Here is an 84,110-nt window from a genome sequence, read left to right on the forward strand (position 1 = left end):
GCAACATTTTCAAAACAACAGTTTGAACAATTTTTACGCTCAGATGAACGCATTAAAAATCACGCTTGGCTAGATCAATTTACAGGGGTTCTCCCTAATGAACCAAATCAACCGTTAAATATTAAAGTCGATACTCTTGAAGGTAGTTTTGATGCTGCTGGATACGAGACAATTTCTGGCCGTAATCCCGTAAATAAAAATGAAATAGCCATTGGCCTTAATGTCGCGAAGGCTTTACACAAAAATCTAGGGGACATCGTGGAAGTCTATATCGAAGGCAAGCAGCATCATTTGATTGTTACCGGTATCTATCAATCGATAGCAAATATGTCTAATTCAGCGAGAATTACCGCTGATGTTATCAAAGTTTATAATGCTACCTATTCTGCTTCAAAACAAAGTATGATCAATTTGGTAGATGAGACATTATCAGATCAAATCGTTGATGATTTAAACAATAATTTTAAAAGCTCTGTCTCAGCTGAAACACAACAAACATCATTAGATAATGTCTTTAAAGTAGTGGTCGCTATTTTAATAATCCCATTATCTGTTATCGGAATTTTATTTATCACTGTAACATTCATCATTATTTTTAGTGTTTCTAGAATAAATGTAAGAAAAGAAAGCGGAACTTACGGAATTTTTAAATCTATTGGTATGACCTCAAATACTATTAGATGGTCGATTACATCAGGAATTCTGTTTCTTTCATCACTAGGGACTATATTTGGGATTTTTATCGGTATTAAAGTAATACCCGTAGCTTTACAAAGTATTCTTTTAGAATACGGCTTACTTGAACTCCCCCTTGCGATAAACTGGCCAGTTAGTATTGGATTATCTCTTTTAAGTATTTTGGCCGCTTGTTTTGGTAGTTGGTTATCAACGAAAATAATCGCCAAAACCTCACCTCGAATTTTGCTCGTTGACTAAAAAATGCCCCCGATCTACTTAGGTAGTGGGGGCGATTATTTTCGTATAAGGATTGTCATTTTTAATTTATTCAATCCAACCTCCAACCGTTTCTTATAGATCATCCCAAAAAAGCCAAAGTTTAAAGAAGCGACAAACAATACTGGTTGGGCAATTTTCCGTGCGTTAAATGATGATAACATTATATAATAGAAGAAATTCAAACTAGATTAGATTGGATGTGATGACATGGAAACAATTCATATTCCTATCGATGCTGAACATATTATTAGTACCTCTAGTAAAGGGGATCAATCGAAATGGCGTATTGGCAACACGTGGGTCAAACAAAATGCACGAGGTTATGAGGGACAAGCAGAAGTATTAGCTTCCCTCATGCTTGAATGCTCAACTCTTGATCGCTCTAAATATGTCGTCTATCAGCCATGTATCATTCAGTTGGCTGACGGTGAACAATTTGATGGCTGCTATTCACTCGACTTTCGTGGTACAAAACAGGAAGTGACACTTGAGCGCTTGTTTGAAGCAAATTTCAGCTCTACTGACCCTATTACAAATAACAAAACACTTTCTACTAAAGAAAAATTCGAGCAGTTAATGGCACAGATTGAGCAGTATACAGGGCTCGTTGTACATCATCAGATTGCACAGCTATTCGCATTTGATGCCCTTATTCTAAATGAAGATCGGCATACAAATAACATTTTATTTTTATACGATCCAAAAGGAAAAACATGGGAGTTGGCACCTATTTTCGATAACGGGCTTAGCCTATTATCTGATGAAAAAGACTATCCACCTGGCAAACCTTTAACGATTTTAAAGCGAAAAGTAAAAGCAAAACCACTGAATTCATCTTTCACAAAACAACTTGCTCTTTATGAAGGACCACCCTTTATTGATAAGGAGAAATTAATAGCGACAATCGAACAATCACCGTACGATTTTGGACGTGCTAAGGACGTATTACTTTCACAGTTGCGTAATCCAGCTTTGAAACATTTATTCATAGAAGGAAGTGAAGCTATTGATTGATTACATGACTTTTGACGTGATGTGGATGGATGACATTATTGCAAATGTTGAGTTAAAACCGACTGATGGTGGCACACCATATGTCATTAACTATATTGAAGATTTTAACAAGCAATTTTCGCCGACGATGGAGGGGCATATTACCTTAGAAGAACTGGAACGTTGGCTAAAATGGCGAACCTTCCCCCCTACTCGGGTCAACGCAAAAGAATTACTGACTTCACTAGATATGCAAGCCTATAATCGTTGGGGCATCGTGCGTAAAACACATGGTGTAATGGCAGATGATGAGATTTGGATTCGATTTAAAGGCGAAACCCTCACACATCGGGATGTCTGCTTACGCAAGGATCTATACTATCCTGAGGAACCAAACTTTCTAGAATTTCAATAAGTTAACTGGGGTGATAAACCTCTTTAGTAAAATAAACCATTAAAAATTAAACGAGCTCTCAGACGTATTTTAAATCGAGTTGACGGGTGATTGCCCATCTTGATTCGTCTGGGAGCTCTTTAAGAAAACCTAGCATAAAACAGAGCCCTCATAGAATAGAGCAGTAAAAAGTATATGCCTATTGTTTTAAAAACGTGTATTTCAGAAAATTAATTTCAAAATACACGTTTTTTAATGCAACTTTTAATTTTCTTCAAAAATAAATAATTCGTTGACAGTAACCTGTAAAACAGATGCTAACTTAAAAGCTAAATGTAAAGTAGGATCATACTTTGCATTTTCAATAGCATTGACAGTTTGTCTTGAAACACCACAATATTTTGCAAGCTCATCTTGGGAAAGCTTTAATTGTTTGCGAACTTCTCTAATATTATTCTTCATTAGGCATACTTTCTTGAAAAGAATAATAAAGATACAAGATACACAATACATATGGTAAATAAGAAAATATACGGGCTCATTCCCAGATTAATTGCTTGCCCTGTAATACTGCGGTAAATATCTAAAATAATTTCAATGACTAAAAACCCAATAACAACACTGAAAGTATAAGTCATCGCTTTAGATTTAATATAATCTTGACGTTCATCTTGTCGTTTTGCGATAGAATACAGTGTAAAAATAATAATACCCATTGAGACTACAATCAAGCATAGAAATATAATAACAAAAATATTCATATCACTCACTCCTATTCTTAAAATGTAAAAAGTATTTGACACTCACAGTGTAATTCTTTTCCATTTCAATGTCAAACACTTTTTACATTTTCTCAGTGATGAATATAAAGATTTTCTTCCCTAAATAATCTTCCAAGGTAAACGGCCTTATTTTCTAACACAAGCAGTTGAACTTTTCATCTAAACTATCTGTTCCGTTATAACGTACCTTTAATCCTGCTAAGCAAGAACTTATCAAAATCATATGTGCACCTCTTTTTTAGCCATATCGTATAAGTAAAACTTTAGCCCATTAAAAGAGTCTGTCAATAGTTTTTACATGGCTTATGTTACTTCCTTGACCTACTCTATTATCTAATATTGATTTTTTAAAACCATTTTTTATAGGACAACCATTTCACTGGGTTGTGCTACTATTTTATTATCTATATTTTATTATGAATTCATTTCATCATTTAAAAAGGAGGAAAAAGACTTGGTTGAATTTACAATTTGTTTTCTTAAGAAAGGTGACCAAATATTATTGCTAAATAGGGATTTTCCAGAGTGGATGGGGGCTTGGAATGGTGTAGGTGGAAAGATTGAGAAAGATGAAACTCCACTGGCTGGTGCATTACGAGAAATTAAGGAAGAAACGGGCATTGTACTGAAGGATATTACATACAGAGGAAAAATAACATGGACCGATGGAATGACAGACTTTGGCTGTATGTACGCTTTTATTGCTGAATTACCGGAATCCTATCATTATGTGACACCGATTAAAGTTGCAGAAGGCATTTTAGATTGGAAAGATCTATCATGGATTTTCCATCCTAAAAATGTAGGAATAGCAGATTTAAAATATTACTTACCGCAAATGCTAGAAGAAACAGTTAACTATGAATACATATTTACATATAAAGATAGTGAATTGATTGATATAACGAGTACCCCATTAGTACTTACTGTCTAAATATATAACAAGCCTCGTAAACGCGACAGTAGCGTTTACGAGGCTTAGCTAATTATTTTCTTAGGGTTGCGCAAATCGCATTCTGCACATCGACCAATTCAATGTTGTTTTTTGAATTTCTTCATAGATGTTCCACAGCCTATCGACTACCCGTAATTCAACATTACGTTTAAACATCTCTTCAAATAAATTTGCTACTTCAAATTTAGCAATAGGATATTGTGTTGTTTCACTTGTATAATAACCAGCATTTTGATCCTGTAGTGTAAATTCGCGGATGTCAAACTCATATAAATAAAGTTTCGTATTTTTCATAGTCTCAAACCACTTGCTTTCAATTACGACAACATGTCCGCATGATGCTGATGCTATATAGGTCCGTTTATCCTGTTCGGTTGTATCGGTACCAATATGGTAGCAAACTCGCGGACAATTTCTAGGTGTTAAAAAATTAGGCAAGTATGTATCGTTGATTGCCCATACTAGACCTTTTTCTGGATCTAAATCTAGTCGATCAGGTAATCGTGGGTGAAATACTGTTATATCACTTTCCTCACTAACATGATAAATGCGCAAATGTTTCCCCTCCTTATTTTCTGAAATTCTGTATATTGATTCCAGCGTTTGACGTAACTGTTCTTGCCATACTACTTACTCATTTCAGTATAGCATTGTAACGTTACCTTTCTTGTGCATATTTATATTTTTCATTAACGGAAAAAAGAAATAAAGCCAGAAATCCCTAACCGGATTTCTGGCTTTTCTAATTTAAGGACTGGATTGAGTTTTGATAGGCAATGCATTGTCTAATGTGGTCTGTCGTTTAACAGTGATCTATCAGGACCCTGTTTGGCTTGCTAACGGACTTAGTAAAACAAAAATTGCTGCACCGACCATCGCTCCAAACAAGCTCATTTTCTTTTCCATCGTTATCCCCTCTTATTCCCTATGTGTCATAGAACGCTTGCATATAACACCCACAGAACAACAGAAATCGCTTTGGCTAGCATCTATCATTTTGAACTATAGTAAAAAACGTACAGGTTCCTCTAAATAGCCTGCCACACTACGCATAAATGCACCTACTGGCTCGCCATCAATAACACGATGATCAAATGTGCAAGACAGTGTCATGGAATGGCCAATTTGTATCGTATCTTCTACTACGATTGGCTCTTTCACAATTTTATGAAAGCCTAAGATTGCTACTTCAGGATAGTTAGTAATCGGCGTCGCAAATATCGCCCCGTCCTTTCCTGTACTAGAAATTGTAAAAGTACTACCTGTTAAATCTTCAACCGTTGCTTTTTTAGCAAGGACCCTTCCCAATAAGCTTTCTAGTTCTTCTGTAATTTCAAAAATACTTTTTTTATTTGCATGCTTTATCACTGGCACAAGTAGACCGTCTGAAGTAGCAACTGCAACACCAATATGAATATAAGGGAAAATCACAAGTGCTTTTTGATCTTCATCTACCTTGGCATTAAACTGCTCATGTTCCTGTAAAGCTGTCGCAACTGCCTTAATTAAAAAAGGTAAGTAAGTTAGTTTTTTGTCCTTCATTTCCGGCAGCTGTTGAACACTTTTCCTAAAAGCCACTAAATTCGTCACATTAATTTTTTCCATTCCGGTGCATAATACTGCTTTGGAAACGGCTTTTTGCATATTTTCAAAGATTGCTTTGCGTAAGCCACGAATAGGGATGATTTTATTTTCATTAGCTTCATCTTCACTATGTTTTGGCTTGTTTTGCACTAATGCTATCGCGGACGATGATTGTTTAGCATGTTCATCTAAATCACATCGCAACACCCGTCCGTTTGATCCACTTCCTTGTATTTCTTCAATATTAATGCCCATAGTGCGCGCTGCTTTTCTAACTGAAGGGGCCGCCTTCACCCTTCCTAATACCAAAAATTCAGTCTTTTCTTTCAGGATACTCTCCTCTTTTTTCTCTTCAAGCGGCTGTGTTTTCTGAGTTGGTGACGAATCTGAGATTTTACTAAATTGACAAAGCAGGCTACCTACCTTAATGGTATTTCCCTCCTCGCCTCCAAGCTCCTCAATCACCCCTGTAATTGGAGCTGTAATTTCTACTACGGCTTTATCTGTTTGAACCTCTACTAACGGCTCATTAATCGCTACTTTTTGCCCTTGCTTTACAAACCAGCCAACAATCTCAGCTTCATGTAAGCCTTCCCCTATATCAGGGAGTAAAAAATCATACATTACTATCCCTCCCTAATCTTTCATGACATTTTGTACTGCACTTACAATGCGCGCTACGGTTGGCATCCATTCTGCCTCAATGCTCGATACTGGGAACGGTGTATCATAACCTGTGACACGTAAAATCGGTGCGTGCATAGCATACATACAGTTTTCGGCAATAACTGCTGTGATTTCCGCCCCTACACCGCCTGTTTTTGCCGCTTCATGAACAACGACTAGTCTGCCAGTTTTATCTACCGACTGAATGATGGTTTCATAGTCAATAGGTGCGATTGTTCGTAAATCAATGATTTCCACAGACACACCCTGCCCTTGTAATTGCGCTACTGCCTGTTTAACCGTTACGACACTTGGACCATATGTAACGATGGTCACATGCTCCCCCTCTTGAACAATGGACGCCTTACCAATAGGCACTTCATAATATTCTTCTTGTACTTCCTCTTTTATCGTTCGGTATAGCTTCAACGGCTCTAAGAACAACACTGGGTCTGGATCTTTAATTGCCGCTGCGAGTAACCCTTTAGCATCGGAAGGCGTACTTGGCATGACTACCTTTAAACCTGGTGAGTGTAGAAACAATGCTTCTAAACTATCTGAATGTAATTCAGGTGCATGAATCCCTCCTCCGTACGGTGCTCTAACAACCAGTGGCACGGTAACTGTGCCTTCCGTTCGAGAACGAAGGCGTGCGGCCTGTCCTACCATTTGATCCATCGCCTCATAAATAAACCCTAAAAACTGTATCTCTGCTATTGGTTTAAGTCCTCTAGTGGCTAAACCTACTGCAGCTCCGATAATTGCAGACTCAGCAATCGGTGTATCAACTACACGCCTTTCTCCAAAACGTTCCATGAGCCCATCCGTCACACGGAAAACTCCTCCATTTTTTCCGATATCCTCACCGAGACAGAGGATTGTTTCATCATTTTCCATTGCTTGGGTTAAGCATGTATTGATTGCCTGTACTATTGTCATCTCCATCATTACACCTCTCCTCTTTCTTGCAATTGTCTTACTAAGTTTTGAGGCATTGTTTCATACGTTGCTCTTAGTACTTTTGGAATCGTGGTCTTATCGATTGTAAGTGCCTTTTCATAAGCTTTTAAAACGATTTCTTCGCAGTCATTTAACAGCTCCTCCTCTTGCCTCTCATCCCATAGCCCAGTAGTAATAATAAATTTTTTCATTCTTTCTATAGGATCATTTGTCAGCCATTGCTCAACTTCAGCTTGGTCTCTATATTTCGTAGGATCGTCTGCAGTTGTATGCGGTCCTTGGCGGAATGTAACAGCTTCAATCAGCACAGGCTCTCCATTTTTAGCTTTTTCTATAGCAAGCTTCGTTGCCTCATAAACTGCTAATACGTCATTGCCGTCTACTCTAATTCCTGTAATCCCATAAGCCAACGCCTTTTGTGCGATTGATTGGCTAGCGGTTTGTTTATGAATTGGATTACTAATTGCCCATTGATTGTTTTGAATAAAGAAAACCACTGGTAATTTATATACACCCGCAAAATTTAATGCTTCATGGAAATCGCCCTCAGAGGTACCTCCATCACCCATATAAGCAACCGAAACACTATCTTCCCCTTTATATTTACTAGCCCATGCTCCACCTACCGCATGTAAAAATTGCGCTCCAATAACGATTTGAATAGGAAAAATAGATAAATCAGTTAAATGCTGCCCAGCCATCTTACCCATTGTGTAACAAAAGAACTTATCGATAGGCATCCCGTGAACAAATGAAGCCGCAATATCACGGTAACTAGGATAAATCCAATCATTCGAATTCAATGCGTAAGCGCTTCCAACCTGTGCCGCTTCTTGCCCTCTAATTGGCGGATATGTTTTTATTTTACCTTGGCGTTGAAATTTCAATGCAATCCCATCAAAGATTCTTCCTTGTACCATATGTTTATACATTTCGATACATTGCTCATCTGTGGCAGTTCTTTTAAAGAAAGTTTCCGAAAGCGAACAATCTTCGTTCAAAACTGACGCGGTGTCAATTTTTAAACATGATTGATTTAACCACATTTCAACTCCGCCCTCTAAACATGACTGATTTAACCACATTTCAATTCCTCCCATATATCGTTTTTATAATTAATATCGTTATTTTAATTATAGGCAAGGAATCACCGTCACGTCATTAGCTAATTTTGTTTTTATTTAGCTTTTTTACACCTTAAACAGAATTATTTAAACAAACCAAATGTATACATCGTTGTCACATCACGTGCAATTTCCTCAATTGGAATGTCCGTTTTGCCCAAAATAATTTTCCATAAATACCGCTCTCCAATGTAATACAACGAACCCGCAATAACCTCCGCATGATAATTTTCATTGCGAATCAGCCCCAACTGTCGAACAATTTCTACGTTGGCAGACACCCTTTTAATAAATTGATCCGTGATTGATTCCCATTTCTCCTCAATTAACGGGGACACACCTTTTGCTTCATGAATCAATCTGAATATTTCCTTGTTTTCAACTGCCAAGGATAAGTAATTATATGTATTTTTAAACGTAAAATTAAAAGCCTCTTGCTTATTTTTCGGCGTATAATTTAGTTCTGCAATTTTATAGAATGGGCTCATGATATCCTCAACTAGAGTTGCCAAAACTTCCTCTTTCCCTAGGTTAAAATGAGAATAAATCGTCCCGTAACCTAGCTCTGCTTCCTTGGCAATTAACTTGATCGTCGTTTCCTTATATCCATTTGCTAAAAAAACATTTTTTGCCGCTACTAATATTTGTGCTTTTGTTCGCTCACGCTTATCCACCTAATATCCCCCCAAAATTTTCGTTTAACTAAACATAATGAAAAATTCCTTTTAAAGTCAACTTTTAGCTAATATTTATTCCAAAACCATCTATTTTACTAACCTTTCAATAAAAAAGTAAAATCCGCTGATTCTATTTCCTCATTCCCTCATAGAATAGTAATTACTTCTTTTGTGCACATTCTATTTTTTTATATCATGTAGATAGAGGTCGCCATCTTTAAGTAAAAACACAAGCCAGAAATCCCTAATCGGATTTCTGGCTTTTCTAATTTAAGAACTGGATTGAGTTTTGATAGGCAATACATTGTCTAAAGTGGACTGTCGTTTAACAGTGATCCATCTCCCACATAACATGACAATCAAGGCAAAAAAGACGATGACTCCTGCAAATACAAGAGCTGCTTTATAGCTACTATAAACTGCCACAAGCTGACCCGCGATAATTGGCCCTATAATTTGTCCAAAGGCATAAAATGTTGTTAACAATGATACTACTGGACCGCTTTGTGTTGGGAATAGCTGACGTGCATAAGACGTCGTTAACGTCACAATGCCTACAAATGTTAAGCCGAATAAAAATGACGATAATAATACGCTCCAAACTGTTTGTGAAAAGACTGGTAACAAGATGCCTAATACTTGCAATATATATGCGACAAACAATATTTTGATGGCAGAGAATTTTTCTAATAAAACAGTCCAAACAGGTGCCGACGGGATCGCCGCCACCCCAACAATGACCCAGCTATACGAAGAGTATGCTTGTAGTGAAGGAATATTATGAATGATATCCACTAAAAAAGTACCAGTGATAATATAGCCTAACCCTTCAAAGCCATATGCGACGATCAACCATGGCATAAAGCCCTTTGTCATTTTGGTATCAGAGGATTTTCCGGATTTCACACTATCCTGTACATGCAAATCTCGCCAAAGTATAAATGTTATCACTAAAAAAACAGCAGATAAAATCCCTAAGCCTATCCATGTACCTTGCCAAGCAAAACGTACTTCAATAGCAGGGACTAATAAACCTGAAATAGCAATTCCTAATCCGATACCACCAAATAAATAGCCTGACCATTTTGTAAGTGAATGCTTTGCTAAATAATCCATAACAACACTACATGTTAATACAAAAATAAGTCCCCCTGTAATGCCTGCAATCAGACGAAGCACAAGCCAAATACTATATATTTCAATGATTCCCATAAGAACAACAGAAAGGACATTCAAAACAACACTTAACAATAAAAAGTTTTTCTTTTGGCGATTGATAAATCCTGCCCACAAAGCGCCAATGAAATAGCCAATATAATTACTCGATGCCAAAAATCCTGCAACTTCAAACGAAAACCCAACATCATGACGCATAAATGGCAATATTGGCGTGAATGCAAAGCGGCTAATTCCCATTGCCACTACAAGTAATAGTACTCCTCCAAATAAAATTCCGATGTGCTGTCGATTCATCATGTCCCCCACCCCCTAAAAACTTTTTGTAATTAAAAGGATACAGAGTGAAAATTAATAAATCTAATATATAATTTATATAAAAGGATAAAAAATTCTTATAAGAGGTGGCATACATAATGAATTTACATGCTCTTAGATTATTCACAAAAGTTGCTGAGCTCAATAGTGTTTCTAAGGCAGCGCAAGCTCTAATGATTAGTCAACCTGCCGTTACCATTCAAATGAGAAATTTGGAAAAAGAACTAGGCTTAACGCTTTTAGAATCAAAAGGTCGAGGAATTACCTTAACACAAAACGGAGAATTTTTATTTAAACAGGCCCAGCGATTATTTGATTTAGAATTGGACATTGAAAATAAACTAGAGCAATTAAAAAACACAGGTAATGAAGAATTACAAATTGCTTCTACCCATGTTCCATCCCATTTCTTATTACCGAAATGGCTCGCAAAGTATAAACAAGCCTATCCGACAACTAATATCCACATAAAAACAGCTAATTCCCATCAGGTTATTGAAGAATTACTTCATTATAAAGCTGATATGGCTTTTATCGTAAAAGAGGATGGACATCATCCTGATATTAATTATCAATTTCTCATGAATCTCGATTATTGGTTTATCGTCCCATATGGTCATCCGCTGGCAGATCAGAAAGTGACATTAGCGGAATTAATGCAGCAGCCATTTGTTTCACGAGAAGATGGTAGCTCTACGAAAGAATATTTAAACGCTTTATGCAAGGTTCATAAAATCCCACCTCCAAGAGTAGGGCTACAATTGGACGGCATCAATGAATCTATTTATGCCATTGCTGCTGGATATGGTACGATGCTAGCTCCATCCATAGCAGCTTCTAGCTTTATTCAGCGACAGCAAGTAGCGCGAGTTTTTATAAAAGACATCGAAATTCAGCGCCCTATTTATCTTTGCACACGAAAAAATGAACAAAATACCTCTTCGACCTTTAATACTTTTAGTAACATCATCAATGACTCAATTTCATAACAGTCTGTTTTCAAAAGTTTGAACTGCACAAAATTACTGTGTTGCTAATCCCCAAGGAGTCGCCCAGCCTCCACTCCAATCAACCGCATCACATACATTTCAATAATGTCATCCACACCGTTTAATACATCTTCGGCTCATAGCAACAACTACTATAGTAGCCATTTGTTAAACAAAGTATTGGCTAGTACTAAATAGCATTTGTCAATGCACAACCTCCTATTGAGATTGTGCATTTTTTATTTAGGCTGTTTTCTCAAAGATTGTTGCTTTCAAAGGTTCGCCCTTTAGTCCGGTACCGTAAATTATTACCACCACGTATCTCCCTGCTCCAACTCCCTGCTATCAAAAACATAAGAAGAAAATTCGGGATTAATATCTTTTTTCAAATCAAAATAGGGTTTCTAAATCTATACTGAACTTCAATAATTAGGTATAATCGTAATAAAGAATTGTATTTTGGAGGTATAAATGGCATTGAAATTAAGTTTTGAAAATAAAGTGAAAAATAATGATGTAAAAACAATGATAGGGTTTCTACTCATTTTTTACTTTGTATGGTCAATCAAAGAATTATGGTTAATCGAATACATTTATTCGTTCGGTGAAATAATCTCGCCATTATTAGAGGCATTGGTTAAAGGTTTCGTTTGGATTGTTCCAACTTCGTTATACATAAAATATTATTTACATACTAATCCATTTGACTACTTAAAAATGAACGTTAATGTTAAGAAAGGTTTATTTTGGGGAGTAATTCTTTCACTGTTAGTTGGCTTATATTTTACTTCGGAAACTTATATAATTAATCAGCAATCATTTCAATTTTCATTATCCTTTGACGATTACCTTAATGGTTTTCTTATGGCAGGGCTTGCCGAAGAAATTGTTTTTAGGGGATTGATTTTACAAGAGATTAATAAAAAAATGACTTTTTGGAAAGCAAATATTATAACAGCTTTATTATTTTTAGTGGTTCACTATCCAATTTGGATTTACGATGAAAAAATCTTTCATTTTGGGACGCATTTATATGTTCTTTTTCTCGGCTTACTCTTTGGGTTTGTGTACAAAAAGACCGGTTCAATATGGTCGGTTATTATATTGCACGCCTTTCACAACTTTTTCGTAACCATTATTTAATGAATAAAACAAGTAATAAATTTTATTCACGTAACTGGGCCCTTCTAAAAGTAAGTTGAGACGCTTTTTTAATTAAGGGTTCTTTAGTTAAGGCTGTTTTCTCAAAGGTTGTTGCTTCTCGATTGGCTACCTTCTTCAACTAAAGCACTACACTACATTGAAGAAGCCTCTCACACCACTTATATTTTTCCCTATTTTACCATTCATGTTACAATCATCCTTAAAAGGAGGGGTGTTTTTGAAAAAGATAATTGGATTAAGTTCTATTCTATTCGCTGGTATCACATTATCCGGATGTTCAGATATAATAGAAGATCCCAATATTGAAATTGCTATTAAACGAGAAACTGGAAACGGAAGTATTGAATTATTAACACCAAAGATTACAACAAAAGATAATCAATTAGAATTTATGACTGAGGGAATTGATGAAAATAAAGTAACCTTTATTAATGTTGCCAATAAAACAGTATTTGAACAAAAAATAAAAAATGATGAATCCTACAAACTTAATATTATGGATATCAAAGATGCTCATAGGACGGACTACAAGCCCAAAGTTCAACTTTGGCAAACTATAGATGATACTGAAGATGGAGATATAGTAACCTTTAAACAAGTTAGATATACAGTTGAAAAAGATTAATTTTATAGTTTGATGAACAAAAATAAACCCAAATACTATCTTCTTCAACTAAAATAGAAGCAGTTAGTTGAATAGCAACAATCTTTACGAAAACAGCCTTTATTTAAAATATTTTCAGAAATTTCTGTCCCACCCTCTTTTATTTTGTTATACTAGAGCAAAAAAGTAGGGATTAAAATGATATACGACGTAATTGTAATTGGTGCAGGATCGATGGGGATGGCTGCAGGCTATAATTTAGCGAAAGCAGGCAAAAATGTCTTGATGCTTGATGCCTTTAACCCACCTCACGAAGAAGGTAGTCATCATGGAGAAACTAGAATTATTCGCTTTGCGTATGGTGAAGGAGCTAGCTATGTACCTTTTGTCAAAAGAGCGGGTGAGTTATGGAAAGAGCTTGAAACGTTAACGGATGAAGCCTTATTCTTACAAACAGGCGTAATAAATGTCGGTGAAGAAACCCATTCTTTTATTCAAAATGTAAAAACTAGTGCAGAGCTCTATGATTTAACATTAGAACAGTATTCTGCGACCGAGGCAATGGCGAAATGGCCTGGATTAGCCTTACCTGAAAACTTTGTTGCTTGCTTTGAGCCTACTGCTGGTGTCCTTCGTGTTGAAGCCTGCATTAACGCTTATAAAAAATTAGCCCTTGAGGCAGGAGCAACCTTACATACAAATGAAAAAGTGCAGAACATCAAAGCTGGAGACATTGTACGTGTTCAAACAGCAAATAATATATACGAGGCTAAACATTTAATTGTGACAGCTGGTGCTTGGGCAACTGAGTTACTACAAACAATGGACATCGCCATTCCTGTTACACCGACGCGAAAAACATTTGCATGGTTTGAGGCAGAGGAACAGCTTTATTGTGAAGATATTTTCCCGGCCTATTGTTTTGAATTTGCTGATTCCGCATACTATGGTTTTCCCAGTATTGATGGAGCTGGCCTAAAACTTGGCAGACATGATGGCGGTGAGGCTATCAATCCAAATGATCCGCTACGCCCATTCGACGAACAGGATACAATAGACTTACAAAACTTTATCGATCGTTTTATGCCTCAGCACGGTGCATTGAAATTCGGAAAAACATGCAAATATTCGATGACTCCAGATGAAGATTTCATTATTGATTTTTTACCTGAGCATCGAAATATTGTCATTGCAGCGGGCTTCTCAGGACATGGTTTTAAATTTAGTAGCGCGGTTGGTGAAGTTTTAGCTGATCTTACCCTACAAGGAAAGAGTAAACAGGACTTGTCTCTATTTAAACTAAATCGTTTTACGAAATAAAAAAATATCCAAAGGAATTTGTCTCAATAGTTAGTGAAGACAAATTCCTTTTTCTTAAGAACTAAATAAAACGGAGCTATATATAGAAGCAAAAAATCTGCTGTTGTAAAATCTAAGTCGCTTTACCCTTTCTGCATTACATAATAACCCTCTCAATTATCTACAATTTATACCCCCTTCTCTTTTAAGTACCTTGAAATATTCCGTTTTCAGTATATAAAACACTTCCCTCTTTAAATCTATGTATGGATTGTATCCCTTTCGAGACTGAAATTGGGTATAATGCATTATAAATAACATTTCATAAAAAATAGTCCATTTTGATTAAGGGAGGGTAATAAGTTGATAAATATTTTAGTAGTGGACAATCATGAAGCTGTTGGAGAAGGTATAAAATTATTATTAGAACAAGAGGTAGATTTCCATGTCACAGTTGTAAGAACTGGTGAGGAAACTTTGAATGCCCTCTCCCAACAAACATTTGATATATTTTTATTTGATGTAAACATGCCCTTTTTAAATGATCAAGGATTAGTAAAAAAAGTGGAACAATTAAATGCTGAAGCAATTAAAATTATCTACACAGGCTACGACATTGAACCTTTTTTCAATATTTTAATAGAATCAGATGTTTCTAGCTTTGTTAGCAAAACAGCCTCTAAGGAAAATCTTATTATGGCAATACGCTCCGCTCTAGATGGGAATGCCATGATACCAGTGAAATTATTACGACAATTAAAACTAGTAGAAAGCCAAAAGAACAAAATGGAAATAATGAATCAGTTCATTCAATATGACCTCAAAAAAAATGAACTAGCAGTGCTTAAATTAGTGGCTGCTGGTAAGACAAATAAACAAATAGCAGAAAATTTATTTGTTAGTTTGCGTACAGTCGAATATCGTTTAACAAAGATTTTCAAAAAACTACAAGTATATTCAAGAATAGAAGCTGTTGAAAAAATCAGAAAAATAGGCTTGTTATAAAAATAAGTAATCGAATGATCAACTGACTTTTCTATTCATAAAACCGCAAAAAAATACAGTGCTAACCATCAAAAATCTTGTGGTCATATTGTGGTTTATTTGTGGTTATGAAGTACAATCATGATAGAATGAATAAAAGTCATTGGTAAAAATTCGGGTTTATATTTGACTAAATAATAAAAAATATACCACCACTTTATGTTGCTTTGGGGTACACAAAAGTTTGTCTTACCTATAGAAAAAATTCATAACTCGAAAGGTTGCTCCGTAAGCTTATAGTGATTGGATTAGCTATGTTTCTTACATTGATAATTCAAAAAGTTTCAAGTAATACTGGAATAATAAACAACAACTCCTTAACTTTAGATTTTAAAGTTATGTAATAATAAGTATATGCATTACTGGATATTAAAAATTTGTATACCTTTATTTCGCAGAGAGAGTAGTGTGAACTACTCTCTTATTTATTTTACTCAATCAAATTGCGCTAGAACGGTTTAATTATCCCCAATATGCTAAAGAGCGTTTCTTCATCGCTTCTCGGTATTGCTCTGTGGAGATTGGCAATGCTGTATTTGTTTGATAATCCATAATGACACCATATTTTCGAACAACATCCATTTGATTAATTTCTCCTTTGTTATACATCTGCTCAACTTCTATTGGATCTGTTTCCAGCCATTTATGACGATTTTTTCGAATATAATCGCGTTCTTTTAATGTTGCAGCCATATCAATTTCGAAGGCATCTATATCACGGTCAATTTCATGGATGACTACGCCATAATCAAGTTTTGCTCGCTCAAGCGAAACATATTCATCTATCACGTCCTCTAAAACAGCGTTTACATCTCGTGCTAATGGGTCACCTAAGCCACCACCTCCTGCTGAGGGACGTGTAAAGGAATCTCCATTCTTCAACTCGACATTGGAGAAAATCGTGCCTAAAAATTTTTCATCCTCTTTATTTGGATTTAAAATTGCTCCCTGCGCGATAGAAGGTAGGCCGCCCATAATCCCCCATGTAATGGAGCGAGAACGATCACAGCAATAGGACATCACTGTTTGGTTTACATTCGTTAAAACGCCTCCCTTTTCTACACCACAGCCGCCACGGTATTTACCTGGACCAGCTGAATCTATCATTATTTCATGCTTCGTTGTAACAACTGGGGACAAACGCTCTTGCCCTTCACACGGCTGAACACTCAAACCTACCCCGAACACTGGTGAGGTTGTATTCGCGCCATCACGGTCAATACGTCCACCATGACCACCAGCCATCCAGTCATACCACATAAAATATTCACTACTATCTCTCCGCTGATCATATCCACCTATTAATAAATACTCTAAATTAAATGAACATGCGATCGCGCGTTCAGGCATAATATTCGACCATAATTCGAAGCAGGCATTCATAATTTTTTCAAACGCGCCTGAACAATAGCCAGAGACAGCTACTGGGCTAGGTGCATTGACGACAGAGTTTTCAGGAAGAAATATTTTCACAACACGATAAAATCCTGAGTTCAGCGGAATATCCGGGAAAAATGTTTTGGTTCCTGCATAAGTGCCAGAAAGTGCTGAGCCAAAGCCTGCATTTAAAAAACAGCTAATATAAGGATGTGAATCGCTTAAATCATAAGCTATTTCATCCTCCGTAATGGTCATTTTCACACGAATCGGGATGAGGCCATCTCCTACTTGCGGATCCATATCGATATAGTCCACTGTTTCCCATTGTCCTTTTGGTAAAGCTTTAATTTTCGCTCGCATTAATCTCTCTACATAGTTTTGAACTTCTTCAAAGGCTACTAGCACTGTATGAATGCCGTACTTTTCAATCATTTCTTGGAGCTGTTTCTCTCCAACTTTTGCCGCTTCCACTTGAGACCTTAAATCTCCTATACGTTCTTCTGGAATGCGCATATTCATGACAATAATCTTCACAACATCTGTTAAATATTGACCTTTACTATAAATGCGGACAGGTGGGATACGAAGCCCTTCCCCGTAGTGTTCCTTAGCTGTAATATCAAAGGAACCTGGATTAGAGCCACCGACATCTGCCCAGTGACCATTTGTTTGCATAAGTGCAATCAGTTTATCATCATGGAACACTGGTGAAATTACACGTACATCACTGAAATGTGTTCCTCCACGATAAGGATCATTTACTAAAAATACATCACCTGGATGAATGTCATCAGCGAAATCCTCTAAAACAGCTTTTGCAGTTAAATGTAATGTCCCTACATGTACGGAAATATCTTGCGTACCTTGCATAACGGTATTCCCCTGTGCATCACATAATGCACAGCTAAAGTCTCGATTATAAATGACAAACGAATAACATGTACGTAGCATTTGTTCAGCCATTTGATCGACTAAATTCACAAAACCGTTTTTTAACACTTCAAATGTTACTGGGTCTAGATTTTGGACCTTATGATGTGTCTCCAATTTCGTTGTACTCATAGCCAATTCCTCCTTATCGCGTATTAGTTCACCGTGATAATAATATTTTTATAGGCATCTACTTCCGCAGTAAACCCTGGTGGAATAACAGTCGTCGTATCTAGCTGATCGATAATGGCAGGACCAGCAAATTGTGTATAAACGGGTATTTTATCGCGATTATATACGTTTGTTTCAATATATTTACCCTCAAAATAAACAGGACGTGTTTCTTTAAAAGCATCTTCAAGTGAACCTTCAGAAACATATTGAGGGAAATTAGGTTTTGGTACTGTGCCTATAGCTGTTACACGTAAGCCAAATATTTCTATAGCTTGATCCTTATCAGAAAATGCAAATTCTCGTTCATGTTCTTGATGGAACGCTTCCAAAATAGCATCTAAGGAAGTGAATTGATCGGATACGAGAACAGCAAGAGATCTCCATTGTCCCTTATAACGAAGATCTATATAATTCGTTAATGACGATGTGTTCTCTGCTATTCCTTCCTCTTCTAATAATTCTCTTGCTTCTTCCCGCAATTCACTAAATTGATTTGTCAGTTCCTCTACACTTACTTCATCTAGTTTTTTTACATACGTTTTAGAAATATCATGGCGCACATCTACAAGTAGGCACCCCATTGCTGCTGCAACACCTGGATGCGTAGGAATAATGACTTTTGGGATATTTAAATCTTTTGCCAAATAGGCTCCGTGTAATGGTCCCGCACCACCAAAAGCTACAAGCGCGAAATCACGGGGATCATAGCCTCTCCGTACTGATATTAATCGAACTGCATCACTCATATTGGCATTTGCAACTTCTATAATGGCACTTGCCGCTTCCTCAACCGTTTGATCGAATGCATTGGCGATTTTGTTCACAGCCTCACTAGCTGCCTCTTTGTTTAACTGCATCGTTCCATCTAACAAATCCACACCTAGACGTCCTAACACTAAATTTGCATCTGAGTTAGTGGGCTCAGTGCCTCCTCGGCCATAGCAAGCTGGACCTGGTACTGCCCCTGCACTTTGTGGTCCATTTCGTAAAGAACCGCCTTCATCTTTCCAGGCGAGGCTACCTCCACCGGCTCCTATTGTTAATATTTCAATGCTAGGGAAACCAATTGGATAGCCATATTCTATCGACCAATCCTTTGTGATTCGAATATCTCCCTTATACATCAGTGAAATATCAGTACTTGTACCACCCATATCTAAGCCGATTGCATTGTCAAATCCGCATAACTTTGCGATATGCTTACTTGCAATTGCTCCAGCAGCTATCCCGGAACTTGCCAATCTAGCAGCATAGCGGGGTACTGTACTTGAAGTCATAACACCTCCACCAGAATGTAAAACTAATATTTCATCGTCATAACCTTTTTTCTGCATTTCAGTGCTTAACTTACTAATGTAATTACTCATAATTGGTCCAAGAACTGCATTGATAATAGTTGTACTCATACGCTCATGCTCAAAAATTTCCGGAAGCACCTCGCTGGAAATACAAACATAGACATCCGGTAATTCCTCTTTTAAAATTCCTTTGACTTTCGCCTCATTTTCCCCGTTCACATAGGCATTAATGAAACTCACGGCAATGGATTCTGTTCCTCGACGTTTTAATTTTTTTGCTAATAAACGAATTTCCTCTTCATCAATAGCTTGAAGAATATTTCCTTCATAATCTATTCGTTCTGTCACTTCAAATCGATCACGTCGTTGAATATAGGGCCTCGCAGTATCTTTATACGTATCCCAAATATCTTCTTTCGTCCCTCGTCGGATTTCGATGACATCTCTAAAGCCCTTTGTCGTAATAAGAGCTGTTTTTGGCAGCTTGCGCTCAATTAACGCATTCGTTCCAACTGTTGTACCATGAGAAAAAATTTTAATATCCTTGCCATTTAATTCTGCTTTTGCTACTCCATTTAAAATTCCTTGCTCTGGATTTGAAGGTGTAGACGACGTTTTTGTAACAAATACTTCTCCCGTCTCTTCATTAAAAACAAATACATCCGTAAACGTTCCACCGACATCAATTGCTAAACGACTTTGTGCCATAGCTCTACCTTCTTTCGTTTAATAAATTTTAAAAAGGCAAAAACGCCTTTGCGGTTGTTCACATCGTGTTACTTTGCTTTCATCAAAACGTATTTTTGAGTATAAAGTTAATGCCTCGAGCGGATGCCCCAGATTTTTTTATGTTATCGCGTACAATTCAAGAAAAATCTGGGTCATTACACCGAGGCATATGTGACATTTATTTTTTTGTCTTCTATTTTAAATTTCTTGCATGATAAACTTTTTACTCACTTTTTGTGCTAATCGTAATTGTTTTAAACGTTGTAAAGAACTCTTTCGCTGCCTGCCCCTGTTCACGGGCACCGGTACTTGAGTTTTTCATTCCTCCAAACGGTGCTTGAGGCTCTGCTCCACCCGTTTCATCATTAACCTGCACAAGTCCTACTTCACTACGGTTAATAAAATCAAATGCTTTCGGAATGTTATTAGTATAAATAGAAGCACTCAATCCAAAATTAGAATCATTCGATAATCGAATCGCTTCTTCATAATCTTTTACTTTGATGACCGCTAAAACTGGTCCAAAAATCTCTTCATGGGCAATCGACATCTCATGAGTTACATTCGTAAAAATTGTTGGGTCAATATAGTATCCTTCTAATATACCTTTTGTAGGACCACCGCCAAATACTAGCTCTGCTCCCTCAACTTTTGCTTTCTCAATGGCGGATAATATGGAATCATATTGTCCTTTAGATGACACAGGTCCCATCGTGACACCAACTTCAATTTTTTTGGCTTCCTCAATTAACTGCTCTACTACCTTTTCATAAACCGCTTCCTCAATGTAAACTCGACTAGTTGCTGTACAACGCTGTCCAGTCTGCTTCATTGCACCATCAATCGTTAGTTTTGCAGCTTGATTGATATTGGCATCAGCTAAAATGATCGCTGCATTTTTCCCTCCAAGTTCAAGCTGAATTTTTTTATTAGTCGATCCAGCAGTATCTAAAATACTTTGCCCTACACTATTTGAGCCTGTAAATGTAATCGCCTTTACTTCTGATGCCTCCAATAATACCTGCCCCACCTTTGAACCGCGACCTTGTACGACATTTAATACGTTTTTTGGTAAACCTGCTTGTTGAAATAGTTCTCCAATCAATTCACCAGTTAAAGCGCTTTCAATAGAAGGCTTCCAAACAACCGTATTGCCGTACACTAATGCAGGTGCAATTTTCCATAGAGGAATAGCTACAGGGAAATTCCAAGGAGTTATGGCAGCAACGACACCAAGTGGTACCCGTATTGTGTACAATAATTTCGCTTCATTGGCAGAAGGTAACACTTCACCTGTTGCCCGCATTCCTTCTTGTGCAAAATAACGTAAAATGGAAGCGCCACGTTTAACTTCACCAAGCATTTCATTTTTCGTTTTACCCATTTCACTCGAAGCTATTTCAGCTACTCTATCAATATTTTTCTCAAGCAAGTCTGCTGTCACGCGTAAAATTTCTCCACGCGCAACAGAAGACGTATTTTTCCAACCTTCAAATGCTTCCTGAGCTGCAACGATAACGTCTTTCGTTTCATCTATAGTCAAAAGCTCAACTTTGCCAATACATTGAGATGGTTTCGCTGGATTAAATTGTTCTCGTATTTCTCTAACGATAGTTGTCATAAAACTCCTCCTTCAAATTATGAATTTTTACGTTGACATTACTCTTTTTCAACAATTGTTTTACGTATATGCTCAAATGTCTCGTCTAAAATACGTAACATTTCATCTAGCTCTACTTTTGATAGAATGAGAGGTGGAGAAAAAACAACTGTATCTTGATCATACGTAACTGTTCGTAGAATCAATCCTCGTTTCATCGTTTCTTGTACAAAAATTGGACTAAGAGGAGACTCAAACAATTCACCCGTCTCACGGCTCTTTACTAATTCAATGGCTCCAAGTAATCCAAGAGTACGCACGCGTCCGATAAAACTATATTTTTCTTGCAGTGCTCGGAATCCTTCTAACATGGCATCGCCCATCTTTGCAGCATTTTCAACGAGATTTTCACGCTCAAGGATTTCTATATTTTTCAACCCAACTTGACAAGCGAGTGCATGACCGCTGTAAGTATATCCGTGCATTAATGTCCCTTTAGAAAGTTCACAAAGATCTTGATGCAGCTTTTCGGATATCGCCACACCACCAAGTTGAACATAACCACTCGATACTCCTTTAGCGAATGACATCATATCTGGCACTACCCCGTAATGTTCCATACCGAAAAATTTACCTGTACGACCAAACCCGGTAATGACTTCATCTGCAATGAATAAAATACCGTACTCATCACAAATTTTTCGCACTTCTTTAAAGTAATCTTTTTGTGGAATATTAACCCCACCTGCACCTTGTACAGGCTCAGAAATAAATGCTGCCACAGTCTCAGGGCCTAACGCTTCAATCGTTTCACGTAAATTACGTACGGATTCGCTGTATACATAGTGGAAATCAGGTGCGTGCGAATTCGTAAAGTCACGAAATGCCTGTAAACCTGTCGCATTTGTAGCACCCATTGCTACACCGTGGTATGAATGGGTACGTGAAATAATTTTTTGGCGCTCTGGCTGTCCTTTTAGTAACCAGTAATGACGTGCTAATTTAATTGCTGTATCGTTCGATTCTGAACCTCCAGAAGTGAAAAATACAGTGTTTAAGTCTCCAGGAGTTAAAGAAGCAATTTTCGTCGCTAAACGAATAGCCGGTTCATTGCTAAACGATGCGAAGCAGGAACTAAATGCTAATGTAGAAATTTGCTCCTTCGCCACTTCGGCAATTTCTTTACGACCATGCCCAATATTTACATTCCATAAAGAAGACATCCCATCAATGTAGATATTTCCTTCTATATCTTTTAAATAAATGCCATTGCCCTCTGTAAAAATGGCTGCTGGCCCTTGTGTTTGTTGTTGCTCAATCGACGTTGTTGGGTGTAGAAAATGTTTTTGATCTAACGTCTTTAACTCTTCTTTTAGTTGAACTGTCATAAATACCAACCTCTTTTCGTTTAAAATTTCATTCATTTTTTTAGTAGCAATTCTCATGCCAACTGATGAAAAAAATTTTTTTAACGAAAAAATATTGCTACATTTTCATAATGTGTGATTGATTTCCGTTCCGGCTGGGCGCTTTCCTGGGGGCGTCCGATGAGCCGCTTCGCTGCGCTGCAGGGTCTCATCTGTGACGCTAATCCCCAAGGAGTCGCCCAGCCTCCACTCCAATCAACTTATATACATGGCGTACGTTTTAACAAATAATATCCTAAAATTTTAGTGGTGAATCGTTATTGCTGCTTCACAAAAACTACTCAAAAAGGAAAAGGGACGCTTTCTTGTTTGAAAATGTCCCTTTTCTTCTACATCAATTAAATTAAAATATTAATGGCATTCCATCATTTTCTTTGTATTTATTAGCGAGTATTGCAATGTTGCAACTTATTGTGCATGAATGAAATTTTGATGCAAAAATACATCACTAATCCTCATATGAAATTTGTTTCGTTAATTGGAATTTTTGTATTTTACGTACTAATGTTGACTGATCACAGCCAAGTGATTTAGCAGCTTGCCTAATACTTGGATATTTAGATAGAGCTTCTTTAATAATCTGCTTTTCAAACGCAGCTACTTGCTCCTTTAAAGTACCACTGAACCTCGGAGTTACAACCTGTTCCTGGATGCTTTGTAGTTCTATTGGATTTTCTAGATCACGTATAATAGTTGGGTTACTATCTAACTCTTGTTGCACAATTAATGCTGTTATTTCTGGCTGCGTTGCTAGTAAGCAAATACGCTCCACCATATTTTTAAGTTGACGTACATTGCCTGGCCAATCATAAGATTCTAAAATTTTCATTGCAGATGACTCAATTGTCCGATGGATCCCATATTTTTCTTCAACAATAGCCAAAAAATGGTTGACTAGTGGGATGATATCTTGGCGACGATGTCTTAAAGGAGGAATTTCAATCGGGATAATATTTAAACGATAATATAAATCCTCTCGAAAATTACCTTGCCACACCATTTCTGCCAAATTTCGGTTTGTCGCAGCGATTATACGTACATCTATAGGAATAGGCTTTCCACTACCTAGACGCTGAACCTCTGATTCTTGGAGTACACGTAATAATTTCGCCTGTAGTAATACGGACATCTCTCCAATCTCATCTAAAAACACTGTACCACCTGACGCAATCTCAAATAACCCTGCCTTACCACCTCTTGACGCTCCCGTAAAGGCTCCTGCTTCATAGCCGAAAAGTTCAGATTCTAACAAATTCTCAGGGATTGCACTACAGTTAATCGTTAAAATTTGCTGATCATGACGGCGGCTATTTGCGTGAATAAGCTTTGTTATCTCTTCTTTACCTACGCCCGATTCACCACCAATTAATACAGTAGAATCTACCTCTGCAACTCTCATAACACGCTCTACAACCTGCATCATTGCTGAAGATACAGCAATTAAACTACTTTTTGTATTTTCTTTATTATGTAAGGCATGTAGCTTATTTTTAAAATTCTCGTTTTGAACTTCTAATTTTTTTACTTCTTTCTCTAACAGTTTTAATTGTGTCATATCACGAGTAATAGCAACTACATATTGTAATTCGCCGTATTCATCAAATATCGGTTTACCTGAAACTAAAAAGCATTTGCCATTAATGAACGTCTGCAAAATAGTTACTTTTTCTTTTGATTCAATTACTTTCATCGAAATGGAATCACTCATTAATCCTTCGGCGATGACATCTTTTGCATATCTCCCCATTAAATCAATGCCAACAATTTCGATATCAATATCATTTTGAAATAAAATTTTGCCATCGCTATCACATACTGTAACGCCATCGGATATGGAGTTTAACACTTTAATTGACAACGGGTTCATAAAGTCTATATAGCTATACTGCATGAATGGTTTGACATGAAACAAGCTACCTTGCGAAGTCTCTATTACGTGAATAAAATAGCCTTCTACATCAAAGGTTTCTATTCCTTTACTATATTTCTTCATTATTTTTTCAAGAAGCTCTATTTGGATATCACTTTTAATCATTACATCATCATTTTTTACAATAAAAAAATGTTCCTCTTTATGTAGTTGAGTTATCGACAACTAGATCCCTCCCTCTTGAACTTTAAAGGCTTTTTCATACAAAAAAATTCGCTCTTTCTACGGGGCATCTGGAAGCCTAAAAGGGTTAAAGTATCCTTTAAGTTCTTTCATGGCTTGATATCTCGCAGAAATATCGCGAATTTTTTGTATTTTTATAATATTCTACTCTGATGCTAGCTTTTCCTCTATTTGCTCCGCTGGTCTTGTCGACAGCTTTCGCATAATCATGAACAACACAACTGAGCCAATTAATACAAATGTACTCAAATAGAATTGTGAACGTAAGGATTCGATGAGAGCTTGACATAAATAAACGACTGTTAAAATACCAATTGTCACATACGATAAATATGGAAATAGCCACATTCTAATCGATAATGGCTCATCTGAAACTTTGTCGTAATAACGGCGGAAACGAATTTGTGAAATAGCAATAAAAATATAAACAGCAATCATTAATCCCCCAACGCAATTACCTAAAAAGTAGAAAATGACTTCAGGTGAAATGAAGTAAAGCATCGCACAAATATACGCTACTACTGTACTACCAATAACAGCTGGTACAGGCACACCTCGACGATTTTTTATTTGCGAGAATATTTTTGGTGCATCGCCTTGACGCGACATTTCAAGTAACATTCGTGAACTTGTATAAAGAGCAGAATTTAAAACTGAGATTAGTGAAATAAAAATGACGATTTGAATAAGTTGAGCAGCAATTGGAAGCCCTGCCATCGTTAAAATATTTGCATAAGGCGCGGACAATATTTTTGAATCATTCCAAGGGATGATTAAAACCATAATAGCTACTGATCCTACAAAAAATAACCCTAATCGAAAGACAACGTTGCGAATGGCGCGGACAATATTTTTCGCTGGATTTTCAGACTCTGCTGCCGCAATGGCTGCAACCTCAGCACCACAAATCGAAAATATAACAAAGACAATTGCCGTAAAAATTGGGACAATACCATTCGGAGCAAATCCACCGAATTCCGTTAAAATCCCTAACCCCTTAGGTTCATAATTTGGCCAAATTCCTAAAATCATAGCTATACCAACAACTAAAAATACAATAATTGCCGTAACTTTAACGAAGGACAACCAATATTCAAATTCACCAAATGATTTTACTGAATAAATATTAACAATTGTCATCAATAATGTTATACCTACGCTTCCGAGCCATGTTGGTATCATCGGGAACCAATTATGCAGCATTCCCCCTATGAGTGCCGCTTCTAACCCCACAATAAATACCCAGCTTGCCCAATAAAGCCACCCTACTGTAAACCCTGCCCATGGGCCAATATATTTCCCAGCATAGGAAGCAAATGAGCCTAGCTCTGCCGAACCTCCTGATTTCTTTCCTAATACTATTTCTCCTGATGCCATTTCCCCAACCATTTGCATGATCAGAACTATGAGCATGCATGCAATCGCATATGAAATCACCGCCGCAGGACCGGTACTTAAAATATTTTTCCCTGTCCCTACGAAGAGTCCTGTACCAATAACCCCTCCAATGGAGATCATTGTAATATGCCGTGTTTTCAATGATTTTTGCAAAGCCCCCATTAAACCACCCCTTTGTGTTATGTAGACATTTACTAGCCCCTTTCTTCTATTTCAATGTCTATCGTTTAATGAGCAATTATGATGCCAAACCTATTCAATTATTAAAAATTTCAAAAAATTATCAATCTGTACATCTTTTGTTGTTATTTAAAAATTGTCTTATCACCCAAAATTGTTGATAACATTTTATAAAACATAGTAATTTTTGTTGATTGGAGTGGAGGCTGGGCGACTCCTTGGGGATTAGCGATAGAGGAACGAAAGCTAAAAGCATCACATCCTGTGATAACGCCTTCGTGACCAACATCGGTGCTGCTGACGCTTCGTTAGCACTACGCTTTCGCGCAAAAGACATCTGTTGTTGGCCCGAGACCCTGCAGCGAAGCGAAGCGGCTCATCGGACGCCTCCAGGAAGCTCTGCTCTGCGCGAAAGCGAAGCGACAGCAACAAAGCGCCCAGCCGGAACGGAAATCAACTTCACGTTAGGTGAGGAGCCTTTACAAAAATCTATGAATCTTTTCATATGCGTTTTTCAAATTTTGATGCAAAAATACATCATTAAAGTTTATTTACATCATCTATCCATATACACGATTAAATGAACTCATAATATTCATCTCTTCCCTGTACTTCGCTACTGTCCGTCTGGATATTTGGATACCTTCAGCACATAAAGTATTTGTAAGCTGCTGATCAGTTAATGGTTTTTGTTTATCTTCTGTCTCAATCAATTGTTTGAGCCGCTTTTTAATATACATAATAGAATCCATTTTTCCAGAAATATTCATTACTCCTTTTGTAAATAACGATTGTAAAGCATATACGCCATGGGAAGTTTTTATATATTTTCCACGCACTGCCCGACTAATCGTTGATACATGTAGACTTAAAATGTCCGCTATATCTTTTAATCGCATAGGCTTCAATGCCTCAATGCCTTTATGGAAAAAATCTTCTTGCAATTCCACTAGCAATCTAGCTAATTCGTACAGTGTTTTATCACGTTGTTCGATTCCTTGTAATAATAAAAGAGCATCTTTCATTGTGTCTTTAAAATAGGTTTTACAGTTCGGATCATTCTTTAGCATTTCAACATAATGTTTATCGATAGTGACGCTTGGTAAATATCCACGATTTAATTTAATCAGCCATTCCTCTCCTAATTTTTCTACTTCGACTTCTGGAATGACATATGGAATCGCTTCCAATTTATCTCCTGTCATCACTGGTTTTAAATTTTTTATATAGTTGACAGTTTTCTTCACGTCATGTAGAGACGTCTTATACTTTTTACTTAATTGTTTAATAGCTTGTGCTGCCACTAGCTCTAAATCCGCTTCGATAAACCGAGAAGCTAATTTCGGTGCAAGCGCATCACTGTCTACCTGAATGAGTAAAAATTCCTTGTAATTACGCGCCCCTACTCCTACTGGCTCAAAAGTTTGAAGTAAGTCCAATAGTGCCTCTACATGCAAAACATTTGTATTACATCTATCAGCGACAATTTCTACATCAACATCTAAAAATAGACGTTCATCTAACGATTGAATTAAAAACGTTAAGATTTTTAAATCTACAGAAGAAAGATTTTTATGCATAGGTACTTGTTCCAATAAAAACTGCTCATAGCTTTCTTTTACTGCAAACTTCATCTCAATGGGATTAAATGAATGATGTTGTGGTGCATAATATTGCGCAGAATAACTCTTATCGGAATAACTTGCTAATTGCATAATTTCCTCATATTGCATTTTCACCGTCGAATCCGTGACAACTAACAGTGGATTTTCGTTAGCCTTATCATAAATATACTTTTCTAGTTCATTTGTTGAATATTGCAGAATTTCTAAATGCTGTACTAATTGTGGTGATAACACTTGCATTATTTTTTGGGAAGTTTTGATAGCCATTTGCATATCCCACACCTCCATTACGTAATTTTCTACATAGTAACATGTTTATTCTCTGTTTTTCCATTTTTTCATCGAATATTATTTTTAAATTATAGTGTAGCCAACATCTTTTTGGGCGAGCAGCTCATCGGACGCCCCTCAGGCGGAACGGAAATCAACCTCAAGTTTTGGTGATAAGCAACGAACCTTCCTCACTATTCTCGTAAAATTTTCAAATAATTCCAAAAAGTAATTGACTACAGTTATAAGTCATCATAAAATACACATATACAATAACAGTTACCACATTACGGTAAAATTTAAGGAGTGATCAAATGTTTCATGTACCAACTGTGCAATTTACACAAGAGCAAGAGCAATTCCGCTTAGATGTTCGAACGTTTCTACAGGATGAATTAGCAAAAGGAACTTTCACGCCTAAATGTGACTCTTGGCTAAGTGGAGATGATCCTGAATTCTCTAAATTAATTGGTCAAAAAGGTTGGATTGGCTTAACTTGGCCTAAAAAATATGGCGGTCAAGAGAGGAGTACTATTGATCGATACATTTTAACGGAAGAATTTTTAGCTGTTGGTGCTCCGGTTGCTGCACATTGGTTTGCTGATCGCCAAACAGGACCACTTCTTTTACGGTATGGAACAGAAGAGCAGCGAGAATATTTCTTACCGAAAATCGTGAAAGGCGAATGCTACTTCGGCATAGGTTTAAGTGAACCAAATAGTGGCTCTGACCTCGCTTCGGTTAGCACACGTGCTGAAAAAGTAGAGGGCGGATGGATTGTCAACGGTCAAAAAATATGGACGAGTAATGCACACCTTTGCCACTATATGGTGACTTTAGTACGGACTAGTCCTTTTGATGGAAAAAGTAAACATGCAGGGCTCAGTCAGTTGATTGTTGATTTACATGCGGAAGGGGTAACGGTTGTTCCGATCAAGTTTCTAACTGGTGAGCATCATTACAACGAAGTATTCTTTGACAATGTTTTTGTACCTGACAATATGGTTGTTGGAGAGATCGGTAATGGCTGGGCTCAAGGATTAGCAGAGCTTGCCTTTGAGCGCAGTGGTCCAGAGCGAATATTGAGTACTTTCCCATTAATCGATGAACTAATTCAAGAGTTAAAGCGCCAAAACAATTTAGAAGGGTTACAGCAAGCGTCTAAAATAATAGCTCGTCTTTGGGGTCTACGTAATTTGTCAATTGGAGTAGCCCAGCTTTTAGAATCCGGTAATGGTGAAGACGTATCTATTCCTGCAGCACTTGTGAAAGCACTCGGTACGAAATTTGAGCAAAGTATTCCTGAAATTACACGCTTAATCGTACAGACTTATCCTACTCTTGACGCGCATCGTAAAATTGATCGCTTTATGGCTGAATCCATTTTACATGCACCAGGTTTCACTATCCGAGGAGGAACTTCAGAAGTACTGTATGGCGTTGTAGCGAAAGGGGTTGTAGCACAATGAGCGAAATGAAAGATATGATTCTTGATGTTGTAGAGCGCATGTTAAAAGAAAAAGTCGATAAAGAGTTAGTCGATACAGTGGAACAAGGTCATTGGGCACCAGAACTATGGGATCTGTTTAAAGAAAACGGGATGACAGCTGTAGCCATTTCAGAAGAAAATGGCGGTGCAGGTGGCGACATAGAGGATTTATTGAATATTGTTCGTTTAACTGGAAAATACGCGGCACCGATTCCATTTGCCGAAACCACATTCGCAAATTATTTATTAGAGTTTACTAGTTTACAAGTAATTGAAGACCTGGCGACGTATATGCTCTGCCCTAACCAAGCCTTTACGTTAGAGAATGGCAAATTAACCGGAGAGGCGATCCAAATCCCTTGGGCACGTCATACAAAACATCTAGTGACACTTGCCTATAGCACGGAGGGTACTCATCTTGTAGAAATCGATTTAAGCCAAGCTGAAATTAAGCTAGGGTCGAATTTAGCAGGCGAACCGCGTGATACCGTGAAATGCCATCATACTAAGGTTTCACAAGTATCTGCTGTGTTATCTCCTGACAAGATACACGCTATAACAACACTCAATACTGCTTTTCAATTAGCACTGATGACTGGTGCCGTCGATAAAATAAATGATTTAACTGTTCAATATACGAAAGAACGTGAGCAATTCGGTCGACCGATTCATCGCTTCCAGCTCGTACAACAGCATATTGTACAGTTAGCAGGTGAAACAGCGATCGCCTTAGCAGCATTTAATAATGTTACAGAAGCCCTTCAGATGAACAGTCAAAATAGTGAGGTTGCTTACGCCAGCATTCGTTTCGAAGAAATTATTCAAGCAGTGACAACAATTGCACATCAAGTACACGCTGCAATTGGTACGACACACGAGCATAGTTTGCACCAATTTACACGCAGACTTTGGTCATGGCGCGATGAAGGAGCCAGCACCTCTTATTGGACTAATTTGGTCGCAACACAACTGCTAGAAAATAGTGGAGATAGTCTATGGGAATATTTAACTTCAAGTAGCGCAAGCTCTCCACTTCTCAAAGTGGAAGGATAAGTAATTAATTTGTGACAAACTACTAATGACATGATAAGGAGTGTTATCAATGACTGATTTACTTTTTGAAGTGCAAGACCATGTAGCCACAATTACATTAAATAGACCTGAGGCGTACAATGCTTTTAGTGAAGAGATGATCGCTAAATGGATTGAAGCCCTTGAAACTGTTCGTGATTCAGAGGACATTCGTGTTGTGATCGTAAAAGGTAATGGAAAATCATTTTGCGCTGGCGGGGATATTAAGGCGATGCAAGCTGGTGAAGGATTTTTCCAAAGTGAGGACGATATCTCTTCTACAGGATTAGCACGAAAAAATTCTCTGTGGAAAAAGATTCAACGTATCCCCCTTCTCCTTGAAGAAATTGATAAGCCCGTTATTGCTCAGGTACATGGGTTTGCAATGGGCGCAGGGCTTGATATGGCCTTAATGTGCGATATACGGATTGCTGCAAAATCCACAAAAATTTCAGAAAGCTACATTAACGTGGCGATCGTTCCGGGCGACGGTGGTTCTTATTATTTACCGAAATTAATCGGCGTCGATCAAGCATTGGACATGTTCTGGACGGCTCGTGTATTAACTGCTGATGAAGCAAAAGACAAAGGTGTTGTGACATTTGTTGTAGAAGACCATGAGCTTGAAGAATACACATTGAATTATGCAAAAGAATTAGCAAGTCGTCCAACTACCACATTGCAATTCATAAAGCGTGCTGTTTATCAAAGTCAACGAATGGATTTACGTAGTGCCCTTGATTACATTTCATCACAAATGGCTATTGTAACAGAGCTAGATGATTTCAAAGAGGGTGTAAACGCAGTTGTAGAAAAACGTAAGCCCGTTTATAAATGACGTATTTAGGAGGAAGAACAATGCAACCTCTTGAAAATATTCGAGTATTAGATTTATCTCGTGTTTATGCTGCTCCTGCTGGCTCCATGATGTTGGCAGATTTAGGAGCAGAAGTAATTCGCATAGAACATCCAGATGGCTCTGATAGTATGCGTGATTGGGGGCCATTTGTGAATGGTCAAAGTACGTATTATTTATGTGCCAATCGCAATAAAAAATCAATCACATTAGATTTAAAGAAAATTGAGGACAGAGAAAAATTTAAAGAACTTGTCAAAGATGCTGATGTCGTCCTCGAAAATTTTAAAACGGGTGACATGGAGCGAATGGGGCTCAGCTATGAGGAATTAAGCAAAGTGAATCCTAGAATCATTTATTGTGCAGTTACAGGATTCGGTCAAACTGGTCCTCTTTCACACGAACCAGGCTTCGATCCAGTAATTCAAGCGATGAGTGGTTTAATGCATGTCACTGGCTCACCTGAAGGGGAAGCGACAAAAGTTGGTGTTCCTATTGCAGATATTTTAACCTCTAACTATGTCGTCATTAGTATTTTAGCCGCTTTACGAATGCGTGATCAAACAAATACAGGGCAATTTATTGACTTAGCTTTATTAGACGTTCAAATGAGTAGCTTAGCGAATGTAGCGAGTGCTTATTTAAATAAAGGCTTTATCTCAGAACGTCTCGGTAATCGTCATAATAATGTTGCGCCGTATCAAGTATTTAACTGTGCGGATGGCCCCCTAATGATTTGCGTTGGGACAGATGGACAATTTAAAAAGTTTTGCACGATGTTGCAACGTGAGGAATGGGCCAATGATCCGCGCTTTTTAACGAATACATTGCGCAAGCAACATGAAGCGGAGCTAGTTCGGATGATTACTGACCTTACCATGACAAAAACACGGGATGAATGGATTACCTTATTACAACAATACAAAATTCCCGGCGGACGTGTGAACACAATTGCAGAAGCACTAGAACAACCGCAATTTATGGCACGCGACATGATTGGTGAAATAGAGCACGAACAATATGGTACAATCAGATTCATCAAAAGCCCGTTAAAGTTCTCTGATTTAGATATTCAATATAAATTAGCACCACCTGTACTTGGAGAACATACAAACCAATTCCAAAAGTCCTCTCTACAAAAATAAAATTGCGCTATAATAGAGGTACTTTAATGGTTCATCACTGATAGTTTGGCATGACATTTTATTAAAAAGTCTGTCATGTGGATAAGTTGATTGGAGTTAAGACTGGGCGACTCCTTGGGGATTAGCGATATAGAGGAACAAAGGCTAAAAGCATCACGTCCTGTGATAACGCCTTCGTGACCAACATCCTGTTGCCCCGAGACCCTGGAGCGAGCAACGCGAGTGAAGCGGCTCATCGGACGCGCCCAGGAAGCTCTGCTCTGCGCGAAAGCGAAGCGGCAGCGGCAAATGTTTTATCTGTGCGAAAGCGAAGCGACAGCAACAAATGTTTTATCTGTGCGAAAGCGAAGCGACAGCAACAAATGTTTTCTGTAGCGAAAGCGAAGCGGCAGCTACAATGCGCCCAGTCGGAACGGAAATCAACCCCACGTTATGGTGATTAGCCAGTTTATCTTCATTTTATAAATGCTTTTATTGGCAAAAGCATAACGGCATATATATCTGAAGATAAATCCTCCGGCAGATGTCGAAGAAAATTTTATTACTGTAGGTGACGGGATGAATCAGGAGATTTTCGAAAAAAACTATACAATGTCATCGCTGCACAAAGCTATTAAAGTGTTAAAAGCTTTTTCAAAAGATGAACCTAGCCTTTCCCTAACTGAGTTAAGTAAAAAAACAGGGATCAGCATTTCCAGTTTACAGCGCTTCGTTTCTACCTTTGTATACGAAGGCTTTCTTCACAAAGACGAGCAAACTAAGCGCTATCAATTAGGTCATTCACTTCTGTATTTAGGCAATTTAGTAAAAGAAGAATCAAGTCTTATTATTGTCGCAGAGCCTATTTTAAAAAAACTAAACGAAGAAATCGGCGAAAGTGTTTCCATGAATATTATTGATGGATTGGAAAGACGATGTATTTTAAACTACGATTCAACATATCCGCTTTCAACGAAAATGTTTGTAGGTGACACCTCTCCCCTTTATGCAGGTGCATCATCTAAAATATTGCTCGCATTTATGCCGAATGTTGAAGAATATGTGGAGAATATAAGTCTTGAAGTTATCACTGATAGAACGATACTTTCAAAAGAGCAGCTGTTAAAGGAATTAAAGCATACCCGTTTACAACGGTTTGCAAAAAGTAATAGCGAACGTGTGCGTGGCGCATGCTCTATATCTGCACCGATTTTAAATGCTTCTCAACAAATCATCGCTTCAGTGACACTGGTCATACCAGAAGTACGCTACAGTGACTACGATGAAAATTTATTAATTGAAACTATTCAAAACGTTGCATTAGAAATCGAAAAGCAATTGTATTGATTTAAACAAAGAATAAACCCGAATAGAATCACTTTTTAAGTGCTTGCTATTCGGGTTTATTGCTTTAATTATTTACTAATCTCAAGAAATCATCCCAATGACTTAAGCGTGGCAGTTCAACATGCTTGTTATAGGATTGATTTTTTAAAATTACTTTTGTATCCACATCTTGCAGTGTTTCTAATACAGCTGGTTTATCATCTACATAAACATCTAAAGCTAGCTCTTTGATGATCGCCACTTTCTCTGTATCCTGCATTCCGCAGAAAAAGTGACCTTCTGTGATTGGAAATCCTTGTGCTTTCATCCATGCTTGTGTTTGCTCACAATACTGTTTAGGACGTGAAGTAATATAATAAATGTCATGTCCCTGCTGTGCCAAGGCTTGAAGCGTCTCTAGTGCTCCCTCAAAAGAAGGACAATCCGTAAAATAAATGTCCTCTAATGAACGATTCCACATCGCCGCTCCTTCAGCATCTGTTAATCCAAAAGGTTCGTGAATTTCAACTCTTTGCAAAGCTTGAAATACTTCTAGCGCAACATTTTTACCAAGTTTTTTATTATAGAGCGCAAAGGCGTGTGCTCGTAAATCGATGAGTGTGTCATCTATATCAAAGCCAAATTTCATGTTGTTTTTCTTCCCTTCAAGAAGCCTTGTTGATGAAGTTAGTCGCGAATGTTTGCTCTTTTTCAATTTGCATCGCTAATACTTCTTCTATGGCTTGCTCGCGCATTTGTTGAAAATCGTGTACGTTAAAATGAACAAGCGTATCTTTATTTAATAATGACGCAAGACACTCTGCGTCCTTGAGTGCACTATTGAGCCCAAATGCTCCAGTTGGTGTCATCGTGTGAACAGCATCCCCTAATAGCGCAAGCCCCTTTGTTCCCCAGCAGTCACAATGACTACTGAATACATCAAGTAAGACAAAATCTTGCCAGGATCTGATATGTTCGTTTACAGTATCAGATAGTTCCGGGAATTGTTTTAAAAGCTGTTGGATAAATGGTGTAAATGCTTTTTTTCTGAGCTGAGGAAAACTTCCTTGTTCAATATTCCAGCCGATTTGAATGAACCCACCTACTTGCGTAAATAAGGATAGCTGTTTATCACCTATTAATGCCATTTTAATCGATGGCTCCCATCCCTGAGGGGCAGGAATTTTTGCCCACAATAAATCAAAGCCATGCTTATGCTTTTGAATCTCAATGTGCGCTTGCTTACGAATAGTAGAGTAACGGCCGTCAGCTCCGATTATTAACTGACTACTAATTTCAATGGTTTCCCCATCCCTTGATGCAATGACACCCGTATATCTGCCCAAAGAATCAACTATGAGCTTCGTTACCTTCGTATTCAGGAAACAAGAAAAGTGAGGAAAATGCTGTGTTTCTTGTAAAATTCCCTTTAATAGATTGGCTTGCGGTACATGAATCCCTAAATGTCCAACAGCTTCATCAGGGAAAATAGTTTTTATTACTCTACCGTCTGCGTAATATTCAAGCTTTCCCATACGTAATAAGCCGAGCGCCTCGACTGCTTCAAAAAGCTGATGACTTTTTAAAACAGCCTCACCCTCCTCATTTAAATGTTCACCGCGAAATGCCTGCCCAAGTGCTGCGTTTTGTTCCAGTAGAATTACGGAAAGACCTTTTTTCGCTAGTAAGTGCGAAAGAAGTGCTCCACCTGGTCCAGCCCCTACGATACAAACATCTGCTTGATAATTCACTTTCCTTCACCTATCTTTGGATAAGCAATAATACGTAAATCTTGCCCAACCTGCTCAAACGAAGCAAATTCTACATCCCATGCTTCATCCATAGTAGATGGATTTTGACCAGCAAAAGGTGTTAATGATAAACGACCACCGAGAATCTTTGGCGCTATGTAAATCACATATTTGTTAATAGCACCTTGCTGTAAAAATGAAGAGTTGATCGTACTTCCACCCTCTACTAAAATATCCGTAATGCCATTTTGATAGAGTTTTTCAAGCATATCATCAATAACAAGCCCCTCAGAGTCATGTCGAACTGGCAATACAGTCACGCCTTTTTTCTCAAATGCTGTTATTTTTTCTTGACTGGCATTCTCACTACATACAATAATTGTTTTCGCTTCTTCTACATTCAGAACATTGGCATGAGCTGGTGTACGAAGGGAGCTATCCATAATAATGCGCACTGGATTTTTTCCGTAATCTTCTTTTAATCTTGTCGTTAAGGATGGATTGTCAGCTAAAACAGTACCAACACCAACTAAAATACCATCAACCTCATGACGAATACGGTGAACATCCTCACGCGCTGCCTCACCCGTTACCCACTTGGAATGTCCTGTATGGGCAGCTATTTTCCCATCTAAAGTCATCGCATATTTTGAAATAATAAATGGTCGTTTTGTTAGCATATTGTGAATAAAACGTTCATTTAAACGGCGAGCTTGAGCTTCTAAAACACCCACCTCTACCTCAATGCCTGCATCTCGTAACAGTTGAATACCACGTCCAGCAACAGCAGGATTTGGATCTTGCATAGCTACAACCACACGACTAACTGCTGATTCCTTCACTAAATTTGCACAAGGAGGTGTTTTTCCAAAATGCGAACACGGCTCAAGAGTTACATAAAGTGTCGCACCTTTAGCATGTTCTCCAGCCATACGGAATGCATGCACCTCTGCATGTGGTTCCCCTGCTTTTCTGTGTAAACCTGTTCCAACAATGACACCGTCTTTGACGATTACAGCCCCTACTAGTGGATTTGGATTCGTATTTCCTTTTGCACTAGCGGCTAAATCAAGTGCCAATTGCATATATTTTCCATCTGTTGTCATCTTCGTTCCTCCACTCACTTCTCTTCGCGCAAATGTCCAGATTTCTCTACTTTTGTGTCTAAATAAAATCGATTTGTCTCCGTTAATCCTCCCCATAATGGGACATGTCCTTCTGCTGCTAAACCATGTGCCTGTAATGCGGCAAGCTTCTTAGGATTATTGGTAATCAGTGTAACTGGTTTTGAACGAAGTGCAGCTAACACATTAATGGCATCTTCGTAAGAACGAGTATCATCTGGGAAGCCAAGAGCATGATTTGCTTCAACCGTATCTAATCCCTCTTCTTGTAATAAATAAGCAAGAGATTTCGAGAATAACCCGATCCCACGACCTTCATGATCAGCTAAGTAGAAAATGGCACCACAGCCATGCTCCACAATCATTTTCATCGATTCATGTAATTGATAACCACAGTCACAGCGCTGGCTTCCAAAAATATCACCTGTATGACAAATGCTATGCATGCGAATTAAAGCATCCTCTGCATGTGTAAAATCTCCATAAACAAGCACTGATGACTGTTGTAAAAAAGCTAAGTTTGCAGATGCTAACCCATCAATAATTTCCTCTTTTGACTGATTAGCGCCTACTTTTAACCAGTTATACCATTGAAATGTCGCTGAAAATTCACCCTGTTTTACCGGTAATTTCACTGGACCAACTAGGCAAATACTTTCAGTTTCTGAATGCTTCACGATCGTCATTTTGTCTTTCACTATATCCAAAACTTTAGTAGTAATTGTCATATTTTTCTCCAACCTTCTATTGTTAAACAGCTAGCTAAACATACTAGCTGAGCACTTGTATTTTCACACCACTTACATAACGTAACTTAGTTTATAATAATAACTAACACCTGTCAAACTATAGCTCCTATTCTATTTTAAAAATGTATTAGAAACAAAAACTGCTATATTACGTTTTTATCATATACTAATAGCTTATGGAGATGCTATTTTTTCTGTGCAGGCTAGTCTATAATAAGCTGAGGGAACTGTAATGACGAAAGGAAGTTTAGAATGCAATTAGAAAAAAATGTGCAGGTGAAACAGCCAAAATATCAGCAAATTGCTGTCGATCTAGCCTCAAAAATCGTGGAAAGAAAATATCGAATTGGCGATAAAATTTACGCAAGATCATCTCTAGCTAGTCAATACAATGTCTCTTCGGAAACTGCAAGAAGAGCGATTGCTGTTTTGCAAGACTTGGAAATTGTAGAGGCCACTAAAGGTAGTGGGGTTATAATCATCTCATATGAAAAGGCTGCACATTTTGTCCGCCAATTCCATGATGTTCAATCAGTCCATGAACTACAACATGAGCTTATGTCTAGCATTCAGAAGCAGCACCAAGAATTAATAAATCTACAGGAAAAAACCAAACAACTTATTAGTCGAACTGAACATTTCAGATCCGTCAATCCGTTCATTCCTTATCAATTAGAGATGACAGTTGAAAGCCCTTGTATCCACCAAACCGTACAGGAATTGAATTTTTGGCAAAATACATCTAGCACGATTGTCGGAATTCGTCGTAAAAATGAATTATTACTATCACCTGGTCCATATGTGTCCTTGGAAGAAGGAGATATCATTTACTTTATCGGCAATGATGAAAGTTTCGCTCGAGTTCAGAGTTTTTTATATCCAAATTAAAATCCGCATAAACGCTGATATAACAGCGTTTATGCGGATTTTTTCTATTTTGTCGATTTGACAGAAGTAACAACTTTTTGTTAGGGTTAAGTTGTTACTTGTTTATATTTGGGTATCATTATCCTCAAATAGTATATATCTTCATTCAGTGAGTGTTCAAACACCTACTGAAATAGAGGGACTCAGCCTAAAAACGCCTCGTCTAGTGGCGATTTATATGTGCGTAAGTGAAGCAACACCCATTACGCCAAGGCGAAATTGATCTACGAAAGGAGTGGTTCTATTGGAAAAAATTAAAGTGGAACATGTTTCTAAAGTTTTCGGTAAACATATTCCCCAAGCCTTAGAACTCGTCAAGCAACAAAAAAGCAAGACTGATATCTTAAAAGAAACAGGTGCAACAGTTGGTGTATACGATGCAAGTTTTACCGTAAATGAAGGTGAAATCTTCGTTATCATGGGATTATCAGGAAGTGGAAAGTCGACACTGATTCGGCTTTTAAACCGTCTCATAGAACCTACAAGTGGAAATATTTACATCGATGGAGAAAATATTTCTAAAATGGGCAAAGAGAGTTTACGTAATGTAAGAAGAAACAAAATGAGTATGGTCTTTCAAAACTTCGGTTTATTCCCCCATCGTACACTTCTTCAAAACACAGAATACGGCCTTGAAATCAGAGGCATCTCAAAAGAAGAACGGCAAGCAAAAGCAGAGCAGGCTCTCGACAATGCAGGCTTACTTGCTTATAAGGACCAATATCCTAGTCAATTATCAGGTGGTATGCAACAGCGTGTTGGATTAGCACGAGCACTTGCAAATGACCCTGAAATATTACTAATGGATGAGGCTTTTTCTGCACTCGATCCATTAATTCGAAAAGAAATGCAAGATGAGTTACTCGATTTACAAAGCACATTGAAAAAAACAATTTTATTTATCACTCACGATTTGAATGAAGCATTACGTATTGGTGATCGTATCGCCATTATGAAAGATGGCTCAATCATCCAAATTGGTACTGGAGAAGAAATTTTAACAAACCCTGCAAATGATTATGTTAAAACCTTCGTAGAAGACGTCGATCGCTCTAAAGTACTAACTGCTGAAAATGCCATGGTTCGACCTGTATCTGTCAATGTAGATGTAGATGGGCCGACCGTAGCACTTAAAAGAATGCGCGAAGAAACGGTTAGTTTACTAATGGCCGTTGACAAAAATCGACATTTAAAAGGCTATATTACTGCTGACGACGCACGGGCTGCAGCAAAAAGACAAGAACAAACGGTACATTCAATTGTTCAATCAGATATGTTGACCGTTCCACCAGATATGCTTTTACAGGATATATTAGGTTTGATTCATAATTGTCCTACTCCTATTGCAGTTGTAAAAGATGAGCGTTTGCTTGGTGTTCTTATCCGGGGCGTTGTCATCGAAGCACTTTCAACTAGCGATGAGGAGGCAGTTGCAAATGAATAATTTTTTAGACAATATTCCAGTTATACCACTGGGACCATGGGTAGAATCAGTTATGGACTGGTTGACGAGTAATTTTTCAGTGTTTTTTAACTTGATTCAAAAAAATGGAAAACTACTCATGAATCAGGTCACTGATTTATTAGTGAGCATTCCCCCGATTATTTTAATTTTACTTGTTGTCATTTTTGCCTTTTTCGTTACCGGCAAAAAATTCGGGCTCGCTACGTTTTCATTACTTGGTTTGTTATTTATTTATAATCAAGGCTTATGGACGCATCTTATGGAAACAACCACGCTCGTGCTATTTTCAAGTATCATCTCAATCATTTTAGGTATTCCTCTTGGCATTCTAATGTCTAAGTCAACTGTAGCAGAAAATATGATTAAGCCGATACTCGATTTCATGCAAACAATGCCTGGCTTCGTGTACTTGATTCCTGCCGTTGCCTTCTTTGGTATTGGAATAGTCCCTGGTGTATTTGCATCCGTTATTTTTGCCTTACCACCAACTGTACGTATGACGAACCTTGGAATTCGCCAAGTACCAAAAGAATTAGTAGAAGCTGCTGATTCATATGGTAGTACTTCAAATCAAAAACTATTTAAAGTAGAAATCCCTCTTGCCAAATCAACTATAATGGCAGGGATTAACCAAACTGTTATGCTATCACTGTCAATGGTTGTAACTGCCTCAATGATTGGTGCACCTGGTCTAGGTCGCGAAGTATTAACTGCACTACAACGTACACAGGTTGGAAATGGCTTTGTTGCAGGTTTAGGTCTAGTAATTTTTGCCATTGTAATAGACCGCTTAACGCAAAGTTTTAATAAGAAGAAAGCCGTTTAGATAAAGAGACAATTTTTTAGTGAAAGTCCTAGTTCTAGCTTTAGATTTACGTGTTGTAGTTGAATAAAGAAAGGAAGATTCGATGAAACTGAAAACATTAACTAAATTAGGGATGGCTTTAGGGCTTGGCTTTTTGCTAGCTGCATGTAGTGGTGACGATTCAAGTAAGAGCGATGGTAACTCAAAGGACGTCAATCTAGCCTACGTTGAATGGGATACAGAAATTGCTTCCACTAATGTAGTTGGGCAGGTGCTTGAGGATTTAGGGTACAATGTAACATTAACACCACTCGATAATGCAATTATGTGGGAGGCTGTTTCAAAAGGTGAAGCAGATGGTATGGTTGCCGCATGGTTGCCAAATACACATGCCCCACAGTACGAAAAATATAAGGCTGATCTTGATGAGCTAGGTGAAAACCTTGCTGGTGCCAAAATAGGTTTAGTAGTACCAAGCTATATGGACGTTAATTCGATTGAGGATTTAAAAAAGCAAGCAGATCGCACAATTACAGGTATTGAGCCTGGTGCTGGGATTACAGCTGCTACTGAAAAAGCTTTAGATGAATATGATAACTTAGCAGATTGGAATCTATTAACATCTTCATCTGGTGCTATGACAACTTCTCTTGCTAAAGCGATTAAAAACAAAGAAGACATCGTCGTGACTGGCTGGTCCCCTCACTGGAAATTCGCTAAATACGATCTTAAATATTTAGATGATCCAAAAGGCGTTTATGGTGGCGAAGAAACGATTAACACATTCGCTCGTAAAGGTTTAAAAGAAGATCAACCAGATGTTTATTCTGTACTAGATAACTTCCACTGGACATCAGAAGACTTAGAGAACGTTATGCTAGAAATTATGGATGGCAAAGACCCAAAACAAGCCGCTAAAGATTGGGTAGAAGCCAATGCAGACAAAGTTGCTGAATGGACAAAGGATGTTAAATAATTATTAAAAATGCGTGTCTAAAAAGCAGTTTTCAACTGCTGCTTTTAGGCACCTTTTTATATTTACCATGATATGGACACCTCATATATATATTGATTACGATAAAATACATATTGTGTTAAAATAAATTTATGGTTTATAAAAAGAAAATTATTAGTATTTCAAGTATTATAAAGCTAAATGTAGGTCCAATAAGAGAAACTATTGGTCTTATTGTTTAGAAAATCTATTGTTTGAGTTAAATGCAAACAGAAACTTAATTTAGAATTTTGTCTCACATTATATAAATTGTAAAGGATTTGAACGTAAGATGATCGAATTATTTGCTATGAATATCAATAATTCCATTTGTTTTTCAACGTACAAACAACTAATGCAATTCTTACCACAAAAAAAGCAAGACAAATTAAAAAAATTTACTAGAATAGAAGATTCGATAAGAGGTCTTTTTGCAGAAATATTAATACGAAATATTATTATACAACAAAAACTTAAAAATAATTTTCAATTTGAGTTTGCAACTAATCCTTATGGAAAACCATATTTATCTGATGTAGAAAACTTTTATTTTAATTTAAGCCATTCAGAAGATTGGGTAATATGTGCAATAAATAGTAATCACATTGGCATTGATATAGAAAAAGAAAAGTTTATTGATATTACGCTAGCAAAACAGTTCTTTACAGAAAAAGAATGTGATTACATTTTTTCATTAGAAAACTATCAATTGAATAGATTTTTTGAAATATGGACTTTAAAAGAAAGCTATATCAAAGCAATCGGAATTGGTCTATCTCTTCCTCTAAACTCTTTCTCAATTATAAAAGATAGCATTGATCAAAATTTTATAATTGAGTCACAATTCCAGGACAGAAAGTTTTATTTAAAAAATTATTTAATAGATTCAACCTATCAAATCGCAGTTTGCGCACGTAATTATGATTTTCCTTCTGATATAAAATATGTTGATCCTGAAGATTTGGTGATAGAAGCTTTAAATAATAGCTCACTTAAATATAAATAATGTAACTTTAACTACTAAAATACTTTAAATTAAACATAGTTTTTTATAAAATTCTATATACTGTCCTCACAAATCATTCTTTTAAGCCATTATTCGGATTGTAAACACTTAAACCTATTAGTAGAACACTAGTTAATTAATTATATACGGTGCCGAGTATGATGTTGCTTTTGAAAAACAAACTACTTCCCTGAATTATAAAATTTCTTTACATTCATTTTTATGTAATAAAATAAGGCGCCATTTCAGATTCTTTGAAGTTGGCGCCAATGAGTGAAATTTCGATTTTAAGATGTTGGAGTTATGTAGGCTATAACTCAAATTAATATTTCTTTATATTTTAATAAAGATTGGCCAAATGTCATTGATGCTCCATGGTCGCGATATGATGGAACTAACCAATCATTTTCATTTAATGCTAATGCACTGCCGACTTGTGATGCCTCTTGCCCCTCAAATGGTGCATACGTTCCAATCCTGCCCTGCCTCTGTAAACTTACTGCTTTTCTATCGAACTCTCTAATCCTTAATAAATGATAATAAAATGTTTCTACCAATTCTTTTGTGATGAGAGATTCATAATCCTTATTTAAAAGTTTTCCTTCTTCACACACCACTCTTCTTATTGGAAAATGTTGTTCCAAATAATCCACCCCCTATTTTTTATTCACTCAATATCAAAAAGTTTAATTTTTACAATTAGAGAGTTTAAATCTTTTATAAAATAATAAACGAGTTCAATTTTATATAGTTTGGTAAAGGCTGAATGTCCATTAAATTATTTTCTAGCAATACTAAATTTTCATTCTCTTCAATCTCTCCAAATCCTGAAAATCTATAAGTCATATACATCATTCGATTTTTATTAGTTGGAACGAATTCTGCACGTAGACGTACATTTGCATTCTTAGCTAGATGCATAACATAATTGAGCATAATCGTACCAATTCCCCTGGACATAACTCTGCACGACATAAGTAACAGCTTTATAGTCCATACATATTTATCGCATTCAATTAGTACTACTCCTATTTTCCCATATGCTCCATATTTATCTTTTAAATCAGCTATTAATAATTTATGTCTATCCGATTTACTGAAATTATCCAGTTCTTCATAAGAATAAGTATATCCAGTTGCATTTAACTGATGAGTTCTTACCGTTAACTCCTCTGCTCGCTGTAAATCACCACCACTGACTGGAGATATGGTAAGTTCCATATTAAGGGTTTCTAAAAATTCCGCTTTTGTACCCTCATAGCTTTTTTCTTCTTTATTGCGTTCTATATCACTTAAATACATTTTTCTTCTCATTTTCGAATCTTCTGTTATAAAATTGGGATTCATTTCAGGCAGACTAAGTAAGCCATTTAGATCAGTCGCATCTAGACACATTACTTCTGGGACTGAAAAACTGACTTCCTCTCTTTCGAAAGGCTGATCATCTATAAATGCCAAAGTATCAAGTCCAATATTAATAGACTGGGCTATCTTTTTAATAGCTTCCCCCTTTGAATTCCAGTTAATTTGAGGATAAATAAAATACTCCTCAATACCGAATTCTTTAAGCTTCTCAATTGCTAAATGATGTTCATTTTTACTTGCAATAGATTGTAATATGCCACGCTTATCTAATTCCTCTAAAATTTTTTTTACACCTTCACGTAATATAACATTCTTATCTTCAAGTAAAACGCCTTGCCATATTGTATGATCAAGATCCCAAACAACACACTTCACTTTTCGTTCTTGTGAACTAATCTCTAACATGTTACACCTCCGATAAGAACCATTCTTCTAGTTGTTTCCAATAATATTTTTAGCAATTAAAATTTCATGCATCTGTGTAGTTCCTTCAATGATTTCATTAATCTTTGCATCTCTATAATATCTTTCTACTGAATATTCTTGGCTTAATCCATTAGCGCCATGAATCTGCACGGAATCCCCTGCAACCTTATTTATCATTGTAGAAGCAAAGTACTTTGCATTCCATGTCTCCATAATGGTTTCGGGGTCTCCAGTTTCCTTCAGATAGCCAGCATTTAAACACATTAATCTTGCAGCCTTTACATTAACAACCATTTCCGTTATCATTTTCTGAATTAATTGATTTTGACTTAATGTATATCCAAATTGTTCTCTTTTCTTTGCATAATGTACACTTTCTTCAATACACGCCTGTCCAATGCCAACACACCCCCAAGCAATTGTATATCTACCGTAGTCTAAACAAGAGAATGCGACATGGGATAATCCTATACCAGGTCTACCAATCATATTTGTCTCAGGAATATGGCAATCATCCATGAATATTTCTGCTACCATTGATGCCTTCAAACCCATCATTCCATGAATTCCTTTCGTTGAAAAACCTTGGCTATTTTTTTCAACTAAAAATGCAGTTGGTTTACCATCTAATTTTGCAAAAATAATGAAAATATCAGCTATTTGGCCCATAGTAATCCATTTTTTGCTACCGTTTATAATAAAGTTGCCATTTAAAAGTGCAGCAGATGTTTCTATACTTTTAGCATCACTACCTATTTTAGGTTCAGTTAAACCAAAAGCTCCTATGCTTTCACCTTTCGCCATTTTTGGAAGCCAATATTCCTTTTGCTCATCTGTCCCCCACTTTTCAATCGCAATGGCTACCATACCATGTACTGTCAACAATGCTCTAGTTGAAGAACATCCTCTTCCCACTTCTTCATTTAGTAATCCCAAAGTAATCATGTCGTAGCCTAATCCACCATACTTCTTAGAAATAGTTGCTCCTAAGAACCCACTTTTAGAAACCTTTTCTATAAGTTCGGTAGGCAAATATTCAGCTCGATCATTTTCCCCTGCGTAAGGAATTATTTCAGATTGAACAAAAGCTCTAAAACTTTCTTGATATTTTAATTGTTCTTTTGTAAATTCTATATTCATATTTTCACCATCATTCAATTATTATTTACTTGATTTTCGGTAGTTGTTTCATTGTGCTTTTTACTAATAAAAGAGACAATTGAATCAATCGTTCTGAAATTAGCAAAGTCTAAATCTTTATTTTCAACCTTTATGTTAAATTCCTTTTCAATAAACATAACTAACTGCATTGCGAAGAGTGAATTGACAAACCCTGTTGAAAATATATCTTCATTATCCATTAATTCATGGCTTTTAAAAAACTTAGAAAGATACGTTTTTATTTTCATTTTAGTTTCAGACATTTATTCATACTCCTTTGGACATTTTTTTAATAAGTATAAAATCCTTGACCAACTTTCTTACCGTACAATCCTGCATCAACCATTTTACGTAGTAAAGGACAGCAACGATATTTCGAATCTTGGAAGCTTTCATATAAAACATCTAGTGAATTTACAACAGTATCGAGTCCAATTAAGTCAGCTGTTTCAAGTGGCCCCATCTTATGTCCGTAACACTTTTTAAAAATGTTATCTACATCTTTAGGTGCTGCTACTTGATCCTGTACAACATAGGCTGCCTCATTCATAAAAAGATGAGAGATTCTGTTCGATACAAAACCAGGTAAATCATTAACAATAATGCACTCTTTCCCAATATGTTTAAGAAGTTCTTTTGTTAGAAAAATAGTTTCCTCCGATGTATGATATCCTTTAATAACCTCAATAGTAGTCATAAGCGGTACAGGATTCATAAAATGTGTTCCAATACACTTCTCCGGCCTATTGGTTAATGCTGCTATTTTTGTAATAGGAATACAAGAAGTATTAACTAAAAAAATACAGTTTTCTGTACAAATTTTATCTATTTTTTCATAAACTGATTTTTTAACCTCCCATTTTTCAGGGACATTTTCAACAACAAAATCTACTTGTTCTAATAGCTGGTAATCCGTTGAGAAGTTGACTCTTGATAAAATTTCTTCCGAGTCATCATCTATCTTGTTTTTGTTAAATAAAGCGTGAAAACGAATATTTTGACGTATTTCTTCTTTTGCATGCTCTAATTTCCCCTCAGAAATGTCTAATAATATGACATTTAACCCCTCCTGAGCAAAATTTTGAGCTACTCCTCTTCCCATTACTCCTGCTCCAATGACGGCTATTTTTCTCATACTAAATTACCCCTTTTTATTTACATAATTTTAATAATTATATAAAAATTCACTTCATATCATTATCGAGCATTCATTCAACAACCTCCTGTATTATCATTTTTTTATAAATATAACCATTTTAATGCTTATTTTTTAACCTTACTATTTTTTTGTATGATAAAAACTTATAATCTGTATTTATCACTCTTGATATTTTAGTAAGGGAGTCATCTAGGCTAACTTCAATAAAAGTAGTTATACCAAAATCAATCATTTTTTCTATTGAGATTTTCCAATTCATTGAGCTTGGCATATTTTTCACTAGTTCTTTCTTTAAGTCAGAAGCACTTTGAAGAACATTTTGGTTAAATACTGAAACTATCGGTATTCTACTATCATCAACCTTTATTTTTTCAACAAGATTTATTAATTTATCAATCCCTTTTTCAGCAAATGGAGTATGGAATGCATAGGGGACATTTATTTTTACAACCTTTATAGCGCCCTCCTCTTCCGCTTTATCCAAAATTTGATTTATATCATTTTTCTTTCCAGCTATTACAATGCAGTACTTACTATTTTCACTAGCAATCTTAACAGTTTCGAAAAAATTGTTTTTTTCAATTAAGTTTACAACTTGTTGGTAATTCAAGCCTATTATAGTTGCCATAGACTCCTCTTGCCTTGAAATACCTTTAGGATATTCATATATAGTTAGTAGCATGTGCAATCCTGTTTCAAAAGAAATAGATTTTCCACATGACATTGCAGTAATCAAGCCCATACTGTAACCTAGAAATATTTTAGGGTTTACACCAATGGAAATATATGTATTAAATACTATATTATCACAGGTGTAGATAGCAATCCAATCATTGAAAAAGTCATCATATTTCGTTTTTTTGGAATAAAATAGATAGTTCCACAAATCTAAATCTAATTCCTTTTCCACAATGGCGCAATATTTACGTAATAATTCTAATTGCTCTTCATCCAGTAAATATAATAAACTTTGATATTCTGATCCAACTCCTTGAAAAAGAAACGCATTTCCACCATCAAAATAATCCACCTTTTCCCTCCTATAATATAATTTTAGACACCATTGTTCTAATATTGGAGTATTCATAGTATTGATAATAAATGTAATCAATACTATGAATACTTATTCTCCAAAAGCTTAAGAGTTTAATAAGTTTTCTTCCATTATTCGGGCTATCTTTTCAACATTAATATTATTGTTAATAAAAAAATGGTTGCCGTTTAAATCGTATAATTTACAATCTCTATCACACAAATATTTCCAGCTATTTTTTTGATAGAAATCTATATTATCTTCTGTCCCATTTAAAACAGATATATTACACTGAATCTTTACATCCCTTTCTTTGTAAACATAATTTTCTACTATCCTTATATCATTTTTTAGAATAGGTAAAATAAACTCTAGTAATTCTTTCGATTCTAGTACCTCATCAGCAATTCCGCCTAACGCTACGATCCTATCCATAAATTCTTTATCAGGCATTTTATGACTAATAATAATATTACCTTTTACATTGGGAGAAAATCTGCCAGAAAAAAATAAATGCTTTGGCTTTCTATTACTGGTATTAATGATTTTATAATATAGCTCATATGTCAAAAGTGCTCCCATACTATGCCCATAAATTGCATATTCTTCTTGTTGGATTTTATCATGTATTTGACAATAAATATCCTCCACTGCTTCATTTAGATTTTGATAAAAACCTTCACAAAACCTTTTTCCTCTTCCTTTTAGTGTAATAGCATGTATTTCTATACGTTGATTTATAAATTTATTCCAATTATGATATATCAGCTCTGAACCACCGGCATATGGCAAACAAAATAAAAGCATCATGAGCTCCCCTTTTATGTTTAACATATTTAGTATTTTTAAAGATCTGTTGATTGAATCACCTTAAAAGTGTTATAAGTTCATTAAATATTTTAAAAGGTTCACTTATAACATTACTTTTATCAGCTGCCTCTTGATTTAAATGAATGACAAAACTATATCCATTATATTTATAAAGAATATTCTGAAACCCTAGTCCATGCCCCTCATGTCCTAACATATCGTTCACATTAAAGATACCTAATCCCATATTCACTTTGTAGTCAGTTGGATAATTCATTGAAATATCAATATAGTCATTGATTATATCTTTGTTTTTTAGTAACACTCCATCTACAAATGCATCAAGCCATATAAGTAAATCACTAGCATTAGATATCATACCTCCTGATGCCCAACTTGCACTTAAAGCATTATTTGTCACATCTTTTTTTTCAGGATTAGTATAACAACGACTAAAATTATATAAATTAGGTAACTCATCTACTAACCTCGTTTGTTCAAGACCCAACTTATTGCATATTCTATTTTGTATATTTTCTTCTAAACTTACATGTGTAATTTTTTCGATAATTAATCCTAATAATATATATCCGGTACTAGAGTAAATCCAAATGTTATTATTAAATGTCTGATCATATGGTAAAGACAATCCATAGTATAATAATTCTTCCTTAGTCCATTCTCTATTACTTTCTAAACCTTTAATAAAACTAGGATGTTTTACAAAGTCATGTATTCCACTAGTGTGATTTAATAAACTTTTTATTGTTATATTATTAAAATAATCCGCTTTAAATTGTTCTAATAATTCTGGAAGAAAATGTATAACAGAATCATCTAAATTTAATAACCCTTCCTCCATCAATTGTAATATTATAGTTGCCACAAATGTCTTAGTAATGCTTCCTATTTTAAAATTAGTAGTAGACTTCATATTTATATTATTCTTTATATCCGCAAGCCCTTTTGAAATAACAGTATTTTGTCCATCAGGAGCTTTTATTCCCAATATCAATCCTGGAGCCTTGTATTTATTTAAAAAAAATGATAAATTGTTTTCTAAACTAGCTATATTTAATTGCTTTTTATTTAAAGAAATAAATTCTAATAAAATTTCTTTATATTTTTTTGCTAAATTAGCTATAGTATCAGATTTATATGCTTTTGTATTGAACGTTAATAATATTTTTAATTTTCCATTGCTTATGTTCCCATTAAACTCCAATTCAAAATGTCTTTCACTATTGATACTAATATTACTTCCATGTTCCTCTTCAATTATCTCGAATATTCTACCTTTATTCTCTAAATCCGTTTCTCCGTGGTAATTAAAACAAATTTGAGGAGTCATGAACCTATCAATATCTTTTTTATTTTCTTCTTCAGTTAAATATTTTAAGATATGATAACCTATACCATTTCTAGGGATAGCATTTCTTATCAAGATTGTTCTATCTAAATAATCTATCAAATTATTAGTTTCTGGAGCTTCTAAAATAATAGGATAGATAGATGTAAACCATCCTACTGTTCTTTGAATACTTACATCATTAAATAAATCTTCTCGTCCATGCCCTTCAAACATAATTGCATTTTCCTTACTTCCAGTCCAATTCTGTAAAACAAACGATAACGCAGATAGTAAAATATTAACAACACTTGTTTTGTATAATTCAGAACATTTTTCCAACAAAGCCTCAGTTTCTTCTAGATTAAGAGATATTTCGTAAGTATCGCTATCTCTCATAGTATTAGTATCATGACTAAAATCAAAAGGAACGCTATTTATTTTTCTTTGGATATTTCTCCAATAGGACTTTTCTTTTAAAAACGCTTCACTATTACTAAAATAATAAAGTTTTTTAGACCATTCTTTGATTGAATTAGATTTGTTAGTTAGTTTAATATCTTTCTTACGTAAAAACTGTTTATATAAACTTTGGATATCATTTATTAAAATACCCCACGATACAGTATCGACTGCCAAATGATGAATTAAGATGTATATATAATCAAAATTGTTTGTTTTAAATACAACTGTACTCATCATTGGACCTAATTTTAGATCTACATTTTTTTGTAATTCCTTTACTTTTTTCAAAAAAATTGATTTGTCCTGTTCTAGATTATCAAGGTAAACAACTTCATAATTAAAAGGATAATTAGACCCTAAGATCTCCCCAACTACTTCATCATTTACTGTTGTAAAGCCCATTCTTAATGAATCATGATGCATTTGTACTTCTTTTAATATATCCCTTAATACATCCACATTTATTTTTTCATTACATTTTAAAAAAGTTGCTTGATGAAAATACTCTGGTTCAATTTTATGTGATTCAAAAAACCATTTTTGAATAGGGGTTAATTTAAACTTACCTACTGTAGGTTCTATTAATAATGAATTTCTTTCAAGTGAATTAATAACTTCTACGATTTTTTTTATGGTTCTATATTTAAAAATATCACTTAGCTTTAATGTTAAATTCTTTTCATTTAACTTATAAATACATTTAATCGCTTTAATGGAATCTCCACCCAAATGAAAAAAATCATCGTTTATCCCAACTTTTTTATGAACAAAAATTTCCTCCCAAATTTCCACAAGTAAACATTCGTATTCGTTTGAGGGCTTTTCATAACTATCTTCTTTTAAATATTTATCTCCCTTTAATTCCTTTAAAATTCTTCTATCTGGTTTACCACTTTGATTTTTGGGTATGGAATCTAATTGCATATAATAAGATGGAACCATGTATTCGGGTAACTCATTCAATAAAAAAGTTCTTATTTCTGATAGTATCATTTTTTTATCAGCTACCACATAACATGCTAGATTGTATTCATGATGCTGGTCCTTTATTGTAACAACCACCGCTTCATTTATATGTCTATTTAGAAGTAATCTTCTCTCGATTTCTTCTAATTCTATTCTATATCCTCTTATTTTTACCTGATAATCCTCTCTACCAACATACTCAATATTTCCATCTGGTAACCATCGAGCTATGTCACCTGTTCTATAAATTTTTTCGCATTCAATATAAGGATTTGGAATGAATTTTTGTTTCGTTAATTCTAGATTATTTAGGTATCCTCGCGCTATGCCAATTCCACCAATACAAAGTTCACCATGAACTCCTATAGGCTGTATTTTTTGATTTTTATCTAAAATATAAATTTTTGTGTTATATATCGGTTTTCCAATAGGTACTGTTTTATTATCTTTGTTTATTCTATAATCTGTCCAAGCTGCTGCACATACAGTAGTTTCAGTTGGTCCATAGGCATTTACATATTGTACTTTACCATTCCATTTTTTTACTAACTCACTATTTGATTCGGAACCTGCTGTTATTAATAATCTTAAATAGTTTATTTTATGAGGACTTAAATTTGAAGCATAGACAGGAGGCAATGTAGCTACCGTTATTCTATTGATATTTAAAAACGCTTCAAAGGCGTTTACATCATTAATTACATATCTAGGAACAATAAAAAGTGTTGCCCCGGTTAACAGTGCCATGCTCATTTCCCAAACTGCTGCATCAAATGTACAATTTGCAAATTGAATTATGTTATCTTTTTCGCAAATGTTATACTCATTTTCGAAATAGGATTTTAAATTAGCTAAACCTTTATGTTCAACCATTACTCCCTTAGGTCTACCAGTGGATCCTGATGTGTAAATAATATAAGCTAAATCATTTATCTCATTTACATTTTCCAAATTTTCAATACTATTTTTATATACTTTATCATTTGCAACATTGACTGTTTCGTTTTTTTTCAACAAACCTGTATTTATATTCCCCTGCGTTAAGATAATTGCTACTCTACTATCTTCTAGAATATATTGAATTCTCTCTTCAGGGTATTCTGGATCAATAGGTAAATATGCACCACCAGCTTTTAATATTGCTAATATACCTACTACCATCTCTATAGATTGATTGACGAAGATACCAACTACAGTATCGCGTTTTACTCCCTTATCCCTCAATATTCTTGCAAGTTGATTAGATTTCTCATTAAGTTGACTATATGTCACCTTATTATTTTCGTATATAACTGCAATTTGATCAGGTGTGTTTTTAACTTGTTCTTCAAACAATTGATGCATTGGTTTATTCTTGTCATATATCATAGATGTATTATTAAATTGATTTATTTTATCTTTTTCCTTTTGAGAAAGTACATTAATATCTTTCAATTTTCGATCTATATTTTCAATAATTGAATATAAAAGATTGCTAAAGCAGTCACTCATCAATTCTATTGTTTCTCTTTTATAAATTTTTGTACAATATTCAAAACTACAATTCATTTCATTTTTTTCTTCAGTTATATTTAAAGTCAAATCAAATTTCGATGTTTTACCTATATAATTGTATTTTTTTATTTTCAATTCTTCAATTTCAAAATTAGCTTCATCTAAATTTTGATAGACAAACATTGTATCGAATAAAGCATTCCTACTTGTATCTCGATTAATTTCTAGCTTTCCTATTAACTCATCAAATTGATAATCTTGATTATCAAATGCCTTCAAAACCGTTTCTTTAGTTTCTTTTAAAAATTCTTTAAATGTCTTATTTGCCTCAGGATAATTCCTTATTGCAACAGTATTTACAAACATACCCATAAGATTTTGTAAATCAATGTGATTCCTACCGGACATCGGTGTCCCTATAATTAAATCTTCTTGATTTGTATATTTTGATAAAAGAGTTGAATATGCAGCAAGTAAAACCATATATAATGTGCTATCATTTTCCTTTGCAATCTTTTTTAGTTTATTCGTTATAAAAGAATCTATTTCAAATGTGAGAGAATCCCCTTCAAAGTTAAATTTACTAGGTCTTTTATAATCAGAAGGTAAATTTAATATTGGTAATTCACTTTTAAATACATCAAGCCAATATTTTTCTTGTTTTTTTATCTTCTTTGTATTGAAAAATCCCTTTTGCCAAGCAGAATAATCTTTATATTGTATATCATTCACAATTAAATCTTTTTCATTAACGTAACTGGCTAATTGCTCTAATAAAATATTTATTGACGTACCATCTGCAATAATGTGATGAATATCAAAAATTAGTATATGTCGTTTATTATCTATACTAATGACGCCTACTCTTAATAAAGGAGCCTTCTGCAATAAAAACGGTTTTGAAAATTCTCTAATCTTTTTATCAATATCCATTTCATTTACCACTTGCATTCTTTCTATTTTAAAATCAATTTCTTCAAAATAATGAATTTTCTGTACTATTATTCCATCAACTACATCAAAGCTAGTCCTTAGTATCTCATTATTTTTAATTATTTTTTTTAAACCATCTGTTATTTTCGATACATTCAACTTGCCTATTACTTCCATTGCTTCAGTAATATTATAAACATTACTAGCTGTTTCGAATTCTTGAGTAAGGTATATTCTTTTTTGAGCTGATGATGCCTCATAGTATCTTTTTTCTTGAATCTTTTTAATTTTTCTATACTCTTTTTTACGCACTGAAGATATATAGGAAGCAATATTTTTTATATTTTCTAGGCTAAAAAAATCTTTTATAGGAATATCTATATTTAGTTCTTTATGAATTCTTCCAACTACCTTTATAGCATTTAAAGAATGCCCACCTACGTCAAAAAAACTATCGTTAATACTTATCGTATAATTTATCTTTAAGATGTCCTTCCATATTTGAATTAGTTTTTCCTCTATATCATTTTTGGGATGTTCGTATATGCCTAATTTGCTTTCATCTTCTAATTTATTAAGCTTTAATCTATCAACCTTACCATTAATCGTAAGTGGTATTTTCTCTAATTTAATGAAGTTTGCAGGCATCATATAACTTGGCAATGTTTCTTTTAATTTCTCTCGTATTAAATCTTTACTATAATTACAGTTAGCTACATAATATGCGTATATATATTTATTATCTTCAATCTCTTTTACCAATACGACTGCTTCATTTATTTCATTTATTTTTAATAATGCATTTTCTATCTCACCAAGTTCTATTCTATATCCTCTTATTTTAACTTGATAATCTATTCTCTCGATAAATTCAATATTCCCATCTGGAAGCCACCTTGCCAAATCCCCAGTTTTATACATTTTATCATCTGTTTCATATGGATTTTCCACAAATTTCTTCTCAGTTAAATCGTTTCTATTTATATAACCTGATGCTAATCCCTCTCCCGATATACAAAGTTCGCCCGGTACCCCTATTGGCTGTAATTTGTTATTATTACCGATAACATATAATTTTGTATTTGAAATTGGTCCACCAATCGGAACAAATATATCTTCCTCATCTATATCATTTATTGGATAATAAGTTGCGAAAATAGTACTTTCCGTTGGGCCATATAGATTTATTATTCTATTAGGGCCCAAAAAATCGAATGCTTTCTTTGCATGCTTTAAAGATAATTTTTCCCCACCTATTAGTATTTTTTTAACATTTTGTAGGGATTTTAAATTTAATTCTACTAATGAATGGAATAAAGCAGTTGTAATAAACAATATACTTATTTTTTCTTTTTCTATTAATGATCCTAATTCTTTCAAATCGAGGGTATGATATTTTTCTGGAATTACAAGTCTTGCCCCATTTAATAAAGAACCGAATATTTCGAAAATAGATCCATCAAATACATAACTTGATAACTGTAAGAAGATATCATTTTTATTGATATTAATATAATTTGTATTGCCGACTAGGCGACTGATAACACAAGATTGGTTTATTAATGTTCCTTTTGGCCTACCTGTTGATCCGGATGTATAAATGATATACGCTAGTTCATTCCCTTCAAATGGAATATTAAGGTTATCAGCATTTAATATTTCATTCTCTTTAAGATCAATTTTTATTATTTTACACCCCAGGTTAACTATATCCTTTGAATTTCCCTGTTTTAATAATATTTTACAATTTGAATCTTCTAACATATACTTAACTCTTTCTTCTGGGTATTTATAATCAATAGGTAAATATGCTGCACCGGCTTTTAATATTGCTAAAATTCCTATTATCATTTCTGGGGATTTCTCAGCAATTAATCCAACTACGTCTCCTTTTTCCACGTTATTATCTTTTAGTTTATTTGCGATGATATTTGATTTTTCATTAAGCTCTTTATATGAAAACTTTTCATTTTTAAAAACAATCGCAATATGATCTGGGTTATTTTCTACTTGTTTTTCAAAAATTTCACTTAATGACAGATTTTTAGGAAAAGATATACTTGTACTATTAATGTCTTTCAACTTACTTTTTTCCTTTTCACTTATAATATCAATATCATCTATTCTAATTGTTAAGTTATTTATTACCTTTTGTAATATATTTACAAATATATCTTTTAGAATAAATATCTGATTCTCTTCGACATAATCAAAGCTATTAAATATTAAGGAAATTGAATCTTCTTTTACTCTAATATTTAAAGTAAGATCATTATTTGGTAGATTTAAAATATTTTTTATTTGAAGATCACTATGTAATTCTTCCATTACACAAAATACATTTATTTTTTCGTAAATAAAGTTTCTTTTATACAATTGTTCTAAAGGATAAAATTCATATAAAAAAGAATTAAAAAGAACATTTTTTTCATTAGAAAGAACTTTTTTAAAATCCAATTCTTTAGTTAATAGTTGTTTGGATAAAAGAAACTCATTATTTGCTTGTCTTTTATTATCTTTAATATATGGTGGAATTCCGATCGCAAATTGTGAGTATGAACACATTCTAGATAATGCAATTTTGAATACTGTTAATATTAATGTATATTTCATTATATTTTTGTCTTTTGTTAATTGTTTTATTTTATTAGTTATTTCTTTATCAATATCAACTTTTAAGAAATAAGATTCATTGCCCTTTTGATTTTTCTGAAATACTAAACGATCAAATTCAGTTGCTAACATTTCAATCCAAAAACTTTTAGATTTATTTATCACATCAGACTTTACTTCTTTCATTCTAGCTCACTCCTCTTTATAATTGTTCTGAGTTTGTGAAACCTATCAATAGAAATAGATCTTTATAGGGAGAAAATCTTCGCCTATACAGGGATAAATTTGAATTATTTTATTAAGTGAATTTAGTTACTTTATCAAGTATGCCTCGCGATAATTGCGTCGGGAATCGCCCGGAGGCTTTAACTTCTTACAGCGGATGTTTGGACATCCGCTGTAAACAGTCTTAGAACCACTACCTATAGAGGCGGGAGACTGCTGCTGAAAGAAGTTAAAAAGTAAATTCTAAATCTTCTTCGTTTAAATCATTAGATATTACACCATTGTAAATATTCGATAATTCCCCCTCGGTAATCAAGTCAATAGTTTCGATCTTTATATCCAGATTTTTTGATGTTAAATGTATAATGCTCTTAAAGTATTCTATAATTTTCTCAATTGTTGATTCTTTAAATAATGACGTTGCATAACTTAAATTAAACAATAATTCTCCTTCTTTTTCCTGACAAGCAATTGTAATGTTGAATTTTTCTGTATTTTCTTTGAAGGGATATGATGTAACTCTTAAATTATCTAGTTCTATTCTATCTTCCTGCATATTTTGAAGAACGAACATAACATCAAATAATGGATTTCTGTTTAAATCTCCCACCACACCTACCTTTTGAACCAACACATCAAATTGATATTCTTGATTATCAAAGGCCATTAGTGTCTTCTCTTTTACAATGTTTAAATAATCTATGAAATTTAATTCATTATCTACTTTTGTTCTAATTGCTAAAGTGTTTACAAACAAACCAATAACATTTTCCAAATCCTCTGATGTTCTTCCAGAAACAGGCGTTCCAACAACTATATCTTCTTGTTGGCAATATTTTGATAATAAAATATTTAAATTTGCTAATATAACCATGTACAGCGTGCTACTAGTCTTACGTCCTATTCCTTTTAAATTATCTGTGATAGTTTTATCTATTTTAAATTCGATGTTACTTCCTTTAAAGTCTCGTTTACTTGGCACAGGATAGTCCGTAGGGAATTTTGTTTCAGGTAACCTCCCTTGATATTCTCCTAACCAATATTTTTCTTGTTTTTTTAGTTCTTCACTTTTTAATATCTTTAATTGCCAAGCAGAGAATTCCTTATATTGAATTTTTAATGATTTCAACTTTTTGTCTGAGTACAAATCACTAAATTCTTTTGTTAATATCGCAACCGAAATGCCGTCAGATACAATATGATGAATATCAAAAATAATGATATTTCTCTCTTCCTCTACATTTATTACTCCAACTCTAATAAGAGGAGGTATTTTTAAGTTAAATGGCCTTATAAAATTTGCTACCTTTTCTGAAATTTCATCTTCGTTTTTGACTGTTAGCATTTCAATTTTAAACACTAAATCATCTATTGGTTGAATTTTTTGTACTATGTCTTCATCAACAATTTCAAAACTGGTTCTTAATGATTCATGCCTTTCTATTAACTGTCTTATTACTCTATTTATTATATTAAGATCGAGTTTGCCTATTACTTCTATAACCTTTGGCATATTATAAACCGTTCCATTATTTCTCTCTTGTAGCAGATACATTCTTTTCTGTGCAGAGGAAGTTCTATAATATTGTTGTTTAGCTGTAAATTTTTCTATCTCTTCGTATTTATTCTTCTCCACTTTGCTAATATATTTAGTGAGTTCTTTTATATTTTTAGCCTTAAATAATTCTTTTATTGGTATTTTTACATCTAATAACTTGTGAATTCTGCCTACCAATATTGTTGCATTTAATGAATGTCCTCCCAAATCAAAAAAGTTGTCATTTATACCTATTCTTTTTACCCCTAAAATTTCTGACCAAATTTCCACTAAATTTTCTTCCATCTTATTTCGTGGAGCAACATAGTTATTTGAAATTTGATCTTCTTTATTTGGATCAGGTAAGGCTTTTCTATTTATTTTTCCATTTGAATTTAGTGGCATTTCTGCAACTTCGATAATGAATGAGGGTATCATGTAGTCAGGCAAGGTTGCTGATAAATAATCTTTAATTTCAGATGTATTTAATTTTCTATAACAGGTTACATATGCACAAAGATACTTTTGAGTATTTTGATCAATTTTCCCTACAACTACTGCTTGTTTTATATTTTCAAGACTCAATAATCTATTTTCTATTTCTTCAAGTTCTATTCTATATCCTCTAACTTTTACCTGATTATCTATCCTCCCTAAAAATTCTATTTCTCCATTTGATAGCCATCTTGTTAAATCTCCAGTTTTATATATTTTCAAACCTTTTTCAAACGGACTTTCAACAAACTTTTCCGCTGTTAAATTTTCTTTATTTAAGTAGCCTCTTGCTACTCCATCTCCACCTATACATAATTCTCCCGGAACTCCTATAGGCACTATTTGCATATTTTCATCAAGAATATATACTTGAGTGTTATTTATTGGTTTTCCAATAGTAAGGTTGTTGTCTTCATTTACATAAAGTTTGCTTGTTGACCAAATAGTTGTTTCAGTAGGTCCATATACATTAAAAACTTTTAAATTATCGTTTCTATCTAATTCTTCAACTAAATTTTTAGGAACTTCTTCTCCACCAATTAGCACTGTTTTTAATTCTTTTATTGATTTTTTAAACTTATTACTTTCTAATAAGGATTTTAATCTGGAAGGCGTACATTGCATTACCTCCACTTTATTTGCAACAATTACTTTTGATAATTTATCTCCATCAATTACTTCTTCCTCATTTACAATTACTATTTTCATTCCTTGAGCAAGTGGTACTAAAGTTTCTAAACCAAAAATATCAAATGAAATTGTTGTAATACATAATATATTTTTATACTCATTTAGGCCTGTTGCAGCTACAATGCCATGTATAAAATTATTTACTTGTTTATGTTCAACCATTACTCCTTTTGGATTGCCTGTTGAACCTGAAGTATATATCACATTTGCTAAATCATGTGAGTTATTTACTATACTCAAATTATTATCATCTAAGGAATAACAATCTTTACTAATATTAATAACACTACCAGTAAACTGTAAATCATCTTCTAATTCCTTGGCTGTTATTAAAATTTCTACACCTGAATCCTCGAGCATATACTCTATTCGACTTCTAGGAAGATTTATATCAATTGGCAGATACGCTCCACCTGACTTTAAAACCCCCATAATACCAATGATCATATGAATGGATCTTTCTACAAATATCCCTACTATCGAATCAGCTTTTACCCCTTTTTCCCTAAGAATCCTTGCTACTTGATTTGATTTTCTATTCAATTCATCATAAGTTAATTTATCATCCTTACATACAACTGCAACTTCATTAGGAACTTTTCTTACTTGCTCTTCAAATAATTGTTGAATTGTTTTGTTTTTAGGATAAATTACCTCTGTATTGTTAAAATCTTTAATAATTTTTTCCTTTTCATTATCTGTCAAAAGTTGAATGTCAGATATGGATAAAGCACTATCTTTAATTATATTTTTTAATATTGTTATAAAATATTTTCCCCACAATGTGACACTATCTTCTTTTAACAAACTAGTTTTATAATTCAAATTAACGTTAAATGCCCCATTGTCCTCGAGAATTTCCAATGTGAAATCAAACTCGGCTATTTTTGATTTATAATCATATGTTTTGATTTCAACATTATCAATGCTAAACATTCTCTCGTCTATATTCTCGTATATAAACATGACATTTATTAATGGGTCTCGCTCACCATTATTTTCTGTATTTAGTTTATTAACAAGAAAATTAAATGGATAATTCATATGAGCATAAGCCTCTAGAGAACTTTGTTTTAACCTACTTAAAAATTCAGTAAATTTCATTTCGTTAGAAATTTGATTTCTCAAAATAATTGTATTAGTAAACATACCAATATTATTATCAAATTTACTATTCCCTCTGTTAGTAACAGGTGTGCCGATTATTATATCCTTCGTTTTTGAAAGCTTGTAAAGTAATACCTTAAATGCCGCAGCTAGTACCATAAACAGTGAAGATTCAGTTTTTTTTGCAAACTGTTTAAGGTCAAAAACCAAATCTGATTCTATCGGCATTTTTACAGTATTACCTGCAAATTGATTAATCGAATAATGGTTGTAATCAAAAGGAAGATTTAGCTTTTCTCTTTCACCTGATAATTTTTTTAACCAATATGTTTCATTTTCCTTTATTTCCTCAGAATTTAAAAATTCTTCTTCCCATAAGACATAATCTGAATATTGGTTATAAATTGGCTCCAGATTTTCACCTGAATATAATTTTATTAGTTCTTGACCTAATATATCTAATGAACGTCCATCAGCTATTGTATGATGTAGATCTATTAACAATATTTCCTTTTCCTGTGAAGCTTTAATTAGAGTTACTTTAAACAATGGTCCTTTTGATAAATCAAATTTACTAATATTCTCCTTGATTAAATCATCTAAACTCTGAGATTCTTGCTTTTCAACTTCATTAATTTTAAAATCTATTTCCTCTACAACCTCTTGAACAAATAGATCTTCTTCAATGTATAATTTTGTTCGTAAGCTTTCATGTCTAGCTATTATCATTTGGAACACAGTCTCTAATTTTTTTATATTTATTCGACCTTTTATTTCTAATGTCCCTATTATATTATATGGATCATTCTCATTTATTAGAATAGTTGAGAAAAGCCTTTTTTGATTTAAAGTCATTGGAATTACTTTATGATTCGGAAAAATATTTTTTACTTTTTTTAATTTTGTTTCTTCTGAAAACTCAAAACCACTTTCTCTTAATTCATATATACTTTCTTTTATTTTACTTATTATTATTTCAATATCCTTATAGGAAATTTCTGTATTGAAACAACATGTTCTTCTTTCCCACGTATAAATACCTTTATAATTTAATAAATAAAAGAATAAATCCATTTCTATTGGAAACAATGATGAGTCATATTTTCCATATGATTCAAATTTGAATTGTGAACCAAAGTAACTTATTCTCATAGGAACTCTTTCTCTTCCAAAAAACTCGTTTACTTCTTCTACAAATACCCTCGTTTTTTCATTTACTTCCATTTGTAAATCATTGCCTTTTTCTTTCAAAAGAGAAAGTACCGCATACGCAGCCGCCATACTAAGAGGGTTTTTACAAAATGTCCCAGCAAAAGTTACTGTTTCTTTATCTGGTATAGAGTTATCTCCAAATGACCAGCTTCCTCCGTCTATGCTATCTAAATATACCTGCTTGCCGGCTACAACACCTATCGGAAGTCCACCACCAACTATTTTTCCATAAGTAACTATATCAGCTTCAATTCCGAAATAAGCTTGTGCTCCACCCGTTTGAATTCTAAATCCATTTAGCATTTCATCAAAGATTAAAATAATACCTAATTCTTCTGTTAATACTCTTAATTCTTTAAGGAATTCTTTCGGCTGAAAACCAGGTCTTCTACTTTGTACAGGCTCTACTAATACAGCTGCAATATCATTTTTATTCTCTTTAATATATTCTAATGACTCTTTAGACCCGTAGAGTAAACTTACCGTATCTTTAATATTTCCATATGTTGAACCTAATGAAGTAGGATACGGACCTTCTTCATCTGTATCTGTTAGAATACCATCAAACGTTCCATGATAGGATCCAGAAAATTTTACAATCTTTTCTTTTCTTTTGCATGCTCTAGCAATTCTTAAAGCAACCATTACAGCTTCTGAACCTGTATTACAGAAGGCAACTCTTTCTACTCCGGTTAAATCTTTTATCAATTTAGCTACTTTCCCTGCTAAATCACTTTGCGGTCCTAATTCAAAGCCCTTCTCTAATTGAGCTTTGATAGCATCCGTAATAAATGGAGGATTGTGCCCAAAATAATGGACTCCATATCCTATTGCTAAATCTATATATTCATTTCCATCAATATCCCAAAACCTTGTTCCTTGGGATCGTTTGGATATAATCGGATAAAGTAATTTTTTTAATGTCATCCTAAAATTAAGTGAATTTATCCAATCCGAGAATACAGTATTATACTTTTCTGCATGATTTTTTGAGCTTTTTGTTTTAGTATTATATTTTAAGATAAAATCATCTACAAATTTTTTTTGCATATTATTTAATGAGTCTTCTTCAAAAATCATGGAGTTATTATTTATTTTAGGGAAAACACTCCTTGAATTGCTTGCTGGTTTAGCAGAAAATTCCTTTCTACTTATATCCATCAAATTTTCTAACTGGGCATGGATATCCTTAATTCGGTTTTCCATATTATTTAAATAATTAACATTTTCCGCATTCTCGTAATCAGTATTTTCACATGAAATATTTGACTGTTGTTTCACAGTGCTCTGTTTAAACATTTCTGATTTAGGTAAATGTTTTTCTATATATTCAGCAATTAAACCTACTGTGTTCAAATTTAATAAGAATTCATTTATAGAAATATTTAATTTATATTTATTATCAATATGTTTTTTAAAGTTTAGTAATAATAAAGAGTCAAAACCTAATGAAAATAAATTATCTTCACGGTTTATCTCCTCTATATTCAATCCAGCTATAATATTAATTATATTTTTTATCTCTAACTCTATATCGTATAAACTTAAAGAAGAGTTCTCTATTGTAAGAGTATTATTCCCAATGGAGCTATTCGATTCACCCGATTTTTCTGAATTTTTATTCAACACGAATTCTTTGTAGTTCTTCTTATTCTTATTTAAATCAATCCAATACTTTTTCCTTTGAAAAGAATAATTAGGGAGTATTACCTTCTCCTTTTTATATTCTTTGTAAAAGGATTTCCAATCAACCTGTACACCATTTAAATATAATAGAGATATAGAATCAAATAGTTGCTTATATTCATTTAAGCCTTTTCTTAATGACGGTAAAAATAGCGCTTCACCATTAATACATTGATTAGCTAATCCACAAAGTGTTGCGTCGCCACCTATTTCAATAAAAATATCGCTTTCTAATTCCTTGGCCGTTTCCATTGCTTTATAAAAATTAACTGTATTGGATAAATGATTGGACCAATAGATTGCATTCCCAAACGTGTCTTTATTTTCTTGCTTTCCAGTTATAGAAGATATAAAAGTTACGTTATTTTCCGAATATTTCACATCACTTATTTTTTCTTTATAACTATCGATAAATTCCTTCATTAAAACCGAATGAAATGGATGTGTAATATTTAACTCTTCTATAAACACTCTTTGTTTTTTTTGGATGATTTCAATAACTTTATCTACTTCTTCACTAAGCCCTGATATTGTTACATTTTCAGAAGCATTTATAGCTGCAATTGAAACATTTTTACATCCACTCTCTTTTATTGACTCGCTTGCAACTTCCACACTTGTTAGTACACCTACCATTTTCCCATCAATATCTAGGGTATCCATTAACATACCACGATGAGCAATCATTTTAATTGCATCATCTAAACTTAAAATTCCAGCATAGCAGGCTGCAGTGAATTCACCTATACTATGTCCAATTACTGAGTTTGCCTTAATGCCCAAAGACTCCCAAATTTTGGTTAGTGCATATTCAATAGAAAATATAATCGGCTGCGAATAAATAGCTTTATTCAATAAATCATTATCATTTTCTCCATAAATAATATCTAAAATATTGAAATTTAAAATTTTATAAAATTTTTCATTACATAAATCTAGTGTTTTTTTAAAACCCGATGATTTTTCATATAATGTTTTTCCTATATTCTTATAAATTGATCCTTGACCAGTAAATAAAAACGTAATATTATTCATTTTAAACTTGGAAGAATCATTTTTAAAATGATCAAATTTATCAAACATATTTAATATATCGGCTTTGCTTGATCCATTAGCAGCAAAACGATAATCCATATGACTCTTACAAATATTAGAACTGTAACATATATTACCAATTGACTCATTAGATTTAGACAAATATTCTTTCATATTTATGATAGAATATTTCAATGCCTCTTCATTTTTAGCAGATAAAGTTAACAAGTGATAAGGCAATTCCTTCTCTTCGATATTTACTTTAACTAATGGTGGTTCTTCAATAATTGCATGGGCTAAAGTACCTGTGAATCCAAATGCACTAATCCCCGCTCTCCTAATCTTTTCTCCAGGTTTCCACTCAACAAGTTTATTGACTACTTGTAAATTTCCCCAATCGATTTTAGAACTTTTTTTATTGAAATGGATATTAGGCGGTAGCTGATTATGTTTAAATGATTGGATTATTTTTATTAAACCAGCCATTCCTGATGCGGCTTCTAGATGAGCAATATTGGTTTTCACTGCTCCTATTAACAAGTCATTTTTCTTATCTTTAAATATTTCATTTAGAGCTTGAACCTCAATGGTATCACCTAAAGGGGTGCCCGTCCCATGCGTTTCAATATAATCAATATCATTTATAGTCATTTTAGCTTGAGTTAAAGCTTGTTTTATTACTCTTTTCTGTGCACTTCCATTTGGAGCGGTCATCCCATTTGTTCTTCCATCTTGTCCAACCGAAACGCCCTTTACGATTGCATAAATTGTATCGTTATCTGCTTTAGCTTCGGATAACTTTTTTAATACTATGACGCCACATCCCTCACCTCTACCAAAACCATCTGCATTCTCAGTAAATGTTTTACATCTGCCGTCTGCAGCTAATCCGTGCTGTTTTGAAAGACCAATGAATGACTCAGGAGTTAATAACATATTAGCTCCCCCAACAATTGCTAATGAGCATTCGCCCTTTTTTAGACTTTCTACGGCAGCATTTAAAGCCACTAACGAGGACGAACAGGCTGTGTCAAATGTTACCGCAGGTCCTTTAAAATCATAGAAATAGGATAATCTACCACTGGCAGCACCATAGGTTATACCGCCAACAGAATAAGGCGTTATTTTTTTTTCATCACCTGAGAACATATGAGCCCTAAAATAATCACTAGAACTAATTCCTACAAATACTCCGGTATTACTCCCACGTAACTTTTTTATATTTACCCCAGAATCTTCAAGCGCCTCCCAACTTACTTCTAACAATAATCTTTGTTGTGGATCTATAGAGCTTGCTTCTACAGGAGAAATTTCAAAATGTCGATTATCAAATTCATCAACAGGGACATTTAAAAATGCCCCGTATTTCGTATACATCTTTCCAATTTCGTCTACATTATCACTATAATATTCTTTATAATCAAAGCGATCCTTTTTAATTTTTGTTACAGTATCAATCCCATTAGAAAGAATATGCCAAAACTGCTCTGGATTATTTGCACCTCCAGGAAATCTGCAACCGTGTCCTACTATAGCTATATCATCATCTTGGTTTTTTTTAGATAATTCTTCGATTTTCCTAGCTGCTTTTCTCAAAGCTTCCTTGTATTTATTCGTTTCTTGTTCCACAACCATTCCTCCCTTTTTTAGTCTACTAAAGACTCTATTTCTGCTAAAAGGTCATCTATAGTTTCAGAAGTATTTAAGCCGTCATTATTTATGTCATTTTCACTAGTCTCTTCTTCGAAAGATAAAACTTCCATAAGCAGATAATCATTTAACTCTTTTAAAGATGGATAATTGAAAAATACAGAAATATCGAGTTCTTTGCTTGTTAATTTATTTATTTCATTTCTCATAGAGAAAATCATTAATGAGTCCGCTCCCTGTTCTGTTAGTGACTGATCTAATACTAAAAGGGATGCATCATCAAACCCCATTAAAGTCGCTGCAATATTTTTCAATTTTTCTTGTAAATAATCATATCTTTCTGAAAACTTCAACGACCTTAAAACTGATAAGATATTAGCCTCACTATTTGTCTTGTCTTTTTTTCTATTAGTAACATCATCTAAATTTATTAGTTTTGATAAAAATGTAGTCATTTCTTCTAATTTAGTGTTTTCATTATATAAATCCCAGTTCATGTCAGCGACCAGAATAGATGAATGATTTTCATTAAGTAATTTATCAATCATTTTCATCCCTAATTCTGTACTAATGCTATAAATTCCTTGTTTCTCTATTCTTTTCATATTCTCTTCATTTCTAGATGCCATACCTATCTCAGACCATGGTCCCCAACAAATCGATATTGCAGGTAAGTTTAATTTTCTTCTATATTGAGCAAAGATGTTCATAAAATAATTCGCGGTTGCATAATTTGCTTGACCTATATTTCCTATTACAGAAGCAATGGATGACATCATAACGAAAAAGTCCAACTCACAATTCCTTAATGAATGATGTAAATTGTATGTTCCAAAAACCTTACTCATAAACATTTGCTCAAAACTTTCCCATGTTTGATCTCTTATAAGCCTATCATCTAAAATACCAGCTGCATGAACTACGCCTTTTATCTCCGGGAAATTCATGGTAATATCAGATATTAAAGCAGAAATATCTGATTCTTTACTCACATCAACCTGACATATAAGTACTTTTATACCTCTTTCTTCCCAACTCTTTACCTTGTCAAGAATATCCCCCTTGGGCTTATTTCTGCTTAACAAAACTAAATTACGTGCCCCTTTTTCTATTAAATACTCTGAATAGAGCATTCCGATACTACCCGTTCCCCCAGTTATGAGATACGTTGCTTCAGACTTTATTGCTATATCAAGATTTTTATGTTTTTTCTTAGAATAGGTATTTTTGACCAATCTCGAAACATATCTCTTATTATTGTTTCTTAAACAAACTTGTTTCTCATCGTTTGTTATTATTTCTTTTATAATTACATCATCAATTTCCTTATTGATCATGCTACTATCAACGTCAATGATTCCTCCCCATAATGGATTAAATTCTAGTCTAATAACTTGTGAAAAGCCCCATAAAGTTGATTGATAAATAGAAATTGGACTATTGTCTAAATCATGCACGTTATTAGTTATTACTTTTAAGTTCATTTTTTCAACTAAATTCAAGTCAGTTATGGCTTGTACAAGATGCAATAATTGACTGCAAGCTGTTTTTTCTTTCAATGTCTCTAAAGTTATTTGATTGATGCTTTCTTCATTAGATTCAGAAATAAATAAAATGTTAAACTTTTCATTATCAAATTTATATACTATGTCTTTAAATAGTGTGTAAAAATCTTCTTTTTCGTTATCGGAAATGCAATAGGTATTATCATCCAGTTCCATTAAATTTTTACCAGACAGGACTTTAATAGAATCCATTCCAAGTAAACTCAACTTGTCATATATTTTATTGCAGATTTCGTTATTATTTGAAAAAATAATGAATTTTTCATTATTTTTAAATTCAATATTTCCAAATGATTTTTCCACCCATTCAACGTTATAAAGCATTTGATCGCCACTATAGTTTAGTTCCTTTAGTAGGCTTTTTCGATCTGTGAGTTTTGCCATAATGTTTTCTATCTCAAATACGATCTCACCTTTTTCATTATAAACAGCAATATCTCCAATAACCCCTTCTTTTTGATCATTATTAACCTTTACATGGCACCAATAACTTTCTGCATCTTTATAGTAATACTTAATTTTCCCTAATGAGATGGGAATTGTTGTTTTAAGCACATCTGTTGTCTTTTCAGAATTCATTTTCCTACTTAGTTCAGATACAGCGAACACAGATTGGAATATAGAATCTATTAAGCCTGGATATAATGTATATGATTCTTTATTTGGAATTTCTATCTTCGGATCAATTAAGCAGACCCCTTCACTTTCTCCCCTCCATACTCTCTTTATTCTTTTAAAACCTTCGCCTAAATTAAAGCCAAATTTGCTCATTACATCATAGATATTGAAACCTGATAAGTCTTCCGGAAACATATTTTTTAGATCATCTATATTTATCTTTTTCTCAGAGGTCTCGTCCTTTATTACAGTTAAACTTCCTTGACAATGTGTAGACCAATCTCCATGTTCCGCTTTACTGTCTTTACTTATTATTTGAAACTTCTTTCTTTCTTCATGGATATCTTCTATTAATATTTGCACTGTTCTTTCATCACCCTTACTTGCTATTAAAGGTGAATGGAATTCAACATTTTCAATAATACATACAGATGATTTATAATAATCTTCAATAATTGATACAAGCATTGACATATGCGCAGCAGCAGGAGATATTGCCGTGTCAAAAATAATATGCTCTTTCATAAAGTATGGAGAATTCATTGTAAAGGAGTTCTGATAAACTAAACTATTTTTTAATTGTGGTGTACTAAATCTCTGCCCAATAATTGGATGATAATCATTCCTTATTTGATCTGGTAATTTTTTTTCATGAGAACACACCGGTTCCATCCAATATGGTTTTCGTTCAAATGAATACGTAGGTAATTGAACTCGGTTATATGTTTTATTAATATTTGTTTCGAACTTATCCCAAAGTACCTTTACACCACTACAATACAGTTCCCCTAAACTATAACTGATTTGTTCCCAGTCACTTTTCTTCATATCTAAAGAGTTTAATAATTTTATTTCTCCCCTTAAAGATAATTTTGACAAGGCACATAAAGTTTTATTTGCTCCAACCTCTAAAAATACTTTATCCTCTGCATCCTTTATTGAAGTAATAGAATGATAAAAATCAACCTTTTCTTTAATATGGTTTGTCCAATAATTAGCATCTAAAATCTCTTCTTCCCCTATTGCTCTTGCAAAGGTAGAAGAAATATAGTTCACACTTGATTGATTAAATTTCACCTGTGAAGCAATCTCTTTGAAATCCTCTAAGATAGGTATCATCAAGTTTGAATGGAATGCATGGGAAACATATAATCTAGCTACCTTTATTTTTTGTCTTTCAGCTTCTTTTGCAAGCTCTTCAATAGCATTTTTCTCACCTGATACAACAATATTATTTTCAGCATTATAAATTGCTAGAGATAATGCATCATCATATTTTTCTATTAATTTATTCACTGTATTTTCATTTGCATAGATAGATAACATAGCTCCTTCTCCAGGTGCTGAATCCATTAGTCTTCCTCTTATTGCAACTAACTTTACTGCATCATTTAAATTCATTATTCCTGCTACAACAGCTGCAGCATACTCTCCTATACTATGCCCTATAACAACACTAGGTTTAACACCCATTTTCTCCCACATTTTACAAACAGAATACTCAATTGTGAATATTAGTGGTTGTGCATACAAAGTCTTTTCCACTTCTTCATTTGTACATTTTCCACTATAAATAAGATCTACTAAAGATTTTAAAAGAAATGGTTTAAATAATTTATCACATTCGTCAAATACTTCTCTAAATGTTGGGTTATTATCATATAATTCTTTTCCCATCCCTACATATTGGGAACCTTGACCTGTAAATAAAAATACAACCTCTGTTTCTTTTTTGAATTTTATTGGTTCATTTATATTGGTAGAAATACCTATTTTATTTCCGTTAATTAAATAAGCTTCCATCCTATTCATTATTTCTTCCTTTGTTCTTCCAGAAACCGTGAATCTATAATCAAAATCAAATCTAGATATATTATTTGTATAAACAACATCTTTTATATTTACACTATCACTCTTCATATAATTCAAATAATTACGAATATTATCCTGTAATGATCTCTCACTCTTTGCTGATAGCTTTAAAATATAGATTGGGTCACTACTGTTTTTTATTACTGTTTTTTTCTTTGGAGGCTCTTCAATAATAATATGAGCATTCGATCCCCCAAAACCGAAACCGTTTATTCCCACTCTTCTTATTTTCCCCTCACTTTTCCAATCAGAGTTACTTTCCACCACTTTTACCGGGGATTTATCCCATTGAATAAATGGATTTGGGTTTTCAAAATACAAGTTTCCAGGAATTACATCGTTTTTAAATGATAAAAGTACTTTTATGATACTAGCCATACCCGCAGCTGCTTCTAAATGCCCAATATTTGATTTAACTGAACCGATTTTCAATGGGTTTTCTTTCGTTCTATTTTTACCGTATGTTTCAACAACTGCTTTTACCTCTATTGGATCTCCCAGTTTTGTACCAGTTCCATGCATTTCAATGTAATCAATATCCGATTCATTTAATCTGGCATCATTTAATGCCTTTTTAATAACTTTTTCCTGAGCTAAACCATTTGGTGCCGTTAATCCATTACTTTTACCATCTTGGTTTACTGCGGTACCGCGAACTACACCTAATATATTATCATCATTTTTTTCAGCATCTTTTAATCGTTTTAAAATAATAACGCCAGCACCTTCTCCTCTGCCATATCCATTAGCAGATGCATCAAAGCTTTTACTACGTCCATCTACAGAAATAGCTTCTAATTTAGAAAAACATACATGAACAGCTGGAGAAATCATCAAATTAGCTGCTGCTACTACTGCAGTGTCTACTTCACCAGCTTCCAACGCTTTACATGCAACATGTAAAGCTGTTAAAGAAGAGGAACATGCTGTATCAAGGACCATTGAAGGCCCCTCAAAGCCAAAAGTATAGGATATTCTTCCACAAGCTGTACTAAAAGTTGTTCCAGTTAGAGAATATGCATCTATTTTACGTAAATCTCCTGATTTATAATGTGCAAATGAGTATTCTTCTCCCGCAATACCTACATATACACCAGTATTACTACCAAAATAATTACCTATATTTATCCCTGAATTTTCAAAAGCTTCCCAAGTTAGCTCTAATAGCATTCTTTGTTGAGGATCTAAAGCATAAGCTTCTTTTGGAGATATATTAAAAAATTTCGCGTCAAATTGTTCTATTGGAATATTTAGGAAACCACCTTTTTTTGTATATAATTTTCCAGGTTCGCCTTTATCCGGACTATAGAATTTTTCTATATCCCATCTCTCTTCTGGCATATTGGATATACCATCTTTTCCATTCATTAATATATCCCAAAATTCCTCCGGACTATTTCCTCCTGCTGGGAAACGGCAACTAACTCCAACAATAGCTATAGAATCTTTGTCAGTAGCATTTAAATCACTGTCTAAAAAATTATTAACCGTTGTTTCTTCTTTATTTAACTCATTAAATAAATAATCCGTATATTCATTTATATTCGGATATTCAAATAACGAGGAAACTTGAATGTTAATACCAAATCTTTTCGAAACTTTTTCAATAAATAATGGGATATCTATAGAGGCAAGACCTAAATCAGTAAAAGGCTCATCAGAGTGAGAAATATTTAAATCTAATATATCCTCAATCAAATCTACTAAATACGTTAAAATATTTTGTTTTGAATATTTTAAATTTTTTTCCATTAAATACATTCCCTTCAGTTAAGATATTTTATCTAAGACTAATTCACTTACTGTTTAAATAAATTTGATATACCTTATTTTTGTTTTTAACAGAAATTTCAAATATTTCCTCTACATTCAAATAATTCTGATTATTATTAAGAATAAAAAAGGCTAAGAATATATTTTCCTCCTTAAAGATCGATATAGAAAATAGGTCATCTAAACTTACCTTTGCCTTTTAGATGAAAATTTTATTTTACGACTTTGTAAGAAGAAAAAATTCTAAGCACTTAGCATAACTTTTAAAAACATTAAATTTTAAATATCACTCACCACCATCTTTTTGCCCCAGATAATAATTACAGTAATTCTATAAATATAACTATTATTGCCATTTTTTAAAATGTTATCACAGCTTTTTTGGTTAATCAAACAAAAATGTTAATTTTATCAAATTAAACAAAATCCTGTTGTTTTTTGAAAATTTCTATTTTTTTACAAAATAGGTTGATTATAAAAAAATATTATGATATATTCCTATTGTTGTGAAATATTAGAATTTTTATATTTATCAATTTTAACCTTCTCTTTTCATATCCTTCATGCAACCACACAAATTTTATTGAGTTACCAATTGTATCTATTCTATTTATTAGACATTATTCAGAAGAATTAACTAAGGTCCTTCTACAAAACCACTCTTTTAAGAAAATTTATCTTCAGTTTGATATGAACTGACTAAAGAAGTAAGGCTTTTACAAATAATGTAATAAAAGCTAACGTACCTAATTTACATGGTACGGGAGGGATAAAACACTTTCAATGGGCTCAAAATTGATAGGTAGTTTATTCCATTTTACTTAAGGAGGAAAAAATTAGTGACTAATAATTTAATTGAATTCAGAAATATTACCAAGGAATATTTCATAGGTGAAGTTCCAATAAAAGCGTTAAATGGAGTAAATTTCATTATTGAGGAGGGAGAGTTTGTTGTCATTCTAGGTGCAAGTGGTGCTGGTAAAAGTACAATCTTGAACATTTTAGGTGGCATGGATACTCCTACTTTAGGAGAGGTAATCGTGGAAAAAAAGGATATTACAGAGTTTAATGAAAAAAAACTAACGGACTACAGAGCAAAAAAAATTGGCTTTGTGTTTCAATTTTATAATCTAATACCTAATCTTACTGCTTTAGAAAATGTTGAGTTTGCAGTTGAAGTTTCTAAAAATCATTTAGATCCTGAAGAAACTCTAAAACAAGTTGGTCTAATTGACAGAATGAATAATTTCCCTTCTCAACTTTCCGGTGGGGAACAGCAAAGGGTTGCAATAGCTAGAGCGATTGCTAAAAATCCATTACTTTTACTTTGTGATGAACCAACTGGAGCTTTAGATTATAAAACAGGAAAATCAGTATTGCAACTTCTTGAAGACATAAATAGAGAAACACATAAATGTGTCGTCTTAATAACACATAATTCAGCTATTGCCCCTATGGCTGACAAAGTAATAAAAGTGAAAAGTGGTGTTATTGAGAATATTACTATAAATGAAAATAAAAAACCTATAAAGGATATTGAATGGTAATGAATAAATTATTTTTAAAATTAATAAGAGACCTGAAATTATATAAGGGGCAATTTATTGCAATTACGTTAGTAATTATTGTAGGAGCATTTTTCTTTGCAGGGTTTTCAACTTTCTCAAAAAATCTCAGTGAATATTCCTCTGAATATTTCGAAAAGACGAACCTAGCTGATTTATGGGTTTACTATGACAATATAACTCCTATAGATGTCCAAAAATTAGGGGAAATTGATGGTATTAAAAATATTGAAGGACGTTATGTTTTAGATGCAAATCAAAAGTTTGATGATGTAAAAACGACTTTAAAGCTACATTCACTCCCTCAAAATAATCGTATTAATCAAATAGTAATGATTGAAGGAAATAGACCAACAGACTCTCATTCAATTGTATTAGATACAGATTATGCAAAAGAACATAATTATTCTGTTGGTGATGAAATAAACCTAAGCACAGCTTATAAAGATATCACTTTAAAAATAAGCGGATTCGGCGAAAGTTCCGAATATACTATAAAATCTAGGGATACCTCAGATTTCCCCCCGAACCATAAAGAATACGGGATAGCATACGTTTCAGAACAAACAATGAGTAATATTATAGGGGAAAATATTTATAATGAAGTCGTTATTGATGTAGAGGATGGATTAGATTTAAATTTAGTTGAAAATGAAATAGAAAAAAGTTCAACTAATTTACATTATTTTTATACATTAAAAAGAGACTTAAATTTAAGTTATAAACAGTTTACTGGTGAAATAAAGCAACAAGAAGAACTTGCAAAAATATTGCCTATTATATTCTTTCTAGTTGCTGCTATCATTACCTTTTTAACAATGTCCAGGCTTGTGGATTCGCAAAGAACTCAAATTGGAATCATGAAAGCATTGGGTATTAAAAATTCAAAAATAGTAACTCATTATCTTGGTTATGCAATAATAATTGGATTTATTGGTGGGCTTGTTGGATCATTGTTAGGGTCAATATTCTTTCCAAAAATATTTATGGACCAAGTAAGAGCAATAATTTCACTTCCTGGCTTTGAAATTCGTATATATTATATCTTTATTTTAATCGCTATAATTTTTTCCATTGCATTTGGTGTTTTAGCATCATTCATGTCTTGTAAAATAATTTTAAAAGAAACAACTACTGAATCATTAAGAGTCAAACCCCCTAAAAAAGTTAAAAAAATATTAATAGAAAGAAATACAACTTTTTGGAGAAAGCTTTCTTACAGTAATAAACTTATTTTAAGAAATATTTTTATTAACAAAAAAAGAGCTATTTACAGTTCTTTAGGGGTTGTCTGCTGTGTCACCTTATTGATACTTGCCTTTGGATATAAGGGCTCTAGACAATTATTAATAGATAAGCAATTTAATGAAGTATATAATTATGATCTTAGGGTTGTGTATAAAACACCTATTAAAAATTTAAGTAGCGATATCCCATATAATGATATTAATTTTAATACACTGGCTCAAACTAGTGTAGTTATTACTAATATTGAAGATAAAAAAGATAGCAATCTACTAATTACAAATAAGGAAAATAATTTAATAAATAATTTTAATAAAGAAGGAAACATATTACCTCTAGATGATGAAGGTGTTATAGTCGCTAAAAGATTTGCAGAAAGATATAAGTTATCTATTGGGGATTCACTTCAATTAAAATTAATAGATTCAAAGTATAAAGGGAAATCTATAGAAGTAAAAATCTCTAATATATCTGAACAGTATTTAAATCAAGAAATATTCGCTACACCGAAGCTCTTATCTAATTTGGGCGTTTATTATGAACCAAGCACACTTCTAATTCAAGGAAAAGACCCAACCAAATTGGACGAAATTTATAAAACCTTTAATAGTATGGGGAATCTAAAAGAAGTTAAGTCTAAAAATGAAATAAAGAAGCTTACTGAAGACGGTCTACAAAATCTATATAATATGATTGTGGTATTAATTATTTGTGCAATTGTATTATCCTTTGCAGCAATATATAACATTTCTGTAATTAATATAACTGAAAGGATACGGGAACTGGCAACATTAAAGGTACTAGGTTACCAAAGAAATAAAATAAATAAGCTTATTTTTATGGAAAATATTTTTATTACTATTTTTGGGGTAATTATTGGAATTCCAATAGGGATTGCTTTATATATGCTCATTATAAAGAAATTCACTCTTGATAATATGGTGTTTCCTATCACACTAGATATAGGATCTTTACTGTATCCAGTAATCATCACTTTTATTGTTACTATTTTATGTAACATATTTTTAAGAAAAACTGTAAAGAAAATTGATATGATTGAATCACTTAAGAGTATAGAATAAACAGGAAATCATAAACCAACCAGTTGTCATTATAAATCAGCAACTGGTTGGTTTATTTTATCTTACAAGATATTGTTTTTTAATATAATAGTTTCAAACATATAGCTGCACCTAAAATAAGAATAATGCATACAATTCGCCGCCAGTCCTTGGATTCATTGAAAAACAACATTCCAAGTAAAGCGCCACCGGCCGCTCCAATTCCTGTCCAAATTGCATAGGCTGTCCCCATTGGTAATGTTTCCATAGCATATGCAAGGCCAGCAAAGCTCAAGGTAAATGCGAAAATCAATAACACCAAATTTTTTATACTTTTAGCATCATTATATTTACTAATCATATAAACACCCATCATCTCACATAGTCCCGCGACTACTAATGCAATCCATGCCATTATTCGTTCACCTCTTTTTCTTTAGGCTCACCTGTCACTAGCTTTAAACCGACGACCCCTGCAAGTAAAACGGCAATACATAAAATCTTAGCTAATTTCCATGGCTCTCCGAATAGTAAGCTACCAGAACATACAGTACCCGCTGTCCCTAAACCTACGAATACTGCATAAACAGTGCCAGCAGGTAAGCATTCTCCAGCCTTAATCAATAAATAAAAGCTAACAAAAATTGCAATTGCGGTACCAATCCATTCGAGTGCATTCCCTGCATGCTTTAAGCCAATAACCCAACCGACTTCAAAAAAAGCAGCAATTATGACACTTAACCATTGTTTGTTCATTGCGAATTCCTCCATTTTATTGTTAAACACGGATGTATACTATTATTGGGCAGTTCCCTTTAAGCAAAGTGCGTGGTTTTCCGGCATACCTGATCAAATTACTGACCTACTTGAGCACTTTGGTCTTACCTGATAAGGTTGGTAACATACCCGATCGCTTCTTCGGCTTACCCGATCAAATTACTGACCTACCCGATCATTTCTTCAGCTTCCCTCCCATAGTAGCCAAATAAAAAAGCCTAAGAAACACTGCTGTAAACAGTATCTCCCAGGCTTTTATCCTTCCGTGTCACAAAATCATTTGTGGTTTTCTCTCGGACCAGACTAGCATTGCTACGGAACCCTAGAAAACTATCATATTTGATTGTGCTACTAGTATAGCAAACTATTCAGTCATTTTCTACTCGTACATAACCAACTTTATCAACAAGTGCTTGCCCCTCATCTGATACAATCCAGTCGATAAACTTCTTTACATTAGGATTATCTGTTCCTGCTGTTACAGCATAAAATTCAGATACGAGTGGGTATGTGCCATTACGAATATTTTCCTTTGTGGGCGCAATCCCATCAATGGACAATAATTTAATTTCTTTGTTCTTCACCATTTCTGTTGAGTAAAATCTAAACGTATAGCCAATGGCATTTTTATAATTACGATATTCTGATACCTCATGAATAATACCACCCATACCTGTCGCAACATTTTCAGCAGGTGCTTCCATAATTGGTGTATCTCCCATCATTCTTTCAAGTGCTGTTTGGCTTCCGCTATCAGCTGGGCGTTGAAAGGCACGAATCGCAGCATTTTCACCACCGACTTCATGCCAATTCGTAATTTTTCCAGCGTATATTTGTTTAAACTGCTCCAGTGATAAATTTTCTACGCTGTTCTTTTGATTGACGAAAAAGACAAATGCCTCTCGCCCAATGGGGGTCATGTCAAATGTAAGACCTTCCATCTCAGCTTGCCTCTTTTGTGATTCAGATGGCGCTGCTACAAAAATCAGGTCAACATCTCCTGAAATCAAATTTTGATAAGCTTCAGGTGTACGACTAACCATCACTCTACTTTTATCATATGGATAGTAATCCTTTGGATAGGTTGCTTCTACAAAGGCAGCATACAGTGGATACATCGCCGTCGCCCCATCTAAGCGTGGTAGTGACTCAACTAATTGCAATGAAGCCTTTGTATCTGACTTTACTACTTTATTTTGCTCTGTAAACGGTTGATAGAGTGACACATCAATTTCTGCATCAACAGTTGGAATACTCATTTTGTAGTAATATTGAATAGGCTTAATCGAGGCAATCAACAACGCAATGCCCATTACTCCAGCTAACCATATTTTCCGTTTTGTTGTTGTCAACCAATCAAAAATTAAACAAACGAATAGGACAAATAAACATATCGGAACAGTTAAGAGTAGTCCACTAAAATGTAGCCCGCCACTAATCATTAAATACAACCCAACTACTCCTGTGAAAAATAATAATCCGATTAGTACAAAAAGAGACTGTAGCACCTTCATAATCAACGGCTCCACCTCCAAAAGAGTAATTTTATACTTACTATTTTTATAATAGGTTATTTCCGGAAGATAACACAACTGTTTATTCAGAAAATTATGTTAAAATAAAACGTAGTATTGTAAGGAGGTATTACATATGGCAATTGAAAAAGTACGTGAACATTTAGCACAATGGAATGTGCAACACAAAATACAGGAGCTAAACGAAAGCTCGGCGACCGTTGAACTAGCAGCACAGGCACTCGGGTGCGAGCCTGAGCGCATTGCAAAATCGTTATCGTTTCTCGTGAACGATGGCGCGATACTAATTGTTGCTGCAGGCGATGCCAAAGTCGACAATGCAAAATTTAAAGCAGCCTTTGGTACAAAGGCAAAAATGCTTGGAAAAGATGAAGTACTTGAAAAGATTGGACACGAGGTAGGAGGTGTTTGTCCTTTTGGCGTGAATGAGGGCGTTGCTATTTATTTGGATGAATCACTTAAACGCTTCACAACGGTATTCCCTGCATGTGGTAGTAGCAACTCTGCTATTGAGCTTACTATTTCTGAATTAGAAACTTATACACCCTTTCAAGAATGGGTTGACGTCTGTAAAGGCTGGAACGAGTAAAATAAAAATCGGCGAAACTTTATAAAAAAGCCTCGCCGATTTTCAATTTTATCAAGCAATGTTTTTCAAAGCGAAGCATATCTTTAGTAATGTTCAAGGCTTATATAGTTGTTTCATTCTAATAACAGAAAAAGCCTTACTAAATTTGAATTGAGGGTATAAAAATTAGAATAAATATTTTACTTTTTATTACAGAGTATCGCGTGTAAGAAAATATACTGGAGGGCTGGCAATGAAGACTATAGCGGGAACAATCTCTTTATCTGTTTCTTTTACTTTATTCATTTATTTGTTTGGACTAAAACTGGAGCATTCAATTAAATATGACTCTGGATTCTTTTTTCTTCCAATAATTTTACTGATACTTTCTCTTATTTTCTTTAGACAAGACTATAAACGAAAATAAAGATTTACGAGACTAATGCTCCCTGCATGTGGTAGTAACACTCCTCCATTGAGTTTACTTTTTCTGAACTAGAAACCTATATTCCATATCAAGTATGGATTGACGAAGGCTGAAACGAGTAACATGGCGTAATTATCTGCGCAATTATGTCTCGGCATAATTGCGTACGAGGTTTTGTACTTGCACAAAGCCGATTCCGTGACATCCGCCTGAGGCTTTAGGCCAACAGATGTTTTTTGCGCGAAAGCGTAGTGCAACGAAGCGACAGCAACAGCACGAAGTTGGTCATTCAGTCATTGCCACAGGACGTGGCGTTCTTAGACTGAGTTCCTCTATTTCAGCGGATACTCACCACCTATAGAGGTGGGTGACTTCTGTAACTGTCGCTTCGTTTTCGCTACCAAAACACTTGCTGAAAGAAGTTAAAAGTCTCGCCGTTTTTTATTTAATTTTCTTCTCTATATCCAACAGCTAACCAGTGAGAATCCCATTCTGTTATTTGATTGCCTACTCTACATGATAAGCCACATGCACGATTATCAGCGATAAATGAGCCGATTAACCATTTCTTTGTTTGTAATCCATCTTTTAGCTTTATCGTTATAGAGGGCATTTCCACGTACTGCTGATAAATAAACAAATTATCATCATAATGGGTATACGCAGAGGCATTTGTTTTCGTACCATCCCCTGCATAAATTTCTACAGTATTCCCTTCCCGCGAATAGACAGGTTTCTTGACAAACGGCAAGTTTTCCTGAACAAATGGCTCTGCCGAAAGGTACGTTGGCAACATATATTTCTGAATAGCAGCTCGCTCTTCTGCATTAAAAAGAAGCGGATCATCTTTTCGCTCCCAAATCAGCCATAATAAAATTTTCGATTGCAGTACATATGCAGCAGGTGCGTTAATAATAGCAAGCTGCCTGTCTTTTACAAGTTCCAATAATTGTAGACCTATACGCTCACCATCGGAAGACATATCATCTATTAAAAACTCTACTGGGTGTGCAGGACGATATAAAATATCAATTTTCTCCATGGCTGGCGTATATAGGCCACGAGCTATATTAGCAGTGTTACTAGAAAAAATGATAAGCTCTTGTATAGGAACATATTCCACATCAAAAGGTATACATTTCTTTAAAAACTGTACCTGACAATATTCCTCATAATCTTCCGCAGCCGTTTTCCCTGTAATGATGATTTTAGGTTTTTTCACATCATTTAAATAATGCATAGCCGCAAAAAGTGCACCAGACAAGGTTTTATGTAATGCCGAAACATCATTCGGACTATCAAATCCTAAATGCTGACAAAGCGCTTCATTGATTTCAAAGGTTTCTTGGACAAGAAATGGCGTTTCACCATTTAATTCAAGACATTTTATTTCTCCGTCCTCTGTACAAATAAAATCGAAGCGAGCTAGTATCGATTGTTGCTGTAAATAATCTAATTGGATATATGGCAGCATTTCAGAACGAATGCCTAGTGCTAAAAGTTGTTCATCCGATAAATGCTTAAATTGTTTGCCAACCTTTAAAAATATTTTCCAAAGTATAGTAGATGCATAGTTAATTTCATCGATTTTCTCTTTGGGTAAATCTAGTACATCGTATAAGGCGTACTCAAGGTCCTCAAAGTCTGGAAAGGAATTAGGAAATTTAGAATAAAATGCTTGGCGTTGTTGAAAATAATTGTCCATATTGATTTCTCCTTTTAAGAAGATGAAGAGCCACCTCTAGAGGCACCACCTGAGCCAAAGCCTGATTTTCCAGTGCTGGACGATGAGTGATTTGAATAAGAACTATTCGAAGATGAATCTGAACTATTTGAGAATGAACGCTTGCCACTCGAATAAGAGTTGGAACCGCTTGTATTTGAATTAGAGCTATTTGTTGTTGAGTTATTTGAACTATTAGATGTTGTACCAGACGAATTTTGAGAGCCGTTCGTAGTAATTCCATTTGTATTTTTACTTTCGCTAGCATTACTATGATTCGTACGTGGCACTGCTGAACCGCCACCTCTATCCTCTCTATCTGTACCATCCTTTAGATTGCGGCTTTTATAAATGGCACTTCCTAGCATTGCTCCGGCAGTTGCATACATAAGTCCATTAAAGAAATGATGTGCATAATGAGGCGAATTTTCATCTAAACACTCGAACGAACCATCATCACTTTCTTCCCATTCATCACATGCATTTGCCATGTCGCTGTCATACACACTTTGTAAATCACCACTAGCTGTTGCCGTATTGTTTTCTTCCGTTACATTATTTGTATCAGCTGAAGAGGCAGAGGACTCCCCGACATTTTGACTTTCTGTATTCCCACACGCGGCTAATTGCATAGCCATAAATGATGCTGTTGTGACTGCTATATATTTTTTCATTTGTTTTGCCATTTCGTATTTCTCCTTTATGTCGATACCTAATTTACGAATATCCCCTACTTTAGGTTTCATTTTTTACAAATTCATACATATTATCATAGCACTAAAAACCCCCTGGTGGATTGGAATCATTCATCTCCAGGGAGTTTCGCGCAAAAATATTTATTTAGTCGGTACTGCTTTTCTTCCATATGTCATAAAGCGCCATAGCTTTTCAAATGGCCCCATTTTAAAGAATTTGAACCAGATGACACTAAAGATAATTTGAATGATAAAAATTAAGATTGCAATAATCACCGCATCAGAAGGTGAAACAACTTCAAGCCCCATTAACGACATAAGAGCTAGGCCAATAAAGCTTTGAGCTAAATAGTTTGTAAATGCCATTTGCCCAACTCGTCCAATTGGCTTAAGCAGCTTCGCAATTTTCTTATTTTCTAACAAAACAAATAGACAAGCTAAGTAAAAATACGTTGTCGGAATTACCCCTAAACTAATAACGGAATTTAGATTTTCGTATCCATCTTGAGCTGCAAACCAAATCCATATTGAAATGCCAACAAAAAGTGGGAACGTCACAAATTGTAGCCACTTTATTTGTTTTGAGTATTCACTTACATGACTAATCCAATCAGCTTTTGCTACTAAAAAACCAGTTAAAAACATGATAAAAATAGTAATTGCATCATTTCCTAATAAACCAAAAACAGTTGAAAAGGCTTCTTGATTTGGCATTAATATTTGTCCAAGAATACACAGGATATGAACAGTAATAATCGCAAATAACCATTTACTAATTGTTGAAATCTTTGCATGATAAAAAGGTATCAGTAAGAAACCTATTACTGCATAAATAGCAAGGATTGATCCCCAAAAAACAAAAATATGAACAATGCCAATTAACAATAAAGCTAGTAAACGTCTTGCAAAACGCCATCTTGGCTTATCGCCACGAGCTTCTGCACGCGAAGCAAAAATATAAAAACCTACACCAAAGAGGAATGAAAAAATCGAAAAGAATTTCTTCTCAATAAAAATACCAATAAGCGTACTAATAATACCATTAATTCCACTATAGTCAGGCATCGGACCTCCCTCTACTATTATCTGGTAGGCCGCTACATTAATAAACAAAATGCCAAATAACGCTAACCCACGAATAATGTCTAAGGAAACGATTCTTTCTTTTTGAGGTACGGATGGATTCATTCTTTAAAACTCCTTATCTTTCAAACTTTACTGCACTATAGCTATTTTAGCTTTCCATCCTTACAGCAGTTTTTTTATAAGCTTACAGGAACCTTACATTTTATAGATTTTTCTCATAAGTTAATGCCTTTTTTCTCTTACATTAGTTTTTAATCCCTTTCCAAAAGCAAAAATTTCATATTTTATAGTAACCATTATTTCTTTTAAAAAAGGAGAATAGACGATGTACAGACAACGCAAATTTGGTTTTTGCTACCCTGGATATAAATACTGTGGTCCAGGATGTTCAGGACCAGGTAGACCTATCAACGCTGTAGATTCATGCTGCAAATTACACGACGAATGTTATGCTCGATATGGTAGATCAAGATATTGCGATGAAATGTTCCAAAACTGTTTGCGACCACAAATGAACGCTAATAGTAAAATGGCTAGAGATGCTAGATTGTTTTACAACATCTTCGAAATGCGCAATGGGTTCTTTTAAAGAATAAAGAAAGAGGCTGGGACAAAACCCATCTCTAAACTAAAAAGCCGGCGAAATTTTACGATCAGTAAAATTTCACCGGCTTTCAATTTTTTTCATAAAAA

Annotated in this window: 58 protein-coding genes, 2 pseudogenes and 1 riboswitch (1 of these 61 cut by a window edge); of the genes and pseudogenes, 24 read left to right on the forward strand and 36 right to left on the reverse strand. The window is 34.2% G+C overall.

Annotated features, from left to right (window positions below; all coding sequences use genetic code 11):
* From ABH966_RS04535 to ABH966_RS04545, 3 genes are all read left to right on the forward strand, one after another.
* On the forward strand, positions 1-936 hold the final stretch of the coding sequence (locus ABH966_RS04535) for an ABC transporter permease (RefSeq protein WP_370076151.1). The gene continues 1,434 nt to the left of window position 1, outside the view; the window shows 936 of its 2,370 coding nt (coding positions 1,435-2,370); the start codon falls outside the window, past its left edge; its stop codon occupies positions 934-936.
* 228 nt (positions 937-1,164) lie between these two features.
* Positions 1,165-1,971, forward strand: a complete 807-nt coding sequence (locus ABH966_RS04540; RefSeq protein WP_370076153.1) for a HipA domain-containing protein — start codon at positions 1,165-1,167, stop codon at positions 1,969-1,971.
* The gene (locus ABH966_RS04545; RefSeq protein WP_370076155.1) at positions 1,964-2,365 is read left to right on the forward strand and encodes a hypothetical protein; all 402 of its coding nucleotides are present in this window, start codon (positions 1,964-1,966) and stop codon (positions 2,363-2,365) included. Before ABH966_RS04540 ends, ABH966_RS04545 begins: the two co-directional genes overlap by 8 nt.
* 243 nt (positions 2,366-2,608) lie before the next feature.
* On the opposite strand, the gene ABH966_RS04550 is transcribed toward ABH966_RS04545, so the two are convergent.
* From ABH966_RS04550 to ABH966_RS04560, 3 genes and pseudogenes are all read right to left on the reverse strand, one after another.
* Complete coding sequence (locus ABH966_RS04550; protein ID WP_370076157.1) at positions 2,609-2,806, reverse strand: helix-turn-helix transcriptional regulator; 198 nt, start codon at positions 2,804-2,806, stop codon at positions 2,609-2,611.
* The gene (locus ABH966_RS04555; RefSeq protein ID WP_370076159.1) at positions 2,806-3,105 is read right to left on the reverse strand and encodes a DUF2178 domain-containing protein; all 300 of its coding nucleotides are present in this window, start codon (positions 3,103-3,105) and stop codon (positions 2,806-2,808) included. The genes ABH966_RS04550 and ABH966_RS04555 overlap by 1 nt, the downstream gene beginning before the upstream one ends.
* A gap of 140 nt (positions 3,106-3,245) precedes the next feature.
* Positions 3,246-3,349 (reverse strand): annotated as a pseudogene (locus tag ABH966_RS04560) (2-thiouracil desulfurase family protein); the annotation flags it as partial.
* Positions 3,350-3,580: 231 nt separating this feature from the next.
* Between ABH966_RS04560 and ABH966_RS04565 the strand changes: the two are divergent.
* Positions 3,581-4,060, forward strand: a complete 480-nt coding sequence (locus ABH966_RS04565; RefSeq protein ID WP_370076161.1) for an NUDIX hydrolase — start codon at positions 3,581-3,583, stop codon at positions 4,058-4,060.
* Between the two features lie 60 nt (positions 4,061-4,120).
* Here ABH966_RS04565 and ABH966_RS04570 read toward each other — a convergent pair whose 3' ends face one another.
* From ABH966_RS04570 to ABH966_RS04595, 6 genes are all read right to left on the reverse strand, one after another.
* Positions 4,121-4,636, reverse strand: a complete 516-nt coding sequence (locus ABH966_RS04570) for a DUF6886 family protein (RefSeq protein ID WP_370076163.1) — start codon at positions 4,634-4,636, stop codon at positions 4,121-4,123.
* Between the two features lie 447 nt (positions 4,637-5,083).
* A complete protein-coding gene (locus ABH966_RS04575; RefSeq protein ID WP_370076165.1) occupies positions 5,084-6,289 on the reverse strand; it encodes a dihydrolipoamide acetyltransferase family protein in 1,206 nt (401 codons plus the stop codon).
* Positions 6,290-6,301: 12 nt separating this feature from the next.
* Positions 6,302-7,279, reverse strand: a complete 978-nt coding sequence (locus tag ABH966_RS04580) for an alpha-ketoacid dehydrogenase subunit beta (RefSeq protein ID WP_370076167.1) — start codon at positions 7,277-7,279, stop codon at positions 6,302-6,304.
* Positions 7,279-8,376 (reverse strand): pyruvate dehydrogenase (acetyl-transferring) E1 component subunit alpha, encoded by a 1,098-nt coding sequence (pdhA, locus tag ABH966_RS04585; protein ID WP_370076169.1) that lies wholly within the window; start codon positions 8,374-8,376, stop codon positions 7,279-7,281. The genes ABH966_RS04580 and pdhA overlap by 1 nt, the downstream gene beginning before the upstream one ends.
* Positions 8,377-8,498: 122 nt before the next feature.
* Entirely contained in the window at positions 8,499-9,089 is a 591-nt protein-coding gene (locus ABH966_RS04590; RefSeq protein ID WP_370076171.1) for a TetR/AcrR family transcriptional regulator, read from the reverse strand.
* Between the two features lie 273 nt (positions 9,090-9,362).
* Positions 9,363-10,565, reverse strand: a complete 1,203-nt coding sequence (locus ABH966_RS04595; RefSeq protein ID WP_370076267.1) for a YbfB/YjiJ family MFS transporter — start codon at positions 10,563-10,565, stop codon at positions 9,363-9,365.
* 119 nt (positions 10,566-10,684) lie between these two features.
* On the opposite strand from ABH966_RS04595, the gene ABH966_RS04600 reads away from it, so the two are divergent.
* From ABH966_RS04600 to ABH966_RS04620, 5 genes are all read left to right on the forward strand, one after another.
* Positions 10,685-11,575, forward strand: a complete 891-nt coding sequence (locus ABH966_RS04600) for a LysR family transcriptional regulator (protein ID WP_370076173.1) — start codon at positions 10,685-10,687, stop codon at positions 11,573-11,575.
* A 471-nt stretch (positions 11,576-12,046) separates the two neighbouring features.
* Positions 12,047-12,718, forward strand: coding sequence for a CPBP family intramembrane glutamic endopeptidase (locus ABH966_RS04605; protein WP_370076175.1), 672 nt, complete (start codon positions 12,047-12,049; stop codon positions 12,716-12,718).
* Positions 12,719-12,923: 205 nt separating this feature from the next.
* Entirely contained in the window at positions 12,924-13,364 is a 441-nt protein-coding gene (locus tag ABH966_RS04610) for a hypothetical protein (RefSeq protein WP_370076269.1), read from the forward strand.
* Positions 13,365-13,541: 177 nt separating this feature from the next.
* The gene (gene solA, locus ABH966_RS04615; protein WP_370076177.1) at positions 13,542-14,663 is read left to right on the forward strand and encodes an N-methyl-L-tryptophan oxidase; all 1,122 of its coding nucleotides are present in this window, start codon (positions 13,542-13,544) and stop codon (positions 14,661-14,663) included.
* A gap of 342 nt (positions 14,664-15,005) precedes the next feature.
* Positions 15,006-15,647: a response regulator transcription factor gene (locus tag ABH966_RS04620; RefSeq protein ID WP_370076179.1), complete on the forward strand. Its 642-nt coding sequence runs from the start codon at positions 15,006-15,008 to the stop codon at positions 15,645-15,647.
* A gap of 501 nt (positions 15,648-16,148) precedes the next feature.
* On the opposite strand, the gene ABH966_RS04625 is transcribed toward ABH966_RS04620, so the two are convergent.
* The 6 genes from ABH966_RS04625 to ABH966_RS04650 form a co-directional block, all read right to left on the reverse strand.
* A complete protein-coding gene (locus tag ABH966_RS04625; RefSeq protein WP_370076181.1) occupies positions 16,149-18,128 on the reverse strand; it encodes a hydantoinase B/oxoprolinase family protein in 1,980 nt (659 codons plus the stop codon).
* Between the two features lie 23 nt (positions 18,129-18,151).
* Positions 18,152-20,176, reverse strand: coding sequence for a hydantoinase/oxoprolinase family protein (locus tag ABH966_RS04630; protein ID WP_370076183.1), 2,025 nt, complete (start codon positions 20,174-20,176; stop codon positions 18,152-18,154).
* Positions 20,177-20,420: 244 nt separating this feature from the next.
* Entirely contained in the window at positions 20,421-21,818 is a 1,398-nt protein-coding gene (locus ABH966_RS04635) for an aldehyde dehydrogenase family protein (RefSeq protein ID WP_370076185.1), read from the reverse strand.
* A 38-nt stretch (positions 21,819-21,856) separates the two neighbouring features.
* Complete coding sequence (locus ABH966_RS04640; RefSeq protein WP_370076187.1) at positions 21,857-23,185, reverse strand: aminotransferase family protein; 1,329 nt, start codon at positions 23,183-23,185, stop codon at positions 21,857-21,859.
* 487 nt (positions 23,186-23,672) lie between these two features.
* A complete protein-coding gene (locus ABH966_RS04645) occupies positions 23,673-25,319 on the reverse strand; it encodes a sigma-54 interaction domain-containing protein (protein WP_370076189.1) in 1,647 nt (548 codons plus the stop codon).
* Between the two features lie 162 nt (positions 25,320-25,481).
* Positions 25,482-26,897 carry an amino acid permease gene (locus ABH966_RS04650; protein ID WP_370076191.1) on the reverse strand — a complete coding sequence of 472 codons (1,416 nt, stop codon included), beginning with the start codon at positions 26,895-26,897 and terminating at the stop codon, positions 25,482-25,484.
* Positions 26,898-27,133: 236 nt separating this feature from the next.
* Here ABH966_RS04650 and ABH966_RS04655 point away from each other — a divergent pair, with 236 nt between their 5' ends.
* On the forward strand, positions 27,134-27,499 hold the full coding sequence (locus ABH966_RS04655; RefSeq protein WP_370076193.1) for a hypothetical protein: 366 nt from the start codon (positions 27,134-27,136) through the stop codon (positions 27,497-27,499).
* Here the strand turns inward: ABH966_RS04655 and rpoN are convergent.
* Entirely contained in the window at positions 27,476-28,813 is a 1,338-nt protein-coding gene (gene rpoN, locus ABH966_RS04660; RefSeq protein WP_370076195.1) for an RNA polymerase factor sigma-54, read from the reverse strand. The genes ABH966_RS04655 and rpoN overlap by 24 nt on opposite strands.
* Before the next feature lie 311 nt (positions 28,814-29,124).
* Between rpoN and ABH966_RS04665 the strand changes: the two genes are divergently transcribed.
* The 5 genes from ABH966_RS04665 (at position 29,125) to ABH966_RS04685 (ending at position 34,697) form a co-directional block, all read left to right on the forward strand.
* A complete protein-coding gene (locus ABH966_RS04665; protein WP_370076197.1) occupies positions 29,125-30,279 on the forward strand; it encodes an acyl-CoA dehydrogenase family protein in 1,155 nt (384 codons plus the stop codon).
* The gene (locus ABH966_RS04670; protein WP_370076199.1) at positions 30,276-31,352 is read left to right on the forward strand and encodes an acyl-CoA dehydrogenase family protein; all 1,077 of its coding nucleotides are present in this window, start codon (positions 30,276-30,278) and stop codon (positions 31,350-31,352) included. Before ABH966_RS04665 ends, ABH966_RS04670 begins: the two co-directional genes overlap by 4 nt.
* Positions 31,353-31,401: 49 nt before the next feature.
* Positions 31,402-32,208 carry an enoyl-CoA hydratase/isomerase family protein gene (locus ABH966_RS04675; RefSeq protein ID WP_370076201.1) on the forward strand — a complete coding sequence of 269 codons (807 nt, stop codon included), beginning with the start codon at positions 31,402-31,404 and terminating at the stop codon, positions 32,206-32,208.
* Positions 32,209-32,228: 20 nt separating this feature from the next.
* Positions 32,229-33,371, forward strand: coding sequence for a CaiB/BaiF CoA transferase family protein (locus ABH966_RS04680; protein WP_370076203.1), 1,143 nt, complete (start codon positions 32,229-32,231; stop codon positions 33,369-33,371).
* A 558-nt stretch (positions 33,372-33,929) separates the two neighbouring features.
* Positions 33,930-34,697 carry an IclR family transcriptional regulator gene (locus ABH966_RS04685; protein WP_370076205.1) on the forward strand — a complete coding sequence of 256 codons (768 nt, stop codon included), beginning with the start codon at positions 33,930-33,932 and terminating at the stop codon, positions 34,695-34,697.
* A gap of 64 nt (positions 34,698-34,761) precedes the next feature.
* Here ABH966_RS04685 and ABH966_RS04690 read toward each other — a convergent pair whose 3' ends face one another.
* The 4 genes from ABH966_RS04690 to ABH966_RS04705 are packed head-to-tail and all read right to left on the reverse strand — an operon-like array spanning position 34,762 to position 38,279.
* Positions 34,762-35,325, reverse strand: coding sequence for a 5' nucleotidase, NT5C type (locus tag ABH966_RS04690; protein ID WP_370076207.1), 564 nt, complete (start codon positions 35,323-35,325; stop codon positions 34,762-34,764).
* Positions 35,326-35,341: 16 nt separating this feature from the next.
* Positions 35,342-36,427 (reverse strand): FAD-dependent monooxygenase, encoded by a 1,086-nt coding sequence (locus tag ABH966_RS04695; protein WP_370076209.1) that lies wholly within the window; start codon positions 36,425-36,427, stop codon positions 35,342-35,344.
* Complete coding sequence (ribD, locus tag ABH966_RS04700) at positions 36,424-37,533, reverse strand: bifunctional diaminohydroxyphosphoribosylaminopyrimidine deaminase/5-amino-6-(5-phosphoribosylamino)uracil reductase RibD (protein WP_370076211.1); 1,110 nt, start codon at positions 37,531-37,533, stop codon at positions 36,424-36,426. The genes ABH966_RS04695 and ribD overlap by 4 nt, the downstream gene beginning before the upstream one ends.
* A 14-nt stretch (positions 37,534-37,547) precedes the next feature.
* Complete coding sequence (locus ABH966_RS04705) at positions 37,548-38,279, reverse strand: GTP cyclohydrolase II (protein WP_370076213.1); 732 nt, start codon at positions 38,277-38,279, stop codon at positions 37,548-37,550.
* A 273-nt stretch (positions 38,280-38,552) separates the two neighbouring features.
* Here ABH966_RS04705 and ABH966_RS04710 point away from each other — a divergent pair, with 273 nt between their 5' ends.
* From ABH966_RS04710 to ABH966_RS04730, 5 genes are all read left to right on the forward strand, one after another.
* Positions 38,553-39,188, forward strand: a complete 636-nt coding sequence (locus ABH966_RS04710) for a GntR family transcriptional regulator (protein ID WP_370076215.1) — start codon at positions 38,553-38,555, stop codon at positions 39,186-39,188.
* Between the two features lie 283 nt (positions 39,189-39,471).
* Positions 39,472-40,671, forward strand: coding sequence for a quaternary amine ABC transporter ATP-binding protein (locus tag ABH966_RS04715; RefSeq protein ID WP_370076217.1), 1,200 nt, complete (start codon positions 39,472-39,474; stop codon positions 40,669-40,671).
* Positions 40,664-41,518 carry an ABC transporter permease gene (locus ABH966_RS04720; protein ID WP_370076219.1) on the forward strand — a complete coding sequence of 285 codons (855 nt, stop codon included), beginning with the start codon at positions 40,664-40,666 and terminating at the stop codon, positions 41,516-41,518. Before ABH966_RS04715 ends, ABH966_RS04720 begins: the two co-directional genes overlap by 8 nt.
* 82 nt (positions 41,519-41,600) lie before the next feature.
* A complete protein-coding gene (locus ABH966_RS04725) occupies positions 41,601-42,473 on the forward strand; it encodes a glycine betaine ABC transporter substrate-binding protein (RefSeq protein ID WP_370076221.1) in 873 nt (290 codons plus the stop codon).
* Positions 42,474-42,783: 310 nt separating this feature from the next.
* Positions 42,784-43,497, forward strand: coding sequence for a 4'-phosphopantetheinyl transferase family protein (locus ABH966_RS04730; protein WP_370076223.1), 714 nt, complete (start codon positions 42,784-42,786; stop codon positions 43,495-43,497).
* 344 nt (positions 43,498-43,841) lie between these two features.
* On the opposite strand, the pseudogene ABH966_RS04735 reads toward ABH966_RS04730, so the two are convergent.
* The 10 genes and pseudogenes from ABH966_RS04735 to ABH966_RS04780 form a co-directional block, all read right to left on the reverse strand.
* Positions 43,842-44,141, reverse strand: a pseudogene (locus tag ABH966_RS04735) (thiamine pyrophosphate-dependent enzyme); the annotation flags it as partial.
* Positions 44,142-44,214: 73 nt separating this feature from the next.
* Positions 44,215-45,267, reverse strand: coding sequence for an HAD-IIIC family phosphatase (locus ABH966_RS04740; RefSeq protein WP_370076225.1), 1,053 nt, complete (start codon positions 45,265-45,267; stop codon positions 44,215-44,217).
* A gap of 27 nt (positions 45,268-45,294) precedes the next feature.
* Positions 45,295-46,428, reverse strand: coding sequence for an acyl-CoA dehydrogenase family protein (locus ABH966_RS04745; protein WP_370076227.1), 1,134 nt, complete (start codon positions 46,426-46,428; stop codon positions 45,295-45,297).
* Positions 46,429-46,442: 14 nt separating this feature from the next.
* Positions 46,443-46,712 carry an acyl carrier protein gene (locus ABH966_RS04750; RefSeq protein WP_370076229.1) on the reverse strand — a complete coding sequence of 90 codons (270 nt, stop codon included), beginning with the start codon at positions 46,710-46,712 and terminating at the stop codon, positions 46,443-46,445.
* Between the two features lie 26 nt (positions 46,713-46,738).
* Complete coding sequence (locus ABH966_RS04755; RefSeq protein ID WP_370076231.1) at positions 46,739-47,584, reverse strand: 3-hydroxyacyl-CoA dehydrogenase family protein; 846 nt, start codon at positions 47,582-47,584, stop codon at positions 46,739-46,741.
* A gap of 121 nt (positions 47,585-47,705) precedes the next feature.
* Positions 47,706-48,638, reverse strand: coding sequence for an acyltransferase domain-containing protein (locus ABH966_RS04760; RefSeq protein ID WP_370076233.1), 933 nt, complete (start codon positions 48,636-48,638; stop codon positions 47,706-47,708).
* 108 nt (positions 48,639-48,746) lie between these two features.
* Positions 48,747-49,451, reverse strand: a complete 705-nt coding sequence (locus ABH966_RS04765; protein ID WP_370076235.1) for a thioesterase II family protein — start codon at positions 49,449-49,451, stop codon at positions 48,747-48,749.
* 55 nt (positions 49,452-49,506) lie between these two features.
* Entirely contained in the window at positions 49,507-57,456 is a 7,950-nt protein-coding gene (locus ABH966_RS04770) for a non-ribosomal peptide synthetase (RefSeq protein WP_370076237.1), read from the reverse strand.
* Positions 57,457-57,724: 268 nt separating this feature from the next.
* Positions 57,725-66,886: an amino acid adenylation domain-containing protein gene (locus ABH966_RS04775; RefSeq protein WP_370076239.1), complete on the reverse strand. Its 9,162-nt coding sequence runs from the start codon at positions 66,884-66,886 to the stop codon at positions 57,725-57,727.
* Between the two features lie 17 nt (positions 66,887-66,903).
* On the reverse strand, positions 66,904-72,714 hold the full coding sequence (locus tag ABH966_RS04780) for a type I polyketide synthase (protein WP_370076241.1): 5,811 nt from the start codon (positions 72,712-72,714) through the stop codon (positions 66,904-66,906).
* An 860-nt stretch (positions 72,715-73,574) separates the two neighbouring features.
* Here ABH966_RS04780 and ABH966_RS04785 point away from each other — a divergent pair.
* On the forward strand, positions 73,575-74,282 hold the full coding sequence (locus ABH966_RS04785; RefSeq protein ID WP_370076243.1) for an ABC transporter ATP-binding protein: 708 nt from the start codon (positions 73,575-73,577) through the stop codon (positions 74,280-74,282).
* Positions 74,282-76,627 (forward strand): ABC transporter permease, encoded by a 2,346-nt coding sequence (locus ABH966_RS04790; protein ID WP_370076244.1) that lies wholly within the window; start codon positions 74,282-74,284, stop codon positions 76,625-76,627. The genes ABH966_RS04785 and ABH966_RS04790 overlap by 1 nt, the downstream gene beginning before the upstream one ends.
* 79 nt (positions 76,628-76,706) lie before the next feature.
* On the opposite strand, the gene ABH966_RS04795 is transcribed toward ABH966_RS04790, so the two are convergent.
* The 3 genes from ABH966_RS04795 to ABH966_RS04805 form a co-directional block, all read right to left on the reverse strand.
* The gene (locus tag ABH966_RS04795; RefSeq protein ID WP_370076245.1) at positions 76,707-77,021 is read right to left on the reverse strand and encodes a DMT family transporter; all 315 of its coding nucleotides are present in this window, start codon (positions 77,019-77,021) and stop codon (positions 76,707-76,709) included.
* A complete protein-coding gene (locus tag ABH966_RS04800; protein WP_370076246.1) occupies positions 77,021-77,362 on the reverse strand; it encodes a DMT family transporter in 342 nt (113 codons plus the stop codon). Before ABH966_RS04800 ends, ABH966_RS04795 begins: the two co-directional genes overlap by 1 nt.
* 263 nt (positions 77,363-77,625) lie before the next feature.
* Positions 77,626-77,720, reverse strand: a riboswitch (guanidine-I (ykkC/yxkD leader).
* A 31-nt stretch (positions 77,721-77,751) separates the two neighbouring features.
* Positions 77,752-78,897 carry a PstS family phosphate ABC transporter substrate-binding protein gene (locus ABH966_RS04805; protein ID WP_370076271.1) on the reverse strand — a complete coding sequence of 382 codons (1,146 nt, stop codon included), beginning with the start codon at positions 78,895-78,897 and terminating at the stop codon, positions 77,752-77,754.
* Positions 78,898-79,033: 136 nt separating this feature from the next.
* Between ABH966_RS04805 and ABH966_RS04810 the strand changes: the two genes are divergently transcribed.
* The gene (locus tag ABH966_RS04810) at positions 79,034-79,507 is read left to right on the forward strand and encodes a YbaK/EbsC family protein (protein ID WP_370076247.1); all 474 of its coding nucleotides are present in this window, start codon (positions 79,034-79,036) and stop codon (positions 79,505-79,507) included.
* 851 nt (positions 79,508-80,358) lie between these two features.
* On the opposite strand, the gene ABH966_RS04815 is transcribed toward ABH966_RS04810, so the two are convergent.
* The 3 genes from ABH966_RS04815 to ABH966_RS04825 all read right to left on the reverse strand — a co-directional run bounded on the left by ABH966_RS04815 (position 80,359) and on the right by ABH966_RS04825 (position 83,519).
* Positions 80,359-81,618, reverse strand: coding sequence for a glutathionylspermidine synthase family protein (locus tag ABH966_RS04815; RefSeq protein ID WP_370076248.1), 1,260 nt, complete (start codon positions 81,616-81,618; stop codon positions 80,359-80,361).
* A 14-nt stretch (positions 81,619-81,632) separates the two neighbouring features.
* Positions 81,633-82,322: a hypothetical protein gene (locus tag ABH966_RS04820; protein WP_370076249.1), complete on the reverse strand. Its 690-nt coding sequence runs from the start codon at positions 82,320-82,322 to the stop codon at positions 81,633-81,635.
* Positions 82,323-82,472: 150 nt separating this feature from the next.
* Positions 82,473-83,519 (reverse strand): DUF418 domain-containing protein, encoded by a 1,047-nt coding sequence (locus tag ABH966_RS04825; RefSeq protein ID WP_370076251.1) that lies wholly within the window; start codon positions 83,517-83,519, stop codon positions 82,473-82,475.
* A gap of 223 nt (positions 83,520-83,742) precedes the next feature.
* Between ABH966_RS04825 and ABH966_RS04830 the strand changes: the two genes are divergently transcribed.
* Positions 83,743-84,006 (forward strand): Parvovirus coat protein VP1-like protein, encoded by a 264-nt coding sequence (locus ABH966_RS04830; RefSeq protein WP_370076253.1) that lies wholly within the window; start codon positions 83,743-83,745, stop codon positions 84,004-84,006.
* Positions 84,007-84,110: the final 104 nt, after the last annotated feature.

Source organism: Lysinibacillus sp. RC46, from assembly GCF_041262385.1.
In the GTDB taxonomy this organism is placed as follows: domain Bacteria; phylum Bacillota; class Bacilli; order Bacillales_A; family Planococcaceae; genus Lysinibacillus.

Excerpts from the sequence above, each read along its gene's own strand:
- ABH966_RS04630 (WP_370076183.1), bottom strand. The coding sequence starts at position 20,176 with ATGGCACAAAGTCGTTTAGCAATTGATGTCGGTGGAACGTTTACGGAT.
- ABH966_RS04680 (WP_370076203.1), top strand. The coding sequence starts at position 32,229 with ATGCAACCTCTTGAAAATATTCGAGTATTAGATTTATCTCGTGTTTAT.
- ABH966_RS04540 (WP_370076153.1), top strand. The coding sequence starts at position 1,165 with ATGGAAACAATTCATATTCCTATCGATGCTGAACATATTATTAGTACC.
- ABH966_RS04765 (WP_370076235.1), bottom strand. The coding sequence starts at position 49,451 with ATGATGCTTTTATTTTGTTTGCCATATGCCGGTGGTTCAGAGCTGATA.
- ABH966_RS04720 (WP_370076219.1), top strand. The coding sequence starts at position 40,664 with ATGAATAATTTTTTAGACAATATTCCAGTTATACCACTGGGACCATGG.
- ABH966_RS04640 (WP_370076187.1), bottom strand. The coding sequence starts at position 23,185 with ATGACAGTTCAACTAAAAGAAGAGTTAAAGACGTTAGATCAAAAACAT.
- ABH966_RS04550 (WP_370076157.1), bottom strand. The coding sequence starts at position 2,806 with ATGAAGAATAATATTAGAGAAGTTCGCAAACAATTAAAGCTTTCCCAA.
- ABH966_RS04555 (WP_370076159.1), bottom strand. The coding sequence starts at position 3,105 with ATGAATATTTTTGTTATTATATTTCTATGCTTGATTGTAGTCTCAATG.
- ABH966_RS04725 (WP_370076221.1), top strand. The coding sequence starts at position 41,601 with ATGAAACTGAAAACATTAACTAAATTAGGGATGGCTTTAGGGCTTGGC.
- ribD (WP_370076211.1), bottom strand. The coding sequence starts at position 37,533 with ATGACAACAGATGGAAAATATATGCAATTGGCACTTGATTTAGCCGCT.
- ABH966_RS04800 (WP_370076246.1), bottom strand. The coding sequence starts at position 77,362 with ATGAACAAACAATGGTTAAGTGTCATAATTGCTGCTTTTTTTGAAGTC.
- ABH966_RS04625 (WP_370076181.1), bottom strand. The coding sequence starts at position 18,128 with ATGAGTACAACGAAATTGGAGACACATCATAAGGTCCAAAATCTAGAC.
- ABH966_RS04745 (WP_370076227.1), bottom strand. The coding sequence starts at position 46,428 with ATGAATATAGAATTTACAAAAGAACAATTAAAATATCAAGAAAGTTTT.
- ABH966_RS04610 (WP_370076269.1), top strand. The coding sequence starts at position 12,924 with ATGTTACAATCATCCTTAAAAGGAGGGGTGTTTTTGAAAAAGATAATT.
- ABH966_RS04600 (WP_370076173.1), top strand. The coding sequence starts at position 10,685 with ATGAATTTACATGCTCTTAGATTATTCACAAAAGTTGCTGAGCTCAAT.
- ABH966_RS04690 (WP_370076207.1), bottom strand. The coding sequence starts at position 35,325 with ATGAAATTTGGCTTTGATATAGATGACACACTCATCGATTTACGAGCA.
- ABH966_RS04825 (WP_370076251.1), bottom strand. The coding sequence starts at position 83,519 with ATGAATCCATCCGTACCTCAAAAAGAAAGAATCGTTTCCTTAGACATT.
- solA (WP_370076177.1), top strand. The coding sequence starts at position 13,542 with ATGATATACGACGTAATTGTAATTGGTGCAGGATCGATGGGGATGGCT.
- ABH966_RS04675 (WP_370076201.1), top strand. The coding sequence starts at position 31,402 with ATGACTGATTTACTTTTTGAAGTGCAAGACCATGTAGCCACAATTACA.
- ABH966_RS04805 (WP_370076271.1), bottom strand. The coding sequence starts at position 78,897 with ATGAAGGTGCTACAGTCTCTTTTTGTACTAATCGGATTATTATTTTTC.
- ABH966_RS04575 (WP_370076165.1), bottom strand. The coding sequence starts at position 6,289 with ATGTATGATTTTTTACTCCCTGATATAGGGGAAGGCTTACATGAAGCT.
- ABH966_RS04685 (WP_370076205.1), top strand. The coding sequence starts at position 33,930 with ATGAATCAGGAGATTTTCGAAAAAAACTATACAATGTCATCGCTGCAC.
- ABH966_RS04755 (WP_370076231.1), bottom strand. The coding sequence starts at position 47,584 with ATGAGAAAAATAGCCGTCATTGGAGCAGGAGTAATGGGAAGAGGAGTA.
- ABH966_RS04635 (WP_370076185.1), bottom strand. The coding sequence starts at position 21,818 with ATGACAACTATCGTTAGAGAAATACGAGAACAATTTAATCCAGCGAAA.
- ABH966_RS04665 (WP_370076197.1), top strand. The coding sequence starts at position 29,125 with ATGTTTCATGTACCAACTGTGCAATTTACACAAGAGCAAGAGCAATTC.
- ABH966_RS04750 (WP_370076229.1), bottom strand. The coding sequence starts at position 46,712 with ATGTCTGAAACTAAAATGAAAATAAAAACGTATCTTTCTAAGTTTTTT.
- ABH966_RS04795 (WP_370076245.1), bottom strand. The coding sequence starts at position 77,021 with ATGGCATGGATTGCATTAGTAGTCGCGGGACTATGTGAGATGATGGGT.
- ABH966_RS04830 (WP_370076253.1), top strand. The coding sequence starts at position 83,743 with ATGTACAGACAACGCAAATTTGGTTTTTGCTACCCTGGATATAAATAC.
- ABH966_RS04710 (WP_370076215.1), top strand. The coding sequence starts at position 38,553 with ATGCAATTAGAAAAAAATGTGCAGGTGAAACAGCCAAAATATCAGCAA.
- ABH966_RS04770 (WP_370076237.1), bottom strand. The coding sequence starts at position 57,456 with ATGAAAGAAGTAAAGTCTGATGTGATAAATAAATCTAAAAGTTTTTGG.
- ABH966_RS04740 (WP_370076225.1), bottom strand. The coding sequence starts at position 45,267 with ATGTTAGAGATTAGTTCACAAGAACGAAAAGTGAAGTGTGTTGTTTGG.
- ABH966_RS04650 (WP_370076191.1), bottom strand. The coding sequence starts at position 26,897 with ATGGGGGCTTTGCAAAAATCATTGAAAACACGGCATATTACAATGATC.
- ABH966_RS04815 (WP_370076248.1), bottom strand. The coding sequence starts at position 81,618 with ATGGACAATTATTTTCAACAACGCCAAGCATTTTATTCTAAATTTCCT.
- ABH966_RS04670 (WP_370076199.1), top strand. The coding sequence starts at position 30,276 with ATGAGCGAAATGAAAGATATGATTCTTGATGTTGTAGAGCGCATGTTA.
- ABH966_RS04790 (WP_370076244.1), top strand. The coding sequence starts at position 74,282 with ATGAATAAATTATTTTTAAAATTAATAAGAGACCTGAAATTATATAAG.
- ABH966_RS04605 (WP_370076175.1), top strand. The coding sequence starts at position 12,047 with ATGGCATTGAAATTAAGTTTTGAAAATAAAGTGAAAAATAATGATGTA.
- rpoN (WP_370076195.1), bottom strand. The coding sequence starts at position 28,813 with ATGCAAATGGCTATCAAAACTTCCCAAAAAATAATGCAAGTGTTATCA.
- ABH966_RS04820 (WP_370076249.1), bottom strand. The coding sequence starts at position 82,322 with ATGGCAAAACAAATGAAAAAATATATAGCAGTCACAACAGCATCATTT.
- ABH966_RS04595 (WP_370076267.1), bottom strand. The coding sequence starts at position 10,565 with ATGAATCGACAGCACATCGGAATTTTATTTGGAGGAGTACTATTACTT.
- ABH966_RS04580 (WP_370076167.1), bottom strand. The coding sequence starts at position 7,279 with ATGATGGAGATGACAATAGTACAGGCAATCAATACATGCTTAACCCAA.
- ABH966_RS04730 (WP_370076223.1), top strand. The coding sequence starts at position 42,784 with ATGATCGAATTATTTGCTATGAATATCAATAATTCCATTTGTTTTTCA.
- ABH966_RS04810 (WP_370076247.1), top strand. The coding sequence starts at position 79,034 with ATGGCAATTGAAAAAGTACGTGAACATTTAGCACAATGGAATGTGCAA.
- pdhA (WP_370076169.1), bottom strand. The coding sequence starts at position 8,376 with ATGTGGTTAAATCAGTCATGTTTAGAGGGCGGAGTTGAAATGTGGTTA.
- ABH966_RS04780 (WP_370076241.1), bottom strand. The coding sequence starts at position 72,714 with ATGGAAAAAAATTTAAAATATTCAAAACAAAATATTTTAACGTATTTA.
- ABH966_RS04705 (WP_370076213.1), bottom strand. The coding sequence starts at position 38,279 with ATGACAATTACTACTAAAGTTTTGGATATAGTGAAAGACAAAATGACG.